We start from the raw sequence: 115,343 nt of genomic DNA, 5'->3' as shown, positions 1-115,343 counted from the left end.
CATGATGAATTGAGCATTCACCGCCTTCCAGTCACGGAAGATGATCTCGCTCGGCTGGCTTGGCTGGCTGATCATGTTTTGCTTTGGAATCGGCGAGTAGTAGCCCGAATTCCGCAAATCGTTGCCAATGATTTCGGCCATATCGTCAGGCAGCACTGCACCGCCCTGGAAACCGAACGGCACTACGGCAATTGGCGTCGCCTGGGAGCTGCCACTGCTGACCAGGATATTTTTCTCTTCTGCGGTGGCCAGTCCTGCAAAGCAGAACATGACGACAAGCAGTCCTCGAAGAAGGTTTCTCACAAGGCTAGATCCTCAGGTGTGAATGTCATCTTGAATGAACGATAGGGTGCGAAATCCGCTGGACTCAAACCCTGCATTTCGGTCAATCGACCAATATTTTTTACAGCCGCGACGGTAGAACTGTCGAACGGCGCGTCACCGCTGGATTGAAGAACCTTGACGCTCGAGATTGTTCCGTCAGGCAGCATGCCGATCTGCAGAGTCACTTTCATGCCTTTACGGGCAGACGGTGGCTGCGCCCAACCTTCAGATGCTCGCGCACGAATCAAGTCATCGAAGTTGCCAGCCGTTTCATCACCCAACTCATCCGACTTGGTAGCCTGACGCTCGGTTTTATCGGACAGCAAGTCAGCCAATGCCTGAGCCTTCTTGTCCTCTAGTGACTTACGGGCTGCATCCTGCGTTTTCTTCTTCGCAGCATCAGCGGCAGCTTTCTTCTTCGCGTCCTCGGCGACTTTCTTCTTCGCCTCTTCAGCTTCAGCTTTTTTCTTGGCGTCTTCGGCGGCTTTCTTCTTCGCGTCTTCGACGATCTTCTTCTTGGCTTCTTCAGCGGCCTCTTTCTTGGCCTCTTCCTTAGCCTCTTCTTCGGCTTTCTTCTTGGCTATATCAGCCAATTGTTTCTCTTCTGCCTTCTTGGCCTCGGCTTTCTTCGCATCGTCGGCTTTCTTGGCTTCATCAGCCTTTTTTGCCTCGTCCGCTTTCTTCGCCTGATCGGCCTTCTTGGCTTCCTCGGCCTTTTGAGCCGCTTCTTCTTTCTTTTGTTCCGCAGCCTTCACCGCTTCCTGCTCGACCTTTTTCTGTTCCATCTGCTCGACTTCGGTCTGGCGCGCGGCGGATTTCTTCGCCTCACCCGCAATCTTCTGATTGGTCTGGGTGATTGCCGGACTTTTCGATTTCAGTTGGTACAAGGTCGCCTGGACAATCGGCTTGGCCGGCGGCAGCTCTGGTGTAAAGGCAAAACTGACGAACAGCATGCCGAACACCAGCACGTGCAGGACAATTGCCAGAACACTAGGCCAGAAGTAGCTTTCCGAGGCGGACGGCTCTCGCTGTTGCTGCATCAGGGGGCCTCGGTGATCAAGCCAACATTACCGACCCCGGCTTTCTGCAACCCGCCCATGGCGCCCATGACGGAACCATAGTCGACGGTCTTGTCGCCGCGGATGAAGACCTGGGTACGTTTGCCGCCTTCAGTGCCGGCACGAATGATCTTGGTCACCGCGTCGGTCATTTGCGGCAGGGTCATGGCCCTGTCCTGTTGCTTCTCGGTATCGACTTCGCTGCCAAGGTTCCAGTAGTAGGTCTTGTCAGCCTTGATCGAAATGGTCAGGACCTGAGTGTTGTTGTCCTGCGGCAAGGCTTCGCTGGAAACCTTGGGCAGATCAACTTTCACGCCCTGATTGAGCATCGGCGCGGTCACCATGAAGATGACCAGCAGCACCAACATCACGTCGATGTAAGGCACCACGTTCATCTCGGCGACCGGCTTGCGCTTTTTGCGAGCTCGAGCGATTAAAGCCATTGGAAATTACCTGCTTATTCTTCGCTGGTGTGCACTTTGCGGTGCAGGATCGCCTGGAATTCATCGGCGAAGGTGTAGTAGCGGCTCAGCAAGGTTTCGCTGCGGGCAGAGAAACGGTTGTAAGCAATAACGGCCGGGATCGCGGCGAACAGGCCGATCGCCGTGGCGATCAAGGCTTCGGCGATACCCGGGGCCACGGTGGCCAGGGTCGCTTGCTGGGCCTGAGCCAGACCACGGAAGGAGTTCATGATGCCCCATACGGTACCGAACAGACCGATGTACGGGCTGACCGAACCGACGGTGGCGAGAAACGGCAGGCTCTGCTCCAGCTTCTCTTCTTCACGAGAGATGGCAACACGCATGGCACGCGCCACACCTTCCATCACCGCCTCAGGATCGACGCCTGGCTGCTGACGCAGACGGGAGAACTCCTTGAAGCCGGCACGGAAGATCTGCTCCACGCCCGAATCCGGATCCGGGTTGCTGCCGGCCTGACGGTACAGCTTGGACAGGTCGATACCCGACCAGAAGCGCTCTTCGAAGCTCTCCAGGGCGCGTCGACCGGCGCGCAGCAGGTTGCTGCGCTGAAAGATCATGATCCATGAGGTCACCGATGCGGCCACCAGGGTCAACATTACCAACTGCACCACGATGCTGGCATTGCTGACCAGGCTCCACATGGAGGAATGGTCGACGACGTTAGCTTCCACGCTTTATCTCCTGCTTTGAGTGTGTACCCGTGCCGCCCGCGTCGGCAAAGGCCGCACGCAAGGATTCGGGCATGGCCCGGGGTTTCAAACTTTCGGTGCGCACACAGGCCACCAGAAACTGCCCCTCACAGAGCAGCACATTATCCGTGGCCCGCCTGACCTGCTGTTTAAAGCGCAGGCTGGCACGGTTCAATTCGATTACATCAGCGCTTACCAGCAGTTCGTCGTCCAGTCGCGCCGGCGCGTGATAGCGCGCTTCGCTGGAATGCACGACAAACAACAGATCCTCCCCGGCCAGTTCCGACTGGGCAAAGCCCAGCGTCCGGAGCCGCTCGGTTCGAGCCCGTTCCATAAACTTGAGGTAATTAACGTAATACACGATGCCGCCGGCATCGGTGTCCTCGTAATAAACGCGACAACGATGTGCGAACGGCTCAAGCCCGTTTTGCGCGCGCATACTCTAGTGCTTACTCCTCGGGTTGCCAATCCAGCCAGGCAACTGTTTTTCATTGTTCAAAGGCTTTACCGCAAAAGTACCGTCCTGTGACAGTACAAACGCTGAATAAATCGACAATAAATGTGTACTAATCGTCTACCGCATCGAGAAACTCGTCTACCACGGGCATCTCGCCCATTCGTGACGGAATGTTTAAACCGAAATGCAGGTACGCATGCCGTGTCACCACCCTGCCCCGTGGCGTGCGCATGATGTAACCCTGCTGAATCAGATACGGCTCCAGCACATCCTCGATGGTGTGGCGTTCTTCACTGATCGCCGCCGCCAGGCTGTCGATGCCCACCGGACCGCCGTCGAACTTCTCGATCATGGTCAGCAGCAAGCGCCGGTCCTGATGATCGAAGCCGTGTTCGTCGACATCCAGCAGGTTAAGCGCCAGATCGGCGACTGCCTTGGTGATGTGGCCCTTGGCCCGGACTTCAGCAAAATCGCGTACCCGCCGCAGCAGACGGTTGGCGATTCGCGGCGTACCGCGGGCGCGGCGAGCCACCTCAAAGGCGCCCTCCGGATCCAGCGGCAAGCCGAGAATATTCGCCGAGCGGCTGACAATCGTCGACAGATCGGCGGTGTTGTAGAACTCAAGACGCTGGACAATACCGAAGCGGTCACGCAACGGGTTGGTCAGCATGCCGGCGCGGGTGGTGGCACCGACGAGAGTGAACGGTGGCAGGTCCAGCTTGATCGACCGCGCCGCAGGCCCTTCGCCGATCATGATGTCGAGCTGAAAGTCTTCCATGGCCGGATACAGCACTTCTTCCACGATCGGCGACAGACGATGGATTTCATCGATGAACAGCACGTCGTGCGGTTCAAGATTGGTCAGCAATGCCGCCAGATCGCCCGGACGTTCAAGCACCGGGCCGGACGTGCTCTTGATCGACACACCCATTTCCTGGGCGATGATGTTGGCCAGGGTGGTTTTACCCAGCCCCGGGGGGCCGAAGATCAGCGTGTGATCGAGGGATTCGTTACGGCCACGGGCGGCCTGGATGAATAGTTCCATCTGCTCGCGGACCGTCGGCTGGCCAATGTAGTCGGCCAGGCTGACAGGGCGAATGGCCCGGTCCTGGACTTCTTCGCGCTCGCGCGGGCTGTGCGCGGCGGCGATCAGACGATCAGCTTCAATCACTTAAATCATTCCCTTCAGGGCGCGGCGGATCATGTCTTCACTGCTCAGGTTCTTGTCCTTGATGGCGGAAATCGCCTTGCTCGCTTCCTGCGGCTTGTAGCCCAGGGAAATCAGCGCGCTGACCGCATCGTTTTCTGCGGTGTTGACCGGCGCCGGACCGTCCGGCTGGTTCGGCACCAGGGCGAACATAGCCGGCACGGTTTCCCAGGCCTTGAAGCGGTCTTTCAGTTCGACCAGCAGACGCTCGGCGGTTTTCTTGCCGACACCCGGGACCTTGGTCAGTGCCGAAGTGTCCTGAGATTGCACGCAGCGGATCAGCTCGTCGACTTCCAGGCTCGACATCAGGGCCAGGGCCAGTTTCGGCCCGACACCATTGAGACGGATCAATTCGCGAAAAAAGTCTCGCTCACGCTTGCCGGCGAAACCATAGAGTAACTGCGCGTCTTCGCGTACGACCAAATGGGTGTGCAACGTCAGCGGTTCACCGACCGACGGCAGACGATAAAGGGTGGTCATGGGCACTTCCAGCTCATACCCGAGGCCGTTTACATCCAGAATCAGGTGCGGCGGCTGTTTCTCAGCCAGGGTGCCGCGCAAGCGTCCAATCACGTTTCAGATCCTTGAGCGTTGACCAGCCGGGGGCTGGCGACTATCGAAAGGCGGATTCCTGGCCGACGACCCAGGCGCAGGAAATCCGCTTTCAGGAAAATTGATGCTGATGCTATCAGAGACGCAGGCGCCCGCCACGACTGCGTGCCGTTCCCAAGCCGTGCGGCAGCAGACTGGAACGGGTGTGTGCATGGCAAATGGCAATGGCCAGGGCGTCCGAGGCATCGATTTGCGGTTTGCTGGTCAGCTTGAGCATGTGCATGACCATCATCTGCACCTGCTCTTTATTGGCGGCGCCGGTGCCGACCACGGCCTGCTTGACCTGAGTGGCCGTGTACTCGGCAATTTCCAGACACTCTTCGGCGCCGGCAACAATCGCTGCGCCGCGCGCCTGCCCGAGCTTCAACGCAGAGTCGGCGTTCTTCGCCATGAATACCTTTTCGATGCCCATGGTTATCGGGCCATATGTCTGGATGATTTCACGCACGCCGCGATAGACAATCTGCAGACGCTCATGCAATTCGCCAGCACCTGTGCGAATACAGCCCGAGGCCACATAAATGCAGCCACCGCGCCCGGTATCGCGAACAATCCCGTAACCGGTGATACGCGAACCGGGGTCGATACCAAGAATTAAAGTCATAACGCCTGCAGATTTGGTAAAAGCACGATTTTCAAATCAACCCATAACAAATGTGGGAGCGAGCCTGCTCGCGAAAGCGGTTTCATCATCAGCAACGATGTTGCCTGAAAATCCGCCTTCGCGAGCAAGCCCGCCCCCACATTCAAGCCTAGTCGCTCTCAACCGAGCTGAGCGGCCACGTCTTCCGGAATGTCCGCGTTGGAGTAGACGTTCTGCACGTCATCCAGGTCCTCGAGCATGTCGATCAGCTTGAGCACCTTCTCCGCGCCATCCAGATCCAGCTCGGCGCTGGTGGTCGGCTGCATGACGATTTCTGCGTCATCACCCTTGAAGCCAGCCGCTTCCAGCGCGTTGCGCACGGCATAGAAGCTGGTGAACGAGGTGAACACGTCAATCGAGCCATCTTCATGGCTGACCACGTCGTCGGCATCGGCTTCCAGCGCCGCCTCGGTCAGGGCATCTTCGTCGACGCCCGGGGCGAAGCTGATCTGGCCCTTGCGTTCGAACAGATAGGCCACCGAACCGTCAGTGCCGAGGTTGCCGCCACACTTGCTGAATGCATGACGTACGGCTGCAGCGGTACGGTTGCGGTTGTCGGTCATGCACTCGACCATCACCGCCACGCCGCCCGGGCCGTAACCTTCATAAGTCAGCTCTTCAACGTTGTCCGCTTCGGTCGCACCGGCGCCACGCGCCACGGCACGGTCGATGATGTCACGGCTCATGTTCGCGCTCAGCGCTTTATCCAGCGCCAGGCGCAGACGCGGGTTGGAACCCGGGTCGCCGCCGCCCTGACGGGCCGCAACGGTCAGTTCACGGATCCACTTGGTGAAGATCTTGCCTCTCTTGGCATCCTGACGTTCTTTGCGGTGCTTGATGTTCGCCCACTTGGAATGACCTGCCATAACTCGCTCCGAATTCTCTTTGAAACGTTGCCCGCCCTGCTCATGCAGCGGCCAGCAAACAAAAAAATCTCGACCTGCTCTCTATAGAAAGAAAAAAGGCGCATCCGAAGATGCGCCTTCAGGCCCGTCTTACTCAGCCTTTGGCGTTTCGCGCAAACGAATGTGCAGCTCGCGCAATGCCTTGGCATCCACCACACCCGGTGCTTGCGTCATCACGTCCGCAGCGCTCTGGGTTTTCGGGAAGGCGATCACTTCACGGATCGACTGGGCGCCGGTCATCAGCATCACCAGACGGTCCAGACCGAAGGCCAGACCACCGTGCGGCGGCGCACCGTATTTCAGGGCGTCGAGCAGGAAGCCGAACTTCTCTTCCTGTTCCGCTTCGTTGATACCCAACAGGCGGAATACCGCTTGCTGCATTTCCTTGCGGTGGATACGGATCGAACCGCCACCCAGCTCGGTGCCGTTCAGCACCATGTCGTAGGCACGGGACAGAGCGCCGGCCGGGTTGGCTTCCAGTTCTTCCGGGGAGCACTTCGGCGCGGTGAACGGGTGGTGCAGCGCGGAGAAGCTGCCGTCGTCGTTTTCTTCGAACATAGGGAAGTCGACAACCCACATCGGTGCCCACTTGCAGGTCAGCAGGTTGAGGTCGTGACCGAGCTTGATGCGCAGTGCGCCCAAGGCTTCGCTGACAATCTTGGCCTTGTCGGCGCCGAAGAACACGATGTCGCCGTCAACTGCGCCAACGCGATCGAGGATGGCGTTGAGGTTTTCCAGCGGGATGTTTTTCACGATCGGCGATTGCAGACCGTCAACACCGGCAGCGCGCTCGTTGACCTTGATGTACGCCAGGCCTTTGGCACCGTAGATGCCGACGAACTTGGTGTAATCGTCGATCTGCTTGCGTGGCATGCTTGCGCCGCCTGGTACGCGCAGAGCTGCGATACGGCATTTCGGATCGTTGGCCGGGCCGCTGAACACTTTGAAATCAACTTCTTTCAACTGATCGGCGACGTCGACCAGTTCCAGCGGAATACGCAGGTCTGGCTTGTCGGAACCGTAGCGGCGCATGGCTTCTTCGAAGGTCATGTGCGGGAATTCGCCGAACTCCAGATCCAGCACTTCCTTGAACAGGTTGCGGATCATTTGCTCAGTCAGGCCCATGATCTCTTTTTCATCGAGGAAACTGGTCTCGATGTCGATCTGGGTGAATTCAGGCTGACGGTCAGCGCGCAGGTCTTCGTCGCGGAAGCACTTGGCGATCTGATAGTAACGGTCGAAGCCAGCGACCATCAGCAGTTGCTTGAACAACTGCGGCGATTGCGGCAGGGCAAAGAACGAACCGGCGTGGGTACGGCTCGGCACCAGATAGTCACGTGCACCTTCAGGGGTGGCACGGGTCAGGATCGGTGTTTCAACGTCGAGGAAGCCGTTTTCGTCGAGGAAGCGACGAATGCTGGTGGTCATGCGCGAACGCAGACGCAGCTTCTCGGCCATTTCCGGACGACGCAGGTCGAGGAAGCGATAGCGCAGGCGGGTTTCTTCGCCAACGTCGGAGAACTCGTTCAGCGGGAACGGCGGGGGTTCCGACTCGTTCAGCACTTCCAGCTCGTAGCCCAGCACTTCGATCATGCCCGACGCCATGTTGGCGTTGGTGGCACCGGCCGGACGCAGACGCACCTTACCGGTGATCTTCACCACGTACTCGCTGCGCACGCGATCAGCGGCGGCGAAGCTCTCGGCGCGATCCGGGTCGAACACCACCTGGGCCAGACCATCACGATCACGGATATCGAGGAAAATCACCCCGCCGTGGTCGCGACGACGGTGAACCCATCCGCAAAGGGTAATTTCCTGGCCTTCCAGGCTTTCGTTCAGTTGGCCGCAATAATGGCTGCGCATCATGGTAGTGGTTTCGCTTCTCGTAATTCGAAATTCGGTGGAGATCCCGTCGCTATCAAGCATTGCGGAATCTCACGCGTGTCGTTCGACCTGGGCCTGAACCCTAGTCAGATTTGTCGCCACCGGCCAGATTCTTCTTGGCTCCGGTCTTGAAATCGGTTTCGTACCAACCGCTGCCGCTGAGGCGAAAACCCGGCATGGACAGCTGTTTCTTGAGCTCTGGCGCCTGACAGGCAGGGCAGTCGACCAGCGGTGCCTCGCTGATCTTTTGAATGGCTTCCAACTGATGACCACAGGAAGCACATTGGTAATCGTACATCGGCATGGGGGTGTCTCGGCGATCAGATTGCCACCGCGCGCAGGGCTTTGCGGCGAAAGAGCGGGATTATATCCATTAAATGCGGGCTGTGCAGCCGTAAGACTGCACAGCCCGCCACGTCATTTCAAGTATTGCCCGTTCAGGGCATCACGGCCGACGGGGTAGCGCGCAGGCCATTCATCACGCACACCACCCGCACCAGACCGCTGAAGTTTTTCCCCCCGCCATGACGCAAGTGCACTTGGCGGTCCACATGGGACAGCAGCGTACTGACCGAACAGCCGTTGTCTTCGGCCATCGCGCCAAGAATGTTCCAGTAAACCTGCTCGAGCCTCAGGCAGGTCGCGAAACCATTCAAACGCACCGACCTGGACAGCGGCCGGATCAGCTCGAAGTCGAAATCACTGACAAACGGATCGACCTTCATCTCCTGTTGCGAACCGATATGTTCGCTTCGCCTGTCTCCACCTACCATATCGCTGACACTCCTTTGTCATCGCTGCTTTTATAAAGACAATTTCCTGTGCCCTCATAAAAACGCAGACGCAAAGTTAGCGCCAGATGACTAGTTGCCCATCTGCGTAGGATAAGCCGACATAATCAGTAAGATTTGAAACAGTACGCGGACATCCACCACCCCGGGACGTCCGCGCACCTGGTGATCAGGTCTCCAGCAACGCGCGCAGCATCCAGGCAGTCTTCTCGTGCACCTGCATGCGCTGGGTCAGCAGGTCGGCCGTCGGTTCATCACTGACCTTGTCCAGCAACGGGAAGATGCCGCGAGCGGTGCGCGTCACCGCTTCCTGCCCCTCGACCAACTGCTTGATCATGTTCTCGGCACTGGGCACCCCCTCTTCTTCCTTGATGGAAGAAAGACGCGCGTAGGTGGCGTAGGCTCCCGGCGCCGGAAAGCCCAGGGCGCGAATGCGCTCCGCGATCAGGTCCACGGCCAGGGCCAGCTCGTTGTACTGCTCTTCGAACATCAGATGCAGGGTCCTGAACATGGGACCTGTGACGTTCCAGTGGAAGTTATGGGTTTTCAGATACAGCACGTAGGTGTCCGACAGCAGCCGCGACAGCCCCTCGACGATGGACTTGCGGTCTTCTTCACTGATACCGATATCGATTGCCATGTTTACCCCCTAAGGCGATTGGACTCATCCAGCAGGTGCAGACCCACTCTAGCAAGGCAACCGCCACCTCGCAGCCGGCAATCGGCGCGCGCGGTGCGACAAATCGACCGGGCAGGTGCCGCTGGCCGGGGTGATTTGAGTAGCCGCAGGCTTTGCTGTTAAATAGGCAGTGTGTCGCTACGCCCCATTTTTCGGGGGTGTGGCGCATAGGCTGATGCCGGGCACGTGTCCAACGCCTCTTTATTGTTCCGAAGCGAACCGTGCGCCTTCAGCTCTTCCTTGTGAGCCGTCATAACGTGAGCCAATCAAAATGTTGAAAATCGTCCACCTGCTAATGGGCGCAGCGGCCTTGCTGCTGTCGTTCATACCTAGCTTGAAATCCGAAGCCGTTCCTTACCTGCAACAACCCGATGCACTTTACCTGGCCTTTTTCGGCCTGCTGAACCTGGTCATCGCTCCAGTGATCCCTTACTGGAACAAAGGCCCGCGCCAGCATCTGCAAAACCTGGTCAGCGCTCTTCTCGTGCTGACTGTCGTCCTGCAAACCCTGACCCTGATCGCTCCGATGCCAGTCATCGCCGGTCAACCGGCCGTGTTGTTCAGCCTGGTGATTGCCCTGGTTGCCGTGGTCCTGCACCTGGCCGTCAGCTTTTACAAGTCTTCGCCGGCGGCTGCACCTGCCAGCTATGACATGAGCAACCGCGATACCGGGACCGTCAAGTGGTTCAACACCTCTAAAGGCTTCGGCTTTATTTCCCGGGATTCCGGTGATGATATTTTCGTGCACTTTCGTGCAATCCGTGGCGAAGGCCACCGCGTTCTGGTCGAAGGCCAGCGCGTGGAGTTCTCGGTAATGAACCGTGATAAAGGCCTGCAAGCCGAGGACGTGATCGCCGCCCTGCCGCGTCGCTGATCCCTGGCAATAAAAAACCGCGAACAGCCAGGCTGTTCGCGGTTTTTTTATGCCCGCCCAAAGGGGCTGACATCAATAGTGTGGCGGCGGCGCCTCTTCTTCAAATGAGTCGAACTGCCCGACCATTTCTTCCTGACGCTTGAGCAGTGCCGCCATTTGCAGCTGCAGACGCTCGATCACACGCTGCTGCGCCACCAGCTCGTCGTTCAACGCCTGAATGGTGTCATCCTGGAAAGCCAGACGGCTTTCCAGATCGGTAACGCGCGCTTCAAGGCTCATGATTCAACCCTCCAGAAACGTGAAATGTTCGGTCAGCACCAGACGCAGCCGCTCACGAATGGCTGCTACCTGCTCTGCGCTGTAGGGTTTGGCCGGGTGCTTGCCCCAGACCGGTGCCGGCCATGCCGCATCATCGCGTTTACGCACAATCACATGCATGTGCAGTTGGCTGACGACGTTGCCCAGGGTCGCGACGTTCAGCTTGTCGGCGTCGAACAAGTCCTTGAGCAGCTCGGCCAGCGCGGTGGTTTCCTGCCACAACTGCTGCTGGTCAGCGACATCCAACTGAAACAACTCACTGATATCGTCGCGGCGTGGCACCAGGATGAACCACGGGTAATTGGCATCGTTGGACAGCAGCAGCCGACACAACGGGAAGTCGCCGATGGTCAGGGTGTCCTGTTGAAGTCGTGAATCTAAAGCAAACACTGCGTGCACTCCCGGCTGATCTACATCATTCAGCTTAGCGGCCATCCCGACGGGCAACGCACCAAGCGACAGGCAGGCAGCATACCTGCGAATGCGCCCGGCTTCACGATGACAGTGCCGCCCATACCCGCACAGCCCCGACAAGAGACACTTACAGAGACCGCGCACCATCACAGAGCCAGGACTGCCGTCGAACACCCAAAATGCCCGAAAACACCTGCTGTACCGGACTACACACTCACGCTGAACTGTATGAATCCTGTACAGCGTGTAATTTTTTTGCACCAAAACCGCACAGCGCGTCTACGCTCAGTGCGTCGGGCATCCGCCAAATACTCACTGACGGGGTGAACCGGTAACGTTTTTGGCTGTCACGCCCCAACACAAACGTGACAACACCATGCAAGGGAGTGCGTCAACCCCCTGATACAAAAGGGCTTGAACCCCTGTTTTCACGAGGTTTTCACGAGCACAGGCAGGTGTTCAGAAAAATAAACGTGGCAACCCTGCACTTTGTGCACGCTTGTTGCATCCAGACACATATGGTCTATAAGCGCACCACGAGAAGTGGGGCACGAGGCCAACAAAAACGGTGGCAGGGTTGCCCCAATGGAGATTCAAGTGTTTTGCCAGGGACTCTTTTTTACCGATGCAAAAAGGCCCAGAAACAGCGATAAAGTTGTCAGCCCGGCTGCATGGGTACTGTGAATTTGCGACATCAACCCAACTGTTTGCGACGTCGTCGTAAAGAACACGAAAGGTTGTATGTGCAAGTGTCGCCAACATTGTCGGCGTGATATAAGTTTGCGCCGACACAAAAAGAAAGAGCCGCCCAGATAATAAAACAGGTGGGACGGCAGTACTCTTCTAAAACCAAAGGAGCAAATCACGATGCGCGTGATGAAGTGGAGCACAATCGCACTGGCCGTTGCAGCAGCAGCCAGCACTCAGTTGGCTACGGCCGCCCCGTTTGTTAGTGACCAGGCAGAAGCCAAAGGCTTTGTTGAAGACGCCAAACTGACCGAAACGTTGAAGAACTACTACTTCAACCGCGACCGGAAAGGCGGTTCCAACGATCAAATAGACTGGACACAGGGTTTCCTGGGCAACTTCAGCTCTGGCTACACCCAAGGTACTGTCGGTGTTGGTGTTGATGCATTCGGTTACCTGGGCATCAAACTGGATGGCGGCGACGGCACCGCCGGTTCGGGCAACACCAGCGTCGACTCCCAGGGCCGCGTCCAGAACAACATGGGCAAAGCCGGTGCAGCGATCAAGGCGCGCATCTCCAAAACCGAGCTGAAATTCGGTGAGTTCCAGCCAAGCACCTCTCCAGTATTCGCTGTCGGCGGCTCGCGTCTGATTCCTCAGACCGCTACCGGCTTCCAACTGCAGAGCAGCGAAGTCCAGAACCTGGACCTGGAAGCAGGTCACTTCTACTCGGCCTCCAGCCAGGACGAGATGAACAGCGACGGTGAACTGCACTCGCAGTACTCGAGCACCTCCAGTAACCCTGTCACTGGCAAGACCATGGACTTCGCCGGCGGCAAGTACGGCATCACCGACAACCTGAGCGTTTCGCTCTACGGTTCGAAGTTCAAGGACATCTGGAACCAGTACTACTCCAACGTGAACCTCACCACTCCGATCAGTGGTGATACTTCGCTCAATACCGACTTCAACATCTACCGCACCACCGACACTGGCCAATCGAAAGCCGGCGACATCAGCAACACCACGTTCTCCCTGGCGACTGCGCTTTCGTTCCTGAAAGCACACACCGTTACTCTGGCCTTCCAGAAGGTCAACGGTGATACGCCATTCGACTACGTCGGTGTGGGTGACAACAACCGTGGCGGCGACTCGATCTTCCTTGCCAACTCCATCCAGTACTCCGACTTCAACGGTCCGAACGAAAAATCTGCGCAGATTCGTTATGACCTGAAAATGGCCGAGTACGGCGTACCGGGTCTGAGCTTCATGGCTCGCTATGTTAAAGGCTGGGACATCGACGGCACCAAAATGGACGCCAACAGCCCATACCGTTCGTACGGTTACGGTGAAGATGGCAAACATCACGAAACCAACCTTGAAGCCAAGTACGTAGTTCAGACCGGCCCGGCCAAAGATCTGTCCTTCCGTATCCGTCAGGCATGGCACCGTGGCAACACCGACCAGGCTGAAGGCAATATCAACGAGTTCCGTCTGATCACCGAGTACCCACTGAACATCTTGTAATCGTCAGTGGTTAGTTTGGTTGAATGAAAAAGGCCCATCTTCGGATGGGCCTTTTTTATTGCCTGTCACTTGTAATAAATGCCTGACCAACTAGTCAGGCATTTAATTAGCAACCTATCATTGTGTTGCCGACTCCTGAACCACACGAATCACACGCTGTGGAAACGGGATATCAATACCGGCAGTCTTTAAACGATCACGCGACTGTTCGTTAAACATGAACATCACATCCCAGTAGTCCGCGGTTTTAACCCAGACACGCAGGGAAACAGTGATCGAACTGTCACCGAGAGTCGAAATCACCGCCTGTGGTGCAGGGTCCTGCATGACACGGTCATCCTTGGCCAGATCCAGCAACACCTGACGGGCCTTTTGCAGATCGGCCTCGTAATCGACACCCACATCGAAAACCACCTTGCGGGTTGGCTGACGATTGGTGTTGGTGATGATGCCGTTGGACAGGTTACCGTTCGGTACGATGATGGTTTTGTTGTCGCCAGTACGCAGCACAGTGTGGAAAATCTGGATGCTGTCGACAGTACCCGCCACGCCTTGCGCTTCGATCCAGTCACCGATACGGAACGGACGGAACAGCAGAATCAGCACGCCACCGGCGAAGTTCGCCAGGCTGCCTTGCAACGCCAGACCGATAGCCAGGCCGGCCGCACCGATCGCGGCAACGAACGAGGTGGTTTCGACACCGATCATCGAGGCCACACTGACGATCAGCAACACCTTGAGAATGATGTTCGCCAGGCTGCTGATGAAGCCTTGCAGCGCCAGATCGGCGTTGCGCAGAGCCAGCAGGCCGCCGAGCTTTTGCGTGACCTTGTTGATCAGCCACCAGCCGATCGCCAGTGTAATCACTGCCAGCAGCACGCGGCTGCCGTACTCCATGATCATCGGAATCCACGCCTGGGATGCCTTGACCAGGTTGTCTACTTCAGCGTTCAAATCCATCTTCCATCTCCTGATTTCCGGCTACCCGGGCTGTTCACAAATTAAAAGTGGGTCATCTGACCGAACTTAGTCGCGGAAGTTGTTGAATTGCAGTGGCATGCCGAACTCTTTGGCACGCAGTGCAGCAATGGCTTCCTGCAGGTCATCGCGCTTCTTGCCGGTCACACGTACCTGCTCGCCCTGAATGGCGGCCTGCACCTTGAGCTTGGCGTCCTTGATGTGAGCGACGATTTTCTTCGCCAGCTCCTTGTCGATGCCTTCCTTGAGGATCGCGTCCTGTTTCATCAGCTTGCCCGAGGCGTAAGCGTCTTTTACTTCAAGGCACTGCACATCGATCTTGCGCTTGGTCAGGGCCAGCTTCAGGATCTCGATCATCGCTTCCAGCTGGAACCCGGCTTCAGCGGTCAGGTTGACGGTCAGGTCCTTTTCCTTGAACTCGAAGCTGCCTTTGCCTTTCAGGTCATAACGACGATCGAGTTCCTTCACGGCGTTCTCGACCGCGTTGGTGAGTTCGTGTTTGTCCAGTTCGGATACCACGTCGAACGACGGCATGTAATCTCTCCAATAAAAAAGGCGCGCTCGATCAGGATGGAGCGCGCTTGGCTTGCGGTTAAAATCCGGCTCATTATAACGGGTCTTTTCCCACCGATACGGCGAGCCTTGCATGCCAGTACCTTACCGAGTGAAAAACTGATGTCCACCCCATGGCACGTTCTCGGCGCCGGCAGTCTCGGCACCCTGTGGGCCACGCGTCTGGCCCGGGCCGGGCTGTCGGTGCGGCTGATCGTGCGTGATGCCGAGCGCTTGCGCGGCTATCAGGCGGCCGGTGGCCTGACGCTCGTCGAACACGGCGCAGCCAACACCTACGCCGTCCCCGCGCAAACGGCGGACGATGCAGAACCGATCCGCCGACTGCTGGTCGCCTGCAAAGCCTATGACGCCGAAAGCGCCGTCGCCCGCCTCGCCCCGCGCCTGACAGCGGATGCCGAGCTGATCCTGCTGCAGAACGGCCTCGGCAGTCAGGACGCCGTCGCGGCGCTCGTTCCGCTGGCGCGCTGCATCAGCGCCTCCAGCACCGAAGGCGCCTTCCGCGACGGCGACTGGCGCGTGGTGTTTGCCGGCCATGGTTTTACCTGGCTGGGCGATGCCGGACACCCGGTGGCGCCAATCTGGCTGGATGATCTGCAAGCAGCGAAAATCCCCCACGAATGGAGCACCGACATCCTCACCCGGCTGTGGCGAAAACTGGCGCTCAATTGCGCGATCAATCCGCTGACCGTGCTCCACGATTGCCGTAACGGCGGGCTTGAGCAGCATCAATGCGAAGTCGCCACACTGTGCAGTGAACTGGCCGAGCTGCTGGAACGTTGCGGCCAACCGGCAGCCGCCGTCAATCTGCAACAGGAAGTCGAGCGGGTGATCCACGCCACGGCGGCCAATTACTCCTCGATGTACCAAGACGTAGCGAACCAGCGCCGCACCGAAATCAGCTACTTGCTGGGCCACGCCTGCAAAGCCGCCACGCGCCATCAACTGAACCTGCCACACCTCAAGCAATTGCAGCAGCGTCTGGTCGGCCATCTGCACACCCTTGGATTGCCCAGCGACTGAGCAGCGGCTACGCTGCCCACTTGTTCCTTTGCTGCGATAAACCTGATGCCATTGCGCCAGCGCCTTGAAAACCTGCCGGTCGGCCAAAAACTGCTGGCCGCCCTGCTGGTGTTGTTGACCACCGTTCTGCTGGTCGCCAACCTGACCTTTATCAGCGCCGCCTATTACATCTCCCAGGAAAGCATGGCGCCGCAGGCCCTGCAGACCATCGGCCGGCTGATATCCAACCCCAGCCTGGTTGCACAGGCCCTGGAGTCACCGCAAAGCGCCGAACGCCTGCTCAAGGAACTCGACAGCTACTCGCCGCTGCGCGCGGCGGCGCTGTACGACGGCAAGGGTGACCGGATCGCCCAGGTGCAGCGTGGCGACAAGCTCAATCTGCCGGAGCGCTATCGGCACGTCGAAGCCTGGCAGCTCACCGAGTTTCGCAGCAATCAACTGATCACCCTGCCCCGTCCGGGGACTGAGCCTGGGCATCTGCTGCTGGTCGCCAGCAGTGAACTGCCAATGGCGTTCTACACCGGCACGCTGACCGCCAGCCTCGGCATCCTGATTTTCAGTGTGCTGCTGTGGCTGGTGATTGCCCGACAGATCAAACGCCTGATCACCCGCCCGATCCATGAACTGGAAGAACTCTCGCGTCAGGTCACTCGCGAAGAGAATTACGCCCTGCGCGCCTCGCGCGGCAACCACGATGAAATCGGCAGCCTCGCCGAAGCGTTCAACACCATGCTGTCGCGCATCGAAGCCCGCGAACAGCAACTCAAACGCGCCCGTGACGACTCGCAAGCCGCCTACGATCAGGCTCAGGGTCTGGCCGAAGAAACCCGCCACACCAACCGCAAGCTGGAACTGGAAGTCCAGGTGCGCAGCAAGATCGAGAAGAAGCTCACCGGGTTTCAGAACTACCTCAACAGCATCATCGACTCCATGCCCTCGGCGTTGATCGCCCTCGACGAACAACTCTACGTGACCCAGTGGAACCAGGAAGCCAGCGCTCTCTCCGGCACGCGCCTGGATGAAGCGCTGAACCAGCCGATCTTCCTCGCCTTCGAGCCGCTCAAGCCGTTCCTGCCGCAACTCAAGCAGACCGTGGAAGAACACACGGTGGCGAAAATCGAGCGGGTGACCTGGTTCAAGGATGACGAACCCAAGCATTACGCCCTGACCTTTTATCCGCTGATGGGCGGCGCCGGGCGTGGTGTGGTAATCCGCATCGACGACATCACCCAGCGCTTGTCACTGGAAGAAATGATGGTGCAATCGGAAAAGATGCTCTCGGTGGGCGGCCTTGCCGCCGGCATGGCCCATGAGATCAACAACCCGCTGGGTGCGATCCTGCACAACGTGCAGAACATTCGCCGACGGCTGTCGCCGGACCTGCCGAAAAACCTCGAAACCGCCGAACAACTCGGCATCGAGCTGGACACGGTCAACCTGTACCTGCAAAACCGCGAAGTGCCGAAACTGCTCGACGGCATTCAGCAGGCCGGGGCCCGGGCGGCAAAAATCGTCACCCACATGCTCAGCTTCAGCCGGCGCAGCACCCGGCAAATGGCACCGTGCGATCTGCCGGCGCTGATTGATCAGGCAGTGGAAATTGCCGGCAACGACTTCGATCTGGCGATCGGTTTCGACTTCAAGGGCCAGGCGATCATCCGTCAGTTCGACCCGGCGCTTGGCCCGGTGCCGGGCACCGCCAACGAACTGGAGCAAGTGTTGCTCAATCTGCTGAAAAACGCTGCGCAAGCCATTCACCAGCGCGCAGACGACAGCGAGCCGGGGCGAATCATTCTGCGCACCAAGCTGAACCCGCCATGGGCCGAGATTCAGGTCGAGGACAACGGCATCGGTATGAGCGAAAACGTGCGCAAACGCACCTTCGAACCGTTCTTCACCACCAAGGAAATCGGTCAGGGCACAGGGCTGGGGCTGTCGGTGTCGTACTTCATCATCACCAACAACCACAAAGGGCAGATGGAAGTGCAATCCGCGCCGGGCCAGGGCACCTGCTTCACCTTGCGCCTGCCACTGACCCAACCGGCGGCCATCGCCGCCGAAACCAATCAACTACCGAGGTAACCCATGGGCTTTCGCTTGTCGAAGATTTACACCCGCACTGGCGACAAAGGCGAAACCGGCCTGGGCGATGGCCGTCGCGTGCCCAAGGACCACCCGCGAATCGAAGCCATTGGCGAAGTCGATACGCTGAACAGTCAGATCGGTGTGCTGCTGGCCGGTTTACTCGCCGAGCGTGAGGCATTTGCGGGGTTGAATGAGCTGATCGAAGTGCTCGCCCCCTGCCAGCATCGCCTGTTCGACCTGGGCGGTGAACTGGCCATGCCGGAATATCAGGCGCTGAACACGGCGGAAATCGAACGCCTGGAAGCAGCGATCGATGTGTGGAACGAGGAATTGGGATCGTTGGAGAATTTCATTCTGCCCGGCGGCTCGATGCTGATCGCCCAGGCCCATGTGTGTCGCAGCCTGGCGCGCAGTGCCGAACGGCGTTGTCAGCATTTGAACGCGATAGAGCCGTTGGCCGGGGTTGGCCTGGCGTATATCAATCGGTTGTCGGATTTGCTGTTTGTGGCGGCGCGGTTGATTGCGCGGCGCCAGGGGATTGCGGAGATTTTGTGGCAGCCGGCGGCCAAACCTTTAGATAAGTAGCGCCTGACAGGACGCCTTCGCGAGCAAGCCCGCTCCCACAGTTGATTGCATTCCAACTGAAGGAACCCGATCAACTGTGGGAGCGAGCTTGCTCGCGAAGAGGCCATCAGCCTCAATACACAATCAAGCTTCTGGCCAGAACGCCCGAATCCCCGCCACACCCTGAGCCCCAACACTCCACGCCTTCTCGCGCTCCGCCGGCCCTACCCCGCCAAGCAGAAACACCGGCTTGCTGAAGCCCTCGATCAACACCTGAGCCTGCTCCCAGCCCAACGGCTGCGCATCCGGATGGGTCAAGGTCGGCTGCACCGGCGACAGGGTGACGAAATCCACGCCCATCTGCTCAGCCAGCGCCAGTTCTTCGGCGTTATGGCACGAAGCCGCGAGCCAGCGCTCCGCCGGCAACGGTCGCCCTGCTTCGGCGTATTTACGCAGTTGCGCGGCGGTGATGTGCCAACCGGCAGACGGGAAATCGCCGAGCCATTCGAACGGTCCCTTGATCATCAACTGCGCCTTGCCGGCGCACAGACCGGCCGCATCCACCGCCAGATCGCGGTATTTGGGGTCATAGCCGTTCGGCGCACGCAGCTGGATCAGTTTGATCCCGCCGGCGATCGCCTTCTGGATGCCACGCAGCAGGGCCGGTGCCTCCAGATCTTCCGGGGTGATCAGGTATTCGCCGGGCAAGCGCGCCGCCGCAACGATCGGCTGGTTGGCGGCCGGGAACTCATAGTTCGCCAACTCCTTCGCGGTCACCCAGGCCAGTGGCTGACCTTCGGCACCGTGCGGCTCACCGCTGAAGCTCGAGACTTCCCAGACATCCAGCAACACCTGCTTGTCCGGGTAGTCATGGCGAACCTTGATCAGCGGACGAGCAGCACCGACGACGATGCCCAACTCTTCCTGAAGCTCGCGAGCCAGCGCGCACTCGACGGATTCGTCAGCCTCGACCTTGCCGCCGGGAAATTCCCACAGACCACCCTGATGCTGAGTGTCGGCACGGCGGGCAATCAGGATCTTGCCACTGTCGTCACGAATGACGGCGGCGGCGACGTGTACGCGTTTCACGGGTTCAACTCCTCCAGTCCAGCCTTTTGCCACGCCTTGAAGGCGGGCCATTGGTAGACGGTTTCAACATAAGCTTGATCGATGGCTGGCAGCTGCACCTGATACGTACGCAGACGCACGGCAATCGGTGCGAAGAACGCATCGGCCAGGCTCACGCGGCCAAACAGATAGGGCCCCGGCTCAGTGGCAGCGGCACGGCATTCAGCCCACAGCGCGAGCATGCGCTCGATATCGACCTTGACCTCCGGCGGCACCGGGTTGAGCGGTGCGTCGTGGCTCAGGTTGAACGACATATGATTGCGCATGGCGAAAAAGCCACTGTGCATTTGCGCGCAGGCGGATCGGGCCTGGGCACGGGCGAAAAGGTCGGTCGGCCAGAGTTGTTCGGACGGGAACTGCTCAGCCAGGTATTCGGCAATCGCCAGAGAGTCGGCAATCGTGCCACGAGAGGTTTGCAGCAGCGGCACCTTGGCGGTCGGCGAATGCTTGAGCAACCGCTCACGAGTGTCGGGCTTGCCGAGCTTGATCAGTTCTTCGGTATAGGGTGCGCCGGTCAGCTCAACGGCCAGTGCGGCACGCAGAGACCAGGAGGAAAGCAGTTTGTCGCCGATGATCAGGTGCAGGGACATGGTGTGGCGCCTTTTCGTCAGGAGGATCAGGCTGGAGTTCTTGGTGCCTGATTAGTCGCCATCGCGAGCAGGCTCACTCCTACAGGAGATCTGTGTCGTTCACAAAACCACTATAGGAGTGAGCCTGCTCGCGATGGCGGCGACTCGGTCTCAGATTAGATCAGGTACGGTACTCGGCATTGATCTTCACGTATTCATGCGACAGGTCGGTGGTCCAGATGGTTTCGCTGCAATCGCCACGGCCCAGTTCGATGCGGATGGTGATCTCTTCCTGCTGCATCACTGCCGAGCCCTGCGCTTCAGTGTAGGTCTCCGCACGGGCGCCACGGCTGGCAATGCACACATCGCCAAGGAACACGTCGATCTTGCTCACGTCCAGTTCCGGCACGCCGGCACGACCAACGGCAGCCAGAATGCGGCCCCAGTTCGGGTCGGAAGCGAACAGCGCGGTCTTGATCAGCGGCGAATGCGCCACGGTGTAGCCGACGTCCAGACACTCCTGATGGTTGCCGCCACCGTTGACTTCAACGGTGACGAACTTGGTTGCACCTTCGCCGTCACGCACGATGGCCTGGGCCACGTCCATGCACACCTCGAACACTGCTTGTTTGAGCTTGGCGAACAGCTCGCCTTCGGCACGGGTGATCTCAGGCAATGCTGCCTTGCCGGTGGCAATCAGCATGCAGCAGTCGTTGGTCGAGGTGTCGCCATCGATGGTGATGCGGTTGAACGACTTGTTGGCGCCGTCGAGCATCAGGTTATGCAGCACGTCACGGGAGACTTTGGCGTCGGTGGCGATGTAGCCGAGCATGGTCGCCATATTCGGACGGATCATCCCCGCACCTTTGCTGATGCCAGTGACGGTGATGGTCACGCCGTCATGCTGGAACTGGCGACTGGCACCCTTGGGCAAGGTGTCGGTGGTCATGATGCCGGTGGCGGCCGCTTCCCAGTTGTTTTCCGACAGGTCGTCCAGCGCGGCTTGCAATGCGCCTTCAATCTTCTCGACCGGCAGAGGCTCCCCGATCACACCAGTGGAGTACGGCAGGATCTGGCTGGCATCAACACCGGTCAGCTCAGCCAGTTTCGCAGTAGTGCGTTCGGCAGCAGCCAGACCCGGTTCGCCGGTGCCGGCATTGGCGTTACCGGTGTTGGTCAGCAGGTATCGCACGGCGTTCTGCACGCGCTTCTTGGCCAGAATCACTGGCGCTGCACAAAAAGCGTTCAACGTGAACACGCCAGCCACGGTCGAACCTTCGGCGCAGCGCATCACTACCACATCCTTGCGCCCGGGGCGCTTGATGCCGGCCGAGGCGATACCGAGTTCAAAACCGGCAACCGGGTGCAACGTTGGCAAAGGACCAAGACCAACAGCCATGAATGCGCTCCTTACTCAATGATGTCAGCACCGCTCACAGTAATGGCGGTGGTTTAAATGGCAAAACGCCGCGACGGCAGGAGCCGGTCGCGGCGCGGGTATTTCAGCGATTGAAACGGGGGTTACTGGATCTGCCCGTGGCAATGCTTGAATTTCTTGCCCGAACCGCAGTAGCACAGTTCGTTGCGGCCCAGCTTCTGCTCGTTGCGAACCGGCGCGGTGGCGAGGGCCACATCGACCTCTTCACCCAGCACTTCCGGCTGGTCCAGACCAGGGGCCTCGGCGTGTTCGAACTGCATGCGGGCGGCCAGTGCTTCGGCTTCCTCACGCAGGCGTTGCTCTTCGGCTTCCGGATCTTCGCGACGTACCTGAACGTGCGACAGCACACGGATCGAGTCGCGTTTGATCGAATCCAGCAGCTCGGAGAACAGCGTGAACGACTCGCGCTTGTATTCCTGCTTCGGGTTCTTCTGGGCATAGCCACGCAGGTGGATGCCGTGACGCAGATGGTCCATGGTCGACAGGTGGTCTTTCCACAGGTCGTCCAGTACGCGCAGTACGATTTGCTTCTCGAAGGAGCGCAGTGCCTCGGCACCGGCCTGGTCTTCTTTCTCGTTGTACGCGGCCATCAGCTCGACCATCAGTTTTTCGCGCAGGGTCTCTTCGTACAGGTGATCGTCTTCGTCGAGCCATTGCTGGATCGGCAGTTTCACCCCGAAATCGCTGGCAATCGACGCTTCCAGACCGGCCACGTCCCACTGCTCTGGCAGCGATTGCGGTGGAATGTGGGCGCTGACGGTGGCGTTGAGTACGTCCTGACGGAAGTCGGCGATGGTTTCACCGATGTTGTCGGCGGCCAGCAACGTGTTACGCATGTGATAGATCACTTTACGCTGTTCGTTGTTGACGTCATCGAACTCGAGCAGTTGCTTGCGGATGTCGAAGTTACGGCCCTCAACCTTGCGCTGCGCCTTCTCGATCGCGTTGGTCACCATGCGGTGCTCGATCGCTTCGCCCGGCTGCATGCCCAGGGCTTTCATGAAGTTCTTCACCCGGTCTGAGGCGAAGATGCGCATCAGGCTGTCTTCCAGCGACAGGTAGAAGCGGCTCGAACCGGCGTCACCCTGACGGCCGGCACGGCCACGCAGCTGGTTGTCGATACGACGCGATTCGTGACGCTCGGAGGCAATTACCTGCAGACCGCCGGATTCCAGCACTTGCTGGTGACGCTTCTGCCAGTCGGCCTTGATCTGGGCAATCTGCTCAGGGGTCGGGTTTTCCAGCGACGCAACTTCAACTTCCCAGTTACCGCCCAACAGGATGTCGGTACCACGACCGGCCATGTTGGTAGCAATGGTCAGCGCGCCCGGACGACCGGCCTGCGCAATGATTTCAGCTTCTTTTTCGTGGAATTTGGCGTTCAGAACCTTGTGTTCGATGCCTTCCTTAACGAGCAATGCGGACATGTGCTCGGAAGTTTCGATGGTGGCAGTACCCACCAGCACCGGACGACCGGCTGCCATGCTTTCCTTGATGTCCGCAACGATGGCCGCGTACTTCTCTTCGGCGGTCAGGAACACCAGGTCGTTGAAGTCTTTACGCGCCAACGGTTTGTTCGGCGGAATGACCATCACTTCCAGACCATAGATCTGGTGGAATTCGAACGCTTCGGTGTCGGCGGTACCGGTCATGCCGGACAGCTTGGTGTACAGACGGAAGTAGTTCTGGAACGTGGTCGATGCCAGGGTCTGGCTTTCGGCCTGAATGTTCAGGCCTTCCTTGGCTTCGATAGCCTGGTGCAGACCTTCGGACAGACGACGGCCCGGCATGGTACGGCCGGTGTGTTCGTCGACCAGTACGACCTGGCCATCCTGCACGATGTATTCGATGTTGCGGTTGAACAGTTTGTGCGCACGCAGACCGGCATAGACGTGGGTCAGCAGGCCCAGGTTATGCGCCGAGTACAGGCTCTCGCCTTCAGCCAGCAGGCCGACGCCGGTGAGCATGTCTTCGATGAACTGGTGACCGGCTTCGTTGAGTTCGACCTGACGGGTCTTCTCGTCAACGGTGTAGTGCCCGGCCTTGGTGACTTCGCCTTCGACTTCTTCAACGTGCAGTTCCAGCTGCGGGATCAGTTTATTGATCTCCATGTACAGCTTGGAGCTGTCCTCGGCCTGACCGGAAATGATCAGAGGGGTACGCGCTTCGTCGATGAGGATGGAGTCGACTTCGTCGATCACGGCAAAGTTGAGTTCGCGCTGGAATTTTTCTTCCATGCTGAACGCCATGTTGTCGCGCAGGTAGTCGAAACCGAATTCGTTGTTGGTGCCGTAGGTGATGTCGGCGGCGTACGCCAGACGCTTCTCTTCCGGTGGCTGGAACGGCGTCACGACGCCGACGGTCAGGCCGAGGAATTCATACAGCGGACGCATCCAGTTGGCGTCACGACGCGCCAGGTAGTCGTTCACCGTCACAACGTGCACGCCCTTGCCGGACAGCGCGTTGAGGTAAACGCCCAGGGTCGCTACGAGGGTTTTACCCTCACCGGTGCGCATTTCGGCAATCTTGCCTTCGTGCAAGGTCATGCCACCGACGAGTTGCACGTCGAAGTGGCGCATACCCATGATGCGCTTGCCGGCTTCACGGGCGACCGCAAAGGCTTCTGGCAACAGCTTGTCGAGGGTTTCCCCTTTGGCGATGCGGGCCTTGAACTCATCGGTCTTGGCGCGCAATTGATCGTCCGAAAGGGCCACCATTTGCTCTTCGAAGGCATTGACGAGCTGCACCGTCTTGAGCATGCGTTTGACTTCACGCTCGTTCTTGCTTCCAAAAAGTTTCTTTAACAAAGGCGCAAACATATCGGCAGGATCTTCCACACTAAAGGGATGGAGGGCGGCCCCGTGAGCGTCGCCCGTGCAGCCCTCATGGCCGCATGCGAACGAGCATTCTACCCGGAAACGGTGGTGAGGAAAGTGGCGATATTCCACGATGCTGGCACTGCGCTTTGACGGGGCTCACTTAAAATAGGGGCGTTTTGCTCAACTTCAAGCCATACAAGGAAGAAGTTAGTCGTTGATTTAATGGGTAAAGCGGGGGCAAAAGCAATGGGCGAGTGAATTCGGCCTTTCTGCTACCATGGCCTTTCTGTTACTTCAGGTGTTCGATCATGGCATTTCGCCCTCTTACAGCCAGACCCCCCGCCGCTCTGCTTCGCGAAGCCAAGCCGCTCAAAGCCATCCTCGGCCATGCCCAACGCCTGGGTCATCTGCAACGCCTGCTCGAAAGCCAACTGCAACCTGCCGCCCGCGAACATTGCCGTGTGGCGAAGTGGCGTGAAGGCGAACTTTCGCTGGTGGTGACTGACGGCCATTGGGCCACGCGCCTGCGCTACCAGCAAAAACGCCTGCAGCGGCAACTGCAACTATTCGAAGAATTCGCCAGCCTGACGCGGATCAAATTCACCGTGCGACCACCGATCGTGCAGCACGGGCCTGCCGGGCACACGATGGATCTGTCTAACGATGCGGCAGCGACCATTCAGTCGACAGCCGACGGGATCAGCGATCCGGGTCTGCGTGCCGCGCTTGAGCGCCTGGCGGCGCACGCCAAAGACAAGACCTGACAGCTCTCTGAGTGTGGGAGCGGGCTTGCTCGCGAAAGCGGTGTGTCATTCAACCAATATGGCGTCTGACACGGCCTCTTCGCGAGCAAGCCCGCTCCCACAATTGGATCTCCTGCAAGCTGGGATCAGCGGCGTTTGCTGCCACCCAGCAGTGAGCCCATCAAACCGCGCACCAATTGCTTGCCGAGGTTATTGGCAGCCTGACGCATGGCCGACTTCAGCGCCTGGCCTGCTGCGGTGCCGAGGAATTCCCCTGCCCTGTCGGCCAAACTCGGCTCCTCGGCGGCTGGCTTGCCCGCTGGCGCTTCAGCCTCCGGCGCCAAGCCTTTACGGCCCATCAGGATTTCATACGCAGACTCACGATCGATCGGCTTGTCATAACGCCCCTTGAACGGCGAGCCGGCGATCAGCAGCGTGCGCTCGGTTTCACTCAACGGTCCGATCCGCGACTGCGGCGGCGCCACCAGCACGCGCTGAACCATCTCCGGCGTGCCTTTTTCCTGCAATGTACCGACCAATGCTTCGCCGATGCCCAGTTCCGTCAGCACCGACAACGTGTCGAACGCCGGATTCGGCCGGAAACCATCGGCCACCGCCCGCAGGGATTTCTGCTCCTTGGCGGTAAACGCGCGCAAGCCGTGCTGGACCCGCAGGCCAAGCTGCGCCAGCACGTTATCCGGCAAGTCGCCCGGCGACTGGGTGACGAAATACACCCCCACGCCTTTCGAGCGGATCAGCCGCACCACTTGCTCCAGCCGGTCCTGCAACGCCTTGGGCGTATCGCCGAACAGCAAATGCGCTTCATCGAAGAACAGCGCCAGCAGCGGTTTGTCGGCATCGCCGCGCTCCGGCAACTGCTCGAACAACTCGGCCAGCAGCCACAACAGGAACGTCGCGTAGACCTTCGGCGCCTCGTGTACCAGACGGCTGGCATCGAGCAAGTGAATGCGCCCACGACCGTCAGCCGTCGGTTGCAGAATGTCTTGCAGTTGCAGCGCCGGTTCGCCGAACAGCGCTTCAGCGCCCTGCTGCTCCAGGGTCGCCAGCCGGCGCAGCAACGCCTGACTGGAGCCAGTGGTCATCAGCGCGGCGTCTTCGCCCAGTAACTGCGGGTTGTCCTTGAGGTGATTGAGCAGCGCCTTGAGGTCTTTCAGGTCCAGCAGCAACAGGCCTTCGCGGTCCGCCACTTTAAAAGCCGCGTACAGCGCCGACTGCTGGCTGTCAGTCAGTTCCAGCAGGCTGCCGATCAACAGCGGGCCCATTTCGCTCAAGGTGGTACGCAACGGATGACCGGATTCCCCGTGAATGTCCCACAGCGTCACCGGATAAGCCTGCGGCTTGTAGTCGAGCCAGGGCATCCCGGCGATACGCTCGGCGACCTTGCCCTGCGGATTGCCGGCGGCACCGAGGCCGCACAGGTCACCCTTGATGTCAGCGGCGAACACCGCCACCCCGGCATCACTGAATGCCTCGGCGAGGCGCTGCAAGGTCACCGTCTTGCCGGTCCCGGTTGCACCGGCGATCAGCCCGTGTCGGTTCGCCAGGCGCATGGCCTGAGCAATCGGTTGCCCCGCCAGATCGGCGCCGATAACGAGTTGCGATGTGTCAGGCATTTTGTCACCTATGGTTAATCTTTAATTCGCGATGGCCGATAAACAAGGCGAGTACCCGGCCGAAAGGTCGAGTCGGACATTTCCCTAAGGAGAGACGGAAATATCAGTTGGTTTTCACCCTTGCCCATATTGCGCGTCTTTATAAAAGCACGCCCAGGACATTAAGACCTTAGCGGAACCCCAAGCCATGAACAAAAATCTGCGCTTCAGCCATAAAATTTTGCTTGCCGCCGCCCTCATCGTCATCGCCGCTTTCGCCTCGTTCACGCTGTATAACGACTGGCTGCAACGCAACGCGATCCGCGATGACCTGAACAACTATCTCAACGAGATGGGCGAAGTCACCGCCGACAACATCCAGACCTGGCTCAACGGCCGCATTCTGCTGGTCGAAAACGCCGCCCAGAATATCGCCATCAACCCGGAACCCGCCAACGTTGCCAGTCTGCTGGAACAGAAATCCCTGACCTCGACGTTCATGGCCACTTACCTGGGCGATGCCACCGGTCACTTCACCATCCGTCCGGACGTGAAGATGCCGGACGGTTTCGACCCACGGGTTCGCCCTTGGTACAAAGGCGCCGAGAGCAGCAGCGCCTCGACCCTGACCGAACCGTACATCGATGCCGCCACCGGCCAGTTGATCATCTCCATCGCCACCGCCTCGAAAAAGGCCGGCCAGAGCGTTGGCGTGGTTGGCGGCGACCTGAGCCTGCAAACCCTGGTCGACACCCTCACCGCCCGGGACTTCTCCGGCATGGGCTACGCGTTCCTGGTCAGCGCCGACGGCAAGATCCTGGTGCACCCGGACAAGGCACTGGTGATGAAGTCGCTGAAAGAAGCCTATCCGCAGGACACTCCGCGCATCAGCAGCGACTTCAGTGAAATCACGGTCGATGGCAAGACCCGCATCGTCAGCTTCACCCCGATCAAGGGCCTGCCTTCGGTGAACTGGTACATCGGGCTGTCGGTAGACAAGGACAAAGCCTTCGCGATGCTGAGCCAGTTTCGCACCTCGGCGGTGATCGCCACCGTGATTGCAGTGGTGATCATCATTGCGCTGCTGGGGATGCTGATTCGCCTGCTGATCCAGCCACTGCACGTCATGACCCGCGCCATGGAAGACATCGCCGACGGCGAAGGCGACCTGACCAAGCGCCTGAACATCGTCAATAACGATGAATTTGGTGTGTTGGGTACCGCGTTCAACCGTTTCGTCGAGCGTATTCACGGTTCGATCCGCGAAGTGTCTTCCGCTACCGGGCAGGTCAACGAAGTCGCCCTGCGCGTGGTCGCGGCGTCCAATTCGTCGATGTACAACTCCGACCAGCAAGCCTCGCGCACCAGCAGCGTCGCCGCCGCGATCAATCAGTTGGGCGCCGCCGCTCAGGAAATCGCCCGCAACGCCGCACAAGCCTCGAACCAGGCCAGTGACGCCCGTGGCCTCGCCGAAGACGGCCAGCAAGTGGTGGATCGCAGCATCAAGGCGATGAATCAACTGTCGAGCATGCTCAGCGCCTCCAGCACCAATATCGAGTCGCTGAACAGCAAAACCGTGAACATCGGGCAGATTCTGGAAGTGATCACCAGCATCTCCCAGCAAACCAACCTGCTGGCGCTCAACGCCGCCATCGAAGCGGCACGTGCCGGTGAGGCTGGCCGTGGTTTTGCCGTGGTGGCCGATGAAGTGCGCAACCTGGCGCACCGCACCCAGGAATCGGCGCAGCAGGTGCAGACCATGATCGAGGAGCTGCAAGTCGGCGCCCGCGAATCGGTGAGCACCATGAGTGACAGCCAGCGCCACAGCCAGGACAGCGTGGAAATCGCCAACCTCGCCGGCGAACGCTTGAACAGCGTGACCCAGCGCATCGGCGAGATCGACGGGATGAACCAGTCGGTGGCCACGGCGACTGAGGAGCAGACCGCTGTTGTTGAGTCGATCAACGTCGACATCACCGAGATCAATACGCTCAACCAGGAAGGTGTGGAGAACTTGCAGGCGACTTTGCGCGCTTGTTCGGATCTGGAGCAGCAGGCTTCGCGGTTGAAGCAGTTGGTTGGCAGCTTCCGCATCTGAAGATCAAGAGCCTTACCCCCTCACCCCAGCCCTCTCCCCCAGGGGGGCGAGGGGGAAAGGGAGCCGATCTTCATGCTGTTCAAAGCCTGAGTTCGACTGGATATTTCAGGTCGGTGTAACTCGAGAGAACAACTCGGTCAGTCCCCTCTCCCTCCGGGAGAGGGTTAGGGTGAGGGCGTTCTTCAGCTCCACCGCGCAATCCCGACCGAACATCTATTCCTGATAAAGGTCAACCAAGGGAGAACCACGCAGCGGAGGCTTGATCACCGTGCACATCGCCGACATCACCATGTTCTACGCCCCGGCCAGCGGCGGCGTACGCACCTATCTGGACGCCAAGCACCGCCGTTTGAGCGTCAAACCCGGAATTCGCCACAGCCTGCTGATTCCCGGCGCGCATTTGGGTGAACACGACGGCGTCTACACGGTGCCCGCGCCTGCCCTGCCCTTCGGCAAAGGCTATCGCTTCCCGCTGCGCCTTGCGCCGTGGCGCAACGTCCTGCAGGATTTGCAGCCGGATCTGATTGAAGTCGGCGACCCGTATCTCACCGCGTGGGCGGCGCTGGACGCACGGCGCCAACTGGATGTGCCGGTGATCGGGTTTTACCACTCGGACCTGCCGCTGCTGGTCGGCAACCGCATGGGCCATTGGCTCACGCCGAATGTCGAGGCGTACGTCACCAAACTCTACGGCAACTTCGACCGGGTGCTGGCGCCCAGCCAGGTAATGGCCGACAAGCTCACGGGGCTTGGGGTGCACAACGTTTTCGTGCAGCCGCTGGGGGTGGACCTGCAAACCTTTCACCCTGACGCCCGCGACAACGGCCTGCGCGCCGAACTGGGGATTGCCGAAGACACGCGCCTGCTGATCTTTGCCGGACGCGGCTCCAAAGAGAAAAACCTGCGCGTACTGCTCAAGTGCCTGCAACGCCTCGGCCCGCGCTATCACCTGCTGCTGGTTGGCTCGTCGATGCCTGCGGTGGTCCCGGACAATGTCAGCGTCATCGATTCGTTCTGCCCCGCGCCCACCGTCGCCCGGTTGATGGCCAGTGCCGATGCCCTGCTGCATGCCGGTGACCAGGAAACTTTCGGTCTGGTGATCCTTGAAGCCATGGCCTGCGGCACTCCGGTGGTTGCGGTGGCGGCCGGGGCCTTCGAGGAAATCATTAACGACGATTGCGGCGTGCTGTGTGCGCCAAATAATCCGCAAGCCATGGCCAATGCCGTGCGCGAGCTGTTCAGTCGCGGTTGCGTGAAGCTCGGCCAACAGGCGCGGCAACATGTCGAACAGCATTACGCCTGGGACAGCGTGGTCGACAGCCTGCTCGGTCATTACCGCGCGGTCCTTGGCCTATCGTTGCCACGGGTGGCCAATGGCTGACTCCCTGAACGGCCCCGCCGTGCTGCTGGTGCTGCACGACGTGGCGCCGTCGACATGGGCGGATTATCGGCCATTTGTCGAGGCGGTCGATGCGATCGGCGGCGTGCCGATGACTTGGCTGGTGGTTCCGGATTTCCATGGTCACGACGCACTTGAGGATCATCCAGCGTTTTGCCGAATACTCGGCGAGCGGCTGGCCCTTGGCGATGAACTGGCCTTGCACGGCTATTACCATGACGACCGCGAGCCTATGCCAACCACGCCCCGCGACTGGTTCATCCGCCGGATCTACACCCACGAAGGCGAATTTTATCGTTTGTCTCGCGAGGCCGCCCTGGCTCGCCTGCGTGCCGGCATCGAGCTGTTCCAGCGCAATAACTGGCCGTTGCACGGCTTCGTCGCCCCGGCGTGGCTGATGAGCGAGGGCACGCGCCAAGCCCTTCGCGAGTTGCCATTGCGCTACACCAGCGACCCGCAACATCTTTATCAATTGCCGGATTTCACCCCCATCGACGCCCCGGGTCTGGTCTGGAGCGCGCGCAGTGCCTGGCGCCGGGGCCTGTCAAAAATCGTCAGCGACCAGCGCGAACGGCACTGGCGCGACGCTGCGGTGATTCGTCTAGGCTTGCACCCGGTGGACATGCGCCACGGCTTCGCTCGTGACTACTGGCTACAGACCCTTGAACGATTGCTGGCGGAAGGACGCAAGCCCATGAACAAAATCGACTGGCTGATCCAACAACGTGAGCGCATGGGACACGCGGCATGAGTCGCGGCATTGTGCTGTTGATCGGTCTGCTCGCCGCCGTGCTGATTCCAGTGCTGCTTGGCGGCGGAGAGATCGGCGCGCGGCTGCAGAACTTTCCGCTGCAATGGCTGCTGATCATGTTTGGCATGATCCTGCTCTGCTGGGGCATCAACACCCTGCGCCTGCGTCTGCTGCTGGGCGATCAGCGCGAGCGGGTCACGCCGCTGAAAAGCCTCGGCGTGGTCATGGCCGCCGAGTTTGCCTATTGCGCCACTCCGGGCGGCAGTGGCGGGCCGCTGACAATCATGGCGTTGCTGGCCCGCTGCGGCGTGCGCCCGGCCCGTGGCAGCGCGGTGTTTGCCATGGATCAGTTGAGTGACCTGCTGTTCTTTCTCTGCGCCCTGAGCGGCATTCTGATTTACACGTTGTTTCAGCACCTCAGCAACCGCCTGGAGTGGTTGCTGATGGTCAGCGCCGTGTCGCTGTTCGGCGGGTTGTTCAGTTGCGTGCTGCTGGCGCGCTACCACCGCTGCCTGATCCGCCTGAGCGGGCGCCTGCTCGCCCGCCTGAACGTGCAGCCCGCGACGCGCCGGCGCTGGGCGCGCAAGCTGTTGCACTTTCTCGATGCGTTTATCGACACGCTCAAGCTGCCGTGGCAGACCCTGTTCAAGGTGTTCGCCCTGACCTGCATGCACTGGCTGCTGCGCTACAGCGTGTTGTACCTGGCCTTGCGCGGGCTGGGCGCAGACCTGCAATGGGCCTGGAGTTTTCTGGTGCAGATGCTGTCATTGGGCGCCGGCCAAATGAGCCTGTTACCCGGTGGCGCGGGCGCCGCGGAGCTGACGTCGGCGGCGCTGCTGGCGCCGATGGTTGGCAAATCCACCGCTGCCGCGGCAATTCTTATCTGGCGGGTGGTGACGTTCTACTTCTATCTGCTGGTGGGCGGCCCGGTGTTTCTATTGATGCTGGGGCGGCCACTGCTCAAGAAGCTGCTGAAACTCAAGCAGGCGTCTTAGGTTCGTCCGGCTCATCCTTGAGCTGTTCCCACAGTTCTGCCGCGCCGGGAAACTCGGTGCCGTCTTCCGGGCTCAGGTCATCCGGATCGTAGCGGCTCAAGCAGCCTTCACCCAGAGTGGCCGGCGCTTTCGAAGTGGCTTTGTCCAGTGGATCGCTCACGGGCAGTTCCTCAAGGGCTGAAACGAAAAAAGGGCCTGGAACGATTGAACGCCCAGGCCCTTCTTTATTCAAGTACGCGTGGGTTCGATCAGAACACCACGGTCTTGTTACCGTGCACCAGCACGCGGTCTTCCAGGTGATAACGCAGGCCACGGGCCAACACCATCTTCTCGACGTCACGGCCGAAACGCACCATGTCTTCGATGCTGTCGCTGTGGCTGACGCGTACCACGTCTTGCTCGATGATCGGACCGGCGTCCAGCTCTTCGGTCACGTAGTGGCAGGTCGCGCCGATCAGTTTAACGCCGCGCAGCGACGCCTGATGGTACGGCTTGGCGCCGACGAACGATGGCAGGAAGCTGTGGTGAATGTTGATCACCTTGTGCGCGTATTCACGGCACAGAGCCGGCGGCAGGATCTGCATGTAGCGCGCCAGCACCACCACTTCGGCGTCGTGCTGTTTGACCAGACGCGAGACTTCGGCGAACGCCGGTTCCTTGTCCTGCGGATTGACCGGGACATGGTAATAAGGAATGCCGTGCCACTCGACCATGCTGCGCAGGTCATTGTGGTTGGAAATCACGCAGGAGATTTCGCAGTCGAGCTCATCGCTGTGCCAGCGGTGCAGCAGGTCCGCCAGGCAGTGGGATTCGCGGCTGGCCATCAGCACCACGCGTTTTTTCTGCTCGGTGTCGGTGATGCGCCAGTCCATCGAGAACTCTTCGGCGATCGGCGCAAACTTCTCGCGCAGCACTTCAATACCGAACGGCAGCGAATCGGCGCGGATCTCGTGACGCATGAAGAACCAGCCGTTCTGATTATCCGAGTGGTGGCTCGCTTCGGTGATCCAGCCGTTGTGGGATGCCAGAAAGTTACTGACTTTGGCAACGATGCCAACGCGGTCAGGGCAGGAAATCACCAACCGAAAGGTGCGCATGGGGGGAAAACTCCAGAACTTCGCAAAGGCGGCCATTCTAGCGACTGTGCGCGGAAACTGCAGTATTGATGACCACATCCCCGCAGGTAGACCCGATTACCGGCTTCTGAGGCCCTGCGCGGCAAATCGATAGTCCTTCAGTGAAGCTGTTCGGCCAGATAATTGTGAATATTCGTGATGACTGCATCACATTATTTAAATGACCATTCAATTTACCGGTTATTCCACGTAACTAATTCAAATAAAAAAACCGGTTAAATGTTTACTTGATGAAACAGCCTGACTATTATTGCGGCACTGTCCCCTGCCATTCAACACATCCGCATAAGGTAGTTACCATGTCCTTGATCAACGAATATCGCGCCACCGAAGAAGCCATCAAAGAGCTGCAAGCCCGTTTGAAGAACCTGTCGCAAGACGACAAATTGCAAGCCGAGCTGGAATTCGAAGGCAAACTGCGCACCCTGATGGGCGAATACTCCAAGTCCCTGCGTGACATTATCGCCCTGCTGGATCCAGAATCGAAAACCAAAGGCACCCGTGGCGCCGCAGTAAAAACTACCGGCACCAAGCGCGCGCGCAAAGTTAAACAATACAAAAACCCGCACAACGGCGAAGTCATCGAAACCAAAGGTGGCAACCACAAGACTCTGAAAGAGTGGAAAGCCAAGTGGGGCGGTGACGTGGTTGAAGGCTGGGCTACCCTGCTGGGCTAAGCCGCAGCGCCGGTCGCCGATTGATTCGGCGGCCCATGAAAAACGCCAGCATACGCTGGCGTTTTTTTATGCGTGTCCTTTCATGGACACACTATGTTCGAATTCAAAGATTCAAACGATTGCGCAATGCCTCGACATAATTCTGCCACTCATTGAGCACTTGATTCTGTATCGGCGTAGCACTAAGCGCCCATTGCTGCGCGGCTTCGGCAAAAGAGCTCAAGGTATTAGGTGCGCCCATTTGCGGCTCGGATAAACGCTGCTGGCAGAATATTCTCCAGCGCTCTTGCTCAGCAGAATTCAACGTGTCGGGAAAGTTTCGTGCGCGATATCGAAAGAGCAATTCGGGCAGACGTTCATCATCGAACGGCCAGTGTTCTTGCGCTAATTGCGCCGGATCCGCCGTCCTCACTTGCTCGCATAGACGCCGATCGCGATCAGCGATAAATCCATCGTACAACTGCTGTTCCGGGTCCTCACTCGGGGTGAAGTCTTCGCTGGCGTAAATCGCCGCAACTTTATCTTTCCAAACTTGTTGTGCGTCACTTAGCCGCAGCGCACGTGCCTGATACAGCGCCATGTCCAACCCCAGACGCTGTTGATCGTCGGCACGCAATACCGACAACGGCGCCACCACCGGGCAACGATTGATATGAATCAGTTTAAGCGGCACTGGCTGTTCACCCTCGGCGAGGTCGTCGCGGCGGGTATAAAGACGCTTGCGCAAGCTGTCGGCGTCCAGATCCAGCAAGCCTTGTGGGTCAAGGTGCAGGTCACAGACGATCAACGCATTGCGATTGCGCGGATGCCAGGCCAAGGGCAGTACCACGCCGACGTAGTGCCGAGCCGCCGAAAAGCGCCCGGAGATATGCACCATCGGCTGCAACAGGCGAATCTGATCCATGACTTTCTGCTTGCTGCGCAGTTGGAACAGCCAGTCATACAACTTCGGTTGTTTCTCGCGGATCAACCGCGCCAGGGCGATGGTTGCGCGCACGTCCGACAGGGCTTCGTGGGCATGCCCATGGTCGATGTTGTTGGCGGCCGTCAGGCGCTCGAGCTTGAGGGTGACCTTGCCTTCGTCATCGGTCGGCCAGACCAGCCCATCGGGACGCAACGCATAGGCGGCGCGCACCACATCGATCAGGTCCCAACGGCTGTTGCCGCCCTGCCACTCGCGGGCGTACGGGTCGAAGAAGTTGCGGTACAAACTGTAGCGGGTCATCTCATCGTCGAAACGCAAGGTGTTGTAACCCGCGCCACAAGTGCCGGGCGCCGCCAGTTGCGCATGCACCCGGGTCATGAAGTCGGCTTCGCTCAGCCCCTGCTCGGCGAGACGGCTCGGGGTGATGCCGGTGATCGCACACGCTGCCGGATGCGGCAGGATGTCTTCGCTGGGCTGGCAGTAGAGGTTGACCGGCTCGTCGATTTCATTGAGGTCGTGGTCGGTGCGAATCCCCGCGACCTGCAGCGGGCGATCGTTGCGGGGATTGATGCCGGTGGTTTCGTAGTCGTACCAGAAGATTGAAGTCACGGGCGGTTCCTGAACTGAAGATCGGCAAAGTCTAGGCGTTGAACCACCACCGCGGCCAGCGCTCTGTCATTCAACCATCGCGCATCACACGATGTGCAATACATAGTTATGTCGTTTTCCCCCAAGAGGCTGCTAGCATCGGACAGACTTCACATCCCGATCAGGCCCCATCAGGTAGCCCATGCTCGAGAACACAGCAGCGCCACGGAAAGCACCGCTGAACCCGCCACTCGATACCCGCTATCAAGTGGAAACCCCGGAGGGCATCGACCTGCCGTTGCGCCCGGCCGGTCTGATGGTGCGTACCCTCGCCTTCGGCATCGACCTGGGCATTCGCGGCGCGCTCATCGGCGTGCTGTTCGTGGCGCTGGCATTTCTCGGCCAGCTCGGCATGGGCCTCGGGTCGCTGCTGCTGTTTGTCATCAGCTGGTGGTACATGGTGCTGTTCGAAGTGCTGCGTCAGGGCCGCTCGCCGGGCAAACAATGGATGGGCCTGCGGGTGATTCACGATAACGGCACCCCCATCGGCTGGTCGGCCTCACTGCTGCGCAACCTGTTGCGCTTCGTCGATCTGCTGCCATTCGGCTATTTCCTCGGCGCCATCAGCTGTCTGCAACACCCGACCTTCAAGCGTCTGGGCGACATCGCCGCCGGCACCCTGGTGGTCTACAGCGAACGCGCCCTGCACCGCCCGCAATTACCCGACGCCCAGCCACGCAGTTCGCCCGTGCCACTCAATCCCGTCGAGCAACGCGCGCTGCTCGCCTTCGCCGAACGCCAGGCTGAACTGTCGCCGGCGCGGGTCAATGAACTGGCCGCCCTGCTGGCCCAGCCGCTGCATATCTCGGCGCCCAAAGCGGTCAACGAACTCAACGGCATCGCCCGCGGCTTGTTGGGTCCGGCATGAAGCAGAGTCTTTTCGAAGCTCGCCACAAGGCCGAATGGGAGCGCTTCACGCTGGCCCTCGAACGCCTCGAGCACGGCAAGGACACTTCGCAAGTGGCCGGTTTTCCCAAGGCTTATCGACGTCTGTGCCAGCATCTGGCGTTGGCCCAGGAGCGCGGCTACAGCAGTTATCTGATCGACTCGCTGCAGCAACAGGTGTTGCGCGGCCACCAACAGCTGTATCGGCACCGCAGTCGCTTCGGCGCCAATCTGCTGGGTTTCATCCTCGCCGACTTCCCCCGGTTGGTGCGCGCGGAATGGCCGTTCGTACTGGCCGCTACGCTGTTGTTTTTCGGCAGCCTGATCGGCTTTGCGCTGCTTGTATATGGCTATCCCGAGCTGGTCTACAACCTGATCCCCGCCGAACAGGTGCGCGAGATGCAGAGCATGTACGACCCAGTGGCCGGGCACCTTGGGCGATCCGCCGAACGCGCCGCCAGTGAAGACTGGGTGATGTTCGGTTACTACGTGATGCACAACATCGGCATCGCCTTCCAGACCTTCGCCAGTGGTTTGCTGCTGGGCGTGGGCAGTGCGTTTTTCCTGGTCTACAACGGGCTGATCATCGGCGCGGTGGCCGGGCACCTGACCGACATCGGTTTCGGGCAGACATTTTGGTCATTCGTGATCGGCCACGGTGCTTTCGAATTGAGCGCCATTGCCCTGGCGGGGGCGGCAGGGCTGAAACTGGGCTGGGCACTGATCGCTCCCGGACGCCTGACGCGCGGCGCAGCACTGCAACACGCCGCGCGCAAAAGCGTGCTGCTGGTGTGCGGGGTCATGCTGTTCCTGCTGATCGCGGCATTCATCGAGGCGTACTGGTCATCGAAGACCGGGATCGCGCCGCGAACCAAGTACGCGGTCGGTGCATCTTTGTGGATTGCGGTGGCGGTCTACCTGCTGTTCGCCGGAAGGACACGCCATGCGCCTGAGTGACGCCAGCGTAGCGATCCGCCCGCGCAGCACCTGGGAAGCCATGGACCTGGGTGTGCTCATGAGTCAGCAGCACCGGCGCCTGCTGATGACCAGTTGGGCCATCGTCACTCTGCCGCTGTTTGCCTTGCTGACGTTGTTGCTGTGGGATTCGCCGTCACTCGCCGTGTTCATTTTCTGGTGGCTGAAACCGGCTTACGAACGCCTGCCGCTGTACATCCTGTCCAAGACCCTGTTCGGCGAAACACCGACCTTGAAACAGGCCTTGCGCGAATTTCCCCGGCTGCTCAAACCGCAACTGCTGGCGAGTCTGACCTGGCGTCGTCTGAGCCTGAGCCGCAGCTTTCTGCTGCCGGTGATGCAGCTCGAAGGCCTGGACGGCACGGCCCGCCAGCAACGCCTGCAAGTGCTGTTACAACGTAATGCCGGCGCCGCACAATGGCTGACGATCATCGGCGTGCATCTGGAAACCGCGCTGTGGATCGGCCTGATGGTGCTGTTCTACATGCTGCTGCCGCAGCAGATCGAAACCGACTGGGACTGGCAATCGCTGATCCTCGACGCCGATCACCATTGGCGCTGGCTGGAGCACCTGACCAATGCCTTTTACGCGCTGGTGCTGGTGATCTGGGAACCGGTGTATGTCGCCTGCGGTTTCAGCCTGTATCTGAACCGGCGCACCACACTCGAAGCGTGGGACATCGAGCTGGTGTTCCGCCGTTTGCGCCAGCGCCTGAACAGCAGCGCTCTGGGTTTGCTGCTGGCCGTCTGTCTGCTGCTGCCGGCGCTGCCACCGGTATGGGCCGCGGCCGATCCCGCCAACGCCCCGCAGGCGCCACGCCTGCTGCATCAACCGCTGACCAGTCAGGCTTCGCACGACAGCATCAAGGCGTTACTTGAACAACCACCGTTCAAGAACAAAGAAAGCGTGACCCGTTATCGCTTTGGCGACGACCCGGCCACCCCGGCCGAGGTCAAGCCCGGTGAGGCGCCACAATGGTTGAAAACCCTGCTCGGCTGGCTCGACGGTCAACGCTTCAATGCCTTGGCCACCTTGATCGAGGTGTTGTTGTGGACGGCGTTGATCGCCGCTGTCGGCTGGCTGATCTGGCGCTATCGCGAGTTCCTGCGCACCTTCGTCAGTCGCCGGATGAAGCTGCCCAGCCGCAACAGGCCACCCGCGCCGCAGCAGGCATTCGGCCTGGACCTGAACCCGCAATCACTGCCCGATGACATCGCCGCCAGCGCCGAACAACTCTGGCACACCCAGCCACGCGCCGCGCTGGGGCTGCTCTATCGCGGCTTGCTCAGCCGGCTGTTGCACGACTTTGACCTGACCTTGAAAGCCGCCGACACCGAGCACCAGGTACTGCTGCGGGTCGAGCAACTGCAGCACCCGGAACTGCTGACGTTCAGCCGTACCCTGAGCCTGCATTGGCAGAACATGGCCTACGGGCATCGCGTGCCGGCGGCGCATCTGCAACAGGAACTGTGTGACGGCTGGCGCGCCCTGTTCGGCCATGGAGCGCGCACTTGAACCGGCGCAACGCGTGGCTGATCGGCGGGCTGATCGTCGCCCTGCTCGCGGCGTTGAGCCTCTATCTGTTCTTTAAGGCCAGGCCTTATCAGGAAGTGATCGATCACGGCCCTTCGCCGCTGGCCCAGGCCAACCCGTATCTGGCGGCGCAGATGTTCCTGCGCGAACGCGGCCTCAACGTCGGCCATGCTGAAACGTTGGCAGGACTGCCCGACATCGATCCGCGTCGGCACACCTTGCTGCTGTTCGGCGAGCACTCGCGGATGACCCCGCGTCAGGTCGATCAGGTGCTGAACTGGGCCCGCGCCGGCGGACGCCTGGTGTTCGTTGCCCAAGCATTGTGGGATGAACAGGCCAGACAAAGCGACGACCTGCTGCTGGACCGGGTGCAACTGCATCAGTCCCTGAGCAAGAACCTGAAGGAACCACCGGCGGAACTGGCCGATGACCCGTACCCGAACCTGACCAAGCTGTACCTGGAAGATGAAGACGCCCCCGCCTACGCCGGTTTCGACACCGCGTTTCATCTGGAGGACCCGAAGAATCTCGCGCAAGCCTGGGCCAACAGCGCCAAGGCCACGCACATGATGCAACTGGCTTATGGCCTCGGCTCGATTACTGTGGTCACCGATGCCGAGTTGTGGAAGACCCCGGCCATCAGCCAACACGACAACGCCTGGCTGCTCTGGTACCTGAGCGCCGACACTGACGTCACACTGATTTTCAACACCACACACGACGGCCTGCCGACCCTGCTCTGGCGTTATTTCCCGCAGGCCATCGTTGCCCTGCTGGCGCTGATCGGCCTCGGCTTGTGGCACGTCGGTGTGCGCCACGGGCCACTGCTCGCGCCCGCCCCGCGTGGCCGCCGTCAGTTGCAGGAACACCTGCGCGCGAGTGCCGATTTCATCCTGCGCCACAACGGCCAGCACACGCTGTTGCAAGCCTTGCAACAGGACGTGCTACGCCGCGCCCGACGCCGCCATCCCGGCTTCGACCAGTTGAACGTGGCCGAGCAATGGCTGGTGCTGTCGCGCCTGACCCGACAGCCGACCCGCGCAATCAGCCAGGCCCTGAGCCCGGTGCCGAAACAGCGCATGAGCAGCGCTGATTTCAGCCGCCAGGTGGCCCACCTGCAAACCTTGAGGAACACGCTATGACTGAACACATCGAGCCCGGCAGCGCCAGCCACGCCGCCCAGCAACGCCAGCGCGCCAGCCAGTTGGCGCAAGCGGTGCGCGGTGAATTGCAGAAGGCCCTGATCGGCCAGAACGGCGTGATCGACGACGTCCTGACGGCGCTGATTGCCGGCGGTCACGTGCTGCTCGAGGGCGTCCCCGGGCTGGGCAAGACCTTGCTGGTGCGGGCGCTGGCGCGGTGCTTCGGTGGTGAGTTCGCGCGCATTCAGTTCACCCCGGACCTGATGCCCAGCGACGTCACCGGCCACGCGGTGTACGACCTGCACACCGAGCAGTTCAAGCTGCGCAAGGGGCCACTGTTCACCAACCTGCTTTTGGCCGACGAGATCAACCGCGCACCGGCGAAAACCCAGGCGGCGTTGCTCGAAGCCATGCAGGAGCGCCAGGTCACCCTCGAAGGTCGGGCGCTGCCCATCGCCCAGCCGTTCATGGTGCTCGCCACGCAAAACCCGATCGAACAGGAAGGCACTTACCCACTGCCGGAAGCCGAGCTCGATCGCTTCATGCTCAAGGTGCGCATGGACTACCCCGATGCCGAGCAGGAACTGAGCATGGTGCGTCAGGTCAGCCGCTCGACCCGCGCCGACATGCTCGACGTGCAGCCGCTGCGCACGGTGCTGCAAGCCAAGGATGTGCAGGCCCTGCAACGCATTGCCAGTGACCTGCCGCTGGACGATCAGGTGCTCGATTACGCCGTGCGTCTGGCGCGCAGTACCCGTTCCTGGCCCGGCCTGACCCTCGGCGCCGGGCCGCGAGCAACCATTGCGCTAGTGCGCTGCGCCCGCGCCCGGGCGTTGCTGCGCGGTGGCGAGTTCGTGATCCCCGATGACATCAAGGGCTGCGCGCTCTCGGTGCTGCGCCATCGGGTACGGGTGGCGCCCGAACTGGACATCGAAGGGCTGGAGGTTGACCAAGTGCTGCAGCAACTGCTCGACCAAGTGCCGGCGCCGCGTCTGTGAAACCGTCACGCCTGCTGTTGATCTGGCTGGCCGTTCTGCTGGCCATCGGCACGCTGCTGGGCACCGTGCAGGCACTCGACATCCCGACACCCGCCAGCCTGTCGGCGATCAGTTGGGGGTTGCTGCTGGCCCTGTTGGTGCTGGCGATCATCGATGCGCTACGCCTGAACAACCTGCCCTCGCCGCGCATCCAGCGCCAGATGCCCGGCAGCCTCGCACTCGGCCGTTGGAGCGAGGTACGGCTGCAGCTCAGTCACGATTTCAGTGAGCCGGTCACAGTGGAGATGTTCGATCACGTGCCACCGGGGTTGAGTTTCGACAACCTGCCGCTGTCGGTCGAGCTGCAACCCGGCCAGTTCAGCGAGGTCGGTTATCGCCTGCGCCCGCTCAATCGCGGTCACTTCACCTTCGAACATTGCGAAATCAACCTGCCCAGCCCGCTGGGTCTGTGGTCAGGCAAACGCCTGATCGAGGTGAGCAGCGACGTCCGCGTCTACCCGGACTTCGCCAAGCTCTACGGCGGGCAGTTGCTGGCGGTGGACAACTGGCTCAGCCAGCTCGGTGTGCGCCAGCGCCAACGTCGCGGGCAAGGCCTGGAATTTCATCAACTGCGCGAATTTCGCGAAGGCGACAGCCTGCGCCAGATCGACTGGAAAGCCACCGCCCGGCAGCGCACGCCGATTGCCCGCGAGTACCAGGACGAGCGTGATCAGCAGATCATCTTCATGCTCGATTGCGGCCGGCAAATGCGCAGCCAGGATGGCGATCTGTCACATTTCGACCATGCGCTCAACGCCTGTCTGCTGCTGAGTTACGTCGCGCTGCGTCAGGGCGATGCCGTGGGGTTGAGCACCTTTGCCGGCGATCAAGCGCGATATCTCGCGCCGTCAAAAGGCGCCGGGCAACTCAACGTATTGCTTAACGCAGTCTACGATCTGGCGAGTAGCCAACGTCCGGCGGATTACCAGTCAGCCGTCCAACAGCTACTGACCCGTCAGAAACGCCGGGCACTGGTCATCCTGGTGACCAACCTGCGCGATGAAGACCATGGCGAACTGACCAACGCGGTCCAACACCTGAACCGCCAGCATCAAGTGCTGATGGTCAGCCTGCGCGAAGAAACGCTCGACCGGTTGCGCCAGGCCCCAGTGCAAACCCTGCCTGAAGCGCTGGCCTATTGCGGCACGGTGGATTACCTCAACGCCCGGGCAGAACTGCATGAGCGGTTGAGTGCTCATGGTGCTCGAGTGCTGGATACACAACCCGGCGAGATGAGCCCAGCGTTAGTCACCCAATACCTCGGTTGGAAGAAGGCAGGTACGCTCTGAACTCATTTGCCGTGCCCTCATGAGGACTCGGTTACGCTAATGAACAACTCTTTGTAAGCCACAACTGATTGCGCGCCAATTTTATCGTGACCGGCTCGCGGGAAAATGAATTTGACGTACGCGATCCCGTTAGCGTCCGATCTCATTGAGGCAAGCGACAAATTCAAATAGAACCACGCAACACTCCTATGGGCTAAAGGCAGTCGTGTCTGCTGGTCAATAATTCTGACCTCAACATGAGCCTCGCTACCAACAACATTTCGCGGCGAAAGATTTGTGATGCGCTCGAACATGGGAATATCCGCGGGATCGAATACGTAAAACTCCCATGCTTTGGAGCTTCCGAGATGGACGGTCGCTACGAGTCTGTTCGGTCCCAGCTCACTCGGGCTAAGGACCAGTATCGATTTGCCATCCGCATTCGTGGTCGTGACAGGTAACTCCTGGCCGGGGACCTGCCACACGACTTTAATCCCTTCCAACGGTTTCCCGTCGCCTCGAGAAACAACCCGTACGACAGCGGTGACTGACTGCCCCAAATTGATATCGGTATACAAGCTGGTCAACGACTCTATCACCGGCACCAGCCCGCCATACACCAACTGCGCCATATCCCAGCCACCCAAACCGCCACTTACCGTGGCAGATAAAATGCCATCCCCCTCAGCGGAGTAAGCAAAGGTCAACCGAGCAAAACCCTCCTCGTCCGTCACCGACGGGGTCAAGACACGGCCAGCGAAACCCCACCGCACCTGCACACCAGCCAATGGCAAGCCGGTGCGTGCCGAAACCACTTTGGCAATGGCTTGCGCCTCCTCCTCGTCCGGCGGCAACCGCGAACCTTGCGGCTCGTACAGTTCAATGATTTCGCGTGGTTCCTCAAGCGTGTACGCCAGATCGACCGACTCTGAATAAACCGCATCCCCCACCGTTGCCGTCACCACCGCCGCACCTGGTGTCTGCGGTTTGAACCGTACACGGGCCACCCCATAAAAGTCGGTCAGGCTGGTCAGCGTCCCCAGTTCCGCGTTGTGCCAGGTCACTGCGATTCCCGCGATGCCCTTACCGGTGATGGACGAGACCACAGAGCCCTCCTCGACCAGTTCCTGCTCCCATTCCAGCACGTGCTGAACACGGCTATTGGCGAGGATTTTCAACACTTGCGCGCCCACGCCCAACGACATCGCGTTGGCCGGTGACAGGCGCGCCAATCGCTCAGCGCCCAGGCGAAGCGCGAAACCGCCGTCCGTCACATCATCGCAGCGCACGGAGAACCGCATGCCGAGGGCCGAGGGCCGGTGCGCAACGCCGAGCGCGGGTTCGAAGCGCAGCCCCAGCGCCACAGGACCGGTACCGGTCAATCCCAAGGCCAGGTCTTGCTCGAACAATGGACTGTCATCCTCGAACAGCACTTCGAGAATGTGTGTACCTCGGCGCCGCGGGAAGAAGGTTTGACTGCCCCACGGCTGTTCGTCATGGCCATCGAAGCGCACCCGCACACCCTCCCAAGGGTCACGGGCGAGTGCGATAAAAGACAAGGCGCGCTGCTCTTCATAATCGTCAAACGGGCTGCGCACATTGGCCACCACCTCCTGCTGACCGGCGGTGCCCGGCGTCAAGCCAAAGCCCGACCAGCCAAGGTCATCGCTGGCGACTGTTTCGAGGCCGGCCGCCGTCTTCCACTGCACCGCCACCTGCGCCACCGCCTGGCCGGTGAATGCCGAAACCACCCTGACCCAACTCCAGGCTTTATCCTTGCCGATGACGGCATCAACCGCAGACTCGTGCCAGCCGCCAATGCGCAATTTGTTGTGGGCGAGCCGCATCGGGTTGGCGCTCATGGACAGACTCAATGCAGGCAGAAAAAGCCCGAGCGTAAAGTCGCCGGAGTCCTTGCTCGCAGTGAAGTCCAGGCTCCATCCAATACCTCCATCGCTCAGCGTCTGGGAAATATCGAGCGGCGGGTCGACGCTTGCGTCCAGCTCGCCGGCCGGTGTTCCCTGCCACATCAACGTTCCCTGCAACCCCACCAACGGACTCAATGCATTGGGTAAATAGCGCACGTTGTGCCTGGCGCCGATGCACGGAAACAACGTCTGACCGGCTATTGTCGCGGTCACCTGATCCAGCATCACCGTCAGTTCATCCATCAGATCAGTGGCGATCAGCCGACCGAACAACTCTCGGGGTGACGCCAGCACCGGGCTGCTCAATACCAGACTGAACAGGCTGCTGCTGCTCGATGCAACTTGTGAACTGAACGTCCATTCCAGCCCCTTCGATTCCAGCTTCAAGGGCACGCCGATACCTGCGACGGTCAAGCCGATTTCCGGCGACTCACCACGCCACTGCAGCGTCACCAACTGATCGAGCAACGAACTGCCAGCCGTCGCTTCAATGCGCAGGGTGTGCGAAGCCCCACGCCAGCACAACAAGCCCAGCTCGGTCAGATCCACTTCAGTGTTGTCGAACAAAATCCTGATCTGATTCTTCCAGGGACTGCTCGGCAATGCCTTGACTGCAAACGGGTGCTCCATTGCCACCGCATCGGCGTGCGCCCTGACGCGGGCGGTCACCACCAGGTCGCCACCAAGGGAGGGCTGGTAAAAAATGTTGGCCCAGCCACCGCTACCTGACCGGGTCGAAATCGTGCCTTCGGGCGTCAGCCAGTCGACCAATGCATTGTTGACCGGATCGCCGTCGCCGCTGGTGACCACGTGCACCACTTGCACCCGCAGCAGGACGCTTTCGCGCTCATCCACCACAGGAAACTTGTTGGCCTCCTGAACGTCGCCGATGCGCACCAGATTGCGTGCCAGTGACATCGGTTTCCTGTCGGAGGGCAGCAGCAGCTTCGAGCATGACAACTGCAACAAGAAGCGCCCATCGAGCTCGTCCTGGCAGATCAACGCCCAGTCCAAATCCGCTACGCCGACAGGTATCGACTGTTCCAGCTCCGGGCGCACTTGCACGCCCAACTGTGCCGCAGAATCGCCTTCCCAGCGCATGGCCAACTCGGTGCCACGCAACACCTCGGGCAGCCGCACACTCACCTGATAGGTAGAACCACGATTGGGATATCCGGTCGTTTGCGCCCAGGGCAAGGCGTTGCCCTCGACCACCGCCAGCACCTCCTTCCATGGATCGGTCGCGAGCACCCGAACATCCAGCGTTGTAGTCTCGACACCACTGGCATAGTACGGACTCGTTACCGAGGCTTTGATAGCAACGTCGCCCGCAGTCGTGGGCAGGAAATCGAAGTATGCCCACCCCTCGGAATCGGTGGACGTAGTGCCGAGAACCCCCTGCCCGTCGATCGCCCAGGTCACCGTGCGCCCGGCCAGAAACTGACCGGTGTACCAGGAGGCCACTCGCACGCCTAGCCGCACCGATTGCGCCAACTCCAGCACCGGGTAGTACGCGGCCTCCAGTTCCTCGCGAAACACCAGCCGATGATGGCCCAGCGAGGCCCGTATCGGGTAAGGCGCAGCGGTGTACTGGTTCACCAGGTTCACCGTGAACAGGTAAGGATCCTGACCATCATCGATCAACGGACACTGCAAGACCCTCGGTAAATCCAGCGGATGATCGACGCCCCAGTCAGGCGCCGTGGTAACGGCGCCTTGCGGGTTGTCGTCGCTGATCAACGCAGCCTTGGTGTAGAGCCAGGGGCTGTCGGGTTCGGGAACACATTCAAGCCGATGCTGAAAGCCACCGTCCACGCCCAGGCACAGGTAGAGCAACCCGCTGGCCGGCAATTGCTCCTCGTCCAGCTTCAGTGTTTGCAGCACCACTGGCTCAAGGTGCAGGGCCAGATGAATGCGAGTGATCAGGATCCTCAGGTGATAGTCATCGGGATCAGCATTGGCTGGAGCGACCACCGTGACACGGATCTTGTCCAGGCGCTGCAACGGCAGATCGAACGGAGCGTTGTACTCGATCGGCTTGAATACCAGCGGCTGGCCGCTGGCGATCCGTGCCTGGTCTTCTGCAAGGTTGCGAGTGCTGCCCGGCGGCAACGGGATTTCTCTCAACACGGTTCCATCGTCAGCCGTGATGAGCATGCGGCCCGCTTCGGCATGCCGCGTTTCATACAGAAAACTCAATACATACCTGGCGCGGGCATCCGGCTTTACCGGTACGGTGACCTGCTGCCAGGCAGAACCAAGGTTGCCCGCAGACAGCAGCTTGATCGGTACGCCGTCATAGACCTCGCCGACGACTGCGACCTCGCGCTTGTTGGCACCTCGCGTCCAGTTGTCCATGCCCTGGCTGAATTCACCATTGAGCAGCAGACTGTCATTGGCCTGAACGACTGGATCAAACATGATTGCCTGCTCCTTTGACATTGCGTGACTGACGGGAACTCATTGCCCGGGTGACCAGGTCTTTGACAGCAAGGGTAAACGTCGGCTCACCGGCCTTGGCCGTGTAGCGGATACGCACGATGACGTCGGTGAGCGATTTGAGCATCGGCGCTTGCCGCTCGCTCTCGGGCCACGGAAAGTGCAACTGCCAGCGCGACACCGCTCCGGTGTTCTCGAACGGATTGAGCAAGCCTTCATCCGGTTTGCTGGCGTTCATGCCGGTGTCGGCGAGGCCCACCGATAAACCGATCTGCTGGCCACTGCGCAGATTGAACTGAACATCAGGTGGCGCCACTGCGCCTGTCGGCTGGTGCAGGTACTCGACCGAACGCGCCGTTGCCCGGGTGGCGGTCATGCTGCCGACCTGACGCAGCGTCGCCTGAACATCCTGGTAAGGGCCGGTCAGCACCGGAAGATCGACTTCGATCAGGTTGATCAGCCGGCAGTATTCCCCCGGATGATCACGATCGAACAGCAACTGCGTCAGCTGGAATTCCAGAGTGCCCTTGGCGATCAAGTCCTGCAGCGCCAGCGACCAGTTGGTAAACCCGCTCTGCGGATCGGCCGAATCATCAAACAGTTGCCGCAACGAAACGGTTTTCACCCGCTCCAGACGGCGCTCATGGCTTTGCAGATACAGGCGGTCCATGCGCAGCAGATATTCGCGCAAATGCTCACCGGCGGTCAGGCCGTGACGGTTGTCCAGCCAGACTTGTGGCAACGCATCGTCGGTGTCGTCTTCACCTGTTTCGGCACTCAGCGACGCGCGGGCACTCAGACACAGGCTGACCACCGCATCGTAGGCCTGATAGTGCAAGGCTTTGAGTTGCCCCAACAGCCAGCCGAACAATTCAGCGTTGCTTGCGCGCTTTTTCAGGTAGTTGTAGAGGGTCAATGCTTGAGCGTTGGCGCGCAAGGTCTGCTCCAGACTGGCCCTGGCCGCTTCCAGCGCAAACGCCTGCGCGGCAAGTTGCTCGTCAATGGCTTGCACCTCGGACCGAGCCTGATCGCGTTGCAACTCCCACTCTCGGCGACGCAGGCGATAACTCTCGATGAGTGCCTGTTTTTCCGCGTCGGTCTGCAGGGCCATGGCGCCGATTTGCAACCCGAAGACCACTGCATCGGTGATGGCATCGTAGCGACTGCCACCGACGGCCATGCCGAAAATATTCGGCAGATTGGCCAGCACTGCCCCTCCGCCCTTCAGCGCGACGGCGCCCAGATTCAGATCTTTGGTGATCTGCAGTTTTTCCATGACCTGATATTCAGCATCGGTCACGTTCTCGTCGTACCAGGCCTGATACCGGTCGGCCCGCTCCTGCACCATGCTGCGGCTCTGAGCCAGCGCGGTAACGCTCGCCTGCAAATGGGCAATCGATTGCTCCTGCACAATGCGTGCATAGTCGCCCAGCTCCTTCATGTGTTCCTGTTGCATTTCCTCCTGCTCAGCGCGGTCACGTTGTTCGATCAGGCGCAAAACCTGACTGCCGTATTCCTGCAGGGTCTGCACCGCACGCAGTGCCGACTCGTAAGTGACCCGCCAGCGAAACGCGCCCACCACCAGACGGCCGCCCATTGGCCGAGGCCCGCCGATACCGCCGCCGGCCAGGTCGCGCAACAGTTGATTGGGATCGGTGGGCGGGCTGAACAGCGGAACGTTCAGCGGTTTGCCATCCAGGGTCAGATTGTTGCGCAAATTGTTCAGGCGCTGGCCGGGCCAGTCGTACAGTTCGAGCAACTGTTCATTGATTGGCGTTTTGAACGGCTCGTTCGCCAGTAATCCCATCAGTGGCGCCGCTTCGGCGACCGCTGGAATCTGCGCGAGGGAATACGCCAACTCACGTTCAAACTGCTCGAGCGCCGGACGTGTATTGCCCTGTTTCAGCAAGCTGTCGACCGTCTGCGCTTCCCAGCGAGCCACAGCCCGGGCCGAGGGCGGTTTACCCATCAGAAATTCTGCCTGCACGTAACACAACTTCGCGGCCACCAGCGCATCGCGGGTAAGCTGGCGGTAATACCAGTCACCCCAGGCGATGAGGTTTTTCACATACTCGGTGAATACCAGTTTGCTGTAGTGCTCGGGCGCCGCGTAAGCAATCGCATCCGGATCGGTGGGCATCCGCACTTCGTGGCCCAGGTTGCCCGTCTCCTGAAGCGGACGGCAGCGCCAGTAACGGGGTTTCGGTGGAGAGTCCGACGTTGCGATGGCTTGCGGATCGAACAGGTAATGCAGCCAGTTTTGTGCCTCGGCAAACCGGTCTTCGGCTCGCAGACGCGCGGAGACCAGGTGCGGCAAGTGAAAAAACAGCTCCCAGAAATACAAGCCATTCGCGCCGTTGAATGCCCCGTTCGGCTCCGTGAACTTATCGTCTGCCTCAGGGGCGGGTTCTTGCAGAAACTGCGTGTTCCAATCCAGCACCGCATCGACCGAGATGTTGCTGCGCTGTACCAGATCGGGACCGAACAGAGAGTTCAAACGCGCGCGGGGCAGCATTGCGGTCTGTCTGAAAGCGATGAACTGCGCCGCATCCCGGGTGTTTTTTTCCAGTGTCGGCGGGAGTGAACGGACGAAATCCCCCAACGACACCTTAAAGACCCGATTGCCGTAGGTTGGGTTACTCAGCGTGAATGTGGCCCCGCCTACAAACCCTCCTTTATTCCGTTTCAGCAATAGCCAGTCCGTTGCCCAGCCACCGGCAATGGGGAATGATCCCTTGACCTCCGCCGGATCTTCGCCCGCCCCGTGACTCAGCGTCAAAGTGAACTCGGCACTGGCGCTGCTCGCCAGATTTCTTGCCCTGCATTGTCCTCGAACCCAGAGATAGTCCTGGTTACCCACCTCTGCAAACACCGCCTGCAAGGTGAAGTAAGGCGCCATAACGCCTGTCCCCGGCCCTTCGAGCGCAATCGTCGGCTGAGTCGCAGGGGTCAACGGGTGCTGAACGACCAGTACATCGGTAAAGCGATGCGTCGCCAGGTGGTCGAGCCAACTGCCATCGTCTTCAGGCAGCGGACGAAACAACACGTCGCGCGTCGCACCGACTTCCAAGTCGCTGCCGTTGGTGAGCCATACACCCAACCGGCCCTTGGGGTGGTACGCGTCGGTCAGCGTGGTCGCAATCAGCCGCGCGCCCGCGCTTTTATCCGTGTCTTGTTCACTGCTGTGCAGGCTCAAGGGCGCCGACCAGTCCCCACTCTGGTTCATGAACGCCAGATTGATGTCCAGTCGGTTCGGCAGGCTACGCTCCCCTGCCAGCCCCTTCACCTCGTCGCGCCACTCGGCCCAGACCAGGCACAAACGACCGCTCCAGAACACCGGCCGCACATCCAGCACCCGGCCCCCCACCGGAATCTCGATCGCTTGCCATTCATCCCAAGCCGCTGGATTGACGGGTTCACCCGCTGTGGTCAGTTCGATCTCGGCCTTGCGCCAGAAATACTGAAACGGCTGCACCCGCTGCCGACCGACAAAATAGTAGGTGGCGCGAACCGCCGAATCGCCGTCCAGACAGCCACTGATAACGTCCAGGTTGCAGGTTTGTTCGAACGCTTTCAAATAACCCTGCAAGGCACGTTGCACCGAATCGCCGCTCAGGCGTGTCTGGTTCAAGTCATTTTCCAGCGCCTTGAACAGACGGGTTTTGCGCTGCCGCACGAACGGGGTGATGAAGTTTTCCGGGTGGAGCGCAATCATCGTCAGCGCAGCCCAGTCCGGATAGTTGTTGTACAGTTCCCAGAGCTGCAGATCGGCCTTATCGAACTCGACCTTTTCGTATCCGGGTTCAAGTTTGCGATAGGCCGCATGAATGAATTGCTGTGCACAGCTCGTCGCTTCCGCCACCCAGGAACTTTGCACCGGGTAATTATCCTGCGGGTCCAGACGCAACAGTTCGAACAGATCCTGTGGCGTTCTCACAAAGGCGTAACGGTCTTTGGCGACATGGCCGATGCAATATTCGACCAAGGCGTTACGGCGTTTTTCCAACAGTTCAGCCAGATTGCTCTGAGTCATGGTCTGTTCTTCCTGCGTCCTGGAGCACACGCGCCGTCAACGGGCGCAGTCATGGGGTAACTGGCGGATCGTCGAACTTGATGGGCTCAAAAAGCGCGGTGTTGGAACTGGCCTCGCACAACACGCTGAACCTGAAGGTGCCACCAGACGGGCTCGACACATACACCTTCGTGATGCCCTCGGCATCGGTGTAAGTCTGTTCAGGGCGGATCACCGCCACGGGGAGTCGCGTACCGTCCTGTGCCTCGGCAAGCCAGCGCACCAGACGGTTGCGTCCGAGGTTTTTATAGTCATCGCGCAGCGTGGCGGTCAGCATGAACTTCTGCCCCGCCGGTATTGGCGCTTCAGGTACCAGAGACATCTGTGGCGGAGGGAAAAACAGCGTCTGAGCGTCATCGGAGACAGTGACGAGCGGTGCCTGCTGCGCATCGATCAGGGCCACCCAGAACAAAGGCACCTCCTGCCCCATGAGCTTGCCCGGCAGGTATTCGACCTGCACCGTGCCATCGACTTCCGTGGCTTTCGCAACGACAGTGCCCAGGCTCGTCTGCCAGTGCACGTACACGCCGCTCAACGCTTTGCCGCCGGGAGTCTTGAGCGTCACGGTAAAGATGATTTTTTCATCAGGCTTGTTGGCCACAACCTCAGTCTTGTCTGCGGTACAGGTCATGCTGACCAGCGGTTCAGGCACCTCATCGGCGAAAGACACCATCGGTGCCCGGGTTTCCGAGAGGCTGAGCACGGCGCGTTCGGCGGCGACTCGGTAAGCGTCCTTGTCGATCGCTTCAGGCAGATTGCCCAGCAGAAAAATCGTCTGGGCATCCATGCCACTGTGCGCCGCCAGTACGCGTATGCGCAGCAGCAGGTCCAGTTGACTGAGGTTCTTCAGAATCTTGAGATCAGGGTCGATGTGAATGACGCACTCGTGCACTTCCTGCACGCTCCAGTCAAAAAATGCCGCGAGCCGCCGTAATGCCGCCTGCTCCGCGAGCCACAACGCATCGGCAGACAGATCATCGGCCAGGGCATTGACCTCGCGCAGATAGTCGAGCAATTTTTCGGCAGGCTGCTCGCTCAACTCGAACGCCCGAGTCAACGCGCTCAGGAAATACAGTGTGCGCACCGACAACAGATGCCAGTCTTGCCGGTCTTGCTGGTCCATCCAGGCCTTGTGGCCGTACTGCAGAAAGTCCTCCAGCAGCCGGGCACTCAGGTTCAGCTTGCTCACCACCGCAGCGCGCCGCCGCACATCGGCCAACAGGCTCAACAAGGGAGCCGGCTGCTCGGACGCATGTGCTCGCGCCTGCAGTGCTGACGGCTCGGCACGTTCCAGCACCTGAGCCAACAGTTGATACACCGTGGACTGCGCCCAGGTCAGTATCCGCAGCGAACGTTCGGCGTCGAGTGCGGTGTAGACCGCCAGACACTCTCTGGCAACCGACGCTTGGGCCTCCCGTGCCTTTATCAGCACGCTCAACATGCGTTCGACGATGATCGCCCGCGCTCCGGCGTCGTTTTCACCGAGTCCGTCCCTGACCGCCTGATCAAGCTTTTCTCTGGCAAAGAGCAGGTAATCCGCCTCAGGCAAATCCAATGCAATGACCAGCCCCGTGGCGTCGACCAGCTCTGCCAGTAATTGCAGCCAGTCCAGCCCGACCAGCAAGGGGACGCCGGCCGTCTGCAGTCCGGCATTGCTGAACAATGCGGCCGGCAGCAGGTTGCGAATCTGCTCGAACAACTGGCGTTCAGCCTCCGTGGCCACCGCCAATGCCTGGGGTGGTGCCACCTGCTGCAACATCCACAACACCGGCATGTCACGCTCCTTGCACCAGGACGCGCAGGATTGCATGGCATGAATCAGGTTGAGAACGTCAGGAGGGGTTTCCTCATCGCGGCGCTCGCCCACCTGTGGCAGCCCTGCCAAGCCGTTGAGCCAGCTCTTGCCGCCCAACAGGGTCAGCATCAGCACGCCTTCGACCGGTGTAATGCCCAGCAACCGCGGCAACTTCACCAGCCGGTAAAAACTCGAGATCACCGCCGTGCTGCGCTTGAGTTTGTCCCCCAGCTCATGCGCCTCGGCAATGGCCGCCGCCAGGTAAGCGTAGGTCTGCAAATCGATACTCAAACCGCTGCACAACTGACTGATCGTCAAATCGCTCTCGCCTTGCGCCGGCAGTGTCGAAAACTCGCCATTGTCCAGCCGCATTGGCTGGCGATAGTCACCCTGACTGTTGAAGGTACGGTCAAACAACGAGGGCACCTGCGCCCGGCCATAGATCGACATTTCATCGATAAACGCCGCGAAGTCCTGGGCCGTGCAACCGTAGTGCTCGCGCAGTGACTGAAACAACCCCAGCGCATGCACGCTGTGCGTGGAAATCCAGTACGGATGTGCGGGTGTTGCCCCACGCGCCTCGGCATGGATGGCTGCTGCCAGAAGTGCATCCACCTGGTCGCTCGGCAAGTCCAGCCATTGGTCCAGACGCAGCTTGCGATTCATTCGCTCGTAGCGATCAATCGTCGTCGGCTCTTGCGTCAAGCGATGAAGTAACCCTCCGCCGCCCCCCCTGTAGTCGATATTGAGCACCGGCGATGTGCCGGCGTTGATAAAGACCGATCCGCAACGATGACTTTCCATTTCCCCCGGCGGGGAGTTTTCGTAAACAGTCACATTGGCCGAACGAGTCGGGGCGAACTCGCGAATCGACAGCAACGCCTCCAGGCCCCGCGAGTCCTGTCGGGTGCGATCACCGAAGAACTTCGCCTGATTGAGGTTTAACCATTCAGTACCGAAGGCACCAAAATTACGCGCGTAGTACGCATCCCGTGCATCGCCGTCCTCTGGGTCCACGGGGGCTTCCGTCAGTAACTCACGCTGATACGGGCCCAGTCGCGAGGCATGGCTCAGCGCGCGTCCGGCATCGGTGTCCCACGCTTCAGGCTGCAAAAAATAGGGATAGGCCAGGTCCACCATGTGGGTGATATCGCCCACCGAAAAACCGTGTTGACGGGCGACGAAATCGAGCGTGACCCAATGCTGAAAATACGGTAATCCATTGGGGTAACGTGCCTCGACGAGGGCATCCTCCAGATACAGCTTTTTGGGGCTGTTTGTACTGATGAAGGTTTCCAGCACCGGGACAATGACCTCCAGCGCCGAGATCGCTTGATGCACGGCGTTGAAGTCGACAAGCAAATGTTTGAGATCCTGGCGGCGCAGGTGCAAATCCAGTTTGCTCGCGTCACCTTCAGGAAAGATCCGCTGATCGATCCAGCGTAACAATTCGATCAGATAGGCCACTGGCGAGTTCATCGCTTCGAGTGCCTGAGGCGGACAAAACTCATCGAACTTCGGATTGAACAGTCGCTCGTAGCTCGGCCCGTCAACGATCGACAGCAAACCACTGCCAGGATGGACCGATTGCGTCGAAGAATGGCGCAACGAGTGCTCGATGAAACGACGTCGCACGAAGATCGCCAAACTGTTGGCCCTGCGCAAAAATGCCTGCGCGTCCTCGGGATGCATGCTGTAGTCGTCGACCAACCCGCGAACGCCGTGCTCCACCACATGAAAAATGGACCCGCCGCGCTCCAGATAGGTGCAGAAATCAACATAGCTGTCGCGTTGCGCTTCGCTGAACACCTGCTCCAGCAGTTGCTCAACGGGACGAATCACGGGGTTAGTCATGGTCGGGTTCCCTGTATCGTTGTCGTGTCAGAACGTTTTTTCGCCTGACGAGCCGATGCCTTCATGCTTGAATCTGAGCCACGCGACGGCTGGGCGTCTACTGTCATAAATGACAGTAGACGCCACCACTCATCGGAAAAAAATCAATTCTCAGGTGGCGATGGCACGTCGAAACGCTCGCTTTCGACCCAGTCGGACAGGGTCGAATTGTCCGCACCGTCAGTGATGGTCTGCTGGAATCGGCACCAGTGGCCACCAGGACTCAGCGTTTGCGTCGCCTCGCCGCGCCAGCCCTGCGCGGTGACGGCAAGGTCTGCGCTCAGGGCTTGTTCCGGGTCGAACCAGGTCACCACCCGCCCGACGCCGGTGCGCCCTTTACCGACGAAACGAAGCGGATTTTCGACCCAGCGTCCCGGCGCCGGCTCATCGATGACAGGCCGATAAGTGCCGAGCACTACAGGGTGCGGGGCTGAGGCGGCAGAAACAAAACCGTCACGCGAGGACACCGCCACCAAATCGCAGGCGCCGGCGGGCTGGTCCGGTTTAAGCGTCAATGACCAGGTACGATTCGCCAGCACAGGACTGTGTCCGAGCAGCGTCGCCTTATCGCTTTTCAGCGTCACCGTAACCATGTCTCCCGAATGGCCGAAGCCGGAAACATCGGCGGAGTCACCGATATGCACGCCCCGCCCGGGGCTTTCGATATGCGGCGCGGCGGGCACCACCTGGTAAGTGCGTACAGGGCTGTCCTTCGACTCATAGGTCTGGAAGATTTGCCTGGCCTTCACGGTGTAGTTGCCGACCGGCAACGTTACTTCGGCTTGCCATTTGCCCTCGGCACCGACCGGGACTTTATCGAGCAGGATTTCGCTCGGGTTCTCCCGCCGGATGGTCACCTGGCCGAACGGTTCGCCGGTGCCTGAAAGCATTGAGGTTCGCGCCAACGACTGATTGGGCGCCGGCACCTCGATGACGGGCGGCAACAGCACCACGAAACAGCTGCGCACATCACTGCGCGGGGATTCCCTGCCAGCGATGGTCTGTGCGGCGTCGATCTGGTATTTGCGAAAGTCGAGTTTTTTCAGTTCGATGAACCAGGGACCATGCGCCGTCAGCCGTTTCGGCTCGCCCAAAGCCCGGCCGTACTGCGCGTCGCGCAGTTGCAGCGTGGCACCGCTGAACCCGTTGGTTCCGCGCACGATCAGGTCGTAGTGTGCATCTGCGTCTTCAGTCGGTTCGGTGATCACCGGCTTTTCCGGGCTGACCCAGAACGTTTGCGTCGCTGCCGGCGAGGCGCGTCCTGCCACGGTCTGTATCACCGTGACGGTATGCTCCTTGTCCGGTGCAAACCCGATGTCACGTTTGAAAGCCCAAGTGCCGCTGCTGCCATTGGGTCGGTGTTCGCTCGTACTGTCGCTGTACTTCAGGCTGAGTGTCGCGCCGGGCCAGCAGGTGCCGGAGATTTTCGGCGACAGGCCGTCATCCTCGACGGCGGTGATCAGCGGTGCCAGCAGCGGCACGCTGATGGTCATTTCCACCGGGTCGGAGGCCAGAGCACCGTCTTTTTGCACCACCAGCACAACCTTGCTGGTGTTCGGCTCCCAGCGTGATGATGCCTGTATCCGCCAGCCCTGAGCCGTGACCGCTGCCGGCGGTGCAAGCGACGCGCCGGTCGCTTTGTCCGTCACGTGCACCGTGGCTCCGCTGACTCCTTTGCCAGTCAGAATCGGCGTGTAATCGACCACGGTGTAAGCCAGGTCAGTCGGCGCAGGAAAACGGTCGATATTGATGATCCGTTCGACCGCTTGCGACACCGCATTCCCCAGCTTCTGCCGCACCTGCACCGTGCGTGTCGAACCCGGTGCCCAGGCCTGCAATGCCCGGCTCGACCAGCCTTGCGCCGTGACGGTTGCCGGCGGCGTGACCGCGCTGCCATCTGCCTTGTCCGTGATCTCGACCGATGCGCCGGTAACGCCTTTACCGGTGAACGTCGGGGTGTAATTGGTAATGGTGTGGGTCACATCCGTGGGCGGCGGCAGGGTTGATGACACCTTGAACAGGTACTCCAGCGAAGGAATCCAGCCGCCGGCGTTATCGGAAACCTTCTGCACGACCTTCAGGTCGTAATCGCCGATGGGCCAGTTCTGCGAGGTCGTCGTCCAGCGTCCTCCCTGCACGATCACGGTGGGCGGTGGCGTCGCACCTGTCGGGTCTTTGACGATCGTGATCTCGACCGTGGCGTCGGTAAAACCTGCGCCGGAAAACTCGGCAGTGGTGAGGGTCGGGTAGCTGACGCTGACGGCGGTCAGTGCTGGAGGGCGGACTTTGAACGTTCGAGCCAGACTACGATCGGACGACTGACCTTGAAACGTTTGTTCCGCCACAATCGTATTAGTGCCCGGGGGCAGTGGCTGCAATGCGTAGGTGCTCCACTTTCCATTGCTGCCCACCGTTGCCCTGCCAACGACTTCCGTCGTCCGGTCCTGATAAACGACGACGGCTGCCCCAACTGTCCCCTCTCCTTCAAATAAAGGTGTACGGGTTACATAAGCGCCGGTAACAGGGACCACAATCACGGGAATACCGAACTCTACGACGGTGATCGGCACCTCATTCGACCATTGTAGAAATTGATTGGAATAGCTTGCCTCTGCTACCAGAACAATTCTGCGCAATGGAAGCTCTACGTTCAGCTTCACGTCGAATCGATTGCCTGCCACAGCACCGCTGCCGTATAGAACCACCCCGCTGCCGGCTTCATAGATGCGTACGTCGGTACCGCTATGCCCATCACCGGAAATCGTCGGCAGACGTTCATTGACCAGCACGTCATCATTCGCCGGCGAAGTGATTTTCAAGGTTTTGGCTACGGTGACGGGTACCAGCGCCGAATTGTCCGACCGCACTGAATTGACAATCTGCACAGCGCCGAACTGATGTAACCCTTCCTCAAGATTATCGACTTGAACCGACCAGCTGCCGTCCCCCGAAGCAGTCCCTCTCCAGGTTCTGTTGTCAGGCACCCGGTATAGTTCGATGCTGGCGTCAGGGTAGGCGCCCCTCCCGGAAATGACGGGATTGGGACCCACTAGCGCCGGAGGGGCAATCAGGGTTACGGGTTTGATAACACGAAATTTCCCGGAGAATCCCCAATCAGACCACACCCCCTGCGCATCGAATTGGGTATGTATTTCGCAGTCCGGCCCTTGTTCGAGCTGATCAAGGGTGAACTCGTAGTAGTAACCGTTGTGCGTACCCGTGATTTCCAGCCTGTAGTCCGGATTGTAAATATGGACTTTCCATTTGCCATTGCGATTGAACCCGAAATTGCAGCGAACTCGTAATGGCAGTTTTTGCATGGTTCCCGATAGCGGGACGGAAAACGTTGGGGCAGCCCATCCGGTTACAACAGGATCATCTGGTTCTTCGCTCATGACAGGTGAACTCCTGGACTGTTTGACGGGCTGGTCTTGCTCCGTTTTGTATCGCCATTGAGGAGTAAGTCACACCTGTAAAATCTGACAGTCCGGACGAACGGTAGCGTTGCGTGGCGGTGTATTTCGTGGTGTTTCTCCAGCGCGCCGGGAGGCTACAACGCCTTGCGCCTTTGCCTACAGATCCGCCAGAATCCGCTGGCTTGTGCGCTTTGCTGATGCCCCGTAACGTGGTCCATGCCGCTGCCAATCAGTGGTCGGGTTTAGTCGCCCGGGGGGTATACGAATGTGCATAAGCGTCATCAAGTCGGGTATTCCCTATCCCCGCACTCGATGGTGGCTGTTCGCAGGGCGCCCTCGGGCGCGCCGGTATTTCGTATGCCTCCCGGTCGACTAACCTGCTTACAGCCGCCACCCTAATTCGTTTAGTCGCGAATCGGTCGTGGCCCTACTTAGAGGCAATACGATCATGTTCAAAGCAACTCCGAATCCACCCGAAACAGACCCCGCCGATACCTCCCCCTACGCATCCTCCGATTCCCGAAAACTCCACGAAGCCGCCGAACGCGCCCTCGACCATTACCTCAAACCCGAACCGCCCTCGCGCAATTCCGTTGATCGCGGCATGCAGATGTTCGTGGTCGCGCCTGACCTCAATCCCGAAGCCATCGCCATCCAGACCTACGAAACGTTTTCGTCGGTGAGCATTCTGCTGCTGGATCTGGCGGACAGCCTGGAAGACAAACCACGGCATCTGGCGATGGCGATCTATCAGTTGAGCGAGATGGGTTTGTTGCTGGCGGAGAAGACGCTGGACAGTGAGCGGGCGATTGCTGTGGCCTAGGCGTCGATGACGGGGCGTCTGTACTGACGCTTTCGCGGGCAAGCCCGCGCCCACAGTGGCCAGTGGTGATCACAAAGTTGTGTACGCCAGCGATCCTTGTGGGAGCGAGCTTGCTCGCGAAGCTTCTGGCAGTTTGACGTCAGGCAGAAGCCGGCAATGGCTGAAAACTGAAGTACTGGCGCAACGCCTCGACCAGTTGCCCGTATTCCGCCGGAGGACGCTGCAGGCTGAAGCCGGCGTCGTAGTGCATCGGGGTCGCGTCTTCATGGCACCACAGGCAGCACGCGGTGAGGTCGATCACCTGCTGCAGGCCATCGCCGCACGGGAGCTTGAGACGCAGGCTGAAATCGACACCGGTCATCATCGGCAACTGGCTGATGAGCATCAGCCCGTCTTCGGACACGTTGCCCAGAAAGCCGATGGGTTTGTCGGTGACGCTGTTGAACACCCGGAGGAAGTACGGCAACTGATGCCGTTCGATTCGTCGGTCGGTAAACATGCGCAGTACGCCATGCAAGGCTCCATCACAGAGCCGCACCTTTGCTTCGGAACACGCCGGTATCGCAGACGCGCTCTCCCCGCTTCCGGTGGGATGGTCGCCAATACGCCATCACCTCAACCACGACCAGTCGCAGGTGTTGCCCCGATCCAGACGTCAGGCGCTGAACCGGATCACTGGACTATAGCTCACCTTGTACAGTCAGCCAGCGTTTGTATGACAACCAGCATCAGAAGCGTTGCGGGCTCGGCACTGCCGCTGCACTGCGCGTCGGGTAGTGGCCCAGGCTCTGCAGGGTTTCCAGGCGCGCACGGGCGCGGAAGGCATATTCGCTGTTGGGGTACGAGGCGATGATGAACTGGTAGGTCTGCGCCGCGTCGATGTACATTTTTTGCCGTTCCAGGCACTGGCCGCGCATCATCGACACTTCCGGCCACACATAAGGGCGGGCCCGGCTGTCGCGTTCGACCTTGGACAGCTCGAGCATCACTTGCTCGCAATTGCCCCGGTCGTAGGCGCTGTAAGCGTTATTCAAATGGTGATTCATCGCCCAACGGGTACATCCCGTGGCAGCGAGGGCGCTGAGGGCAAGGGCGGCAATGGGCAACAATCGCATGAGGGTTCTCCTGTCTTGAGCAGTGTATCGACCTTGCGCGAAAAATCTTCAATGCCGCCATCGTCAGCGTGGTATCAGTGCGTGGCGTCCTCGGGAGGGTTGGCATCGCCATTCGGTGCAGAGGGGGTTGACTCCAGATGGATGGTCACAATCGGTGACCTTGGCGAAACCGTGCCGTCCTGACTTCTTTCAACAACATAAAAACCGAATTGACTCAGATCCAGGAACGTAAGCCAACTCCCGTTGCTACTGATCAATTGGCCAAACAGCTGATTCAAGGGATCCTTGGTGCTGTAGGCGACCGCGAAATTACCGGGTGTTCCTGTTCCCTCCACTCGAAAACGGACACCTGGCTTGTCGCCATCTTTTGGGCTTTCAATCACTGGCGGCTCCAGCGCTTTGCGTGCTGTTTTTTTTGCTGTCATGTCATTAGCCTCACGGCCCCGCCAACCGTTGGCGGGATTCAATCTGTATATCGATCGAAAAACCGCGTGCCACCTGTAAGAAATACCAGTACCGACGAGCGGCAGCGGTGGCCGGTCAGAGTCGTTGAAAAGAACCACGTTCAATAAAGAAAACAATAAGTAGTGCAAACGAACAATGACTACACCCTCGGAGCATAGTAGCCTCTGCTAGCGCTTGAACTCAGGAGTCTTTGCATGTCCGTCCGTCGTACCAAAATCGTCGCTACCCTTGGCCCGGCCAGTAACTCGCCGGAAGTTCTCGAACAGCTGATTCTGGCTGGCCTGGACGTCGCCCGTCTGAACTTCTCCCACGGCACCCCCGACGAGCACAAGGCTCGCGCGAAGCTGGTGCGTGACCTGGCTGCCAAGCACGGTCGCTTCGTCGCCCTGCTGGGTGACCTGCAAGGCCCGAAAATCCGTATCGCCAAATTCGCCAACAAGAAGATCGAGCTGAAGATCGGTGACAAATTCACCTTCTCCACCAGCCATCCGTTGACCGAAGGCAACCAGCAAGTGGTCGGCATCGACTACCCGGATCTGGTCAAGGACTGCGGCGTGGGCGACGAGCTGCTGCTCGACGACGGCCGTGTGGTGATGCGCGTCGACACCGCGACCGCCACCGAACTGCATTGCACCGTGACCATCGGCGGCCCGCTGTCCGACCATAAAGGCATCAACCGTCGCGGTGGCGGCCTGACCGCACCGGCCCTGACTGAAAAAGACAAGGCCGACATCAAGCTCGCCGCAGAAATGGAAGTCGACTACCTCGCGGTGTCCTTCCCGCGTGACGCTGCCGACATGAACTACGCCCGTCAACTGCGCGACGAAGCCGGCGGTACTGCCTGGCTGGTGGCGAAGATCGAACGCGCCGAAGCCGTGGCCGACGACGAAACCCTCGACGAACTGATCAAGGCGTCCGACGCGGTAATGGTTGCCCGTGGTGACCTCGGTGTGGAAATCGGCGACGCGGAGCTGGTGGGCATTCAGAAGAAAATCATTCTGCACGCTCGCCGCCACAACAAGGCAGTGATCGTCGCGACCCAGATGATGGAGTCGATGATCCAGAACCCGATGCCGACCCGTGCCGAAGTGTCCGACGTGGCCAACGCCGTGCTCGACTACACCGACGCCGTGATGCTCTCGGCCGAATCCGCTGCCGGTCTGTACCCGCTGGAAGCCGTTCAGGCGATGGCGCGCATCTGCGTCGGCGCTGAAAAGCACCCGACCAGCAAGACCTCCAGCCACCGCATCGGCAAGGTCTTCGAAAGCTGCGACCAGAGCATCGCCCTGGCCGCCATGTACACCGCCAACCACTTCCCTGGCGTGAAAGCGATCATCGCGCTGACTGAAAGCGGCTACACCCCGCTGATCATGTCGCGTATCCGTTCTTCGGTGCCGATCTACGCCTTCACCCCGCACCGCGAAGCCCAGGCCCGCGCGGCAATGTTCCGTGGCGTGTACACCGTGCCGTTCGACCCGGCGTCGCTGGCTCCGAACGAAGTCAGCCAAAAGGCGATCGACGAGCTGGTCAAGCGCGGCGTCGTGGAAAAAGGCGACTGGGTCATTCTGACCAAAGGCGACAGCTACCACACCACCGGCGGCACCAACGGCATGAAAATCCTGCACGTTGGTGATCCACAGGTCTGAGTGATTCGCTGAAAAACAAAAGCCCCGGCATGTGAGTGCCGGGGCTTTTGGTTTTTTGATCCTATAGATTTACTGGCTGATCCGGCCTCTTCGCGAGCAAGCCCGCTCCCACAATTGGAACGCATTTCCCCTGTGGGAGCGGGCTTGCTCGCGAAGAGGCCGGCACAGTCAGCGAACATATCAATGCCGCTTGATAAACCCGGTCAACGCCGCCAACGCCTCCGGCGAGCGCAGCCGTTGAGTGAACAACGCGCCCTCCTCCTCGATCACTTTACGGATCAGTTCGCGATCCGGCGCCTTCATCAACTGTTTGCTGATACGCACCGCTTCCGGCGGCAGCTCATCGAAACGCAACGCCATCTCCCGCGCCTTGTTCAATGCCGCTTCGCCACTGCCCAGCGCCTCGGTGGCAATCCCCCATTGCGCAGCCTGTTCACCGCTGAATCCCTCGCCAAGCAGCAACAGCTCCGCCGCTTTGGCATGCCCGAGCAAGCGCGGCAGTATCAGGCTGGAGCCGAACTCCGGGCACAGCCCAAGGTTGACGAACGGCATGCGCAACCGCGCATCGCGACTGACGTACACCAAGTCGCAATGCAGCAACAACGTGGTGCCGATGCCCACCGCCGCACCAGCCACGGCGGCGACTACTGGTTTGCGGCATTCGAGCAGGCCCCGCATGAAGTGGAACACCGGGCTGTCGAGGTCGCTCGGCGGTTGCTGGATGAAGTCGGCGATGTCGTTGCCGGCGGTGAAGCATTCGGCGCTGCCGGTGATCAGCACGGCGTTGATTTCAGGATCGTTGTCGGCCTGCTTCAAGGCCTCGGCGAGGCGACCGTACATCGCGCGGGTCAGCGCGTTTTTCTTGTCCGGGCGGTTGAGGCGCAGGGTGAGCAAACCGCGTTCGCGTTCGAGCAGGATGGCTTCGGTCATGGAGTGTCTCAACATGGCTGGTTACAAGGTTCTCTGTGGTGAGGGGATTTAGCGAAACGTCGCATCGTCCCGATGGCTGCGCAGCGGCCCCAGGATTTTGTGAGCGCTGCGCACTCAATCGGGGATGAATCCCCTCACCACAGGAGTTCGGCCTTGCCACAGGAATCTTCGAACCTATGAAAGTCAGCGCTTAACCGCGGGACAAAAATACATCGGCCAGCAGTTGGTTGCGCGGCAGTCCGGCCAGGTACAGACGCCGGGCAAAGGCATCGACACTGGCGGTTGAACCGCAGACTAAAGCCAGGGTTTGCCGGGAAACAAGGCGCAGTTGCGCCAAAGCGGCGGCTGACTCGGCCGCCGTCCACAGCTCGACGCTGAGGTTTTCGCGCTGCGCGGCCAGCGCCGCAAGGGGTTTGGCCAGATAGTGCTCGCGCTCGTCATGGGCCAGATGAATGACGCGGATGGCGCCCTCGTGATCCTGACGCAAGGCTTCGCGCAGCACGCCGAACAATGGCCCCAGCCCGGTGCCGGCCGCCAGCAGCCACAGCGGTCGCGTGTGCCAGTCCGGGTCGTAATGCAACGCGCCGCCACGCAATTCGCCGAGGCGGATCGGGTCGCCGATCTGCAGGCGCCGCGCCGCATCGCTGAATTCACCGGGCTGGCGACAGTCGAGGTGGAATTCAAGAAAGCGGTCTTCCTCCGGCAGGCTCGCCAGCGAGTACGGCCGGGCGATGTGGTTGATCCACAGCACCAGATGTTGCCCGGCGCTGTAGCGCAGCGGTCGTTGCGGGGTCAGGCGCAGGCGCAGGACGTTGTCGGTGAGCCAATCCAGCGCTTCGACCACCGCCGGCCGGCCATCCGTGATCGGGTCGAAGGTGTGCACCTGCAAGTCTTCGGTCACCTGACACTGACAGGCCAGGCGCCAGCCCTGCTGGCGCTGCTCGGCGCTCAGGGCATCCGGCCGATTGTCGGCAGGCAAGCCGTTCACGCACTGCACCAGACACGCATGGCAACTGCCGGCGCGGCAGCTGTAAGGCACCGCAACGCCGTGTTGATTCAGGGCATCGAGCAGGTTGCTGCCCGCCGCCACCGACCACTGCTGTTCACCGACCCGAAGTTCAGGCATCCACATTCTCCCACGCGGCCGCACAGCGATTGCGCCCGTCGCGCTTGGCCCGGTACAGCGCCTGATCGGCACGCTGCAGGGCATCGTCCAGATGGTCGCCCAACTCCAGCAGGGTCATGCCCGCCGAAAGGCTGAGGTCGCGCACATTCAGGCCCACCAGTTCGACGTCGGTAAACGCAATGCGCAAGCGTTCACAACAGGCGGTCAGGCGTTCGGCATCGCAATCGGGCAACAACACCACGAATTCCTCGCCACCGTAACGCGCCAGCACGTCGCCGTCACGCAAGCAGGCGCCTGCTACCCCGGCGAAGGCCTGCAACACCTGATCGCCGGCAGCATGCCCGTGCAAATCGTTGATGCGTTTGAAGTGATCAAGGTCGATCAGCGCCAGGCCATGGACCACGCCCGGGTCCATCTCGTCCAGTTCGCGGGAGGCCAGGCGTAAAAAATGTCGACGATTGAACAGCCCGGTCAGTTCATCGGTGGCCACCAGGTCTTCGAGCTGACGCATCATCCCGCGCAAGGTGTCCTGATGCGCCTGTAAGGCAAACCGGCGCTGGCGCATGCGCTGCCGCGAAACCTGGACAAAGCGTGCATAGATCACCAGCCACGCCAGCACGATCGCCAGAATGCACACCTGCAAGGCTGCCAGCGCCGGATCCGTCAAACGGAAGTGGTAGCCATCCCAGAGGGTGATTGCACAGAAACTGAAGAACACCAGCAGCGCGCAACGTATGAACGCGCGCCGGGATAAATGAAACAGGCCGAACAGCAGGATCAGCACATAAAACACCAGAAACGCGCCGCGGGCTTCATGCAGATGGGCGATCAGCCAGGTCTGCCAGCCGAGCCCGAGCAGCACTTGCGCCTCGGTCAGGCTGGGGTCGGCAAAACGCAGGTTGCGCCCGGACCAGAACAGCGCGAACAACGTGGCCTGAGTGATGAGCACCAGCGCGCTGCCGATGGCCACACTGTTCAATGAATGCGGGTAATGACCGAAAAAAAACGCCAGCCACAGCAGCAGCAAAGCCAATCCGTAGGTGGCTGCGGCGAGGGCAAAGCGCTTGAGCAAAAGACGTTGAATGGCGTTATGGGTCAATCGTTGACTCACCGTGCGATAGGAGGCTGACCGAGTGTCCTACTCTACAGACCGGATGCCACTTTAGAGGGGCGGTCGATAAATGACCACCGATTTTCAGCGCCAAAAATTGACGTCAAATGCATGACCCGTTAATGCCCTCATGAGGTCCTGTGGCGAGGGGATTTATCCCCGAAAGGGGCGCGAAGCGGCCCTCAACAATCCGTCAGTCAAACCCTGCGCACAGGTTTTGCGCCTGCTACGCAGCCGATCGGGGCGGTGCGACGTTTCGCTAAATCCCCTCGCCACAGAAGAGCACTGTTGGCCCGAGTGTTCGGTATGCGACCAACGAATGACTGCCGGCGCGTGTATGCCCTGAAGAGGCACGGTATACTGCCGCGCCTTTTTAGCGTCGCGCCAGCAGCCCCGGCGTGCCTTGAAAGGTGCTTGCAACCGACCGATGTACCCAAGCTGCAAGCACCTTATTGAATGTTCCCGTCTTTTAGAGGAGCGCGACTCATGACCGTGATCAAGCAAGATGACCTGATTCAGAGCGTTGCCGACGCCCTGCAATTCATTTCCTACTACCACCCCGTGGACTTCATCCAGGCGATGCACGAAGCCTACCTGCGCGAAGAATCGCCAGCGGCCCGTGATTCGATCGCACAGATCCTGATCAACTCGCGCATGTGCGCCACCGGCCACCGGCCGATCTGCCAGGACACCGGCATCGTGACCGTGTTCGTGCGCGTGGGCATGGACGTGCGTTGGGATGGCGCGACCATGAGCCTGGACGACATGATCAACGAAGGCGTGCGCCGCGCCTACAACCTGCCGGAAAACGTCCTGCGTGCCTCGATCCTCGCCGACCCGGCGGGCGCTCGTAAAAACACCAAGGACAACACCCCGGCAGTCATCCACTACTCCATTGTCCCGGGCAACACCGTGGAAGTGGACGTGGCGGCCAAGGGCGGCGGTTCCGAGAACAAGTCGAAAATGGCCATGCTCAACCCGTCCGACTCGATCGTTGACTGGGTGCTGAAAACCGTTCCGACCATGGGCGCCGGCTGGTGCCCGCCGGGCATGCTCGGCATCGGCATCGGCGGCACCGCCGAGAAAGCCGCGGTCATGGCCAAGGAAGTGTTGATGGAATCCATCGACATCCATGAGCTGAAAGCCCGTGGCCCGCAGAACCGCATCGAAGAGATCCGTCTGGAGCTGTTCGAGAAGGTCAACCAGTTGGGGATCGGCGCCCAGGGCCTCGGTGGCCTGACCACCGTGCTCGACGTGAAAATCATGGACTACCCGACTCACGCAGCCTCGCTGCCGGTGTGCATGATCCCGAACTGCGCCGCCACCCGTCACGCACACTTCGTGCTCGACGGCACCGGCCCGGCCTCACTGGAAGCGCCACCGCTGGACGCCTACCCGGAAATCGTCTGGGAAGCCGGCCCGTCAGCCCGTCGCGTCAATCTCGACACCCTGACCCCGGAAGACGTGCAGAGCTGGAAACCGGGCGAAACCGTCCTGCTCAACGGCAAGATGCTTACCGGTCGCGACGCTGCGCACAAGCGCATGGTCGAGATGCTGAACAAGGGTGAAACCCTGCCGGTGGATCTGAAAGGTCGCTTCATCTACTACGTCGGCCCGGTTGATCCGGTCGGTGACGAAGTGGTTGGCCCGGCTGGCCCGACCACCGCCACGCGGATGGACAAGTTCACCCGTCAGATCCTTGAGCAGACCGGCCTGTTGGGCATGATCGGCAAATCCGAGCGCGGCCCGACCGCGATCGAAGCGATCAAGGACAACAAGGCCGTGTACCTGATGGCCGTGGGCGGCGCCGCCTACCTGGTGGCCCAGGCCATCAAGAAGTCCAAGGTGCTGGCATTCGCCGAGCTGGGCATGGAAGCGATCTACGAGTTCGAGGTCAAGGACATGCCGGTCACCGTCGCGGTGGACAGCAACGGTGAGTCGGTACACATCACCGGCCCGGCGATCTGGCAACAGAAGATCGCCGAAAGCCTGGCGGTAGAAGTGCAGTAAGCGTTTCGCAGGCAAAAAAAAGGCCGGCCCGTCATACGACGGGCCGGCCCTTTTTTTGCCTGTTGCACAGCTCTGGCCTTTTGACACCTGTCAGATCTGACAGGTTACCAATGCCATGCTTGTTGATAGCGTCTGTCCACTCACGTCCTTCGCGTGTGCAACGGATCCGACCATGGCCGATCAAGAGCTGAGCATCATCACCCCGTCCATCGCCAGCAGCGCGTCGATCACCACAATCGGCAAAAGCTGGGGCACTTTCGGCCCGACGGGGGAGGCGTCGTTCATACTGCCACTGCCGCTGTCCGTCGGACGTGGCTGGGATCCGCAGCTATCGCTGACTTACAGCAGTCAGGCCGGTAACGGGCCATTCGGCGTCGGCTGGAGCCTGGGCATCGGTCAGATCAGCCGTCGCACCCACAAAGGGGTACCGCGCTATACCGATGTTGATGAAATCGTCGGTTACGACGGTGAAATCTGGGCGCCTGAACTTGAGGGCAACGGCGCACCAAAATCGCGTCTGGAAAGGACCTACAACGGGATTGAAGTCGGCGAGCACCGCGTGGTGCGCTACTGGCCACAGGTCGAGAGCGACTTTGCCTTGCGCGAGCGATGGCAGCGTGTCACCGGTCCGGATGAGCCGGCCGAGCCGCCGTTCTGGCTGATCCATGGGGCTGACGGCTCATTGCAGGTATACGGTAAAACCAGCGCCTCGCGTCGGGCCGATCCAGATGACAAGCTTCGGGTCGGCAGCTGGCTGCTGTGCGAGAGCATGAACCCGCGCGGCGAGCACATCTGCTTCGACTATATGGCCGATGATGCAGACGCCAACCCCCTTCACGACTACCGTGCCCAGCGCTACTTGCGCGCCGTATTCTACGGCAACGTCGCCGCCAGCCAGCACCTGTACAGCTGGACGGTGGTGGATCCGGCTGAACTGCAATGGCATTTCCATCTGCTGTTCGACTACGGCGAACGCACCCGCTCACTGACCCAGGCTCCCGCGTACGCAGGCTCCAGCCTGACACCCTGGCTGGAACGCCAGGACCCGTTCTCCACCTACGGTCAGGGTTTCGAGCTGGGCACTCGGCGTCTCTGCCAGCAAATCCTGATGTTTCACAATTTCTCGCGGCCAGACAGTCAGGATCCGCTGCTGGTGCGGCGGCTGTTACTCGAGTATCCGCCCGCCTCCGGGCCCTGGACTTACAACCGGATCACAGCCGCTCACTACCAGGCCTTCGATACCAGCGGCGCACTGGAAACGACACCGCCGGTGGAGTTCGACTACTCCTCCTTCGAGATCAACAAAACGCCCGCACGCCTGTTCGCCGAAGACCCCATGCCGGGCCTGGACGATGGACAGTTTTACCTGTGCGCCGATCTGTACGGTGAGGGCCTGCCGGGCTTCCTCTGCCGCTACGATCAATGCTGGTATTACCGTGAACCGATGCGCGCAACCTCAGGGCCTGACGCCATCACCTATGGCCCGTGGACGGTGCTGGAACAGATCCCGGTGGCGAGTCGCAACAGCCCCGCGCTGCAGATACTGCTAGACCTGACCGGCGACGGGCGGCTGGACTGGATCGTTGCCCAACCGGGTATCAGCGGGTATCGCAGGTTGAACGCCGACCGCAGCTGGGCGCCCTTCATGTCGTTTACCGGCATGCCGCTGGAGTTTCGCGACGTTCTTTCGCAACTGGGCGACCTGGTCGGCGATGGCCTCAGTTCGCTGGCGATGATCGGTCCGCGCGCCGTGCGCCTGTATGCCAACCGTCGCGAGGAGGGTTTCGCCCCGGCCGAAGAAGTCCTCCATGAACCCGCCGATGACCGACTGCCGATCTTCAGCCATTCATCCAGCGAGTTGGTCCTTCTCGGCAACCTGCTGGGCAGCGACATGAGCGAGCTGTGCCGGATCCGCCATGATGAAATCAAATGCTGGCCCAACCTGGGGCATGGCCGCTTCGGTGCAGGACGGGTAATCAGCGCGCTGCCGTTTACCTATGAAGCATTCGATTCGACCCGCGTGCGCCTGGCTGACCTCGATGGTTCGGGTGCTCCGGCACTGATCTATCTGAAATCCGATGCATTCGAGATCTACCTCAATCGCGGCGGTCACGGGCTGGAGCAGACGCCGGTCATCGTGCCCTGGCCCGAAGGTGTGCGTTACGACCGCTTGTGTCAGGTCAGTTTCGCCGACCTGCAAGGCCTGGGTTGCGCGTCACTGCTCCTGACCGTGCCGCACCCGACACCGCAGCACTGGCGCTATGACTTTGTCGCGGCCAGACCCTACCTGCTGACGGCGAGCAACAACAACATGGGCTGCGCCACGCAGGTGACCTACCGCAGCTCCGCCCAGGAATGGCTGGATGAAAAACAGCAGTGGCTGATCGACCATCCCGGCGAAGTGCCCGTGTGCCACTTGCCCTTCGCGGTGCAGGTGGTCAGCCGGCAACATCAGCAGGATGAGATCACCGGCAATTGCCTGACTCAATCGTGCATCTTTCGCGAAGGCGTCTACGACAGCATCGAGCGCGAATTTCGCGGCTTCGGTTATCTGCAACAGACCGACACCGATAGCGCCACCGGCGATGACGAGGTCGGCTTCACCGCACCGGTACGGGTCTGTACCTGGTTTCTGACCGGACAGGCCATGGACCGACCAAGACACGGCTACTTCGACGCCGACGAAGATGCGCAGCCGTTGCTGCCAACCGTATTCAGCCGCTATCACCAGGGCGATGAATACGATGAACCGGTGACGCCGCCCGACGAGACGACACGCTACAGAATCGCTCGGGCGCTGACAGGTTCCGTGGCGCGCATCGAAACCTGGGCCGGCACCGTCGAGCCAGCCACGCCACGGCTCTTCGCGGTAGAGGAGTTTCGCTACCTGGTGCGTGACGTGCGCCCCACTGGCCGCAACGAGCCGGCAAGCGTACTGCTGCCGCTGCTGCTGGAAAAAGTCGGCTATCAATACGACGGCTTCATTGACGACCCGCTGTGCCGCCATGAAATTTTGCTCGGCACCAGCGAGTACGGTCATGCCACCCATAGCCTGAGCGTCAGTTATGCGCGACGCCGCACCGAGGCCGATCCCCCGCCCTTCAGTGATCCCGATGAGCAGCAGTGGTGGCGGGACGCCCACGACCCGGCCCAGCAGTCCTATTACCTCAGTGAATCCCGTGAGCGCGCGATTGATCTGGACCGGGACCTGCAACACTGGCGACTGGGCCTGCCCTGGCAGCAACGCAGCAATGCGCTGGTGCTGCCCAAGGGTAATCTGCCGTCGGGCTTGAACCCGCAGCAGGTGTCATGGGAGACATTCACTGCGCACCAGGGCTCTGCGCAGTGGAACGCACTCAGGGTGCTGACCGGACAAACCGTGCAGCGTTATCTCAAGACAGCAGACGGCAGCCCGTTGCCCGACGGCTCAGTCGATTTCGAAGCGCTGGCCGCACCGACGGAACTGGCACAGCTTGATCAGACCGCCCTCGATGCCTACGCCGATCTGCCACCGCCGTTCGATATCCGCGTGGAGCTGACGAACATCGGTTACACACCGATGCCGCCACTGTTCGAAGCGCAAGTTGTGACCACACAAAACCTCTGGTCCGCACATTACAACTACGCAAAATACGCCGGTGCCGAGGATTTCTTCCAGGTGCGTGAATACCGCGAAACCCTGAGCCATGGCTGGACCCGGGCGCAATACGACGCATATCACCTGTTGATTGAAAGCGTCGAATTGCCGGATGGCTGCACCACCCGCTGCGAATATGACTATCACGCTCAGCAGCCGCTGCGCATCATCGATGCCAACGAGAACATTCAGGAAGCGCTCTACGAGCCCTCCGGTCAACCGTTGACGACCAGTTTCCACGGCACCGAAAATGCTGTCGCCGCCGGTTTCCGTCCGCTCAGCGAATACCTGCGCCCGGAAGATCCAGACCCGGAACTGGCCATCGCCGACCCGGCAGCTGCCGTGCAAAAAGCCGCCAGTACCCTGCGCAAGGACTTGTTCAGCTGGATGGGGCAACTGCCGCCTTCCGTCAACGCAACGCCGCAGTTGCTCGAGCAATGGCTGGCCAGCGGTGATGTGTTGCCGAGCCTGCACATTCGCGCCAGCGCACGGCGGCGCCTGGCGCAACTGGCGTCACCGACATCGGCCGAACTGGCACTGCGCGAACTCATCACCACAGTCCAGCGCAAACCGGTACACAGCGTGGTGCTGAGCGCCGACCGTTACCCCGATGACCTTGTAGCGGCATTGGTGCGGATCATCATCAGCTACGTGGACGGCTTTGGCCGGGCGCTGCAAACCCTGCAACGGGTCGAACCCGGCACGGCTTATGCGGTGGCGGTCGACGGATCGCTGATCGTCGATCGCGGGCAGTTACGTGAGGTTCAGGCCGATCCGCGCTGGCGTGTAAGCGCACGGGTCGAGTACAACAACAAAGGCTTGGCGGTGCGCCAGTTCCGGCCGTTTTTTGTCGACACCCATGGTTATGTCAATGATCAATCCCTGCAACGGTACGGCTATTTCGATCAACTGTTCTATGACCCGCGTGGCCGTCCGGTCAAGCTGATCAACGCCAAGGGGCATTTCTCCCGCGAGACCTATCACCCTTGGTATCAGACCAGCGAAGACTTCAACGACACCGATGAGTCAGAATCATGAGCCGGGCTGTTGACAGGCATACGCCAACACTGAGCGTGAGTGACAGCCGAGGCTTGCCGGTCCGGCAGATTACCTACTTGCGTTCGGTCGCCGGTGAGACCGCCATCGCGCTGATCTCTCGCCAGCAATTCGACCCGGCGGCCAGGCTGGTGGCGCAACGAGACCCGCGCCTGCCGCGACCCAATCAGGTGCTGGTGTCGGCCCTGGGGGGCACGCCCCTGAAAGTCGACAGCGTTGATGCCGGCATGCGGCTGACGCTGCCGGGGCTGGCCGGCGAAGTGCTTGAACGCTGGGACGGCCGCGGCAATCATTGGCGTATGACCTACGATGACTTGCTGCGGGTCACGGCAATCGAAGTCAACGCACAACCCGAGACTGAAACCTTTACCTTTGCCACCGCCTCGGCCGATGCGGGACGCAACCTGCGTGGAAATCTGTTGGCGCTGCAGGACCGCTCAGGCGGTGTGAATATCGACACGTACAGCCTGCTCGGTCAGGCACTGGCCGAAACCCGTACGTTTGCCGATGGCAAGACCTTCACCAGCCGCCGCATTCATGGCCCGCAGGGCAGTGTCCTTGAGCAGGTCGACGCCAGCGGACACCGCCAACGGTCGTATTTCGACCTCGCCGGACAACTCAGGCAAGTCCAGTTGAAAATCGACGATCAGACTGCCTGGGCGACCGTTCTGGAGCATGCCCGGTACAACGCCGCCGGACAAATCATCCTGCAACAGGCCGGCAACGGTGTGATCAGTCATTGGGCTTACGATCCAGCCAACAACAACCTGCACCGGCAAACCACACAGAAAAGCGGTCAGCCGCTGCTGCAGGATTTCGAACACCAGTACGACCCGGTCGGTAACCTTGTGCGCACTCTCGACCATGCCTATACGCCCAGTCATTTCGCCAACCAGCGGGTCGATGGGCATCGCGAGTTCAGCTACGACTCGTTGTATCGATTGAAACGGGCCACTGGCTACGACGATGGCCCACCCTCGGACACCCCCGGCCTGCCGCAGCCAACCGACCCGGCGGATCGGCGCAACTACATTCAGATGTACACCTACGATGACGGTGGCAACCTGATTGAACTGCGTCATCTGCGCGAGAGTGCCAGCCATACCCGTACCGTACTCATCGACCCTGCCAGCAACAGAGGCGTGCGCTGGAAAAGCGGCGATCCCGTTCCGGACTTCAACCAGCTGTTTGACCGCAACGGCAATCTGACACACCTGCAACCGGGGCAGGATCTGCAGTGGAACGCCAACGATGAACTGGAAACCGCGATCCTGGTCAGACGCGAAAACGGCGTCGACGATGCCGAGTACTACCGCTACAGCCAGGGTTTACGGGTGCATAAACGCCTCGAAACCGCGACCGGACACTTTCAGGATGTGCGCTACCTCCCGGGCCTGGAAATCCGCACCCGTGACAATGGCGAAGAACTGCATGTCATCACCCTGGCGATCGGCGTGGGCAGTGTTCGTTGTCTGTACTGGGCGACAGGCAAGCCGCGCGGTATTGCCACCACTCAAATGCGTTACAGCGTCGAAGACCACTTGGGATCGAACCTGATGGAGCTCGATCAACAGGCGCAGTTGATCAGCCACGAAGGCTATTACCCTTTCGGTGCCACGGCATGGATGGCCGCAAGCTCGGCGGTCGATGCCGATTACAAGACCATTCGTTATTCGGGCAAGGAAATGGATGTCAGCGGTCTGTATTACTACGGCGCGCGCTATTACGCAGCATGGTTGCAGCGCTGGATCAGCGCCGATCCGGCGGGCGCCGTGGACGGTCTGAACCTGTATGGCTTTGTCGCCAATAACCCGTTGCGTTACGTCGACCCCGCTGGCGGTTCGAAAGCCGAGTCGGTGATTTTTCTCTATTCCGAGTTTATTACCGCCGTCAACGAACATGCCGAACGCACGCTTGTGCAGATCCACAACATCATCCACCAGGAAAACATCACGCAGAACCTGATGATGAACCTGGCAGGCGAAACCATCGGTGGCGTCATCGGTTATGAGGGCGGCGTGCTGGGCAGCACTCAAACCGGCCTGGTCTTTCCGTCGGCCCCTCACGCCCTGCAGTTCACCGACCCCAACGCATTGGTCGGCGGCAATATCGGCGGCGATGCAGCGGGAGCGATGGGGGCTCCCTTGACCGACAGTTTTGGCTTCACAGGTGCACTCATTCCACAAACCTCGAAGATGTCGGTCGCGGCCATTGATAGCCAGTTGGGCGTCCCCGACCCCGTCGGCAAGACGCCGCAAAGCTGGAGAGAGATCAAGGATGAGTTCATTCATCCGGCACTCAATTCGGTGCTCAATCCTGAGTTCATCATGAATCGGGTCATGAGTTCCTGGTTGTCGATCATTCCGGGGGCGCTGAACATGTTCCAGCGAGCGATCGAAGCCGAGGACATCAAGAATCGCCTCGATCCGGTGAAGATCAACAAGATCGACACCGTACTCGCCGAATGGACAAGCGCCATCGAAAGCCGCTGGGCTCAGGCCGAAAAGGCTTTCAATGCATTGGCCAGCGACGTTATTTATCCAGCCGATCTGCTTCCCAACGTCAACCACATGACGCCTCGGGAACTCACCGCACCGATTCATCGATCGGCACTGAAACAACAAACCAGAAACACACTGGAGTCCATCTCACGCATGCAACAGGGCATGGCCTGGTACAAAGAGATGGGCAGTACGGACAATCAGTACTTGTTGAAACAGGCACGCCATTCAAGACCAAAGGCCGCTTGAGCATGCCCCGGCAACGCAACCACCAGGACACGCAGCGGTCGGTGCATTGGCGCACGCCGAACCTGTTGGTCAACGACCCCAGGACTCTGCCGGTTCGGCAGGTTGCCTACTTGCGCACAGCACCCGACACGCCGGCTGAAAGCCGGATCACTCAGCAACATCACGATGCTGCCGGCCGGCTGACGGAACGATGGGACCCTCGCCTGTTCAGCGCAGCGGCCAAACCCAATCTGGCTAGCCGCTACTCCCTCACTGGCACGCCCTTGCGCATTGACAGCGTCGATGCAGGCTGGCGCCTGACCCTGTCGGGCCCCGCAGGTGAAGCCCGGCAACAGTGGGATGCACGAGGGCAGCACTGGTGCAGCACTTACGATGAACAGTTACGAATAGTGAGCGTTGCCACGCAGGTTTTGGAGCCGTTCGAAACCTACACCTACGCCGACTCTTCGGCTGATGCCGGACATAACCTGCGCGGGCAGATGACGACGTTGCAGGATCCCGCCGGCACTCTGTCCTTGTCGAGTTTCAGCCTGATCGGCCAGCCGCGGATTCAGGTCCGCACATTTGACGATGCGCTACACCATCGCAGTGAACAGACCTTCGGTCCCCTGAGCCAGGCACTGACACAGACCGATGCCGGTGGGCATTGCCAATTGCTGCACCATGACCTCGCCGGGCAGCTCAAGCAGGTAATGCTTGTGCTCTACGGGGACACCCAGCCACAGATCATTTACCAGGATGTGCAATACAACGCCGCCGGACAGCTCATCGAACAGCTTGGCGGCAATGGCATGTGCAGCCGCTGGCATTACGACCCGGCCAATGGGCGCCTGCAAAGTGTGCAAACAACGGTGGCCGGCCAGGCTGCGCAGGAGCATCTGGTTTATGTGTACGACGCCGTCGGCAACGTGCTGTGCATTCTGGATCTGACCTTTGAGCGGGTGTACTTCGCCAACCAGCTCATCGATGGCGAACGGCATTTTGAGTATGACTCGCTCTACCGGTTGATCCGCGCCAGCGGCCACGATGCCTTGCCGGCCCCGGATATGCCGGGCCGACCGTTGCCGAGCGACCCCAACAACCTGCGCAATTATGTCCAGCATTTTGAATACGACCAGGGCGACAACCTGACCAGGCTGGTGCACAGCCGGGCAGTCGGCGGCTACACCCGACAGATGCTTGTCGACTCGGCAAGCAACCATGCCCTGCACTGGAAAGAAGGCGATCCGCCGCCGGACTTCGGCGCATTTTTCGATGCCCATGGCAACCAGCGCAAACTCCAGCACGGCGCTGATTTACTCTGGAACGTGCAAGATCAGCTGCATCAGGTAACGCTGCTCAAACACGACAACGGCCTGGCAGATGATCGTGAGGTCTACTTCTACAGTCAGGGTGAACGGGTCTGCAAACGTCACGAGACCCACAGCCCTGGCGCCCTGCATTATCTGCAGGTGCGCTATCTGCCGGGGCTGGAAATCCGCACCCGCGATAACGGCGAAGAACTGCATGTCATCACCCTGCCTGGTAGCGTGCGCTGCCTGCACTGGCGCAAAAAACCGCCTGCTGATGTCGACAACAATCAACTGCGCTACAGCCTCGACGACCATTTGGGCTCAAGCCTCATCGAGCTGGATCAACACGCCCGGCTCATCAGCCGCGAGACCTACTACCCGTTCGGCGGCACGGCCCTATGGCTGCCGAGTTCAAGCGCGGCGGTGGACTACAAGACTCTGCGCTATTCGGGCAAGGAAATGGACGTCAGCGGTCTGTACTACTACGGCGCCCGCTATTACTCGCCGTGGCTGCAACGCTGGACCAGCGCCGATCCTGCCGGTGACGTCGACGGCCTGAATCTGTACGCGATGGTCAGCAACAATCCCTTACGCTACTTCGATAGCGGCGGCACCGAAAAGACGCCCAGCGAAGCACGCCAGCAAGTCAGTGAGTTCTCCAGCGTGCTGTCGCAGATGAACAGCGAGCTGCAAAAGCTCGACTATCAGCTGTCCAACCTCACCCGTACCCGTGACATCTACAAGACCGCCGCCAAAAAACTCGCGTTCAGCGTCGCGACCTTCGCCGTGGCAATCAAGGCTGGCGCAGTGGGTGGCGCCGTGGGTGCCGGGGTCGGCGGCCTGACGGGGCCGGCCGCGCCGGTGGTGGTGCCGGTGGCGTCTACGATCGGCGCGATTTTCGCCGCTGAAGCATCGGTAAAAGTCATGGACAAACTTGGCGAGCACACCGGTCTTGGCTATTCGATCATGCCGGATCAAGCCGCGCTGTCGGTGAAAAGCCTGCAAAGCAAAGCCAAGGCCTCGCCGAACACCATCAGGGGCACCCTCGAAAGCTTCAATCCGAACGGTTCCGGAGGGCTGGTGAAGATCGGTCTGGAAACCACCGCTCGGGTACTGGGCAAGCACTTCAATATTCCCTACCTGAAGCAGTCATTGAACATCGCCCGCCAGATGGCTCAGCTCACCGAAGCGCTCAATGACGCCTGGGGCCAGGGCGACCTGGACCGGATCGGCATCCGGCTGGAAGAGTTGACGAGCTATCTCGACAGTCAGCAGGCCAGCCTCCAGGAACACTTAGAGACGCTGGCCGGTGCAGAACCTGCGCCAGTCAAACTGATCGGGATTGCGCAGATGCCGGAGCGCGCCGACGACGACCTGGCTCAACTGCAACAGCAAATGACTGTCGCTCGCGGCACCATCAAACACAGCAGGGATCTGCTCGGGCGTCTATCGGCCTTCCTGATCCAAAAGCACAAAGCTGCATAAGCCGGTTCCGTAACGCGATCGAGAGCAGAAAAATGGCAAGGTCACTGTTCCATCACACGCCGAGCATCAAGAGCCATGACCCACGGCGGTTGCCCGTGCGGCAGGTGGAATACTTGCGCCAGGTCGCTGGTGGTCCGACGCAAGCCCTGGTCACTCGTCAGCAGCACGATCCCTCCGGACGCCTGGTCATGCAGCTTGATCCTCGCCGGGTGGACGGTACCTCGCCGCCGAATCTGCAAACGGTCTATAACCTGAGCGCTCAACCACTGCGCATCGATAGCGTCGATGCCGGCAAGCGGCTCGTGCTGCCAGGCCCTGCCGGTGAGGAGCGGCAACGCTGGGATGCGCGCGGTAACCACTGGCACTTTCGCCACGACGCCCTGTTGCGCAGGCTCGTCGTCACCGAAAACGCGCACGTCGAGATCGAACGCAACACCTACGCCGACCACACGGCGGACGCCGGGCATAATCTGCGCGGTGAATTGAACAGCCTGTCTGACCCTTCCGGCAGCGCGGCATTCAGCAGCTATGGCCTGGCCGGCCAGGTGTTGAGCGAAACCCGTCACTTCATCGACACACTCGAGCCCTTTACCACCCTGCGGCACTACGGCCCACAGGGCGATCTGTTGCTGCTCACCGATGCCGGTGGTCACCGACAGTTGCCGCGTTACGACATCGCCGGACAATTGCTGCAGCTGTCGCTGGAACTGGCCGGCGCCAGTGCCGCAGAACCGGTGATGTGCGACAGCCGATACAACGCCGCCGGCCAGCTTGTCGAGCAACTGGCCGGCAACGGCGTTCGCAGCCACCATTTCTACGATCCGGCAGACGGTCGCCTGCTGCGCATGCTGGCGCGCAGGGATCAGGCAGCTGCGCTGCAGAATCTGTATTACTTCTTTGACCTGGTGGGCAACATCCTGCGCATCGAAGACCACACCCTGGCCACGGTGTACTTCGCCAATCAGCGCGTCGACGGCGATCGCCACTTTGCTTACGACTCGCTGTACCGCCTGATCGAAAGCCGCGGCTTCGAGGGCCAGGTGCCTCAGCAGTTGCCAGGACTGCCACAACCGATTCAGCCGATCGATCCCGGGCGTCGCTTCAACTACACCGAACATTACCTTTACGACATGGGCAACAATCTGGTCGAACTGCAGCATGTACGTGAAGGCCACAACTTCACTCAGCAGATGCGCATCGATCCACGCAGCAACCGCGGGGTTCGCTGGAAAACCGGTGACCCCGAACCGGACTTCGCGGAACACTTCGACCCTCTCGGCAATCAACTGAAGCTGCAACCCGGCACCGTGCCACTGACGTGGAGCAACCAGAACCAACTGGCCCGAGTGACATTGCTGCAGCACGAAAATGGCTTGCCCGACGACGAGGAAGTCTATCGCTACAGCCAGGGGGCACGGGTCTACAAGCGCTGGCTGAGCCATACAGCGTCAGCTACCCATCACCGTGAGGTACGTTATCTGCCGGGCCTGGAAATCCACGCGCGCAGTGATGGCCAGCAATTGCATGTCATCGTCCTGCCTGGTGCCCGCTGCCTGCACTGGCTCAGCGGCCGGCCACCCGTGACAGCAAACGATCAACTGCGTTACAGCCTCGACGATCACCTCGGTTCCTGCGCACTGGAGCTAGACCGCCACGCGGACGTCATCAGCCTCGAGCATTACTACCCATTCGGTGGCACCGCCTGGTGGGCCGTACGTTCGGCGCTCGAAGCCAGTTACAAACCCCGCCGTTATTCGGGTCAGGAGATGGACGCCAGCGGTCTCTATTATTACGGCGCCCGGTATTACGCGCCGTGGCTGCAACGCTGGGTCAGTGCCGATCCGGCCGGCGCTGTCGACGGACTGAATCTGTATGCCTTCGTCAGCAATAATCCTGTGATTCATGTCGACCAGGCAGGCGCTTCCAAGGTGATTTTCGACCTGGTCAAACGATCGATCGGCCTGTTTGACAAAGCCAAAACAGCGACCGATCAATTGCACAATCTCAGTCGCGAATTTGACGGTCTGGTCCCGGAAAACGCGGACATCGAAGACCTGCGCAAGAACATGACGCTGGGCAAGTTCCTCAAGTCCCGGCATGGCATCAAATCGGTTCTTTACGGTGCGGGCAAAGGGGCCGCGATCGGTGGTTTTCTAGGCTCCGCGCTGCCGGGTATAGGCAACGCCATTGGCACCGGCGTGGGGATTCTCGCGGGTGTGATCGTTTTCCCCTTGCTGCGTTATTACTTTTTCAAGAAAGGCCTGAGGCTCGCGCAAACGCTGCGCACCCAGGAACTAAAGGATGGCCTGCAAACCGTCGGTGATACCGTCACCCGCATGGTCGACGGCGCCACCGATCTGCTCAACAGCAGTACGTCGGTACTGGAGGGCATCAAGACCGTCACCAACACCCTCAACGAATATCCCGGGCAGATTCAGACATTGTTCCACGACCAGCCGCAATCGCTTGCGGGTGACAAACAACGCGAGGTGATCAGACTGCTGAGAACCGGTATCGACGCATTCGACGCCATCAGCAAACTGCTGGAGACGGCTCAGGACGTCAATGACGCCCGCAACGTCGCCGTGAGCTTGAACGACCACCTGCAACAACTGCAAGGCATAGTCACTGAGCCTTCGCGGCCCAAACCGGTCCCCAAACCGCGGACGAAATTCCTCGCGCGGGCATCTACAGGAGAAACGTTCGTGTGACGCCGAGGGTGGTTGGAACAGTGCGCCGAGCCGCTTCGGCGCATGCTATCGTGCCCGCCCGTCCCTTTATCCATTAGCCCAGCATGCTGCCGACTTCCCGTACCCTGCGTCTGTCGTTGTATACCTTGCTGATCATCGCCGGTGCGGCCATCGCCGCCACCCTTGCCGTCCGCCACGCCGAACGTCAGGCGCAGGAAGAAGACGCCGCCCGCGCCAGCCAACAGCTGGCGCTGTACGCCAACTCCCTGCACACCCTGATCGACCGCTATCGTGCCCTGCCCGCCGTGCTGGCGCTGGACCCGCAATTGCGCGGGGCGCTGGCCGGGCCGGTCAGCACTGAACAGCAGAACGCGCTGAATCTGAAGCTGGAAAAGATCAACGGCGCGGCGCAGTCCTCGACCCTCGAACTGCTCGATCACACTGGCCTTGCGGTAGCCGCCAGTAACTGGCGCCTGCCCAGCAGCTATGTTGGCCACAACTACGGTTTTCGCCCGTACTTCAGTCAGACCCGCACCCAGGGCAGCGGACGCTTTTATGCGGTGGGTGTGACCAGTGGCATCCCCGGTTATTTTCTCTCCAGCGCGGTGCTGGGCGACAACGACGAGTTCCTCGGGGCGATGGTGGTCAAGCTGGAGTTTCCCGAGCTTGAGCGCGAATGGAGCCAGGGCAGCGACACGCTGCTGGTCAGCGATGCACGCGGAATCGTTTTCATCGCCAACCAGCCCGGCTGGCGCTATCGCTCGTTGCGGCCGCTGGACAGCCGCGACATGGCCGAGATCAAGCGCACGCGTCAGTACGACAAGCAATCGCTGAGCCCGCTGACGCATTTGTCCCTGCGCCACTTCGACGACAACAGCGACCTGCGCCGGGTCGAAGGCCCGCAAGGCACGGCGGACTATCTGTGGGAATCGCTGCCGCTCGCCGCCGAAGGCTGGACCCTGCACCTGTTGCGGCGCCCGCAAGTGGCCTTCGAAGATTTGCGTAACGCCGGGCTCGCTGCTGCCGGTGTGTGGCTGGCGCTGGTGTTTCTGCTGCTGTTCCTCAACCAGCGCTGGCGCCTGTCGAAAGTCCGCCAGCGCAACCGCGAAGAACTCGAACAATTGGTCGAAGCACGCACCCGCGACTTGCGCACGGCCCAGGACGGCCTGGTGCAATCGGCCAAGCTCGCCGCGCTGGGACAGATGTCTGCGGCGCTGGCCCACGAAATCAATCAGCCGCTGACCGCGCAACGCATGCAACTGGCGACACTGCGGCTGCTGCTCGACCATGGCCGCGTCGATGACGCCTACAAGGCGCTCAAACCGGTGGACGACATGCTCACGCGCATGGCGTCGCTCACCGGTCACCTGAAGACCTTTGCCCGCAAGAGCCCCAGCGGCCTGCGCGAACGGCTGGATCTGGCCACGGTGGTCGATCAGTCGCGGCAATTGCTCGACGCCCGCCTGCGCGACGAACAGGTCAGCCTGGTGCTGCACCTGACGCGCCCGGCGTGGGTGCGTGGCGATGCGATCCGCCTCGAACAAGTACTGATCAATCTGTTGCGCAACGCCCTCGATGCAATGCAGGGTAAACCGTGCAAGCGTCTGGAAATCCGCCTGGAAGTAGACGAGCAACTGTGGCGTCTGAGCGTGATCGACAATGGCGGCGGGATTGCCGAAGAACACCTGAACCAGGTGTTCGACCCGTTCTTCACCACAAAACCTGTGGGTGACGGCCTCGGTCTGGGGCTGGCGGTGTCCTTCGCCATCGTGCATGAATCCGGCGGGCGCTTGAGTGCCGAGAATGGTGAGGCCGGCGCAATATTCACCCTGACCCTGCCGATCGATCTGGAGGCGCATATCTGATGCTCAACTCAGTGATAGTGGTCGATGACGAAGGCAGCATCCGCAACGCTGTCGAACAGTGGCTGAGTCTGTCGGGGTTCGAGGTGCAGTTGTTCAGCCGCGCTGAAGACTGTCTGGCGGCACTGCCCGCGCACTTCCCCGGGGTGATCCTCAGCGATGTGCGCATGCCCGGCCTCAGTGGTCTGGAGTTGTTGGCCGAAGTGCAGCGCCGTGACGCCGATCTGCCAGTGATTCTGCTGACCGGTCACGGTGATGTGCCGATGGCGGTCGAAGCCATGCGCGACGGTGCCTACGACTTCCTCGAAAAACCGTTCAGCCCGCAAACCCTGCTCGGCAGCCTGCGCCGGGCGCTCGACAAACGTCGGCTGGTTCTGGAAAACCGTGCCCTGCACGAGCAGGCCGACCACCGCGCCAGACTCGATGCGACGCTGCTCGGTGTGTCCCGTGGCATGCAGACCTTGCGCCGGCAGGTGCTGGAGCTGGCGGCGCTGCCGGTCAACGTGTTGATCCGCGGCGAAACCGGCAGTGGCAAGGAACTGATCGCGCGCTGCCTGCACGACTTCGGCCCGCGCGCGGACAAGCCCTTTGTGGCGCTCAACTGTGCGGCAATCCCCGAGCAGTTGTTCGAGGCCGAGTTGTTTGGCCATGAGAGCGGCGCCTTCACCGGCGCTTCCGGCAAGCGCATCGGCAAGCTGGAGTACGCCGACGGCGGCACGCTGTTTCTCGATGAAATCGAAAGCATGCCGCTGGCCCAGCAGGTGAAACTGCTGCGGGTGTTGCAGGAACAGAAGCTGGAACGGTTGGGCTCGAACCAGAGCATTCGCGTCGACCTGCGGATCGTTGCCGCGACCAAACCCGACCTGCTCGATGAGGCCCGGGCCGGACGCTTTCGTGAGGATCTGGCCTATCGCCTGAACGTCGCCGAACTGCGCCTGCCGCCGCTGCGTGATCGCCGCGAAGACATTCCGCTGCTGTTCGAATCTTTCGCCTTCAGCGCCGCCCAGCGTCTGGGGCGCACCTTCCCGCCGTTGAGCGGCGCGCAATTGAGTCACCTGCTGAGTCACGACTGGCCGGGCAATGTGCGTGAACTGGCGAACGTCGCCGAGCGGCAGGTGCTGGGGCTGGATGAGCCGGTGCAAGGCATCGACCCCGGCCAGTCCCTCGCCGCGCAGCAAGAAGCCTTCGAAGCCCAGTGCCTGCGTGCTGCGCTGACCCGACACAAGGGCGATGTGAAAGCGGTGCTGGAAGAGTTGCAACTGCCGCGCCGCACGTTCAATGAAAAGCTGCAGCGGCATGGGTTGAGTCGGGAGATGTTTGTTCCGGGCAGCTAATGTGACTGCGCCTGTCCTGGCCCCTTCGCGAGCAAGCCCGCTCCCACAGGGTTTTGTGCTGAACACAGATTTTGTGAACACTCGAGATACCTGTGGGAGCGGGCTTGCTCGCCAAGAGGCCATTACTGACAACAACAATCCCTATGCCAGATAAGCAATTTTCCGCTCACCAATCACAATCAATAAGCGGATTTCCGCTCATTAAATCCCGCTCACCCCTCTAAACCGGCCCTTTCCCCGTTGGCACAGCTCCTGCTATAGCCCCGGCAGGCTGCGTTTTAACGCGCTCCACAAAAACAATTAAACGAAGGATCCTTCAATGGATAACTCCAACGCCCTGCCTCTTGGGTCGGCTGCTGCGCCCGCCAAAGAAAGAACCACCGCCAGCCGGATCAAATCGATCTTCAGCGGTTCTGTCGGCAACATGGTCGAGTGGTACGACTGGTACGTCTATGCCGCCTTCTCGCTGTACTTCGCCAAGACCTTCTTCCCCGCCGGTTCCACCACTGCCCAACTGATGAACACCGCCGCGATCTTCGCCGTGGGCTTTCTGATGCGCCCGATCGGTGGCTGGCTGATGGGCCTCTACGCGGACAAGGTCGGTCGCAAGAAAGCCTTGATGGCCTCGGTCTACCTGATGTGCTTCGGCTCCTTGCTGATCGCTCTGAGTCCCAACTACGAAACCATCGGCATCGGCGCACCGATCCTGCTGGTGTTCGCACGATTGCTGCAAGGCCTGTCGGTCGGCGGCGAATACGGCACCTCGGCGACCTATCTCTCGGAGATGGCGACCAAGGAACGTCGCGGCTTCTTCTCCAGCTTCCAGTACGTGACCCTGATCTCCGGCCAGCTCATAGCGCTGGGCGTACTGATCGTGCTGCAGAACGTGCTGACCACTGAACAGCTGTACGCGTGGGGCTGGCGTATTCCGTTCGCCATCGGCGCGCTGTGCGCGGTCGTGGCGTTGTACCTGCGTCGCGGCATGGAAGAAACCGAGTCGTTCACCAAGAAAGAAAAGTCCAGGGAAAGCGCCATGCGCACCTTGATGCGCCACCCCAAAGAGCTGTTGACCGTGGTCGGCCTGACCATGGGCGGCACCCTGGCGTTCTACACCTACACCACCTACATGCAGAAATATCTGGTGAACACCGTCGGCATGAGCATCTCCGACTCGACCACCATTTCTGCCGCCACGCTGTTCCTGTTCATGTGCCTGCAACCGATCATCGGCGGCCTGTCGGACAAGATCGGCCGTCGTCCGATCCTGATCGCCTTCGGCGTGCTGGGGACGATCTTCACGGTGCCGATCCTGATGACCCTGCACACCATTCAGACCTGGTGGGGCGCGTTCTTCCTGATCATGGCGGCGCTGATCATCGTCAGCGGCTACACCTCGATCAACGCGGTGGTGAAGGCCGAGCTGTTCCCGACCGAAATCCGCGCGCTGGGCGTCGGCCTGCCGTACGCACTGACCGTGTCGATCTTCGGCGGTACCGCTGAATACATCGCACTGTGGTTCAAGAGCATCGGCATGGAAACCGGTTACTACTGGTACGTGACCGCGTGCATCGCGGTGTCGTTGCTGGTTTACGTGACCATGAAGGACACGCAGAAACACTCGCGGATCGTGACTGACTGAGGAATGAGTTAGTTCAGCCATTGTGATGGTGGCTGTTATGGCCGCATCGCGAGCAGGCTCACTCCTACATTGATTGGCGTACGCCGCCCTTGTAGGAGTGAGCCTGCTCGCGATTGCGGCGACGCGGTATCAGGACAATTCAGCAGTTATTTGCGGCTTGCCATAACGCTTCTGCGCATACGACGCCCCGACAATCATCACCAGCAGAATCGCCGCCAGCACCGCCGACGAACCGATGGTGCCGAAGTCCAGACCACCCTTCTCGTGAGACTTGGTCATCAAGTCGCCCAAGGTCGCACCGAACGGCCGGGTCAGCACGAACGCTACCCAGAACAACAGCACCGACGAAATCTTCGTGAAGTATTTGAGCAGCACGACCACGGCAATGGTCGAGCCGATCAGCAGCGCGCCACCGGCAAAGCCCAGGCCCGAATCATCGGCCAGGTAGTCACCCAGCGCGGTGCCCAGGGTGTTGGAAAACAGAATCGCCATCCAGTAGAACATCTCGCCCCGGAAGGTCTGCACCTTGCTGACATTCAACGAGTCGCCGCTCAGACGCCAGGCCGCGAAGATCGCCAGCAGAATCGCAATCAGGATCATCGACCCGGTGGCGTAACCCAGCCCGAGGGTGCGGTCCATGAAGTCGGACATGGTGGTGCCGGCGGTGCTGGTGGACAGAATCACGATCCAGTACAGCAGCGGCTTGTAGGTCTTGGCCATCAATTGGGTGATCAGCGTCAGCACGAACACGCTGATCAGGATCAGCGAGCTGAGGGCGTACCCGACGTTGAGGGTCATCGACAGCAAATCCCCCGCGGTTTCCCCCAGGGTCGTCGCGCAGATTTTCATGACCCAGAACGCCAGGGTAATTTGAGGCAGTTTATTCATCGCAAGCAAAGCTCCAGTGTGAGACGGCCGTTTCTTGGTTTTCTGGCCGTGGGCAGACTGGCGTTACACCGGTGAAAAACCGGTCGGCAGCAGATGAAAAATCTGTCATATCGCGAAAAACAGCGATTAATCCCCCATTAATGCTGGCCTTGCATCCTGCATCCACCTGATCGATGACCTGCGCGACGTTCGCTCCCGACAATGGAAGCCAATCAATGCGCTGCCCTTAACATCTAGTTAATCGATAGTTTTTAGCATTTATTTGCGCTTTTTAATCAATTTAGTTGGCGTAGCATTAGATGCAAGCAAGACACATCGTCAACAAATCCGGAGTAACCGACATGAAAACCCAACTGATCCTCGCCCTGACCCTGTCCGTACTGGCCGCCAACACCTTCGCTGCCGATGGCTCGGACAAAACCAAATCGTCCGACTTCATTTCCGGCGCCAGCGCCGCCATCGAAACCAGCCATTCAGGCACTTACGCCGCTGACGGTTTCGACAAAACCAACGTCGGCAAAGCTGTGGCTGCCGATGGTTTCGATAAAACCGGTACTGCTGCAGCCATCAGCTGAATATCAGCAGTCCTTCCACAGCCCGGCTTAGGCCGGGCTTAGTCATTTCTGGGGCATCACAATTCTGAACTCCACACAAAACCCTGTGGGAGCGAGCCTGCTCGCGAAGACGCCGTGCCAGGCAACATCGCAGTGCATGACCCACCGCCTTCGCGAGCAGGCTCGCTTCCACAGGGTTCTCCCCAGGGAGATAACTGTGTCTATGTAACTGGAAATTGCTTCCGCGCACTTGCACTATTGCCCACTGACTCATGCCCTCCAGGAACCCCAGCCATGTCCGATGACATCCACTTCTACGAACCCGGCCACGGCCACGGCCTGCCCCACGATCCGTTCAACGCCATCGTCGGCCCGCGCCCCATCGGCTGGATCTCTTCGCAGGATGCCCACGGCCGGCTGAACCTGGCGCCTTACAGCTTCTTCAACGCGTTCAACTACATTCCGCCGATCATTGGTTTTTCCAGTGTCGGGCGCAAAGACAGCCTGAACAACATCGAGCAGACCGGTGAATTCGTCTGGAACCTCGCCACCCGGCCACTGGCCGAGCAGATGAACCAGAGCTGCGCAATGGTCGCACCTGAGGTCAACGAGTTTGAATTGGCCGGATTGACGCCGGTGGCGTCGAAGGTGATTGCGGTGCCACGGGTGGCCGAAAGCCCGGTGTCCTTCGAGTGCAAGGTCACGCAGATCATTCAGTTGCAGCGCGCCGATGGCGAAACCGTGCCGAGCTGGCTGATTCTCGGCGAAGTGGTCGCCGTGCATATCGCCAAGTGGCTGTTGAAGGACGGGATCTACGACACCGCCGCGGCAGAACCGATTCTGCGCGGCGGCGGGCCGGCGGATTATTTCCAGTTGGGGCCAGAGGCCTTGTTCAAGATGTGGCGCCCAGGCGCCGTCAAATAAGCGCCGTTACCAGATCAGCTCGGCGTCATCAGTGACGCCCTGCAGACGCTCCAGCTCTTGGGTGGCTGCGTCATCGGCAGCGATGGCGCCGGGGAATACCTGATCACCCAGCAGTTTGTGAAAGCGTGGCGCACCGCCATCGACCAGGGCCTTGACCGCGATTGCCGCGTGATAACCCTTGTTGCCGCCCAACTCGACGGGGACGACTGCGGAGACTGCTTCGAAGTGTTCGAACTCTTTACGTGCCATGGCACACATCCTGGCTCAGACGAATAAGCCGGACATTAAACCCTCAACCGGCGAGTTTGTGTATCGGTGCCGGGCATTGTCCCAACGCCTGCGCCGCCGACACCTCTTTGAAGGTGTGGAAATCCAGGCTGTTGACCACCAGGTCCTGGACCAGTTCGGCAAAGATCTGCATCGACGGACTGTTGAAATACGCCGTCATCGCCTGCTGATGGCTCCAGAAACCGGAGACCAGCCACAAGTCCGGATCGCATTGCGAATGCTGCAGGGCAAAGTTCAGGCAACCGGGGGCGGTGCGCGACGGTTCGATCAAGGCACTGAGACGTACACCCAGTTCGGCGGAGCGTCCGGCGCGCGCTCGAACGAAGGCCATATGACTGACGGGAATCTGCTTGGACATGTTCAACCCTCCCAGGGAGTCGCGTGGCAGCCGGGGGACGGGCTGCGACAGGATCCAAGGTTAAGGGCCGGGTGCGACGTGCCGTTAGTCGATTCCTGCCGCCGCGTTGCACAATCCTGCGAAACTGCACACGGCCCCTGCAACAACGGGTAAAACCTTGTCACACGGCTGTCACACCGGTTTCAAGCAAGTTTGCCGCCCTGCATCCTGCTATGGCTGGGCACGCCGGCAAGCCAATGCAGAATCAGGCAAGCATTTGACAGAATGTGTCTACCGCTTGCGCTTGCACAAACTTAAGCTCTGCTCCATTCCAGATCCCTTGCCGAGGATGCCGTGCATGACGTCATTCGATCGTTTCCAAGCCCCGCCCGATGCCGACATGGAGAAACAGCGCGCAGAACTGGCGGCGATCATCCGCCGCAACACCACGGACGATGGCAGTTACCAGACCGCCATCGGCTCGCTGTTCATGTCGCGTCACACCCAGTCCCATGACTTTGCCCCGGTGCTGGCGCAACCGGCGCTGTGCATCATGGCTCAGGGGCGTAAAGAGGTGCGGCTGGCGGATGAGTACTTCAATTACGACCCGTTGAACTACCTGGTGGTGTCGGTTTCGATGCCGCTCAGCGGCCGGGTGGTGAATGTCTCGCCAGAGGACCCTATCCTCGCCGTGCGCCTGGACATCGACCCGACCGAAATCACTGCGCTGATCGCCGACGCCGGCCCCATGGGCGTGCCGACCCGGCCGACCGGGCGTGGTCTGTATGTCGAGCAGATCGACAGCGCAATGCTCGACGCGGTGCTGCGTCTGGCGCGATTGCTCGATGCGCCGAAAGACATCGCCATGCTCGCGCCGCTGATCCGTCGGGAGATTCTCTATCGCCTGCTGCGCAGTCCGCAGGGCCATCGTTTGTATGAGATCGCGATTGCCAACAGCCAGAGCCACCGCATCAGCCAGGCGATCAAATGGCTCAACGGCAACTTCGAGCAACCGCTGCGTATCGATGATCTGGCCAAGGAAGTGAACCTCAGCGTCTCGACCCTGCATCACCGCTTCAAGGCAATGACGGCGATGAGCCCGCTGCAATATCAGAAGCAGTTGCGCCTGCAAGAGGCGCGGCGCCTGATGCTGACCGAGGGGCTGGAAGCGTCGGCGGCGGGGTATCGGGTGGGGTATGAAAGCCCCTCGCAGTTCAGCCGCGAGTACAGCCGCTTGTTTGGCGCACCGCCGTTGCGGGATCTGGCGCGGTTGCGGCTGTCGGTCTGATCCAGAATTTTCGCTATCACAACTGACGCCTTCGCGGGCAAGCCCGCTCCCACAGGGTTTTGTGTTGAACACAAGATTGGGGGACAACACCTATCACTGTGGGAGCGGGCTTGCCCGCGAAGGGGCCAGCAGGGCCAACATCAAATCCGGATCAAGCCCCCAACACCCGACACGCCTCCACCGGCAACGTCACCGACACCGGATGCCCGACTCCCAACCCAATCCCCTGACACGGCGTGCTCAACGCCGTGAACGTCACCCCGGAACATTCCACCGTGGTCTCGATGGTCGCGCCGATGTCGCGCACGAACGTCACCTTGCCCAGCAAGCGATTGCCCGCCGTCGCCTGTGGCGCAGACAGTTGCAGGTCTTCCGGGCGAATCAGCATCTTCACCTTCTGCCCCACCACGATGCTGCTGCAGATCGGCACTTGCAGCGCGTCACCACCCGGCAGGCTGACCTTGCCATCACCGAGCGCCGTGGCCGGGAAAATGTTGCCCGAGCCGATGAAGTCGGCGACGAACTCGTTGGCCGGATGCCGGTAGATCTCGATCGGCGTGCCCACCTGCTGCACCTTGTGCTCCCCCAACACCACCACGATGTCGGCCATGGTCATGGCTTCGCGCTGGTCGTGGGTGACCATGATCGTGGTGATGTTCAGGCGCTGTTGCAGTTGGCGGATTTCCACCTGCATCGACTCACGCAGCTTGGCATCCAGCGCCGACAACGGTTCGTCGAGCAGGAGGATTTTCGGCCGTGAGGCGATGGCCCGGGCAATCGCCACCCGTTGCCGTTGCCCACCGGAAAGCTTCGCCACAGGACGGTCGATCATCGCTTGCAGCTGGATCAATTCCAACAGTTCCACCACCCGCGCCTGCTGCTCGGCTTTGCTCACGCCGCGCAGTTTCAGCGGATAGGCAATGTTCTCGCCGACGGTCATGTGCGGGAACAGCGCCAGCGACTGGAACACCATGCCGAAGTTGCGCAGGTGCGCCGGGGTATGTCCGATGTTTTCGCCATCCAGGCGAATCTCGCCGCCGGTGAGGGTTTCCAGCCCGGCGATCATCCGCAGCAAGGTGGTTTTGCCGCAGCCCGACGGGCCGAGAAAACACACCAGTTTGCCTTCGGGCAAATGCAGGTTGACGTCTTGTACCGCGCAAGCCGAGCCGTAGAATTTCTCGACGTTTTCCAGAATCAGACCAGTCATGTTGCACCTCAAATCAAAAGGAAACGCCGCCCTCGCCCACCAGCTTCTCCAGCGCCCAGATCAGGACGAAGTCGATCAGCACGATCAGCACGGCAAACGAGAACACGGTAGGGTCGAGCGATGACACGGTGCGGCTGTACATCCAGATCGGCACGGTCATGACATCGATGGTGTAGAGGAAATAGGTCACGGTGAATTCGTTGAACGAGACGATGAACGCCAGCAGCATCCCCGCCAGAATCCCCGACTTCATCAACGGCACCACCACGTCGACGATCGCCCGCAGCGGCGAGGCGCCGAGCATCCGTGCCGCCTCTTCGACTTCGCTGCCGATGGAGAGCATCGCAGCGGTGCAGTTTTTCACCACGAACGGCAGCGCCAGAATCACGTGGGCAATCACCAGGCGCGAAGTGGTCAGGTGGAACGGCAGGCTGTCGAACACCAGCAGCAACGCCAGGCCCAACACCACCATCGGAAACACCAGCGGCAGCGACATCAGTTGCAGCGCCACGGCTTTGCCACGGAACTCGCAACGGGTCAGCGCATAGGCGGCGGGCACCGCGATCAGCGTAGCGAAGACCATGGTCAGGCACGACACCAGCAAACTGGTGGCCATCGCCTGACCGAGGCTCAGCACGTCGCTGGCGTCCGGCGAAACGAAGGTGTGCCAGGCGGCTTTGTACCATTGCAGGCTGTAGCTGCTCGGCGGGAAGTCGAGGTTCGACGCACCGCTGAACGACATCACGATCATGGTCAGGATCGGCAACACCGCCAGCAGCAGAATGAACCCGGAAAGGATCCCGGCGAACTTGCCGGTGTCGCCGGGCAACAGCGCCATGCGCTTCTTGGTCAGGGTACTCATTGCGAAGCCTCCAGCAGGCGCCGACGACGGCCGGTGATGTATTCGGACAGGGTCATGATCGCCAGCGTGGTGACGATCAGCACCACCCCGGCCGCCGACGCGGCAGGCCAGTTCATCAGTGGCGCGATCTGGTCATGCACCATCACCGCAAGCATCGGCACACGGCGGCCACCGAGCAGCAACGGCACGACAAAACTGCTGGCGTTGTAGGCGAACACCAGCGTCGCCCCGGTGATGATCCCCGGCAGACTCATCGGCAACACCACCTGACGGAACACCTGGAAACGACTGGCGCCCAGCGTTGCAGCCGCCTCTTCGTAGGTGCGCGCGACGCCACGCATGGCGCTGGCAATCGGCAGCACGGCGAGCGGAAACGCGGTCTGCACCAGCCCCATCAGCACGCCGTTCTGGTTGTACAGCAACATGATCGGGCGCTTGATCAGGCCCAGGCCCATCAGCGTCTGGTTGAGCATCCCGCCCGGGCCGAGGATCACCAGCCAGCCGTAGCTTTGCAGCAGCAGGTTGACCAGCAGCGGCAACAGCACCGCCGCGAGGAAGATCCGTCGCACAAACGGCGAGGTCAGCCGCGACATGGTGTACGCCACTGGGATCGCCAGCAGCACCGCGATCACGGCGCTGATCAGGGCCAGACGCAGGGTCAGCAGCAACGACTTGAGGTAATAGGGTTCGAGCAATTGCGCGTAGCTGGCGAGGCTGAACCCGCTCCATTCCGCGCCTTTGCTGCCGACGCTCATGCGCAGCACCAGCAGGCTGGCAGCGATCAGCACACCGAGAAACAGCATCGACGGCGTGAGGAAAAACCACGCCCGGGCGGTGGGCGAAATACTGCGCGCCGGACGCGCGGCGGCGGCGCCGACCGGTTGGGTCAGGGATTGATGTTCCATAGCAATGATCTCGTCAATGGAAAAACAACTGACGAACACAACTCTCCAAACCACCCCCGCCCCATTGTAGGAGTGAGCCTGCTCGCGATAGCGGTGTGTCAGTCACCTAATGGGTTGACTGGTATGACGCTATCGCGAGCAGGCTCACTCCTACAGAGGGTTGCGGTGTTCCGAAGACTGGTGTTCGGCTCAGGAAGAAAAAATTTCCGTATAACGACGAATCCATTGGTCATGCACGGTCGCCAGGAAGGCGTTGTCGTGCATGATCGCCTTCTCGGCAATCTGCTCAGGCGTGAGGATGTACGGGCTCTTGCGCGCTTCGGCGGAGATGATCGCCTTGGCGTTGACCGGGCCGTTGAAAATGTCTTCGGCCATCTTGCCCTGCACCAGCGGGTCGAGAGAGTGATCGATGAAGGCGTAGGCCAGGTCGGTGTCGCCCGGACGGTTCTTCGGCATCACCGAGAGCATCAGGTCAGTGTAGAAACCTTCCTTCATGCCGAACGTGGCACCGAGGCCGTAGTTCGGATCGCGGATCTGCTTGGGGAAGAATGCCGGGGCGTACAAGCCGCCCATGTCCAGCGAACCGGTGCGGAACAACTCGGCAATCTGGTTCGGGTTTTCACCGAGGGTGACCACGCGATCCTTCAGCTCGGCGAGTTTCTTGAAGCCCGGTTCGATGTTGTGTTCGTCACCGCCGGCCAGTTTGGCGGCGATGATGATCAGGTCCATGGCCTCGGTCCAGTTCGGCGGTGGCAGGAAAATGTTCGGCGCCAGATCGGCGTCCCACAGCGCGGCGTAACTGTCCGGTGCCTGTTTGAGGGTGCGGGTGCTGTAGACCAGGCTGTTGCACCACAACAGGTAACCGATACCGTGGCCATTGGCGCCGGTGCGGTATTTTTCCGGGACGTCGATCAGGTTGGGAATGCGATTGAGGTCGGGTTTTTCCAGCAGCCCGGCGGCGGCCAGGCCTTCGGCACCGACCCCGGCCAGAGTGATGATGTCGTACTGCGGACGGTCACCGCCGGCCTTGAGTTTGGCGACCATTTCCGAGGTACTGCCGGTGCGATCGGCGATGACCTTGGCGCCGGTCTTGGCTTCGAACGTGGCGGCAATGTTGCGCAGTGCGGCGAGGCCAGTGTCATCCGACCAGGTCAGCAAACGCAGGGTCTTGCCGGCAAAACGCGTGTCGCTGGCGCTGGCCCGGATGAAGGGCATGCTCAGGGCCGCCGCCGCTACCGAGGCGACGCCGACGGTTTTAATGAATTGACGCCTGTTCAGATCATGCTCGCCCATGAAGGACTCCCTTTGTTCTTTTAAGTATGAGGTTGGTCGCAACCGTTGCATCCGCGCGGCCGGATCCGCTGCAGCCCTTGTTTTCAAAGGCCTGCAGCGCTGCCGACGGGTTCATCCTGAGGTCGTGCAATACACCTGACTATCGATAAAAACTCATCGAAGCCATGACACCCACGCATGCCTCGTTGCGAGGCATGCGCTCACCGTTTTCGGGCGTTCAGAGCGCCCGGATCACGTGTTTGATTTCCTGAAAAGCAGCCAGGCCCCACGGTCCCAATTCGCGGCCGATGCTGCTCTGCTTGTAGCCACCCCACGCCGTCTGCGGGAAGATCACTTGCGGCGCGTTGAGCCATACAAGCCCCGCCTGCAGGGCATTAGCGACCCGCTCAGCAGTTTCGGCGTTACGCGTCACCACACTGGCGACGAGGCCGAACTGGCTGTCGTTGGCCAGGGCGATTGCCTCGGCTTCGCTGCTGAAACGGCGCACACAGAGCACCGGGCCGAAAATCTCTTCGCACCACAGCGCACTGTCGAGGGGCACGTCAGTGAACACGGTCGGCTGCAAAAAATATCCGCGCGGCAGATCCGCCGGACGATTACCGCCGCACACCAGCTTCGCGCCAGCGCTCAGGCCAAGGTCGATGTGCCCGAGCACACGCTGGTATTGCGCCTGATTCACCAGCGCGCCCATCTCCACGTCCGGGTCGAACGGGTCAGCCACGCGAATCGCTTGCGCGCGTTTTTGCAGACGCTCGAGGAATTCCTCGGCCAGCTCATCGGCGACCAGCACCCGACTGGTGGCCGAGCACATCTGCCCGGCGTTGAAAAAACCACCGCCGCAAGCCAGTTCCACCGCCAGCTCCAGATCGGCATCTTCAAGCACCAGCAGCGAAGATTTGCCACCCAGTTCCAGGCTCACGCCCTTCACGGTTTCCGCCGCGCGCTGCATCACCTGCACACCGACGGCGTTGCTGCCGGTGAAGGAAATCTTCGCGATACGCAGATCAGCCGACAGCGGCGCACCGACCGCCAGACCGGTGCCGCAGACCAGATTGAACACGCCTTTGGGCAGACCGGACTCGGCGATGATCGCCGCCAGTTCCAGCTCCGGCAGCGGCGTGACTTCCGACGGTTTGAGCACCACGCAGCAGCCAGCGGCCAACGCCGGTGCGAGTTTCCATGCGGTGGTGACCATCGGGAAATTCCACGGCACGATCAGCCCGACTACTCCGCACGGTTCGCGGCGCAGGCGTGCGCTGAAATCGTCGCTGGGCAGCGCTACATTGCTGTCCTGTCTGGCGTCGAGACCTTCGGCGAGTTCGGCGTAGTACTCGAACGTGGCGATGACATCGTCGACGTCGATCGCCGCTTCGAACTGCGGCTTGCCGTTGTTGCTCGACTGCAGTTTCATCAAATGATCGCGACCGTTGCGCACGCCATTGGCGATGTTGCGCAGAATTGCGCCGCGCTCGGCGCCAGTGGTTTTCGACCAGTCCTTGAACGCTGCCGTGGCTGCGGCGACCGCTTGATCGACCGCTTGCTCGTCACCGCCATTGACCGTGGTCAGCAGCGCTTCGGTGGCCGGGTTGATCACCCGCAGATGCTCGCGACCGGCCGACCATTGGCCGTTGATGTACAGGCCATCGAGTGTGGTTGGGAAATTGATCATTGGGCCACCGCCTGCATCCATTGGGTCTGGTCGATTTCGATCAGGGTCGGGCCCTGCCGATCGGTTGCGGCACGCAGCGCGCTACGCAGTTGTTCAACCGAGTTGATCGCTTCGGCGGCGCAACCCAGGGCCTTGGCCACACCGATGAAGTCCGGGGTGTAGATGTCGACGCCAACCGGCTCGATGGCGCGGTTGACCATGTACTTCTTGATCTCTTCGTAACCCTGGTTATTCCACAGCAGGATAATCACCGGAGTACGCGCTTCGACGGCGCTCGCCAGTTCCGGCAAGGTGAATTGCAAACCACCGTCGCCGATCAGGCACACCACGGGCGGACGGGCGCCGCTCTCGATGCTGCCGCCGAGCCATGCGCCGATCGCCGCCGGCAAGGCGTAACCGAGGGTGCCGTACCCGGTGGAAGAGTTGAACCAGCGGCGTGGTCGTTCCGGGTTGAAGGTGAGGTTGCCGGTGTAGACCGGTTGCGTGGAGTCGCCGACGAACACCGCCTCCGGCAACTCGTGCAGAATGGTTTCAAGGAAACGCGTCTGGGCCAGCGTTGGCGCATCCCAGGTCGCGGCCAGATCATCGCGCAGACGCGCCGCCCGCACCTGCCCCCAATCGTTGCGACGTTCGGCCAACGACTGATGCGACAGTGCGCTGAGCAGCGCTTGTGCGGCGTTGCGCGAGTCGGCGACCAAGGCCACGTGCGGCGGATAGTTGCGCACGGTCTGATCGGCGTCGATGTCGATGCGCAGCAACTTGCCGGGGATTTCAAAGCCGCCGGCGAAGGTCACGTCGTAATCGGTTTCGGCCAGCTCGGTGCCGATCGCCAGCACCACGTCGGCATCAACCACCAGTGCACGGGTCGCGATCAGGCTTTGCGTCGAACCGATCAGCAGCGGATGGCTGGACGGCAACATGCCTTTGGCGTTGATGGTCAGCGCCACCGGGGCGTCGAGCAGCTCGGCCAGTTCGGTGAGTTCGACTGCGGCATCGATGGCACCGCCACCGGCGAGGATCAGCGGGCGCCGAGCGCCGGCCAGCAGTTCAGTCATGCGCCGTACGGCCGCCGGTGCAGCCCCGGCGCGGTCGATATTCACCGGGACGCTGGCGAGCAGTTCATCGGCTTCTTCCACCAAAACATCCAGCGGAATTTCGATGTGCACCGGACGTGGACGCCCGGCCTGGAACAGTGCGAAGGCACGGGCCAGCACGCCCGGCAACTCCGCCGCCGACATCAGGGTGTGGGAGAACGCAGCCACGCCGCCGACCAGTGCGCTCTGGTTCGGCAACTCGTGGAGCTTGCCGCGACCGCCACCCAACTGGCTGCGCGTCTGCACGCTGGAGATCACCAGCATCGGGATCGAGTCGGCGTAGGCCTGGCCCATCGCGGTGGTGATGTTGGTCATGCCCGGGCCGGTGATGATGAAGCACACACCCGGCTTGCCGCTGGTGCGCGCATAGCCGTCAGCCATGAAGCCGGCGCCCTGTTCATGCCGTGGGGTGACGTGGTTGATGCTCGAACGGGCCAGCCCGCGATACAGCTCCACGGTGTGCACCCCGGGAATGCCGAACACCTGCTCGACCCCATAATCCTCGAGTAACTTGACCAGTACTTCGCCACACGTCGCCATGTCGATTGCCCTTGTTGTTTGATCAATACGCCGTGCCAAATGTGGGAGCGAGCTTGCTCGCGAAAGCGGTGTATCAGCCACATCAATGCTGAATGGAAAACCGTATTCGCGAGCAAGCTCGCTCCCACATTGATTCGGGTGGAATGGGCTCATTGAACGGGCGGCAGGTAGCGACAACAATCGATTAAAAGTCATACTAGCCATGTCCTCACGTCATACCTTGGATCCACATGAAACGACTGCCTCCCCTGCCCGCCCTGCATACGTTTCTGATCACCGCGCAGTGCTGCAACTTCACGCGGGCAGCCGAGCAGTTGCACATCACTCAGGGTGCAGTGAGCCGGCAGATCGCCGGGCTGGAGGATCATCTGGGGTATGAGTTGTTCATTCGTCTGGCCCGAGGCCTGGAGCTGACCGCCGAAGGGCGTGAATGGCTGCCACGGGTGGAGAAGATTTTCGGCCTGATCAGCGAAGCCACCGAGCAGATTGGTCTGAAGCGTGAAACCCTGCAGCTCAAGGCACCGAGCTGCGTGATGCGCTGGCTGGTGCCGCGCTTGCTGCAATGGCAGAAGGAACGACCGGACGTGCCGGTCAAACTGACCACCACGCTGGCCCATGGCGTGGACTTTCAGCGCGAGCAATTCGATGCGGCAGTGATCTACGGCATGCCGCCGGACAACTCATCGACCGCCCTGCACCTGTTCGACGAGCAGTTGACTCCGGTGTGTTCGCCAGCGCTATTGAAAGGCCCTCCGGCGCTGTCCGAGCCGGCCGACCTGCAACAGCATCTGCTGCTGCATCCAACCCGTGACACGCAGGACTGGACCGTGTGGCTGACCGCTGCCCAATTGCAGTTGGGCAACGTCAACATGGGGCAGCATTTCGAGACTCTGGATCAGGCAATGTCGATGGCGTCCCACGGGACGGGGGTGGCGATTGGCGACTGGTCGTTGATCGGCGATGACCTGCGCGCCGGGCGGTTGGTGATGCCGTTTGAGTTGAAGGTGAAGACGGGGTTGGGGTACTACGTGGTGATGCCGCAGGGCGGGAAAGCCTCGCCGCAGCTGGAGGAATTGATGATCTGGCTGGTGGAGCAGGCGCATACCCGCTGAAACACCCCAAAAAACCTGTGGGAGCGGGCTTGCTCGCGAATACGGTGTGTCATTCACCGTTGAGGTCGACTGACACTCCCTCTTCGCGAGCAAGCCCGCTCCCACATTGGGTCTGCGTCGTTGCTTAATACCCGACCGTAAACCGCTGACGCGAATGTTTCGGCGTTTCCACTTCGTCAATCAGCGCAATCGCGTAATCGGCGAAGGTGATCCAGCTGCGACCTTCAGCACTGAACAGCAAATGATCCTTGCCAACGCGGAAGGTGCCGGTGGGCTCACCTTCGACAAACTCTGCCGATGGCGAGAGAAAGGTCCAGTCCAGTTCCTGCTCCGAACGCAACGCATCGAGAAACGCGGCACCCGCACTGGCCTCGGTTTTGTACTCAGCCGGGAAACCAGCGCTGTCGATCACGCGGGTGTCGTCCGGCAGCAACAGCGAACCGGCACCGCCGACCACCAACAGACGCTTCACGCCCGCCTGCTTCACCGGGCCGATCACGGCGCTGGCGGGTACGGTGGCGAAATGTGCGGCGCTGATCACTACATCGTGACCGGCCACTGCGGCTTGCAGCGCCGCCGAATCCAGCACATCGAGATTCTTGCTGACGACACCGGCACGCGCGCCGATCTTCGAGGTGTCACGGGCGATAGCGGTAACGCTATGGCCGCGACGCAGGGCTTCTTCCAGCAGTTGGCTACCGGCACGGCCGGTGGCACCAATGATTGCGATTTTGCTCATGACATTCTCCAGTTGGCTTGAGAGTGCTGCGTTTTCAGAATCGGGTTACCACTTCATCTCGCCCTTGGCGACTTTGGCGCTCAGCTCCAGCGAGCTTTCTTCGCCGAGTTTCGGGTAGCGCTTCTGCATGGCCTTGATCAGTGCGGCGGAATCCTTGGCCTTGGCGGTTTCTTCGTCGAAAGCCTTAATGTAGTCGGCGGTGAATTTCACGCTGGCCAGCGAACGGCTGCTCTCGCCCAGGTAGTGACCCGGCACCACGGTTTTCGGCTTCAGGGTTTGGATCGAGTGCAGGGTTTGCAGCCAGTCGGCGTGGGATTGCGCGGTCTGGGTATCGGCCATCCACACATGGATGTTCTCGGCGACCACAACGCCACCGACCACGGCCTTGAGCGACGGGATCCACACGAAGCTGCGATCCGGTTGTTTGCCTTCAAGGCCGACCACCTGCAGTTTCTGCCCTTCGAGCATCAGGCTGTCGCCCTTGAGCACGCCCGGCACGATGGTTTTGGCCGGCACGTCGGCGCCCATTTTCGGGCCCCAGAAAGCGAGCTTGCCTTCGACGGTTTTGTTGATGTGATCCACGGTCGGCTGCGAGGCCAAAACCACAGCGTCGGGGAAGGCCTTGGTCAGGGTGTCGAGGCCGAAGTAGTAATCCGGGTCACCGTGGCTGATGTAGATGGTGGTCAGGTGTTTGCCGCTGGCGCGGATCTTTTCCACCACTTGCTCGGCCTGGGACTTGCCGAATTGGGCGTCGACCAGAATCGCGTCTTTCTCGCCGCTGACCAGCACCGAGGTCACCGGAAAAATCGCCTGGGTGCCCGGGTTGTAGACATCCAGGCTCAAGTTGGCGGCAGCAGCGTGCGCTGCGAAACCGAGAGTGGCGGTAGCCAGCAAAACGCGCTTGAGGGTAGTGAAGCCGATCATCTGTTGCTCCGTTGTCTGAATGCCGTGTTTGGCGATGGGACAGAGCTTAGTTGCCTGACTCGATACAAAAAATGCGATGCTTGAACATAGTTTGTTTCTGAAAGCGGGCAAATCATGGATCGTCTCCAAGCAATGCGGGTGTTTGTCACGGTGGTGGACCTGGGCAGCCAGTCGGCGGCGGCCGATCACCTGGACCTGTCGCGGCCAGTGGTGTCGCGCTATCTGGCCGAGCTGGAGGACTGGGTCGGCGCGCGCCTGATGCACCGCACCACGCGCAAGTTGAGCCTGACTGCCGCTGGCAGCGAAATCCTGCCGCGCTGCCGGCAGATGCTCGAACTCTCGAGCGACATGCAGGCGGCGGTCAGCGAACCCCACGATGCACCGCGCGGACTGCTGCGCATCAGCGTCAGTACCTCGTTCGGCCAGGCGCAACTGGCCGACGCCATGGCGGCGTACGTCAAGCGCTACCCCGGGGTCAGCATCGACCTGCAGATGCTCGATCGTACGGTGAACCTGGTGGATGAGCGCATCGATCTGGCGATCCGCACCAGCAATGACCTGGACCCGAACCTGATCGCCCGACGCCTGACGGTGTGCCGTTCGGTGGTCTGCGCCGCGCCGGCTTATCTGCGGGACAACCCGCCACCGCAACGGGTCGAGGACCTGAGCCGGCACAATTGCCTGACCCACTCGTACTTCGGCAAAAGCCTGTGGCATTTCGACGAGCACGGCGAACCGGTGTCGGTGCCGGTGCAAGGCAACATCAGCGCCAACGAGGCCAGCACCCTGTTGCGCGCCACGCTGGCCGGTGCAGGCGTGGCGATGCTGCCGACCTATCAGGCCGGGGTGCACGTGCATGCCGGTGAACTGGTGCGCCTGCTGCCCGATGCCGAGCCACGGCAGATGAACATCTACGCGGTGTACGCCTCGCGCAAGCACATGCCGGCGGCGCTGCGCAGCATGCTGGATTTTCTTGTCGAACGATTCCCGGAAAATCCCAAATGGGATATGGGCCTGTAAATCCGCTCCCACAGGGTGTTATCCGTATTCTGAATGGTATGTCACATACGCGGGAGCCGTGGCTGGAAACTCTGTGCCGCTGACCTATGCTGAAAGTAATACCGCAGGGTATGCGTTCAGAGGTCCACGCCATGAACATCAGAACAAGAAGGTACTTCGCGATTTTCATCACCTGCGCCGCCACGCTGGCGCTGTACGGCACCGCGGCCTGGCGGGTCGAGCAACTGCGACAACTGCCCCGCGAATACGCCAGCTGCAATTTCGAGCGCTGCATTCCGCACAACGCGACGCTCAATGCACTGCGCTGATCGAGCAGACACGGATTTCCCCTTGTAGGAGTGAGCCTGCTCGCGATAGCGGTGGATCATTCAGATAAATTTTGACTGATACACCGCTATCGCGAGCAGGCTCACTTCTACAGGGAGGTGTGTTTGAATTATTGTTCGGCCTTCAGCCGGTCGCGAAACGCCTTTGGCGAAATTCCAACCCTACGCCGGAACAGGCGCGTGAAGTTGGTCGGATCGGAAAACCCCAACAACTCCGACATCTCGTAAATGGTCATGCTGGTGTACGTCAGCAACCGTTTGGCTTCCAGTAACTGGCGTTCGTGCATGATCTGCAGCGCTGGCTGCCCTGCCAGTTCCCGGCAAGTACCGTTGAGGTGCGAGACCGATATGCCCAGGCGATGGGCCAGGTCTTCAACCTTCACATGCTGGCGGTAAGTCTCCTCCACCAATTGAATGAAACCGTTGAGGTATTCGCGCTGGCGTTGCGGACGCTGGCTGGCGTTATGGCGCACGAGCGCCTGACGGCTGACCCAGACCATGATCACGCTGACCAGCGAATGCATGAGCATGTCTCGCGCCGGCTGATGGCCGTTGTATTCGGCCTGCAACGCTGAAAACAGACTGTTCAGGTACTGCGCATCCTTGCCCGCCGGGTAGTGCTCGGGCTGCGCCAGGGCGTGCACCGAGTTGCCCAGTTGCGCCTGCAGGTGGTTGATCAACGGATTGGCGAGGGTGACGACAAAACCTTCGACGTCCTCGGAAAAACGAAAACCATGCACCGACAGCGGCGGCAGGATCTGAATCGCCGGTTGATCGAGCTGCGTGCGTTGTCCTTCGATTTCAAGCTCTGCCTGACCTTTGAAAACGAAGAGTAACTGGCACAAATCGGCGTGGCGGTGGGGTTTGATTTCCCATTGATGTTCGCGGCTGCGTTTGGAAATGGTTTCACAGTGCAGCAAGTCAGGGGTCGGCCAGTCCAGGCTTTCACCGTAGAGCTTGAACACCGGAATCGAAGGCAGGTCAGGCTTGTTCATCACTTCAATCCAGGCCTCGAGGTTGCGGGCGATAATCGCACCGATTGGCAGAATGTACAGGTATCGGCTCAGTTTTCACCTTCAATTGACAGACCCGCAAGGGAAAAATGCAAGCACTCGATCCATAAAAATTATTCACCGGCTCATACCGCGTGAAGCTTGCGAGTCATAAAAACAATGAAAACGCTGAAAACCCAAGTCGCCATCATTGGCGCCGGTCCCTCCGGATTGCTCCTCGGCCAGTTGTTGCACAACGCTGGCATCGACACCCTGATCCTTGAACGCCAGACGCCCGATTATGTGCTCGGGCGAATTCGCGCCGGCGTGCTTGAACAAGGCATGGTAGAGCTGTTGCGCCAGGCCGGCGTGGGTGCGCGCATGGATGCCGAAGGGTTGGTGCACACCGGCTTCGACCTGGCGCTGGATGGACGTCTGGCCCACATCGATCTGCAGGGTTTGACCGGCGGAAAATCCGTCATGGTTTACGGTCAGACCGAAGTCACTCGTGACCTGATGGCCGCTCGTCGGGAGGCCGGTGCACCGACGATTTACGAGGCGAGCCATGTCGTTCCTCACGGCATGAAAAGCGACGAGGCGTTTGTCACCTTCGAAAAGGACGGCGAAACCTGGCGCGTGGATTGCGATTACATCGCTGGCTGCGACGGCTTTCATGGCGTCGCCCGGCAGTCGATTCCGGAGGACTGCCTGAAGATTTTCGAACGGGTCTATCCGTTCGGCTGGCTGGGGATTCTCGCCGACACCCCGCCGGTGCACGAGGAACTGGTCTACGCCCGTCACGAACGCGGCTTTGCCCTGTGCAGCATGCGTTCGGCCACGCGCACCCGTTATTACCTGCAAGTGCCGGCCGAGGAAAACGTCGCCGACTGGTCCGATCAGCGCTTTTGGGATGAACTCAAAACCCGCCTGCCGGTGGCGCTTGCCGAAAAACTGGTCACTGGCCCGTCGATTGAAAAAAGCATCGCGCCGCTGCGCAGTTTTGTCGTCGAGCCGATGCAGTACGGGCGGATGTTTCTGCTCGGCGATGCCGCGCACATTGTTCCGCCCACCGGCGCCAAGGGCCTGAACCTGGCCGCCAGCGATGTCAGTACGCTGTTCAACATTCTGCTGAAGGTCTATCGCGAGGGCCGCACCGACCTGCTGGAGAAATACTCGCAGATCTGCCTGCGCCGGGTGTGGAAAGCCGAGCGGTTTTCCTGGTGGATGACCTCGATGCTGCACCGTTTCGAGGAGCATGACGATTTCAGCCAGCGGATCAGCGCCTCGGAACTGGACTACTTCGTCAGCTCAGAAGCGGGTCGAAAAACCATTGCAGAAAATTACGTCGGACTTCCGTATGAGGCTATCGAATAGCCTGCTATCGACTTACACTGGCGAGCATCTCCCGCTCGCCTTGCGACCTGCGGGATCCTCACTGCCCGCAGGTTCCGCCCGTGACCAACCTTCACCAGCCTGAAACACCCAAACCGGCCATTCGCAGCGTGCTGGTCGCGCTGATGCTAGCGATCTTTCTCGGCGCACTGGACCAGACCATCGTCGCCGTCTCGATGCCGGCCATCTCCGCACAATTCAAGGACGTCAGCCTGCTGGCCTGGGTGATTTCCGGGTACATGGTGGCGATGACCGTGGCCGTGCCGATCTACGGCAAGCTCGGCGATTTGTACGGACGGCGCAAACTGATGCTATTCGGCATGGGCCTGTTCACCCTCGCTTCGCTGTTCTGCGGCATGGCGCAAAGCATGGAACAACTGGTGCTGGCGCGGATTCTCCAAGGCATCGGCGCCGGCGGGATGATTTCAGTCAGCCAGGCGATCATCGGCGACATCGTCCCGCCCCGCGAACGCGGCCGTTATCAGGGTTACTTCAGCAGCATGTACGCGGTGGCCAGCGTCGCCGGGCCGGTGCTCGGCGGCTACATGACCGAATACCTGTCGTGGCGCTGGGTGTTCCTGATCAACCTGCCGCTGGGGCTTGGCGCGTATTGGGTAGCGCGGCGCAACCTGCGTGGGCTGCCGATACCGCAGCGCAAACCGGTCATCGACTACTTGGGCACCCTGCTGATGATCATCGGCCTGACGGCGTTGCTGCTGGGCATCACTCAGGTCGGCCAGGGCCATTCGTGGCGCAGCAGCGAAGTACTCGGATTGTTCGCCTGTGCGGTGCTGGTGCTGGCGGTGTTCGTCTGGCATGAACGTCGGGCGCGGGAGCCGCTGCTGCCGATGCACTTGTTCACCAACCGCAATGCGTTGCTGTGCTGGTGCACGATTTTTTTCACCAGTTTCCAGGCGATTTCGCTGATCGTGCTGATGCCGCTGCGCTTCCAGAGCGTCACCGGCGCCGGGGCCGACAGTGCCGCGTTGCACCTGTTGCCGTTGGCGATGGGCTTGCCGATCGGTGCCTATTTCGCCGGCCGGCGCACGTCGATCACCGGGCGCTACAAACCGCAGATCCTGACCGGGGCGATCCTGATGCCGCTCTCGATTCTCGGCATGGCGTTCAGTCCACCCGAAGCGACGCTGCTCAGCGGTCTGTTCATGTTGCTCAGCGGCATCGCTGGCGGCATGCAATTCCCGACGTCGCTGGTCGGTACGCAGAACTCGGTGGAACAACGCGACATCGGCGTCGCCACCAGCACCACCAACCTGTTCCGCTCACTGGGTGGCGCGGTGGGAGTAGCGTTGATGTCGGCGCTGTTGCTGGCCCTCTTGCAGGACTCGAGTTTCGCCCATCTGGCGAGCAATTCACTGATCAGCGAAGGGCACTCGGGCAACGTACTGCTCGACGGTTTGAACGCGGCCCCGGGCGATGCGCAGAACGCCTTGCGCGCCGAGCTTTCGGTGACGTTCCGGCATTTGCTGTGGGTGAGCACGGCAGTGTCGTTGCTGGGGCTGGCGGCAGCGATCGCGATGCCGAACAACCTGCTGCGCGGGCGGGAGCACGGCGCCAAATAACAGCAACACCATAAAACCCTATAGGAGTGAGCCTGCTCGCGATGAAGGTGTGTCAGTCGACATCACTGTTGATGACGCACCGCCTTCGGGAGCAAGCCCCCTCCCACAGTAGCGCAATGCTGTTCACTCAAGGAAAAACGGCGCTTACCCCAAAATGGGAAAGCGCCGTTTTTCTTGGGCTTCGCCTCAGTACCAAAGATCAAAAACTTTCGGTCTGCGACTTAAGTGAACAGCATTGCCCACAGTAGCGAGTGCTTCACTCAAGGGCTGTAGTAACCCACCGCTACCAGAAAGTGCCCGACCTTCTTCAGGTAGGCATGCTTGTCCTCGACCTTGCCGGTCACCGGATTTTTCCAGCGGTATTCGTATTCGCCGTCATCCTGCTTGGCGATCAGCGCCAGGATCGGCTCGCCAACCGGTTTGCCTTCCGGGTCCTTGATCTTGCTGAAATCAGTGTTGATCAGCCGCAGATTGGTGCCGTGGGCAACATAGCGCTGGGTGTTCAGATCGACCACGAACACGTACAGGTCATCCTGCAGATAACCGCCCTTGAGCGAGTTGATGGCCGTCAGTGTGCCCTTTTCGTCCTTGCCCAGATCGGTCGCAGCCTTGTCGAGCAGGGTCTTGGCCTGTTCTGCCGAAGCCCGTGGCAGGTAATAGCCGACCGCGAGGATCCGCTGGCCGATGCGCTGATAGTAGACATGCTTGCGCTCGACCTTGCCGTCCGCCCAATTCTGCCAGCGGTATTCGGCTTGCTGGATGCCGTTGCCTTCGGGCACCAGCAGCGCATCCTTGAAGGCCTTTTGCAGATCCGGCCCGAGCACTTCGCTGACATCACGCCCGATCAAGGCAGAGGATGGCCCGCCGCTGGCGAGCATCACGCCCTTGGTGTCGACCACGAACACGTAGCGATCCTTGTCGACGAACTCGCCCTGACGGCTGAACGCGGCGAAGGCCTTGTCGCCGTTGTCGTGGTAATAGGCCAGGGCCTTTTCCAGCAACGCGATGGCAGCGTTGCTATCGTTTTTTTGTGTGGTGGCGGCGTTGACCTGCCCTGCCCCCACCAGAAGCATCACACCGAGCCACGCCACTTTATGCAAAAAACCCATAACGCATCCCTCGTTCTTGTTGGTGTTTCAAGAGCGTAGACGGCTTGGGGTGATGTATGGATATTCAGTGCATATCGAAAGATTGCTGCAGATGTCTGTGGCGAGGCGGGTTGACTATGGGGAGGGGGCTTGCCTGTGGGGAGGGGATTTATCCCCGATGGGCTGCGTAGCAGCCCCCAAACCATCAGCTCGGTGTGTCAGGAAAAATGTGTAGCCTCAATCTGGGCTGCTGCGCAGCCCATCGGGGATAAATCCTCTCGCTACAGATGAACCACCTGACAACAAGAGTTGCTGACCCTGGCCCTATGGCCGCGCATTGATCTGTTGCTGCAGGTTCTGGATCTGCGCCTGCAGGGTGTTGAGGTTGCGGGTCATCTGCCCGCGAAATGCATCGAACTCGGTGGTATTGCCGCCGCCCTGTGGCGTTGCCGGACGATTGTCCTGCTCGCTCTTGAGGACCACGATTTCCTGCTCCAGACGCTCGATCGCCGCGTTCGAGTTGCCCTGTTTTTTCAGCGCGGTGATATCAGCACCCAGGCTTTTCAGTTGGGCGTCATAACTCTTGAGCAGTGCATCGACCTTGCCGGTGTCGGCTGGTGTGCTTTTCAGGGTCGCCAGTTCGGCACTCAAGGCTTTGACCTGAGCCTGCAACTGGGTGTTGGCGTTCTGTTGCTCAGTGGTCTGCGCGGTCATCTGCGCCAGGCGCTTGTCCAGATCACTGGCCTGACCGACCACGCCCTGTTGCTGCTTGCTCTGATCCACCAGCTTGTCTTCCAGCTGCTTGATCTGCAGCTTCAACGCTTCGCTGTCGCTGTTGACGTTACTCTGACTGGCCACCACTTTGCCGGAAATGTCCTGCAGGCGCCCCGCCGCTTCCTCGCTGATACGCGCAAAGCTCTCCTGGGTCGCGACCAACTGCTGCTCCATCAGCGAAATCTGCTGGAAGCTCCACCAGGCCAGACCGATGAAGGCGAAGAACAGCGCGCCGACCAGTGCCCACAACGGCCCGGTACTCGCGGCCTTGACCTTGACCACCGGTGGCGTGCGCGAATGCACGGCAGTGCGGGCGGTGGGTGCAATGTCATCGTCGTCAAAGGTGTCGGCCCGCAGGCTCGGTACATCGTCGAAATCGTCGTTGGCATCGTTACGCATGGACATTGAGGCAACCTTTGTGGAACGCGGTGATGGCTAAATGCTGCGAAGTATAACCGCCGCAGCCGCAGGGATTGACCCTCAAGCGGCGGTGCGGTTCATTGCCGGCCGGCGGACTTGTATCAACGGATGTCCTGAGCTTTCCACCAACTGCAGAACTCATCGAGGGCCGACCACAGGCTGACTTTCGGATCGTAGTCCAGATAATGCCGGGCGCGGCTGATGTCGAGGGTGAAATTTTTCTTCATGACCTGCATGCCCAGTCGCGACAGCGTGGGCTCCGGACGGCCCGGCCAGAGTTTGCAGGCGCCTTCGTTGAGTGCCGCGACGCTGTAGGCCAGACCATAAGAGCGATACTTGGTGACCTGCGGCACGTCCATTTTGCGCATCACGTAATTGACCACATCCCACAACGGCACTGGCGCGCCATTACTGATGTTGTAAGCCTTGCCCAGCGCGGAACCCGCCGCCAGCAGACTGCTGAGCAGCGCTTCGTTGAGGTTCTGCACGCTGGTGAAATCGACCTTGTTCAAGCCGTCGCCGATGATTGCCAGACGGCCCTTGCGCTGCATGTTCAGCAGACGCGGAAAGATGCTCATGTCGCCAGCGCCGGTGACAAAGCGCGGGCGCAGGGCAATGGTTTCCAGACCGAACTCCTGCGCGCCGAAGACCTTCTGCTCAGCCAGATACTTGGTTGCGGCGTAGTGATGCTTGAAGCGCTTGGGCACTTGCTCTTCGGTCAGGCCGAGGTGATCACGGCCATCGAAGTAGATCGACGGCGACGACAGATGCACCAGCCGCCGCACATGCTGTTTGAGGCAGGCCTCAACGATGTTTTCGGTGACCTGCACGTTGCCCTGATGAAAATCCTGATAACGCCCCCACAAGCCGACAGCACCAGCGCAGTGCACCACCGCTTCGACGTCGGCGCAGAGATCGCGCGCCAGATCCGCATCGGTGAGGTCGCCCGGGACGAACTCGGCGCCACGGCGCACCAGATGCTCGACGCTTTCGGCCCGGCGACCGTTGACCCGCACGTCCAGGCCCTGCTCAAGGGCGAAACGCGCAAAGCGCCCGCCAATGAAGCCGCTTGCGCCGGTGACCAGAATTTTCATGCAAAACTCCAACAAAAAAGCAGCTGCGAGCGTCAAGCCTCTGGCTGCAAGTTTAAAACGGTGCGCAGCGCTCTAGTTGCCGCTTGCAGCTTGACGCTTATGGCTGCTTCCAGGGCACCAGCCATTGTGACGAAGAACGTACCAATTGCTCGGTCAGCAACCCCAGCAACTGACCGCCATTGCGCCAATGATGCCAGTACAACGGCACATCGATCGGTTTATCTGGCAACAGTTCACGCAGTACGCCGCGTTGCAACTGCTCGCGCACTTGCAGTTCCGGCACCAGTCCCCAGCCCAGGCCGGCCTCGGTCAGGCGGATAAAACCTTCGGAGGACGGGCATAAATGGTGTTCGAATCCGCCATCGACGCCGAGCGATGCGAGGTAACGATGCTGGAGGAAATCGTCCGGGCCGAACACCAGCGCCGGGGTGCGCGGCAACTGCTCGGCGCGCACGCCATCAGGGAAATGCCGCTCGATGAACGCCGGACTCGCCAGCGCCCGATAACGCATCGCCCCGAGCAACACGCTGCGCGCGCCGGCTACCGGGCGTTCGCTGGCACAGACACACGCCGCCACTTCCCCGGCACGCATGCGTTTGAGACCGACGGTCTGATCCTCCACCACCAGATCGAGCAACAGATGTTGTTCGGCGCAGAAGTCCCCCACCGCCTCGGCCCACCAAGTGGCGAGGCTGTCGGCATTGAGCGCGATGCGCAGGCGCTCCGGCAGCCCTTCTTCATCCAGCGCCGGCACCAGCGTTTGCAAATCACGTTCGAGCAGGCGCACCTGCTGCACATGGTTGAGCAGGCGCCGGCCGATCTCGGTCGGCGACGGCGGCGGGCCGCGCACCAGCACCGGTTGGCCGACTCGCGCTTCCAGCAGTTTGATCCGCTGGGAAATCGCCGATTGCGAAAGGCCCAGCACCTGCGCGGCACGTTCGAATCCGGCTTGCTCGACCACGGCGGCCAGAGCGGACAGTAATTTATAGTCGAACATCAGTTTTCCTAATGAGCGATCAGCACTATTGGTTTTTCTTATACCGCTTTCAACCGGAGAATAGCCAGCAAGCACTCTTTATCAAGGACCACTCAAATGGCTGGCGAAACCTCACTCACGACCTTGCTGCGCAGCATGAGCCCGCAGCTCAACGCCGGCGAATACGTGTTCTGTACCTTGCGCGACGGCCAGTTGCCGAGCGGCCTGGAGATTGTCGGCAGCTTTCGCGAACAGGAAGGCCTGACCGTGATTCTGCAACGCGCCCTCGCCGAACAGGCCGGTTTCAGCTTCGACTATGTAGCCGCGTGGATCACCCTGAACGTGCACTCGGCGCTGGAAGCGGTCGGCCTCACCGCCGCGTTCGCCACGGCACTGGGCAAGGCCGGGATCAGCTGCAACGTGATCGCCGGCTACTACCACGATCATTTGTTCGTCGGTCAGGCCGACGCCGAACGCGCCATGCAGGTACTGCGCGATCTCGCAGCCAACGCGGAGTAACTCCTTATGTGGCAAAGCTATGTAAACGGGCTGTTGGTGGCATTGGGGCTGATCATGGCGATCGGCACGCAGAACGCGTTTGTATTGGCGCAGAGCCTGCGCCGCGAACATCACTTGCCGGTGGCGGCGCTGTGCGTGGCGTGCGATGCACTGCTGGTGGCCGCCGGGGTGTTTGGTCTGGCCACGGTGCTGGCGCAGAACCCGACATTGTTGGCAGTGGCGCGCTGGGGCGGTGCGGTCTTTCTGATCTGGTATGGCAGCCAGGCGCTGCGCCGGGCGTTCTCGAAACAAAGCCTGGATCAGGGCGAAAATCAGACCGTGCGCTCGCTGCGCGCGGTCATGCTCAGCGCGTTGGCAGTGACGTTGCTCAATCCGCACGTGTATCTCGACACCGTGTTACTGATCGGCTCCCTTGGTGCGCAACAGTCGGTGCCGGGCGCTTATGTGGTGGGCGCGGCGAGTGCGTCGCTGCTGTGGTTTTTCACCCTCGCCCTCGGTGCCGCATGGCTCGCGCCGTGGCTGGCGCGACCGAGTACCTGGCGGATTCTCGATCTTCTCGTGGCGGTGATGATGTTCACCGTTGCAGGGCAATTGATTATCGCCAGCTGATTTATTCCAAAAGGCTAAGGGGGCGGCCTTCACTAAATGACGATCCGTCATTTAATGAGGGCATCCCCTTGAACCTCTATCCCACACAGTTGTTGCGTGGTTAAGCCTTGACCCCGGTGCTATGATCCGAACCCTGCGCCGCAAAGAGTAAAAACTCGTCGGTGCATTTCTGGCCGCCCGTGATCGGCCTTGCGCTCACCGCAACAGACCTGATTAGGAGAATCATCATGGCTTTCGAATTGCCGCCGCTGCCTTATGCACACGATGCCCTGCAGCCGCACATTTCCAAGGAAACCCTGGAATTTCACCACGACAAGCACCACAACACCTACGTCGTGAACCTGAACAACCTGGTGCCAGGCACCGAGTTCGAAGGCAAGACCCTGGAAGAAATCGTCAAATCCTCCTCGGGCGGTATCTTCAACAACGCCGCTCAGGTCTGGAACCACACGTTCTACTGGAACTGCCTGGCGCCAAACGCCGGCGGTCAACCAACCGGCGCACTGGCTGAAGCCATCAACGCTGCTTTCGGTTCGTTCGACAAGTTCAAGGAAGAGTTCAGCAAAACCTCGATCGGCACCTTCGGTTCCGGCTGGGGCTGGCTGGTGAAAAAGGCTGACGGTTCCCTGGCCCTGGCCAGCACCATCGGCGCCGGCAACCCGCTGACCAGCGGCGACACCCCGCTGCTGACCTGCGACGTCTGGGAACACGCTTACTACATCGACTACCGTAACCTGCGTCCGAAGTATGTTGAAGCGTTCTGGAACCTGGTCAACTGGAAGTTCGTTGCCGAGCAGTTCGAAGGCAAAACCTTCACCGCTTAAGCTGCGCGCCAGACAAAAAACCCGGCTTTTGCCGGGTTTTTTTATGCCCGGACAAAACCCCGGACGATGATCGTTCCCACGCTCCGCGTGGGCATGCAGCCCGTGACGCTCCGCGTCACTGGACGCAGAGCGTCCCTGGAGGCATTCCCACGCGGAGCGTGGGAACGATCAAGCCGTCTACCGCTGCTTGCTGCCGTGCCACTGCGGGCTACCATCAAAAAGAGGAAAAAATGCTGCGAACCGCTCAAGTTGAGGGCCAAAACTACCGACACAGTACAGATAGGGCTAATACTCCAAACAGCAGCATTCTGGCCAAGGCCACGGGCAAATCATCCCCGGTCTGATTGTCCCTTTGACTGCCAACACGGGATTGCCAATACTCATGGCAACTTGACGCTACCCGCACGGAACAAGGAATAACCCTTTGAAGCTGGAACTCAAGAACAGCTTGTCGGTGAAGTTGCTCCGGGTCGTGCTCCTTTCGGCATTGATCGTCGGCGTAGTCTTGAGCTGCGCCCAGATCGTCTTCGATGCCTACAAGACCCGCCAGGCTGTGGCCGGCGATGCCCAACGGATCCTCGACATGTTCCGCGACCCGTCCACTCAGGCTGTCTACAGTCTGGACCGGGAAATGGGCATGCAGGTGATCGAAGGCCTGTTCCAGGACGACGCCGTGCGCCAGGCCTCCATCGGCCATCCCAACGAGGCGATGCTCGCGCAAAAATCCCGTGAGTTGCAGCATTCCAACAGCCGCTGGCTGACCGACCTGATCCTCGGCCAGGAACGCACCTTCACCACCCAATTGGTCGGTCGCGGCCCGTACAGCGAATATTACGGTGACCTGAGCATCACCCTCGATACCGCCACCTACGGCGAGGGTTTCATCGTCAGTTCGGTGATCATTTTCATTTCCGGCGTATTGCGTGCCCTGGCCATGGGCCTGGTGCTGTATCTGGTCTATCACTGGCTGCTGACCAAACCGTTGTCGCGGATCATTGAGCACCTGACCGAAATCAATCCGGATCGCCCCAGCGAGCACAAGATTCCGCAGCTCAAGGGCCACGAGAAAAACGAACTCGGCATCTGGATCAACACCGCCAACCAACTGCTCGAATCCATCGAGCGCAACACCCATCTGCGCCACGAAGCGGAAAACAGCCTGCTGCGCATGGCCCAGTACGACTTCCTCACCGGCCTGCCGAACCGCCAGCAACTGCAGCAGCAACTGGACAAGATTCTGGTGGACGCCGGCAAGCTGCAACGCCGGGTCGCCGTGTTGTGTGTCGGGCTGGATGATTTCAAGGGGATCAACGAGCAATTCAGCTACCAGACCGGTGACCAGTTGTTGCTGGCGCTGGCCGATCGCCTGCGCGCCCACAGCGGCCGCCTCGGCGCCCTCGCCCGTCTGGGTGGCGACCAGTTCGCCCTGGTGCAGGCCGATATTGAACAGCCTTACGAAGCGGCGGAACTGGCGCAGAGCATCCTCGATGATCTGGAAGCGGCGTTTGCCCTCGATCATCAGGAAATCCGCCTGCGTGCGACCATCGGCATCACCCTGTTCCCCGAGGACGGCGACAGCACCGAGAAGCTGTTGCAGAAGGCCGAGCAGACCATGACGCTGGCCAAGACCCGTTCGCGCAACCGCTATCAGTTCTACATCGCCAGCGTCGACAGCGAGATGCGCCGGCGCCGTGAACTGGAAAAAGACCTGCGCGATGCGCTGATTCGCGATCAGTTCTATCTGGTCTATCAGCCACAGATCAGCTACCGCGATCACCGCGTGGTCGGGGTCGAAGCACTGATTCGCTGGCAGCACCCGGAACACGGCCTGGTGCCGCCGGACCTGTTCATCCCTTTGGCCGAGCAGAACGGCACGATCATCGCCATCGGCGAGTGGGTGCTCGATCAGGCCTGCAAGCAATTGCGCGAATGGCACGATCAGGGCTTCGTCGACCTGCGCATGGCGGTCAACCTGTCCACCGTGCAACTGCACCACGCCGAGCTGCCGCGGGTGGTCAACAACCTGCTGCAGATCTACCGCCTGCCGCCGCGTAGCCTGGAGCTGGAAGTCACCGAAACCGGCCTGATGGAAGACATCAGCACCGCCGCCCAGCACCTGCTGAGCCTGCGCCGCTCCGGGGCGCTGATCGCCATCGACGACTTCGGCACCGGCTATTCATCCCTCAGCTATCTGAAAAGCCTGCCGCTGGACAAGATCAAGATCGACAAGAGCTTCGTCCAGGACCTGCTGGATGACGACGACGATGCGACCATCGTTCGCGCGATCATTCAATTGGGCAAGAGCCTGGGCATGCAGGTGATTGCCGAGGGCGTGGAAACCGCCGAGCAAGAGTCCTACATCATCTCCGAAGGCTGTCACGAAGGTCAGGGTTACCACTACAGCAAGCCGCTGCCTGCCCGGGAACTGAGCGCCTATCTCAAACAAGCCCAGCGCAGCAACGCGGCGATCCTTTGATGCAGCGCATAACCCTCGGCTAAACAAGAAATATTTCCAGCCACAGCCCTTTACACATAATGCGAAAGATTTGCATTATGTCGCAGCTTTGCGCACCCCCGCGCCCTGTCCATTCCATTACCGAAGCAGGATGTTCGCCATGATTCGTATGCCTCTGGCTACCGCCAGTCTGCTGGCCATCGCTATTTCCCTCGCCGGTTGCGGCGAAGGCAAAGACAAGGCTGCCGCCCCGGCCGCGCCGACTCCGGCCGCCAGCACCGCCGCTGCAGCAGCACCTGCCGCCGCCGGTAAAGTCGATGAAGCCGCCGCCAAGGCTGTGGTCGCGCACTACGCCGACATGGTCTTCGCCGTCTACAGCGATGCCGAATCCACCGCGAAAACCCTGCAAACCGCTATCGACGCGTTCCTCGCCAAGCCGAACGCCGAGACGCTGAAAGCCGCTCGCGCTGCCTGGGTTGCCGCGCGCGTGCCTTATCTGCAGAGTGAAGTGTTCCGCTTCGGCAACACCATCATCGACGACTGGGAAGGCCAGGTTAACTCCTGGCCGCTGGACGAAGGCCTGATCGACTACGTCGACAAATCCTACGAGCACGCACTGGGTAACCCGGGCGCCACCGCCAACATCATCGCCAACACTGAAGTCCAGGTCGGCGAAGACAAGGTCGACGTAAAAGACATCACCCCGGAAAAACTCGCCAGCCTCAACGAGCTGGGCGGTTCCGAGGCCAACGTCGCCACCGGCTACCACGCCATCGAATTCCTGCTCTGGGGCCAGGATCTGAACGGCACAGGCCCGGGCGCCGGCAACCGTCCGGCTTCGGACTACCTGGAAGGCGCAGGCGCCACCGGCGGTCACAACGATCGTCGCCGCGCCTACCTGAAAGCCGTGACCCAACTGCTGGTCAGCGACCTGGAAGAAATGGTCGGCAACTGGAAGCCGAACGTGGCCGACAACTACCGCGCCACCCTGGAAGCCGAACCGGCTGAAAGCGGTCTGCGCAAAATGCTCTTTGGCATGGGCAGCCTGTCCCTGGGCGAACTGGCGGGGGGACGCATGAAGGTTTCCCTGGAAGCCAACTCGCCGGAAGACGAACAGGATTGCTTCAGCGACAACACCCACAACTCGCACTTCTACGATGCCAAAGGCATTCGTAACGTGTACCTGGGCGAGTACACCCGTGTCGACGGCACCAAAATGACCGGCGCCAGCCTGTCGTCGCTGGTGGCCAAGGCCGACCCGGCTGCCGACACCGCGCTGAAAGCCGATCTGGCCGCGACTGAAGCCAAGATCCAGGTCATGGTCGATCACGCCAACAAGGGTGAGCACTACGACCAGTTGATCGCTGCCGGCAACACTGCGGGCAACCAGATCGTGCGCGACGCTATCGCATCGCTGGTCAAGCAGACCGGTTCGATCGAAGCCGCTGCCGGCAAACTGGGCATCAGCGACCTGAACCCGGACAACGCTGATCACGAGTTCTGATCAACATCGTTCGATAATAAGGCGACCTCCGGGTCGCCTTTTTCATGCCTGCCATACACGCAACCCTGTGGGAGCGGGGGA

At 60.5% G+C, this 115,343-nt stretch carries 91 protein-coding genes and 1 pseudogene (1 of these 92 cut by a window edge); 41 read left to right on the top strand and 51 right to left on the bottom strand.

The genetic code is table 11. The annotated features are described in order from the left end of the window. The 13 genes from tolB to PseAD21_RS06860 all read right to left on the bottom strand — a co-directional run. Positions 1 to 270: the 5' portion of a Tol-Pal system beta propeller repeat protein TolB gene (gene tolB / locus PseAD21_RS06920; RefSeq protein WP_218244969.1), read on the bottom strand. It extends 999 nt beyond the left edge of the window; only the first 270 of its 1,269 coding nucleotides appear in the window; it begins with the start codon at positions 268 to 270; its stop codon lies off the left edge, out of view. Positions 271 to 299: 29 nt separating this feature from the next. After that, positions 300 to 1,364, bottom strand: a complete 1,065-nt coding sequence (tolA, locus tag PseAD21_RS06915) for a cell envelope integrity protein TolA (protein ID WP_102355042.1) — start codon at positions 1,362 to 1,364, stop codon at positions 300 to 302. Then, entirely contained in the window at positions 1,364 to 1,816 is a 453-nt protein-coding gene (gene tolR, locus PseAD21_RS06910; protein WP_161806672.1) for a protein TolR, read from the bottom strand. Before tolR ends, tolA begins: the two co-directional genes overlap by 1 nt. 23 nt (positions 1,817 to 1,839) lie before the next feature. Next, on the bottom strand, positions 1,840 to 2,535 hold the full coding sequence (gene tolQ / locus PseAD21_RS06905; protein WP_003227517.1) for a protein TolQ: 696 nt from the start codon (positions 2,533 to 2,535) through the stop codon (positions 1,840 to 1,842). Further along, complete coding sequence (gene ybgC / locus PseAD21_RS06900) at positions 2,525 to 2,992, bottom strand: tol-pal system-associated acyl-CoA thioesterase (RefSeq protein ID WP_047599520.1); 468 nt, start codon at positions 2,990 to 2,992, stop codon at positions 2,525 to 2,527. The genes tolQ and ybgC overlap by 11 nt, the downstream gene beginning before the upstream one ends. Before the next feature lie 127 nt (positions 2,993 to 3,119). After that, complete coding sequence (ruvB, locus tag PseAD21_RS06895) at positions 3,120 to 4,181, bottom strand: Holliday junction branch migration DNA helicase RuvB (RefSeq protein WP_064588910.1); 1,062 nt, start codon at positions 4,179 to 4,181, stop codon at positions 3,120 to 3,122. Beyond that, positions 4,182 to 4,790: a Holliday junction branch migration protein RuvA gene (gene ruvA, locus PseAD21_RS06890; protein ID WP_025112788.1), complete on the bottom strand. Its 609-nt coding sequence runs from the start codon at positions 4,788 to 4,790 to the stop codon at positions 4,182 to 4,184. It abuts the gene before it with no gap. Positions 4,791 to 4,905: 115 nt separating this feature from the next. Then, a complete protein-coding gene (gene ruvC, locus PseAD21_RS06885) occupies positions 4,906 to 5,433 on the bottom strand; it encodes a crossover junction endodeoxyribonuclease RuvC (protein ID WP_102355041.1) in 528 nt (175 codons plus the stop codon). 158 nt (positions 5,434 to 5,591) lie between these two features. Further along, entirely contained in the window at positions 5,592 to 6,338 is a 747-nt protein-coding gene (locus PseAD21_RS06880; RefSeq protein WP_102355040.1) for a YebC/PmpR family DNA-binding transcriptional regulator, read from the bottom strand. Between the two features lie 129 nt (positions 6,339 to 6,467). Then, positions 6,468 to 8,243 carry an aspartate--tRNA ligase gene (aspS, locus tag PseAD21_RS06875; protein ID WP_102355039.1) on the bottom strand — a complete coding sequence of 592 codons (1,776 nt, stop codon included), beginning with the start codon at positions 8,241 to 8,243 and terminating at the stop codon, positions 6,468 to 6,470. A 100-nt stretch (positions 8,244 to 8,343) separates the two neighbouring features. After that, positions 8,344 to 8,565 carry an FmdB family zinc ribbon protein gene (locus tag PseAD21_RS06870; protein WP_003227532.1) on the bottom strand — a complete coding sequence of 74 codons (222 nt, stop codon included), beginning with the start codon at positions 8,563 to 8,565 and terminating at the stop codon, positions 8,344 to 8,346. Between the two features lie 133 nt (positions 8,566 to 8,698). After that, on the bottom strand, positions 8,699 to 9,034 hold the full coding sequence (locus PseAD21_RS06865) for a ribbon-helix-helix domain-containing protein (protein WP_102355038.1): 336 nt from the start codon (positions 9,032 to 9,034) through the stop codon (positions 8,699 to 8,701). A gap of 187 nt (positions 9,035 to 9,221) precedes the next feature. Continuing rightward, a complete protein-coding gene (locus tag PseAD21_RS06860; protein WP_064588914.1) occupies positions 9,222 to 9,692 on the bottom strand; it encodes a Dps family protein in 471 nt (156 codons plus the stop codon). 310 nt (positions 9,693 to 10,002) lie between these two features. Between PseAD21_RS06860 and PseAD21_RS30155 the strand changes: the two genes are divergently transcribed. Further along, positions 10,003 to 10,605 carry a cold-shock protein gene (locus PseAD21_RS30155; protein WP_102355037.1) on the top strand — a complete coding sequence of 201 codons (603 nt, stop codon included), beginning with the start codon at positions 10,003 to 10,005 and terminating at the stop codon, positions 10,603 to 10,605. 72 nt (positions 10,606 to 10,677) lie between these two features. Here PseAD21_RS30155 and PseAD21_RS06850 read toward each other — a convergent pair whose 3' ends face one another. Further along, positions 10,678 to 10,884, bottom strand: a complete 207-nt coding sequence (locus tag PseAD21_RS06850) for a SlyX family protein (RefSeq protein ID WP_064588916.1) — start codon at positions 10,882 to 10,884, stop codon at positions 10,678 to 10,680. 3 nt (positions 10,885 to 10,887) lie between these two features. Next, a complete protein-coding gene (locus tag PseAD21_RS06845) occupies positions 10,888 to 11,313 on the bottom strand; it encodes an HIT domain-containing protein (protein ID WP_102355036.1) in 426 nt (141 codons plus the stop codon). 891 nt (positions 11,314 to 12,204) lie between these two features. On the opposite strand from PseAD21_RS06845, the gene PseAD21_RS06840 reads away from it, so the two are divergent. Then, on the top strand, positions 12,205 to 13,551 hold the full coding sequence (locus PseAD21_RS06840) for an OprD family porin (protein ID WP_102355035.1): 1,347 nt from the start codon (positions 12,205 to 12,207) through the stop codon (positions 13,549 to 13,551). Between the two features lie 117 nt (positions 13,552 to 13,668). On the opposite strand, the gene PseAD21_RS06835 is transcribed toward PseAD21_RS06840, so the two are convergent. After that, positions 13,669 to 14,511, bottom strand: coding sequence for a mechanosensitive ion channel family protein (locus PseAD21_RS06835; RefSeq protein ID WP_102355034.1), 843 nt, complete (start codon positions 14,509 to 14,511; stop codon positions 13,669 to 13,671). Between the two features lie 66 nt (positions 14,512 to 14,577). After that, positions 14,578 to 15,063 (bottom strand): YajQ family cyclic di-GMP-binding protein, encoded by a 486-nt coding sequence (locus tag PseAD21_RS06830; protein ID WP_003227548.1) that lies wholly within the window; start codon positions 15,061 to 15,063, stop codon positions 14,578 to 14,580. Between the two features lie 141 nt (positions 15,064 to 15,204). Between PseAD21_RS06830 and PseAD21_RS06825 the strand changes: the two genes are divergently transcribed. From PseAD21_RS06825 to PseAD21_RS06815, 3 genes are read left to right on the top strand one after another with little or no spacing between them, the layout of a single operon-like run. Beyond that, the gene (locus tag PseAD21_RS06825) at positions 15,205 to 16,122 is read left to right on the top strand and encodes a putative 2-dehydropantoate 2-reductase (RefSeq protein WP_102355033.1); all 918 of its coding nucleotides are present in this window, start codon (positions 15,205 to 15,207) and stop codon (positions 16,120 to 16,122) included. A gap of 45 nt (positions 16,123 to 16,167) precedes the next feature. Continuing rightward, positions 16,168 to 18,204 carry an ATP-binding protein gene (locus PseAD21_RS06820; RefSeq protein ID WP_102355032.1) on the top strand — a complete coding sequence of 679 codons (2,037 nt, stop codon included), beginning with the start codon at positions 16,168 to 16,170 and terminating at the stop codon, positions 18,202 to 18,204. 3 nt (positions 18,205 to 18,207) lie between these two features. Then, positions 18,208 to 18,792, top strand: a complete 585-nt coding sequence (locus tag PseAD21_RS06815) for a cob(I)yrinic acid a,c-diamide adenosyltransferase (RefSeq protein ID WP_102355031.1) — start codon at positions 18,208 to 18,210, stop codon at positions 18,790 to 18,792. A 123-nt stretch (positions 18,793 to 18,915) separates the two neighbouring features. On the opposite strand, the gene PseAD21_RS06810 is transcribed toward PseAD21_RS06815, so the two are convergent. From PseAD21_RS06810 to secA, 4 genes are all read right to left on the bottom strand, one after another. Beyond that, on the bottom strand, positions 18,916 to 19,860 hold the full coding sequence (locus tag PseAD21_RS06810; RefSeq protein ID WP_102355030.1) for a Nudix family hydrolase: 945 nt from the start codon (positions 19,858 to 19,860) through the stop codon (positions 18,916 to 18,918). After that, positions 19,857 to 20,489, bottom strand: coding sequence for a glutathione S-transferase family protein (locus PseAD21_RS06805; RefSeq protein WP_102355029.1), 633 nt, complete (start codon positions 20,487 to 20,489; stop codon positions 19,857 to 19,859). Before PseAD21_RS06805 ends, PseAD21_RS06810 begins: the two co-directional genes overlap by 4 nt. 160 nt (positions 20,490 to 20,649) lie before the next feature. Continuing rightward, complete coding sequence (gene argJ / locus PseAD21_RS06800) at positions 20,650 to 21,867, bottom strand: bifunctional glutamate N-acetyltransferase/amino-acid acetyltransferase ArgJ (RefSeq protein ID WP_102355028.1); 1,218 nt, start codon at positions 21,865 to 21,867, stop codon at positions 20,650 to 20,652. Between the two features lie 122 nt (positions 21,868 to 21,989). After that, positions 21,990 to 24,725, bottom strand: a complete 2,736-nt coding sequence (gene secA, locus PseAD21_RS06795) for a preprotein translocase subunit SecA (protein WP_102355027.1) — start codon at positions 24,723 to 24,725, stop codon at positions 21,990 to 21,992. Between the two features lie 308 nt (positions 24,726 to 25,033). On the opposite strand from secA, the gene PseAD21_RS06790 reads away from it, so the two are divergent. Next, on the top strand, positions 25,034 to 25,489 hold the full coding sequence (locus tag PseAD21_RS06790; RefSeq protein WP_102355026.1) for a DUF721 domain-containing protein: 456 nt from the start codon (positions 25,034 to 25,036) through the stop codon (positions 25,487 to 25,489). 125 nt (positions 25,490 to 25,614) lie between these two features. On the opposite strand, the gene PseAD21_RS06785 is transcribed toward PseAD21_RS06790, so the two are convergent. Further along, entirely contained in the window at positions 25,615 to 27,102 is a 1,488-nt protein-coding gene (locus PseAD21_RS06785; RefSeq protein WP_102355025.1) for a helicase HerA-like domain-containing protein, read from the bottom strand. Positions 27,103 to 27,289: 187 nt separating this feature from the next. On the opposite strand from PseAD21_RS06785, the pseudogene PseAD21_RS30210 reads away from it, so the two are divergent. From PseAD21_RS30210 to PseAD21_RS06765, 5 genes and pseudogenes are all read left to right on the top strand, one after another. Continuing rightward, positions 27,290 to 28,321: pseudogene (locus PseAD21_RS30210) on the top strand (cache domain-containing protein); the annotation flags it as partial. A 93-nt stretch (positions 28,322 to 28,414) separates the two neighbouring features. After that, positions 28,415 to 29,179 (top strand): methyl-accepting chemotaxis protein, encoded by a 765-nt coding sequence (locus PseAD21_RS30205; RefSeq protein WP_371859049.1) that lies wholly within the window; start codon positions 28,415 to 28,417, stop codon positions 29,177 to 29,179. Between the two features lie 289 nt (positions 29,180 to 29,468). Further along, the gene (locus PseAD21_RS06775) at positions 29,469 to 30,560 is read left to right on the top strand and encodes a glycosyltransferase family 1 protein (RefSeq protein ID WP_178082100.1); all 1,092 of its coding nucleotides are present in this window, start codon (positions 29,469 to 29,471) and stop codon (positions 30,558 to 30,560) included. Then, positions 30,553 to 31,329, top strand: coding sequence for a DUF2334 domain-containing protein (locus PseAD21_RS06770; RefSeq protein ID WP_102355023.1), 777 nt, complete (start codon positions 30,553 to 30,555; stop codon positions 31,327 to 31,329). Before PseAD21_RS06775 ends, PseAD21_RS06770 begins: the two co-directional genes overlap by 8 nt. After that, complete coding sequence (locus tag PseAD21_RS06765; RefSeq protein WP_102355022.1) at positions 31,326 to 32,324, top strand: lysylphosphatidylglycerol synthase transmembrane domain-containing protein; 999 nt, start codon at positions 31,326 to 31,328, stop codon at positions 32,322 to 32,324. The genes PseAD21_RS06770 and PseAD21_RS06765 overlap by 4 nt, the downstream gene beginning before the upstream one ends. Here the strand turns inward: PseAD21_RS06765 and PseAD21_RS29730 are convergent. Both PseAD21_RS29730 and purU read right to left on the bottom strand, forming a co-directional pair. Further along, the gene (locus tag PseAD21_RS29730; RefSeq protein ID WP_178082098.1) at positions 32,308 to 32,484 is read right to left on the bottom strand and encodes a hypothetical protein; all 177 of its coding nucleotides are present in this window, start codon (positions 32,482 to 32,484) and stop codon (positions 32,308 to 32,310) included. The genes PseAD21_RS06765 and PseAD21_RS29730 overlap by 17 nt on opposite strands. A gap of 88 nt (positions 32,485 to 32,572) precedes the next feature. After that, on the bottom strand, positions 32,573 to 33,421 hold the full coding sequence (gene purU / locus PseAD21_RS06760; protein WP_003227580.1) for a formyltetrahydrofolate deformylase: 849 nt from the start codon (positions 33,419 to 33,421) through the stop codon (positions 32,573 to 32,575). A 338-nt stretch (positions 33,422 to 33,759) separates the two neighbouring features. Here purU and mvaT point away from each other — a divergent pair, with 338 nt between their 5' ends. Further along, positions 33,760 to 34,137, top strand: coding sequence for a histone-like nucleoid-structuring protein MvaT (gene mvaT, locus PseAD21_RS06755; RefSeq protein WP_003227581.1), 378 nt, complete (start codon positions 33,760 to 33,762; stop codon positions 34,135 to 34,137). 103 nt (positions 34,138 to 34,240) lie between these two features. On the opposite strand, the gene sbcB is transcribed toward mvaT, so the two are convergent. Next, positions 34,241 to 35,671, bottom strand: coding sequence for an exodeoxyribonuclease I (gene sbcB / locus PseAD21_RS06750; RefSeq protein ID WP_102355021.1), 1,431 nt, complete (start codon positions 35,669 to 35,671; stop codon positions 34,241 to 34,243). A gap of 181 nt (positions 35,672 to 35,852) precedes the next feature. Between sbcB and PseAD21_RS06745 the strand changes: the two genes are divergently transcribed. Genes PseAD21_RS06745 through PseAD21_RS06720 form a run of 6 tightly spaced genes read left to right on the top strand, consistent with a single transcriptional unit; the run spans position 35,853 to position 42,572 of the window. Next, complete coding sequence (locus PseAD21_RS06745) at positions 35,853 to 36,578, top strand: RDD family protein (protein WP_102355020.1); 726 nt, start codon at positions 35,853 to 35,855, stop codon at positions 36,576 to 36,578. Further along, entirely contained in the window at positions 36,575 to 37,552 is a 978-nt protein-coding gene (locus PseAD21_RS06740) for a stage II sporulation protein M (RefSeq protein WP_102355019.1), read from the top strand. Before PseAD21_RS06745 ends, PseAD21_RS06740 begins: the two co-directional genes overlap by 4 nt. Continuing rightward, positions 37,539 to 39,086, top strand: a complete 1,548-nt coding sequence (locus PseAD21_RS06735) for a DUF4129 domain-containing protein (RefSeq protein ID WP_102355018.1) — start codon at positions 37,539 to 37,541, stop codon at positions 39,084 to 39,086. Before PseAD21_RS06740 ends, PseAD21_RS06735 begins: the two co-directional genes overlap by 14 nt. Next, positions 39,083 to 40,246, top strand: coding sequence for a DUF4350 domain-containing protein (locus tag PseAD21_RS06730; RefSeq protein WP_102355017.1), 1,164 nt, complete (start codon positions 39,083 to 39,085; stop codon positions 40,244 to 40,246). The genes PseAD21_RS06735 and PseAD21_RS06730 overlap by 4 nt, the downstream gene beginning before the upstream one ends. After that, a complete protein-coding gene (locus tag PseAD21_RS06725; RefSeq protein WP_102355016.1) occupies positions 40,243 to 41,244 on the top strand; it encodes a MoxR family ATPase in 1,002 nt (333 codons plus the stop codon). The genes PseAD21_RS06730 and PseAD21_RS06725 overlap by 4 nt, the downstream gene beginning before the upstream one ends. Then, positions 41,241 to 42,572, top strand: a complete 1,332-nt coding sequence (locus PseAD21_RS06720) for a DUF58 domain-containing protein (protein ID WP_102355015.1) — start codon at positions 41,241 to 41,243, stop codon at positions 42,570 to 42,572. Before PseAD21_RS06725 ends, PseAD21_RS06720 begins: the two co-directional genes overlap by 4 nt. Positions 42,573 to 42,589: 17 nt before the next feature. On the opposite strand, the gene PseAD21_RS06715 is transcribed toward PseAD21_RS06720, so the two are convergent. From PseAD21_RS06715 to PseAD21_RS06700, 4 genes are all read right to left on the bottom strand, one after another. Beyond that, positions 42,590 to 46,900, bottom strand: a complete 4,311-nt coding sequence (locus tag PseAD21_RS06715) for a hypothetical protein (RefSeq protein WP_102355014.1) — start codon at positions 46,898 to 46,900, stop codon at positions 42,590 to 42,592. Then, entirely contained in the window at positions 46,893 to 50,951 is a 4,059-nt protein-coding gene (locus PseAD21_RS06710) for a neuraminidase-like domain-containing protein (protein ID WP_102355013.1), read from the bottom strand. Before PseAD21_RS06710 ends, PseAD21_RS06715 begins: the two co-directional genes overlap by 8 nt. Positions 50,952 to 51,000: 49 nt before the next feature. After that, positions 51,001 to 54,639 (bottom strand): Tc toxin subunit A, encoded by a 3,639-nt coding sequence (locus PseAD21_RS06705; protein ID WP_102355012.1) that lies wholly within the window; start codon positions 54,637 to 54,639, stop codon positions 51,001 to 51,003. 143 nt (positions 54,640 to 54,782) lie between these two features. Beyond that, positions 54,783 to 58,073 (bottom strand): hypothetical protein, encoded by a 3,291-nt coding sequence (locus PseAD21_RS06700; protein ID WP_146011267.1) that lies wholly within the window; start codon positions 58,071 to 58,073, stop codon positions 54,783 to 54,785. Positions 58,074 to 58,542: 469 nt separating this feature from the next. Between PseAD21_RS06700 and PseAD21_RS06695 the strand changes: the two genes are divergently transcribed. After that, positions 58,543 to 58,917 carry a DUF6124 family protein gene (locus tag PseAD21_RS06695; protein WP_102355010.1) on the top strand — a complete coding sequence of 125 codons (375 nt, stop codon included), beginning with the start codon at positions 58,543 to 58,545 and terminating at the stop codon, positions 58,915 to 58,917. Between the two features lie 139 nt (positions 58,918 to 59,056). Here the strand turns inward: PseAD21_RS06695 and PseAD21_RS06690 are convergent, their stop codons facing one another. The 3 genes from PseAD21_RS06690 to PseAD21_RS29450 form a co-directional block, all read right to left on the bottom strand. Then, on the bottom strand, positions 59,057 to 59,416 hold the full coding sequence (locus tag PseAD21_RS06690; RefSeq protein ID WP_102355009.1) for a PilZ domain-containing protein: 360 nt from the start codon (positions 59,414 to 59,416) through the stop codon (positions 59,057 to 59,059). 229 nt (positions 59,417 to 59,645) lie between these two features. Beyond that, positions 59,646 to 60,032 (bottom strand): tol-pal system YbgF family protein, encoded by a 387-nt coding sequence (locus PseAD21_RS06685; RefSeq protein ID WP_025112748.1) that lies wholly within the window; start codon positions 60,030 to 60,032, stop codon positions 59,646 to 59,648. A gap of 74 nt (positions 60,033 to 60,106) precedes the next feature. Next, entirely contained in the window at positions 60,107 to 60,457 is a 351-nt protein-coding gene (locus PseAD21_RS29450) for a hypothetical protein (protein WP_146011266.1), read from the bottom strand. 234 nt (positions 60,458 to 60,691) lie between these two features. On the opposite strand from PseAD21_RS29450, the gene pyk reads away from it, so the two are divergent. After that, positions 60,692 to 62,143, top strand: coding sequence for a pyruvate kinase (gene pyk / locus PseAD21_RS06680; protein ID WP_102355008.1), 1,452 nt, complete (start codon positions 60,692 to 60,694; stop codon positions 62,141 to 62,143). A 180-nt stretch (positions 62,144 to 62,323) separates the two neighbouring features. Here pyk and PseAD21_RS06675 read toward each other — a convergent pair whose 3' ends face one another. The 3 genes from PseAD21_RS06675 to PseAD21_RS06665 form a co-directional block, all read right to left on the bottom strand. Beyond that, complete coding sequence (locus tag PseAD21_RS06675) at positions 62,324 to 63,073, bottom strand: enoyl-CoA hydratase-related protein (protein WP_102355007.1); 750 nt, start codon at positions 63,071 to 63,073, stop codon at positions 62,324 to 62,326. Between the two features lie 190 nt (positions 63,074 to 63,263). After that, positions 63,264 to 64,199, bottom strand: a complete 936-nt coding sequence (locus PseAD21_RS06670) for an iron-sulfur-binding ferredoxin reductase (RefSeq protein WP_102355006.1) — start codon at positions 64,197 to 64,199, stop codon at positions 63,264 to 63,266. After that, the gene (locus tag PseAD21_RS06665) at positions 64,192 to 65,298 is read right to left on the bottom strand and encodes a diguanylate cyclase (protein ID WP_102355005.1); all 1,107 of its coding nucleotides are present in this window, start codon (positions 65,296 to 65,298) and stop codon (positions 64,192 to 64,194) included. The genes PseAD21_RS06670 and PseAD21_RS06665 overlap by 8 nt, the downstream gene beginning before the upstream one ends. Before the next feature lie 498 nt (positions 65,299 to 65,796). Here PseAD21_RS06665 and PseAD21_RS06660 point away from each other — a divergent pair, with 498 nt between their 5' ends. The 8 genes from PseAD21_RS06660 (at position 65,797) to PseAD21_RS06625 (ending at position 85,065) form a co-directional block, all read left to right on the top strand. Continuing rightward, a complete protein-coding gene (locus PseAD21_RS06660) occupies positions 65,797 to 67,320 on the top strand; it encodes a fumarate hydratase (RefSeq protein ID WP_102355004.1) in 1,524 nt (507 codons plus the stop codon). A 172-nt stretch (positions 67,321 to 67,492) separates the two neighbouring features. Continuing rightward, the gene (locus PseAD21_RS06655) at positions 67,493 to 71,995 is read left to right on the top strand and encodes a SpvB/TcaC N-terminal domain-containing protein (protein WP_102355003.1); all 4,503 of its coding nucleotides are present in this window, start codon (positions 67,493 to 67,495) and stop codon (positions 71,993 to 71,995) included. After that, a complete protein-coding gene (locus PseAD21_RS06650) occupies positions 71,992 to 74,763 on the top strand; it encodes an RHS repeat domain-containing protein (protein WP_102355002.1) in 2,772 nt (923 codons plus the stop codon). Before PseAD21_RS06655 ends, PseAD21_RS06650 begins: the two co-directional genes overlap by 4 nt. A 2-nt stretch (positions 74,764 to 74,765) precedes the next feature. Beyond that, a complete protein-coding gene (locus PseAD21_RS06645) occupies positions 74,766 to 77,540 on the top strand; it encodes an RHS repeat domain-containing protein (RefSeq protein ID WP_102355001.1) in 2,775 nt (924 codons plus the stop codon). A gap of 32 nt (positions 77,541 to 77,572) precedes the next feature. Next, positions 77,573 to 80,251, top strand: a complete 2,679-nt coding sequence (locus PseAD21_RS06640) for an RHS repeat-associated core domain-containing protein (RefSeq protein ID WP_102355000.1) — start codon at positions 77,573 to 77,575, stop codon at positions 80,249 to 80,251. 83 nt (positions 80,252 to 80,334) lie between these two features. Then, positions 80,335 to 82,095: an ATP-binding protein gene (locus tag PseAD21_RS06635; RefSeq protein WP_102354999.1), complete on the top strand. Its 1,761-nt coding sequence runs from the start codon at positions 80,335 to 80,337 to the stop codon at positions 82,093 to 82,095. Continuing rightward, complete coding sequence (locus PseAD21_RS06630; protein WP_102354998.1) at positions 82,095 to 83,426, top strand: sigma-54 dependent transcriptional regulator; 1,332 nt, start codon at positions 82,095 to 82,097, stop codon at positions 83,424 to 83,426. Before PseAD21_RS06635 ends, PseAD21_RS06630 begins: the two co-directional genes overlap by 1 nt. A gap of 319 nt (positions 83,427 to 83,745) precedes the next feature. Further along, the gene (locus tag PseAD21_RS06625; RefSeq protein ID WP_102354997.1) at positions 83,746 to 85,065 is read left to right on the top strand and encodes an MFS transporter; all 1,320 of its coding nucleotides are present in this window, start codon (positions 83,746 to 83,748) and stop codon (positions 85,063 to 85,065) included. 129 nt (positions 85,066 to 85,194) lie between these two features. On the opposite strand, the gene PseAD21_RS06620 is transcribed toward PseAD21_RS06625, so the two are convergent. After that, entirely contained in the window at positions 85,195 to 85,953 is a 759-nt protein-coding gene (locus tag PseAD21_RS06620; RefSeq protein WP_102354996.1) for a hypothetical protein, read from the bottom strand. 341 nt (positions 85,954 to 86,294) lie between these two features. Here PseAD21_RS06620 and PseAD21_RS06615 point away from each other — a divergent pair, with 341 nt between their 5' ends. Both PseAD21_RS06615 and PseAD21_RS06610 read left to right on the top strand, forming a co-directional pair. After that, positions 86,295 to 86,528 (top strand): hypothetical protein, encoded by a 234-nt coding sequence (locus PseAD21_RS06615; protein WP_102354995.1) that lies wholly within the window; start codon positions 86,295 to 86,297, stop codon positions 86,526 to 86,528. 273 nt (positions 86,529 to 86,801) lie between these two features. After that, positions 86,802 to 87,431, top strand: coding sequence for a flavin reductase family protein (locus PseAD21_RS06610; RefSeq protein WP_102354994.1), 630 nt, complete (start codon positions 86,802 to 86,804; stop codon positions 87,429 to 87,431). A 6-nt stretch (positions 87,432 to 87,437) separates the two neighbouring features. Here the strand turns inward: PseAD21_RS06610 and PseAD21_RS06605 are convergent, their stop codons facing one another. Continuing rightward, positions 87,438 to 87,680, bottom strand: coding sequence for a hypothetical protein (locus tag PseAD21_RS06605; protein ID WP_047296118.1), 243 nt, complete (start codon positions 87,678 to 87,680; stop codon positions 87,438 to 87,440). 43 nt (positions 87,681 to 87,723) lie between these two features. Beyond that, on the bottom strand, positions 87,724 to 88,077 hold the full coding sequence (locus PseAD21_RS06600) for an antibiotic biosynthesis monooxygenase family protein (RefSeq protein WP_083368073.1): 354 nt from the start codon (positions 88,075 to 88,077) through the stop codon (positions 87,724 to 87,726). Positions 88,078 to 88,414: 337 nt separating this feature from the next. Here PseAD21_RS06600 and PseAD21_RS06595 point away from each other — a divergent pair, with 337 nt between their 5' ends. Next, on the top strand, positions 88,415 to 89,344 hold the full coding sequence (locus PseAD21_RS06595) for an AraC family transcriptional regulator (protein WP_102354993.1): 930 nt from the start codon (positions 88,415 to 88,417) through the stop codon (positions 89,342 to 89,344). A gap of 151 nt (positions 89,345 to 89,495) precedes the next feature. Here the strand turns inward: PseAD21_RS06595 and PseAD21_RS06590 are convergent, their stop codons facing one another. The 6 genes from PseAD21_RS06590 to PseAD21_RS06565 form a co-directional block, all read right to left on the bottom strand. Next, positions 89,496 to 90,551, bottom strand: coding sequence for an ABC transporter ATP-binding protein (locus PseAD21_RS06590; RefSeq protein ID WP_102354992.1), 1,056 nt, complete (start codon positions 90,549 to 90,551; stop codon positions 89,496 to 89,498). 13 nt (positions 90,552 to 90,564) lie between these two features. Next, positions 90,565 to 91,413: an ABC transporter permease gene (locus PseAD21_RS06585; protein ID WP_025111658.1), complete on the bottom strand. Its 849-nt coding sequence runs from the start codon at positions 91,411 to 91,413 to the stop codon at positions 90,565 to 90,567. Next, positions 91,410 to 92,318 carry an ABC transporter permease gene (locus PseAD21_RS06580; protein WP_102354991.1) on the bottom strand — a complete coding sequence of 303 codons (909 nt, stop codon included), beginning with the start codon at positions 92,316 to 92,318 and terminating at the stop codon, positions 91,410 to 91,412. The genes PseAD21_RS06585 and PseAD21_RS06580 overlap by 4 nt, the downstream gene beginning before the upstream one ends. Positions 92,319 to 92,507: 189 nt before the next feature. Continuing rightward, entirely contained in the window at positions 92,508 to 93,611 is a 1,104-nt protein-coding gene (locus PseAD21_RS06575; RefSeq protein ID WP_027612490.1) for an ABC transporter substrate-binding protein, read from the bottom strand. Positions 93,612 to 93,828: 217 nt separating this feature from the next. Continuing rightward, entirely contained in the window at positions 93,829 to 95,280 is a 1,452-nt protein-coding gene (locus PseAD21_RS06570; RefSeq protein WP_102354990.1) for an aldehyde dehydrogenase family protein, read from the bottom strand. After that, complete coding sequence (locus PseAD21_RS06565) at positions 95,277 to 96,914, bottom strand: 5-guanidino-2-oxopentanoate decarboxylase (RefSeq protein ID WP_102354989.1); 1,638 nt, start codon at positions 96,912 to 96,914, stop codon at positions 95,277 to 95,279. The genes PseAD21_RS06570 and PseAD21_RS06565 overlap by 4 nt, the downstream gene beginning before the upstream one ends. A gap of 230 nt (positions 96,915 to 97,144) precedes the next feature. On the opposite strand from PseAD21_RS06565, the gene PseAD21_RS06560 reads away from it, so the two are divergent. Continuing rightward, entirely contained in the window at positions 97,145 to 98,026 is an 882-nt protein-coding gene (locus tag PseAD21_RS06560; RefSeq protein WP_102354988.1) for a LysR substrate-binding domain-containing protein, read from the top strand. A 124-nt stretch (positions 98,027 to 98,150) separates the two neighbouring features. Here PseAD21_RS06560 and PseAD21_RS06550 read toward each other — a convergent pair whose 3' ends face one another. Both PseAD21_RS06550 and PseAD21_RS06545 read right to left on the bottom strand, forming a co-directional pair. Then, positions 98,151 to 98,765, bottom strand: coding sequence for an NAD(P)-dependent oxidoreductase (locus tag PseAD21_RS06550; protein WP_102354987.1), 615 nt, complete (start codon positions 98,763 to 98,765; stop codon positions 98,151 to 98,153). Between the two features lie 45 nt (positions 98,766 to 98,810). After that, positions 98,811 to 99,689 (bottom strand): MBL fold metallo-hydrolase, encoded by an 879-nt coding sequence (locus PseAD21_RS06545; protein ID WP_102354986.1) that lies wholly within the window; start codon positions 99,687 to 99,689, stop codon positions 98,811 to 98,813. Between the two features lie 114 nt (positions 99,690 to 99,803). Between PseAD21_RS06545 and PseAD21_RS06540 the strand changes: the two genes are divergently transcribed. Beyond that, a complete protein-coding gene (locus PseAD21_RS06540) occupies positions 99,804 to 100,709 on the top strand; it encodes a LysR family transcriptional regulator (protein ID WP_218244968.1) in 906 nt (301 codons plus the stop codon). 131 nt (positions 100,710 to 100,840) lie between these two features. Next, entirely contained in the window at positions 100,841 to 101,017 is a 177-nt protein-coding gene (locus PseAD21_RS29725) for a hypothetical protein (protein ID WP_007964044.1), read from the top strand. Between the two features lie 128 nt (positions 101,018 to 101,145). On the opposite strand, the gene PseAD21_RS06530 is transcribed toward PseAD21_RS29725, so the two are convergent. Further along, positions 101,146 to 102,030, bottom strand: coding sequence for a helix-turn-helix domain-containing protein (locus PseAD21_RS06530; protein ID WP_102354984.1), 885 nt, complete (start codon positions 102,028 to 102,030; stop codon positions 101,146 to 101,148). Between the two features lie 177 nt (positions 102,031 to 102,207). Between PseAD21_RS06530 and pobA the strand changes: the two genes are divergently transcribed. After that, positions 102,208 to 103,401 carry a 4-hydroxybenzoate 3-monooxygenase gene (pobA, locus tag PseAD21_RS06525; RefSeq protein ID WP_102354983.1) on the top strand — a complete coding sequence of 398 codons (1,194 nt, stop codon included), beginning with the start codon at positions 102,208 to 102,210 and terminating at the stop codon, positions 103,399 to 103,401. 80 nt (positions 103,402 to 103,481) lie between these two features. Beyond that, complete coding sequence (locus PseAD21_RS06520) at positions 103,482 to 104,999, top strand: MDR family MFS transporter (RefSeq protein ID WP_102354982.1); 1,518 nt, start codon at positions 103,482 to 103,484, stop codon at positions 104,997 to 104,999. Positions 105,000 to 105,259: 260 nt separating this feature from the next. On the opposite strand, the gene PseAD21_RS06515 is transcribed toward PseAD21_RS06520, so the two are convergent. The 4 genes from PseAD21_RS06515 to PseAD21_RS06500 all read right to left on the bottom strand — a co-directional run bounded on the left by PseAD21_RS06515 (position 105,260) and on the right by PseAD21_RS06500 (position 109,372). Beyond that, entirely contained in the window at positions 105,260 to 106,108 is an 849-nt protein-coding gene (locus PseAD21_RS06515) for a cache domain-containing protein (protein WP_102354981.1), read from the bottom strand. 303 nt (positions 106,109 to 106,411) lie between these two features. Next, on the bottom strand, positions 106,412 to 107,266 hold the full coding sequence (locus tag PseAD21_RS06510; RefSeq protein WP_102354980.1) for an ATPase: 855 nt from the start codon (positions 107,264 to 107,266) through the stop codon (positions 106,412 to 106,414). A gap of 116 nt (positions 107,267 to 107,382) precedes the next feature. Then, complete coding sequence (locus PseAD21_RS06505; RefSeq protein ID WP_102354979.1) at positions 107,383 to 108,375, bottom strand: NAD(P)-dependent oxidoreductase; 993 nt, start codon at positions 108,373 to 108,375, stop codon at positions 107,383 to 107,385. 97 nt (positions 108,376 to 108,472) lie between these two features. Then, complete coding sequence (locus PseAD21_RS06500; RefSeq protein WP_102354978.1) at positions 108,473 to 109,372, bottom strand: LysR family transcriptional regulator ArgP; 900 nt, start codon at positions 109,370 to 109,372, stop codon at positions 108,473 to 108,475. Between the two features lie 96 nt (positions 109,373 to 109,468). Here PseAD21_RS06500 and PseAD21_RS06495 point away from each other — a divergent pair, with 96 nt between their 5' ends. The 5 genes from PseAD21_RS06495 (at position 109,469) to PseAD21_RS06475 (ending at position 115,262) form a co-directional block, all read left to right on the top strand. After that, positions 109,469 to 109,870: an ACT domain-containing protein gene (locus PseAD21_RS06495; RefSeq protein WP_102354977.1), complete on the top strand. Its 402-nt coding sequence runs from the start codon at positions 109,469 to 109,471 to the stop codon at positions 109,868 to 109,870. Between the two features lie 6 nt (positions 109,871 to 109,876). Next, entirely contained in the window at positions 109,877 to 110,479 is a 603-nt protein-coding gene (locus PseAD21_RS06490) for a LysE/ArgO family amino acid transporter (RefSeq protein WP_102354976.1), read from the top strand. Positions 110,480 to 110,706: 227 nt separating this feature from the next. Continuing rightward, the gene (locus PseAD21_RS06485) at positions 110,707 to 111,303 is read left to right on the top strand and encodes a superoxide dismutase (protein WP_102354975.1); all 597 of its coding nucleotides are present in this window, start codon (positions 110,707 to 110,709) and stop codon (positions 111,301 to 111,303) included. Positions 111,304 to 111,727: 424 nt separating this feature from the next. Then, positions 111,728 to 113,779 (top strand): bifunctional diguanylate cyclase/phosphodiesterase, encoded by a 2,052-nt coding sequence (locus tag PseAD21_RS06480; protein ID WP_102354974.1) that lies wholly within the window; start codon positions 111,728 to 111,730, stop codon positions 113,777 to 113,779. 139 nt (positions 113,780 to 113,918) lie between these two features. Beyond that, the gene (locus PseAD21_RS06475; protein ID WP_102354973.1) at positions 113,919 to 115,262 is read left to right on the top strand and encodes an imelysin family protein; all 1,344 of its coding nucleotides are present in this window, start codon (positions 113,919 to 113,921) and stop codon (positions 115,260 to 115,262) included. The last annotated feature ends 81 nt before the right edge of the window (positions 115,263 to 115,343 follow it).

The sequence above is a fragment of the Pseudomonas sp. AD21 genome, from assembly GCF_002878485.1.
Classification (GTDB): Bacteria; Pseudomonadota; Gammaproteobacteria; order Pseudomonadales; family Pseudomonadaceae; genus Aquipseudomonas.
The sequence above is the reverse complement of the archived record's forward strand: the minus strand, read 5'-3'. Positions and strand labels throughout refer to the sequence as shown.

Excerpts from the sequence above, each read along its gene's own strand:
- tolA (WP_102355042.1), bottom strand. The coding sequence starts at position 1,364 with ATGCAGCAACAGCGAGAGCCGTCCGCCTCGGAAAGCTACTTCTGGCCT.
- ybgC (WP_047599520.1), bottom strand. The coding sequence starts at position 2,992 with ATGCGCGCGCAAAACGGGCTTGAGCCGTTCGCACATCGTTGTCGCGTT.
- ruvC (WP_102355041.1), bottom strand. The coding sequence starts at position 5,433 with ATGACTTTAATTCTTGGTATCGACCCCGGTTCGCGTATCACCGGTTAC.
- PseAD21_RS06880 (WP_102355040.1), bottom strand. The coding sequence starts at position 6,338 with ATGGCAGGTCATTCCAAGTGGGCGAACATCAAGCACCGCAAAGAACGT.
- aspS (WP_102355039.1), bottom strand. The coding sequence starts at position 8,243 with ATGATGCGCAGCCATTATTGCGGCCAACTGAACGAAAGCCTGGAAGGC.
- PseAD21_RS06870 (WP_003227532.1), bottom strand. The coding sequence starts at position 8,565 with ATGCCGATGTACGATTACCAATGTGCTTCCTGTGGTCATCAGTTGGAA.
- PseAD21_RS06865 (WP_102355038.1), bottom strand. The coding sequence starts at position 9,034 with ATGGTAGGTGGAGACAGGCGAAGCGAACATATCGGTTCGCAACAGGAG.
- PseAD21_RS06860 (WP_064588914.1), bottom strand. The coding sequence starts at position 9,692 with ATGGCAATCGATATCGGTATCAGTGAAGAAGACCGCAAGTCCATCGTC.
- PseAD21_RS30155 (WP_102355037.1), top strand. The coding sequence starts at position 10,003 with ATGTTGAAAATCGTCCACCTGCTAATGGGCGCAGCGGCCTTGCTGCTG.
- PseAD21_RS06850 (WP_064588916.1), bottom strand. The coding sequence starts at position 10,884 with ATGAGCCTTGAAGCGCGCGTTACCGATCTGGAAAGCCGTCTGGCTTTC.
- PseAD21_RS06840 (WP_102355035.1), top strand. The coding sequence starts at position 12,205 with ATGCGCGTGATGAAGTGGAGCACAATCGCACTGGCCGTTGCAGCAGCA.
- PseAD21_RS06835 (WP_102355034.1), bottom strand. The coding sequence starts at position 14,511 with ATGGATTTGAACGCTGAAGTAGACAACCTGGTCAAGGCATCCCAGGCG.
- PseAD21_RS06830 (WP_003227548.1), bottom strand. The coding sequence starts at position 15,063 with ATGCCGTCGTTCGACGTGGTATCCGAACTGGACAAACACGAACTCACC.
- PseAD21_RS06825 (WP_102355033.1), top strand. The coding sequence starts at position 15,205 with ATGTCCACCCCATGGCACGTTCTCGGCGCCGGCAGTCTCGGCACCCTG.
- PseAD21_RS06820 (WP_102355032.1), top strand. The coding sequence starts at position 16,168 with ATGCCATTGCGCCAGCGCCTTGAAAACCTGCCGGTCGGCCAAAAACTG.
- PseAD21_RS06815 (WP_102355031.1), top strand. The coding sequence starts at position 18,208 with ATGGGCTTTCGCTTGTCGAAGATTTACACCCGCACTGGCGACAAAGGC.
- PseAD21_RS06805 (WP_102355029.1), bottom strand. The coding sequence starts at position 20,489 with ATGTCCCTGCACCTGATCATCGGCGACAAACTGCTTTCCTCCTGGTCT.
- argJ (WP_102355028.1), bottom strand. The coding sequence starts at position 21,867 with ATGGCTGTTGGTCTTGGTCCTTTGCCAACGTTGCACCCGGTTGCCGGT.
- secA (WP_102355027.1), bottom strand. The coding sequence starts at position 24,725 with ATGTTTGCGCCTTTGTTAAAGAAACTTTTTGGAAGCAAGAACGAGCGT.
- PseAD21_RS06790 (WP_102355026.1), top strand. The coding sequence starts at position 25,034 with ATGGCATTTCGCCCTCTTACAGCCAGACCCCCCGCCGCTCTGCTTCGC.
- PseAD21_RS06785 (WP_102355025.1), bottom strand. The coding sequence starts at position 27,102 with ATGCCTGACACATCGCAACTCGTTATCGGCGCCGATCTGGCGGGGCAA.
- PseAD21_RS30205 (WP_371859049.1), top strand. The coding sequence starts at position 28,415 with ATGTACAACTCCGACCAGCAAGCCTCGCGCACCAGCAGCGTCGCCGCC.
- PseAD21_RS06775 (WP_178082100.1), top strand. The coding sequence starts at position 29,469 with ATGTTCTACGCCCCGGCCAGCGGCGGCGTACGCACCTATCTGGACGCC.
- PseAD21_RS06770 (WP_102355023.1), top strand. The coding sequence starts at position 30,553 with ATGGCTGACTCCCTGAACGGCCCCGCCGTGCTGCTGGTGCTGCACGAC.
- PseAD21_RS06765 (WP_102355022.1), top strand. The coding sequence starts at position 31,326 with ATGAGTCGCGGCATTGTGCTGTTGATCGGTCTGCTCGCCGCCGTGCTG.
- purU (WP_003227580.1), bottom strand. The coding sequence starts at position 33,421 with ATGCGCACCTTTCGGTTGGTGATTTCCTGCCCTGACCGCGTTGGCATC.
- mvaT (WP_003227581.1), top strand. The coding sequence starts at position 33,760 with ATGTCCTTGATCAACGAATATCGCGCCACCGAAGAAGCCATCAAAGAG.
- PseAD21_RS06745 (WP_102355020.1), top strand. The coding sequence starts at position 35,853 with ATGCTCGAGAACACAGCAGCGCCACGGAAAGCACCGCTGAACCCGCCA.
- PseAD21_RS06740 (WP_102355019.1), top strand. The coding sequence starts at position 36,575 with ATGAAGCAGAGTCTTTTCGAAGCTCGCCACAAGGCCGAATGGGAGCGC.
- PseAD21_RS06735 (WP_102355018.1), top strand. The coding sequence starts at position 37,539 with ATGCGCCTGAGTGACGCCAGCGTAGCGATCCGCCCGCGCAGCACCTGG.
- PseAD21_RS06725 (WP_102355016.1), top strand. The coding sequence starts at position 40,243 with ATGACTGAACACATCGAGCCCGGCAGCGCCAGCCACGCCGCCCAGCAA.
- PseAD21_RS06715 (WP_102355014.1), bottom strand. The coding sequence starts at position 46,900 with ATGTTTGATCCAGTCGTTCAGGCCAATGACAGTCTGCTGCTCAATGGT.
- PseAD21_RS06710 (WP_102355013.1), bottom strand. The coding sequence starts at position 50,951 with ATGACTCAGAGCAATCTGGCTGAACTGTTGGAAAAACGCCGTAACGCC.
- PseAD21_RS06705 (WP_102355012.1), bottom strand. The coding sequence starts at position 54,639 with ATGACTAACCCCGTGATTCGTCCCGTTGAGCAACTGCTGGAGCAGGTG.
- PseAD21_RS06700 (WP_146011267.1), bottom strand. The coding sequence starts at position 58,073 with ATGAGCGAAGAACCAGATGATCCTGTTGTAACCGGATGGGCTGCCCCA.
- PseAD21_RS06695 (WP_102355010.1), top strand. The coding sequence starts at position 58,543 with ATGTTCAAAGCAACTCCGAATCCACCCGAAACAGACCCCGCCGATACC.
- PseAD21_RS06690 (WP_102355009.1), bottom strand. The coding sequence starts at position 59,416 with ATGTTTACCGACCGACGAATCGAACGGCATCAGTTGCCGTACTTCCTC.
- PseAD21_RS06685 (WP_025112748.1), bottom strand. The coding sequence starts at position 60,032 with ATGCGATTGTTGCCCATTGCCGCCCTTGCCCTCAGCGCCCTCGCTGCC.
- PseAD21_RS29450 (WP_146011266.1), bottom strand. The coding sequence starts at position 60,457 with ATGACAGCAAAAAAAACAGCACGCAAAGCGCTGGAGCCGCCAGTGATT.
- pyk (WP_102355008.1), top strand. The coding sequence starts at position 60,692 with ATGTCCGTCCGTCGTACCAAAATCGTCGCTACCCTTGGCCCGGCCAGT.
- PseAD21_RS06675 (WP_102355007.1), bottom strand. The coding sequence starts at position 63,073 with ATGACCGAAGCCATCCTGCTCGAACGCGAACGCGGTTTGCTCACCCTG.
- PseAD21_RS06670 (WP_102355006.1), bottom strand. The coding sequence starts at position 64,199 with ATGCCTGAACTTCGGGTCGGTGAACAGCAGTGGTCGGTGGCGGCGGGC.
- PseAD21_RS06660 (WP_102355004.1), top strand. The coding sequence starts at position 65,797 with ATGACCGTGATCAAGCAAGATGACCTGATTCAGAGCGTTGCCGACGCC.
- PseAD21_RS06655 (WP_102355003.1), top strand. The coding sequence starts at position 67,493 with ATGGCCGATCAAGAGCTGAGCATCATCACCCCGTCCATCGCCAGCAGC.
- PseAD21_RS06650 (WP_102355002.1), top strand. The coding sequence starts at position 71,992 with ATGAGCCGGGCTGTTGACAGGCATACGCCAACACTGAGCGTGAGTGAC.
- PseAD21_RS06645 (WP_102355001.1), top strand. The coding sequence starts at position 74,766 with ATGCCCCGGCAACGCAACCACCAGGACACGCAGCGGTCGGTGCATTGG.
- PseAD21_RS06640 (WP_102355000.1), top strand. The coding sequence starts at position 77,573 with ATGGCAAGGTCACTGTTCCATCACACGCCGAGCATCAAGAGCCATGAC.
- PseAD21_RS06635 (WP_102354999.1), top strand. The coding sequence starts at position 80,335 with ATGCTGCCGACTTCCCGTACCCTGCGTCTGTCGTTGTATACCTTGCTG.
- PseAD21_RS06630 (WP_102354998.1), top strand. The coding sequence starts at position 82,095 with ATGCTCAACTCAGTGATAGTGGTCGATGACGAAGGCAGCATCCGCAAC.
- PseAD21_RS06625 (WP_102354997.1), top strand. The coding sequence starts at position 83,746 with ATGGATAACTCCAACGCCCTGCCTCTTGGGTCGGCTGCTGCGCCCGCC.
- PseAD21_RS06620 (WP_102354996.1), bottom strand. The coding sequence starts at position 85,953 with ATGAATAAACTGCCTCAAATTACCCTGGCGTTCTGGGTCATGAAAATC.
- PseAD21_RS06615 (WP_102354995.1), top strand. The coding sequence starts at position 86,295 with ATGAAAACCCAACTGATCCTCGCCCTGACCCTGTCCGTACTGGCCGCC.
- PseAD21_RS06610 (WP_102354994.1), top strand. The coding sequence starts at position 86,802 with ATGTCCGATGACATCCACTTCTACGAACCCGGCCACGGCCACGGCCTG.
- PseAD21_RS06605 (WP_047296118.1), bottom strand. The coding sequence starts at position 87,680 with ATGGCACGTAAAGAGTTCGAACACTTCGAAGCAGTCTCCGCAGTCGTC.
- PseAD21_RS06600 (WP_083368073.1), bottom strand. The coding sequence starts at position 88,077 with ATGTCCAAGCAGATTCCCGTCAGTCATATGGCCTTCGTTCGAGCGCGC.
- PseAD21_RS06595 (WP_102354993.1), top strand. The coding sequence starts at position 88,415 with ATGACGTCATTCGATCGTTTCCAAGCCCCGCCCGATGCCGACATGGAG.
- PseAD21_RS06590 (WP_102354992.1), bottom strand. The coding sequence starts at position 90,551 with ATGACTGGTCTGATTCTGGAAAACGTCGAGAAATTCTACGGCTCGGCT.
- PseAD21_RS06585 (WP_025111658.1), bottom strand. The coding sequence starts at position 91,413 with ATGAGTACCCTGACCAAGAAGCGCATGGCGCTGTTGCCCGGCGACACC.
- PseAD21_RS06580 (WP_102354991.1), bottom strand. The coding sequence starts at position 92,318 with ATGGAACATCAATCCCTGACCCAACCGGTCGGCGCCGCCGCCGCGCGT.
- PseAD21_RS06575 (WP_027612490.1), bottom strand. The coding sequence starts at position 93,611 with ATGGGCGAGCATGATCTGAACAGGCGTCAATTCATTAAAACCGTCGGC.
- PseAD21_RS06570 (WP_102354990.1), bottom strand. The coding sequence starts at position 95,280 with ATGATCAATTTCCCAACCACACTCGATGGCCTGTACATCAACGGCCAA.
- PseAD21_RS06565 (WP_102354989.1), bottom strand. The coding sequence starts at position 96,914 with ATGGCGACGTGTGGCGAAGTACTGGTCAAGTTACTCGAGGATTATGGG.
- PseAD21_RS06560 (WP_102354988.1), top strand. The coding sequence starts at position 97,145 with ATGAAACGACTGCCTCCCCTGCCCGCCCTGCATACGTTTCTGATCACC.
- PseAD21_RS06550 (WP_102354987.1), bottom strand. The coding sequence starts at position 98,765 with ATGAGCAAAATCGCAATCATTGGTGCCACCGGCCGTGCCGGTAGCCAA.
- PseAD21_RS06545 (WP_102354986.1), bottom strand. The coding sequence starts at position 99,689 with ATGATCGGCTTCACTACCCTCAAGCGCGTTTTGCTGGCTACCGCCACT.
- PseAD21_RS06540 (WP_218244968.1), top strand. The coding sequence starts at position 99,804 with ATGGATCGTCTCCAAGCAATGCGGGTGTTTGTCACGGTGGTGGACCTG.
- PseAD21_RS29725 (WP_007964044.1), top strand. The coding sequence starts at position 100,841 with ATGAACATCAGAACAAGAAGGTACTTCGCGATTTTCATCACCTGCGCC.
- PseAD21_RS06530 (WP_102354984.1), bottom strand. The coding sequence starts at position 102,030 with ATGAACAAGCCTGACCTGCCTTCGATTCCGGTGTTCAAGCTCTACGGT.
- pobA (WP_102354983.1), top strand. The coding sequence starts at position 102,208 with ATGAAAACGCTGAAAACCCAAGTCGCCATCATTGGCGCCGGTCCCTCC.
- PseAD21_RS06515 (WP_102354981.1), bottom strand. The coding sequence starts at position 106,108 with ATGGGTTTTTTGCATAAAGTGGCGTGGCTCGGTGTGATGCTTCTGGTG.
- PseAD21_RS06510 (WP_102354980.1), bottom strand. The coding sequence starts at position 107,266 with ATGTCCATGCGTAACGATGCCAACGACGATTTCGACGATGTACCGAGC.
- PseAD21_RS06505 (WP_102354979.1), bottom strand. The coding sequence starts at position 108,375 with ATGAAAATTCTGGTCACCGGCGCAAGCGGCTTCATTGGCGGGCGCTTT.
- PseAD21_RS06500 (WP_102354978.1), bottom strand. The coding sequence starts at position 109,372 with ATGTTCGACTATAAATTACTGTCCGCTCTGGCCGCCGTGGTCGAGCAA.
- PseAD21_RS06495 (WP_102354977.1), top strand. The coding sequence starts at position 109,469 with ATGGCTGGCGAAACCTCACTCACGACCTTGCTGCGCAGCATGAGCCCG.
- PseAD21_RS06490 (WP_102354976.1), top strand. The coding sequence starts at position 109,877 with ATGTGGCAAAGCTATGTAAACGGGCTGTTGGTGGCATTGGGGCTGATC.
- PseAD21_RS06485 (WP_102354975.1), top strand. The coding sequence starts at position 110,707 with ATGGCTTTCGAATTGCCGCCGCTGCCTTATGCACACGATGCCCTGCAG.
- PseAD21_RS06475 (WP_102354973.1), top strand. The coding sequence starts at position 113,919 with ATGATTCGTATGCCTCTGGCTACCGCCAGTCTGCTGGCCATCGCTATT.